The sequence below is a fragment of the Nonomuraea sp. NPDC050783 genome (assembly GCF_040802095.1).
In the GTDB taxonomy this organism is placed as follows: domain Bacteria; phylum Actinomycetota; class Actinomycetes; order Streptosporangiales; family Streptosporangiaceae; genus Nonomuraea.
The window spans coordinates 1-113130 of record NZ_JBFAHK010000012.1 but is presented as its reverse complement, the minus strand read 5'-3'; the positions used below and the strand labels follow the sequence as shown (position 1 = coordinate 113130).

Below are 113130 nucleotides of genomic sequence, written 5' to 3'. Positions count from 1 at the left end.
GCAGGCCAAGGAGACGGCAGGTCACTGGTACGGCCCCTATTCCACCAAGGGAATCTGCGAGTACTGGAGGAACGGCGTCCAGGCCGGTGGGACGCAGACCCACCCCTGCTTCGACGACCAGGGCTGGTATTTCTGGGCAGCGGCCTGAGCACTCGGCACCTCCGACCGCGTGCCCGTCCCCGGCCTACGTGATCCGGCCTCATCCGCCGCTCCGCAAGGCCACCGGCTCCACCTGGCGGGACTCGCACCGAGCCGGAGATTCAGTCCATCGGCTCGGTCGGGTCTTCTTCGACGTCGTCCTCGGCGCCGTTCCACGGGTCGTCCTGCGGCTCGTCGGGCCCGTGATCGGCGGTGTCCTCGGAGGGAGGCGGCGCGCTCGCGTCGAGTTCCTGGACGACCTCGTTGAACCGGGCGTCCGGGGCGAGGTCGTGGTACTTGGCGACGATCGCTTCGGGGCTGGTGAGGTCGAGGGCCTGGCTCAGCTCGGCGCCGCTCTTTCCCCGCACGGCGGCGGACAGCGCGGTCAGATCGTCGGGGTCGATGCCCTTGGCCTCGCCGGTTCCGATGCGTTTCCGGTCGTAGGGCAGGATGGCCTGAGGAGCGAGCGGGGCCCATCCGCCGTCCGCGTCGCGGGCGAGCGGGATGATGTACGTGTGACCGACCTCGACCCGGGGCGCGTCTCCGACGACGAACTCGGCTCGCTGTTCACCGTGGAAGGCCCACCCGGCCACACCGAGGCTGAGGTGCGTGGGTGGAGTCGGCACCCAGGGGCCCGAAGTCGACCACAGTGTCTCGGTGACGCTCAGCTGGGCGGTACGCGGAATGTAACCTTCTCCGGCGGCGATCTCCTCGTCCGACGCGGTTCCCTCACGGTCGGAAACCACGTTGGCGACCACGATGACGTCGGCGTACCCCACCCAGTCACGTGCCGTGCGGAACGGAAGCCGTTCCAGCCCCTCTCCGACCACCATGCTGGGCAGTCTGTCGTCGTCGTCCACGGCGGCGGTCGCGCCCCCCGAGTTGGCCCCCGAGTTCGTGCTGCCCGTCGCGGCGTACGCGGCGCCGCCCAATCCGGCCAGTGCCGCGAGCGCGAGCACGCCGGCGACGGCTTTCGTTCTTGCTCTCATCGACGGTCCCCCGCTCAGTACGTCTTGTTGATCATCTTGACGTTGTGCGCACCGAGGTACGCCCCCGCCGTGAAGGGGTACCTCATGCACGCCAGGCGGTAGTCATCGATCTTCACCCGGGGGGAGGCGTTGGAGCCGTGGGTGAGGCCGACCGCGTGGCCGGTCTCGTGGCAGACCAGGGTCTTGGACGGCCAGGCGGTATGGAAGCGGACGTAGTGCTGGTCGCACCTGGTGTCGTTGACGGCGTCGTTGCACCAGGTCAGAGCCTGCAGGCCCGGGAGCTCCTTCTTCGGGTCCTTGGCCTTCTGGTAGATGACGTCCGTCTCCTTGCTGCCCGCGTAGACGGGTTTCCTGACGAACTTGACCGTCAGGTCGGTTCCTTCGTGAAACTCGGTTTTCAACACCGCGGCGATGTTCTGGCGGCCCTGCTTGATGCTGATGGAGTCCTGCCGCCAGACCGTGAGCGTGCTGTTGTCGGTCTGGCAGAACTTCGCGTTGATGCTGAATTTCTGATCCCTGCACACCCAGGACGTGTGCTCGGTGGGATACATGTTGTCGAAGTCGGCGGCCTGCGTGGAGGCGCTGCCCGGGCTCGTGACCCCGAGGGCCGCCGCGAACACCGCCCCCGTTATCATCGCTCGCCGAGCGTTTCCGTTGGTCATGCCAGAAATGATGGCTCACGGGCGGATGAGCCAAATCTGTCATCCGACTGGTCTTGTCATCCCCGTCAACCCATCGGGAAAGGCATTTCCTCGCCGGAAGCGTCCTGCCCAGGGCCAGGCGGCGACGCCACCACTATTTCCAAGGGCAGCTCTTGGACCCGCCCCCGCCGTCGGCCGGTTGGCCTGAGGACTTACAGATCGTGTTTCCGGCGCCTGGCGTGTACGACACCAATTGCTGGGTGTATCCCCATCGGACCTCCGCGCCCTGGGGAACGACGACGGACTGCCCGTACTCGGCGGCTCCGGTGTCGGACTGGGCGCTGCCGTCCGGCTCGTAGGACATGGCGTAACGGCCCGGGTCGGGATGTGTGACGTTCACGTAGGTGCAGCTTCCGGGAATGGTGATGCTGAACACGGCGACGGGCCCGGCCGACACCCCGAGGTTGTATCCCGAGCCGCAGTTCTCGTAGCTTCCGCCGGGAACGTTCTCGTCGTTCCAGAGGAAGACACTCGAATAACCCGATCCCGGATAGCTGGACATGTACATCGACTGGATCTGGGACGTCCAGGAGTCTATCGGCTCCACGTAGCCGCGCCGCTTGGTCGCGTAGTAGTTGTAGTTGCCGTTGCCGTCGTTCTTGACCACCCACCGCTCCCAGGTGGCGTTCATGAGGGTCTTGTCCTCGACCTCCAGCCGGAAATTCCCGGAGGCGGTCCTGAGGGGATAGGGTTCCGCTGCCACGGAGACGTCCCCTTCCGCAAGGAGTTCCCGCTCGTCGGCGGGTACGTAAGGCGAGTCCTCGACGTATGCCTCGTAACCGTCCTTGTATGCCTTGATGTCGATCTTCTTGATCTCGACGTCGTGAGGAGCGTACATCCGGAGGCCCGGGCCCAGTTCGAGCAGGTCGACCTCTGAGGGTGCGTAGGTCTTCCCCGTCGCGGCCGCGGTTTCGCTGATGAACTTGCCGCGCCTCGACTGGCGGCTGTCCACCTCGGCCTGGGAGAGGCCGCGAACGCGCGCCTTGCGGTCCTTCTCCCGCGAGGCCCGGACCATCGTCTTGATCTGGCTGCTGTCGAAGCTGATCTCCCCGAGGAGCGGCCCCTTGCCCCCCTGCGGGCCGGCCAGCGCCCGCGCGGTCGCGGCAGGCGCCCCGGCTCCCGCCCCGACCGTGGCCGCGCCCAGGAAGAGAGCCGCCAATAATGTTCGAGTCCTGCGCATGCGAACAATCCTTTCATCGGGTTATCGCCGTGGAATTACGGCAAGACCTTCGGTGGAACGACGGAGCGGGGCGAAGAGGCGCGAGGTATTTCCGTGGCTACTTCAGCCACGTCGCTTCGGACAACTCCGTCGTGAAATCCGCGACGCGCCAGGAAGTCGCGTCCTGCGGCCCCGCGGCGTACAGATTGACAACCACGCGGGCGTCCTTCAGCTCCCTCGTGAAGCTGACGTCGCTGTTGGGCCGGCCGCACTGGTCCGGTTTTTCCGGCTCCTCCATGCACACGTCGACGAGGGAGTTCCCGCCTGCTGTGGCGGCGGATTGAAAGTGAATCTGGCGGACGGTGACGCGCCCGCCTCCTCGCAGGTCCTTCACGACCGACTCGGCTGAGGTGATCCTGTATCCGGGAGGCAGCGTGCGCGGCAGCGCGAACGGGACGCCTGGATTCCTTTGAAGCTCCTCGGCCAGGCCGGCCCTGCTCAGATGGTCGGTGGGGTCTTCGCCGCTACACCCTGAAACCCAGAGGGCCGCGGCCAGACATGAATAACCGATCGACCGGCCGAAGGCGACCCCGATCCCCCGGAAACGTATTCGCTCCTGCTCCTTCCCCCTGCCCCGCATGGCCTCCCGATCTCACTGCGTATGTGAGGCCCAGGACCCCGTCCGCATTCTCGCGTGTCACCCCGACCTCCGCCGCCGGCCCGATGATCTGAGCCGGACGAGAAAAAGATAATCCGCCGCCGATTTCCGCGCAAGACGTGTTAAAAGAAAGCGTTTAAAGGAGCATACGGAGGGAGGTGTTCACCGTGTCCTCTTTCGCGTGGGCCGCCTAAATCGAGGATTGAAGTTTCTCCTTCGCGTTAGGGCCCATTCGGCGGCATGATTCAGGTCCTCCGGAACCAGGACCCGGGACCGGCCGACCTGACAGCCGCTGTGACCGGCCTCGCAAGGGTGCATGGCGTCCGTCGTACGGGCCTCTCCGCGCGGCGAGGTGGCCGCATCCGGACAGCGTCCAGCGGCAGGGCGTGGCCACCTTCTACAACGTCATGAAGGCGGCAGGCACGCTCGGCAAGCGCGACGAGCTGTTCACCTACATCCACGAGATCGGCCACGCCCTCAACCTGGCCCACTCCTGGCAGAAGGACGAGACCGTCCCTCCGTCACCGCTGGACCCGTGCAACGGCTACGGCGACAGGTCGTTCACGAACTACCAGCAGGAGTACAGGGAGGACCCGAAGGCGACGGAGGGCGACGCGGATCTGTTCTGGTCGGTGTCCACCTGGCGGTTCACCCCCGCCCGCCCCCAGCCGGTCCGGGCTGAGCGTGCAATTGTCGAGCCGTGAGTCCTTCTCCCACGGCGAGCCGGTCACCGTCGAGATCAAACTGTCCCTGGACGGCAGCAGGCCCGCGGCCGAGGCGATGCGCGCCCAGCTCCACGCTCAGTCCCGGCAGGTGTCCTGATAGGGGAGTTCGGGGAGCTGTTCGCGCCACTCGGCCGGGGACAGCCCCCCGTCCCCGCGGCAGATCGCGGCGCCGGCGGTGTCGGCGTCCACGGTGATCTCACGCAGGGTCCCGTCGGCCGTGGAGACGACCAGGCTCGTCCGGCTGAACGCCACGGCCGGCACGGACTCGTCGTCGAAGCTGATCGGCGCGGCGACCGGCTGGTTGCCGCGCCAGTCCCAGAGCCGGATGCCCGACTCGCCGCGACCGGCGACGGTGGCCAGCAGCCGGCCCCGCGGGTAGGGGACGAGGACGTTGATCGGCGCCGGGTGCGCGTTCTGCGGCGGGGTGAGCGGCCTGCTCAGCTCCCTGTCCCAGAACGTCAGCCGCCCGTCGACGTCGCCGACCGCGGCCATGTCCTCGATGAAGAGGATCTCGCCCTGGGCGCGCGCGTCGGACGGCAACCGGCGCACCTCCCCGCCGGCCGTGTCGATCGAGACGCGGCCCCGCCCGGTCGTGTCGGCCAGCAGCCGGCGCCCGTCCGGCTCGAAGAACAGGCGCCCTGATCCCGTGCCGGCGACGGTGCGGAGCCATCTCCGGGCCCGCGCGTCCCACACCTCCAGGCCCCTGTTCTCCACGCCGTCACCCGGACGCGGGTCGAGCGGGACGAACACCACGGTTCCGCCGTCGGGGGAGAACGTGAGCCACATGATCCCGGAGGTCCCCGGCTCGTGGGCGCGGAACGCGCCGATGCCGCGACCGGTCGCGGTGTCCCACAAGGTCACCGTGGGGGAGCGGGAGTGGGACAGCGCCAGGGTGCGCCCGTCGGGGCTGAACGCGGGGACGTACTCCGTCTCCCCGAGCCCTGCTTCGAGGCGGTCGTCCACGGGGAGCGGGCCGCTCACGGGGCGGCGCGCCGCGACGTCCCAGATGCGTAGTTCAGACCTGCCCTTCCTGCGCCGGGCCGTCACCAGGAAGCGGCCGTCGGGGCTGAGCACCCGCTTGTCGGTTCCCGGCGCGAGCACCACCGGGTGCGTGTAGGGCGAGACGTCCAGGACGAGCACCGTGCCGTACTGGCCCATGACCCGCAGGAGCCGGGCGTCCGGCGTGAAGCGGGCCTCGGGCGCCACGGTCGCCACGGGAAGCGGGGAGCTCATCAGCTCGCTGCCGTCGTCCGCCCGCCACAGGGTCACCCCGCCCTCGGCCCGCGTCCCGGCCAGGAACCGGCCGTCGGGGCTGAACTCCAGATGCCCGGCCGCCGCCGGCGACGAGAACGGGACCTCCTTGCCGGAGGAGGGGTCGAACAGCCGGACGTCGTCGCCGGTGGCGAGGGCCAGGCGTTTCCCGTCCGGGCTGAACACCGCGTCCGTGACGCTCCTCCCGATCAGCCAGGGGGCCCGGAGCCGCCTGCGGCGCTGGAGGTCCCACAGCTCCGGCCCCCACGCCGAGCCCGCGGACGGCTCCGAGGACGGCGGCGCAGGCAACATCTCCTGCGGCGGCACGGCCAGGGCCAGCCTGCCGTCGGGGCTGATGGCGACCACCGGCCGGTCGAGCGCGCGGGTGCCGTCGGCGACGTTCCAGACCTCGTTCGAATCGTCGCGGATCCCGATGAGCCGGCGCCCGTCCGGGCTGAACTCCACCGGGGTGAGCCGGGGGATCCTCACCCCGAGATCCCTCAGCCCGCCGCCGCCGACGGCCCAGAACCGGGTGTCGCCCTCGTCGTAGACCGCCAGGGTGCGGCCGTCCGGGCTCCAGACCAGGCCGTACACCTCCCGCCCCCGCCACGTCGTCGTGGCGATCTCCTTCCCGGTGGCCAGGTCGAGCACGCGCAGGACCGCCGGCCCGGACGCCGCCCCGGCGGTGAGGACGGCCAGCCTGGTGCCGTCCACGCTGAGCGCGTGCACCAGGTCGGACGGGTCGCCGGACGGGCCGTGGGGGGCGGTGAAGACGTCCACCAGGGGCAGCGCCATCGAGTCGATCAGCTCGCTCCTGGCCTCGACGACCGGGGCGATCCTCCAGGCCGCGGCGCTCAGCCGGCGGGCCAGGCCCGGATCGCTCAGCCGCAGCGCGGCCGCGCGCCTGGCGGCCAGCCGGGCCGCCGCCTCCCGCAGGCGGCCGTCGGCGAGGCCGGCCTGCCGGACGGCGACGCCCGCCGCGGCCAGGGAGGCGACCAGCAGCACCACCAGAACGGCCGCGACGGCCACCCGCCGGTGGGCGGAGCGCCGGGCTCGCGCCGCGCTCGCCCCGACGAAGCCGCGTTCCAGAGGCGTGAGGTCGTCGTGGTCGCCCGCTTCGGGGAAGAGCTGGTTCACCACGGCCAGCCGGGTGCCCCGGTACAGCAGCCCGGTGTCGCGGCCGTGCGCCTGCCACGCCTGGGCCGCCTCGGTGAGCTGCCGATGGGTCCGCAGCCGCTCGCGCCCCTCGTCCACCCAGCCGCGCAGCCGCGGCCACGACTCGATCAACGCCTCGTGTGCCAGCCGCACGCTGTCCTGGTGCAGCGTGAGCAGCCGGGCCGCGGCCAGCCGCTCGACGACCAGCGCCGTGTCGGGGTCCCCGTACGGGTCCAGCTCCGCCCGCGGGGCCGGGCGGCGGGTGTCCTGGGACCGCTCGCCCGGGCTGATCAGCCGGAGCAGGATCCGCCGGGCGATCCGCGCCTGCTCCGGCGACAGCCCGGCGAACAGCTCCTCGGCGGTCCGGCTGAGAGCCCCGTGGACCCCGCCCACGCTCCGGTAGGCGTCCAGGGTCAGCATCTTGCCCTTGCGGCGCAGCCACACCTCCCGCAGCGCGTGCGACATCAGCGGCAGCCCCCCGGGCTCCTCGGCGACGTCGGCGAGGACGGCGGCCGTCAGCGCCCGCTCGACCGTCAGGCCCTCGGCCATGGCCGGCCGCACGATCGCCTCCCGCAGCTCCTCCGGCCGCATCGGCCCCACCAGCACGTTGGCCTCGCGCAGCGCCGCGACCAGCGCGTGGTGCTCGGCGCAGCGGCCGTAGAAGTCGGCGCGGACCCCGATGACCACGCGCCGCCCGCTGTCCGGCGCCCGGGCGCTGAGCAGCAGGTCGATGAAGCGGGCGCGCTCGGCCGGGTCGCGGCAGAGGGTGAAGAGCTCCTCGAACTGGTCGACCACCACCAGCAGGTCGTCCTCGCCCGGGCCGGGCCGGTCGGCCGGCAGCGCCGGGTGCTCGCCGGGGGTGAGGATCAGGTACGAGCCGGCCCCGGCCGCGAGCCCGGCGCGCAGCAGGGACGACTTCCCGCTGCCCGACGGCCCGAACACCGCGACGAACCGGTGCCGCCCCAGCAGCTCGCGTAACTCCTCCACCAGGCGCTCCCGGCCGAAGAACCGGGCGGCGTCGCCGGTGTCGTAGGAGGCCAGCCCCAGGTACGGCCCGGCCGTCGCCTCCTCCTCGGCCGCCCGCTCCCCGGCCAACGCGTCGGCGGTCCGGCGCCAGCGGCGCTCCCATTCGGCCGCGTCCCCGCCGCACGCCCGTACGAAGGCCAGGACGACGGGCAGCGACGGCAGGCGCTCGCCCGCCGCCGCCTGCGACAGCGTGGTCACCGAGTAACCGGCGCGCTCAGCCATGACCCGGTAGGTGAGGCCGCCCGCCTCCCTGCGGAGCTTGCGCAACGCGGAGGCGAAGCTCTGGACCGGCCCGGCCGCGGGGTCCACGGGGCTTTCGCGACGGCCCGCCATGACGGAGCTCCCTTCCTGGACGGCCGGTCGGGCGAGGCATTGTTCGGCTGCCTGACCAGGGACGCCGAACCATGCCGCCGCCACATGATCCTGGTGCCACGAGCCCCCGGCGAACAAGCGGTCCCGGGCCCATCCGGCCGACGGGCCGCCGCCGGCGTGCCCGGCAGGGCCTACGTCAACGGCGCGACCGGCATGTGCCTGGCCATCGGGCAGGGCGCCGGGCGCAAGGGCCGGGCCGCGATCCAGTGGCCCTGCGGGATCGCTGCCGAGCAGGCGTGGCGGCGGTGAGGAGCCGTTCCCGGCGACGGCGGCCGCCCTCGCCCGGCGGCCGCTCCACCACCCGGCCTCACGAGGGGGCGCGGGCCGCCCGCCTGGCGCGGTAGGCGCTGGCCTTGGCGCGGTTCTGGCAGGACAGGTCGCAGAAGCGGCGTGAGGCGTTGCGGGTCGTGTCGAAGAACACCCGCGAGCAGTTGCCGGCCTGGCAGAGGCCGAGGCGGGCCCCCTGGCCCACGCCGACGACCATGGCGAGAGCCGTGGCCATGTCCGCGACCCATGCCCCGGCGAGCGTCGCGTCGGGCGCGTGGAAGGCGAGCACGGGCGGGTCGCCGTGCAGGTTGGGGACGGCGCGGTGGCGGATCAGCACGTCGTTGAGCCGGGCCGCGGCGGCGTGCAGCCGGCCGGCGGCGCCGAAGACGTCCCGCAGCTCCGCGGCGACCTCCGCCAGATGATCGGCGTCGGCCGGGGTGAGCCGGGACGGCGCGGCCAGGCAGGCGTCGATCGCGGCCAGGCGTTCGCCGCCGGAGGCGGGCGGGGTGACGGCCCGGCCGTGCGCGGCGGTGACGGTCAGGGCGTTGACGAGATGCGCCGCGCGCTCGACCCACCTGTCGACATAACTGTCTATTTGTGGTTGACCAGTGATGCGCCACGGATCTATCGTCACTGTCTCAGTGTATAGAGACAGTGATGGTGGGAACGATGTCCGGATTTCTGGCACGGCAGATGTGGCACCAGATCGAGCCGGTGCACGCGACGCTCTACTTCAGCCCCCAGGCGTTCGAGGAGGCCGCGGCGCTCGGCTACGACGCCGGGTCGCGATGGCCCAGCTACTTCGCCTGGCGCACCGCGCCGCTGGGCCCGGCCGGGCCGGGGCTGGTGGCGGCCGCGTACTACAGCTTCAGCCCGGCGATGATCGCCGAGCACGTGCCCGCCATCTGGTCGGTGGCGACGCCGCGGCAGGTGCTCGACGCTCGGCTGCGGGCCGTGGACCGCACCCTTCGCGCCCTCGGGGCCCCCGGAGCCCTCGGGGCTGAGGGGCTGGAGGAGGCGGCCCGGCTCGCGATCAGGGCGGCCGAGAGCGTCGATCTCGCCCACCGGCCGCTGGCCGCGGCCAACCTCGACCTCCCCTGGCCGGACGAGCCGCACCTGGCCCTGTGGCAGGCGTACACGGTGCTGCGCGAGCACCGCGGCGACGGGCACCTGACCGCGCTGCACGCCGCCGGCCTCGACGCCTGCGAGGCGCTGGTCTCCTTCGCCGCCGTCGGGGCGGCGCCGGAGGAGAACTTCGCCGGGCGGGGGTGGAGCGCCGAGGAGTGGGCGGCGGCGCGGGAACGGCTCGCCGGGCGCGGGCTCCTCGACGCCGACGGCACGGCCACCCCCGCCGGGCACGCTCTGCGTGAGCGGGTGGAGCGGCTCACCGACGAGCTGGCGGCCCGGCCGTGGCAGGCGCTCGGCGAGGCGGGGGCCGAGCGGCTGGCCGAGCTGAACCGGCCGCTGCTGGGCGCGGTGTTCGAGTCGGGGATGCTGCCCATGATCAGCACCTTGGGCATCGGCCGGGTCAAGGTCGCCGCGTGAAGCTGGAACGGCTGACCGGGCGGGAAACGCTCGCGCGCGCCGGCGAGCTGGTGCAGGTCTACCGGAGCGCGTTCGCGGAGCCGCCGTGGAACGAGGACGGGCGGGGCGCCGACGCCTTCGCCGAGCGGCTCGCGGTTGACGTCCGGCGACCGGGGTTCGTGGCGGTGGTGGCCGGTGAGGGGGGCCGGCCCGCCGGGTTCGGCACGGCGTGGCGTACCGAGAGTCCCTTCCCCTGCGGGCGGGCTTACGGCCGGGTCCGGGCCGCGCTGGGCGATGCGGTGGAGACGCTTCTGGTGGGGGCTCTGGAGGTGGACGAGCTGGCGGTCGGCCCGCACGCACGGGGGCAGGGCCTCGCGGGCCGGATCCTCGACCTGCTGTGCGAAGGGGCCGAGACCTGCTGGCTGCTGACCTCCCCGCAGGCCACCGGTGCTGTCCGGCTCTACGAGCGGCTCGGCTGGCGGCGGATGACCGGGCCGGAGGCCGACATCGCCGTGTTCGGGATCGAGGGGCCCGGGAACGGCCGCCGGCGCGGGGACGGGGCTTCTTGACCCCACGTTCGGTCGGGTTCCGGGGCTCGGCGGCGAACGTGGGAAGGTTCCCGCCGGACGCCGCCGCCCGCCTGATGAGCGGGCGGCGGCGCCTGGAAGGGCGGGAGGTCAGCGGAGGCGTCAGCGCCAGTAGACGACCGTGAGGGTCGGCGGCTTCACGCCCGCGTCGGTGTTCTCCGAGGCGGCGAACGCGCGCCAGTTGGTCTTCTCGGTCTCGTCCGCGCCGCGCAGCTGGATGCCGTAGTTCGGGGCGCCACCGGCCCACGCCTTGGCGATGTCGGTCACCGGCCATGCCAGGTAACCGGCGCCCGAGGCGCAGGGCTCGGTCCACGTGCGGCCACGGCCGATGCGGGTGGTGCTGGCGCCCTGGCGGGTGGTGGTGGGCTTGTTGTCCCAGTTGAGGTCGGTCTCGTCCCAGGGGCTGGTGACGCGCTCGGCGGTGAGGCCGGAGCCGACCGCGATCCCGCAGGCGTTGGTCTCCAGGTTCCACATGCCGAGGCCGGCCAGGATGACGCGCTTGCCGGTGATCTTCCGGGTGTCGAACTTGACCAGGCTGCGCATGATGTCGCCGCCCTCGCCGTTCTCCCACGGCATGGTGCCGGCGATGATCATGGCATCGCCCGGGTGGGAGGCCCAGGAGGTGGCCACGTCGGTGTCGGTGACGACGCCGGGCAGGGTGATCGCCGGAGAGACGGTCACGGGGTAGGCGCGGGCGGGGTCGGCCAGGTAGGAGGCGTCCGGCTTGAGGACCAGGACCTTGGTGCCGTTCTGCGTCTCGACCGTGCCGGTGACTTTGGAGACCGCGCCACCGCGCGGCTTGCCGCGCCCGCTGGAGTCGTACATGAGCGGCTGCGCCGCGGCGGCGGCCACCTTGCCGTCGGCGCTGCGCAGCTCCAGGCCCCCGTCGGCGGCGGCCCGGAGGTCCACGCCCTGGGTGTCCACGGGAATGCGCAGCTCCAGCGGCCCGGCGGGCTTCTCGCGCAGCACGACGTCGTAACGGAATCCGGTCGGCAGCACGGTCACCACGAGGTCGGCCCCCTGGCCGGCCGCGTTGGCGAAGGTGGCGACGTTGCCCTTGACCGACGGCTTGGGCAGGGGCGTGGGCCACCGGGGCGCGAACACGCGGCCGCCGGCGTCGACGAGCTTGGCCAGCGGGCCCTCGCCGCCGGCCGAGACCTCGACGTCGACCTCGGAGACGCGCGGCTTGAGCACCGCGCCCTGGGCCTCGAGCGTGGGGTCGGCGGCCTTCCAGGTGCCGTCCGGCATCCGGACGTTGGACGGGCCGGAGGTGATGGTGGCGGTGAAGCTGCCGTCGGGGTTGGCGACGGTGGTGCTGGTCTCGTCGGTCAGGCTCGGCACGGCCACGGCCTTGCCGGTCTTCGCGGCCTGGGCGGACGCGGCCGCCTCCGGGCTCGGCGCCACGGCCGCGACGGCCTCGAAGCTGGTGGCTGCGGTGAGCGCGGCGACGGTGGTCAGTCCGAGTGCCAGCCGTCCGACGGATGCGGAGAATCGCATGCAACTCCCATTCGTGGTGTTTTGGGGAGGAATGGAGGCGCGATCGATCCGCGAGTGGGCACTCGCTCGTTCCCCCGTTTCCCCGCTTTCCTCGGCCCGGATCCTGCTCGACGCCCCGTACAGGATCAGGCGAGATCACAGAGATATCACTGCGGATGTGGGCGAATGGCTTGAATCCTCAGCAGTGTGGCATAACTCACTATTTACCCTCTAGTTACGCTCCTTTGACAACTCGACCGGCGGCGCGTACGGGCCGGCCGGCCGTCCAGCGCGCGGACGGGGGCGCCTGTCAACAGAACCTCAACGGATCTTCCACGCGGCTCCACTAGCGTGCGGCCGGACGGGCGGGGGCCGGAGGAGCCGGAAGGGGAGGGGAGGAGAGCTGATGAAAGCGCGTCGGGATTGGCGTCGAGGTTGGCACCGGGGTTGGCGTCGGGGTTGGTTCGGAGCGGGGCTGTCCGTGGCGGGCCTGGGCACGGCGTGGTGGGGCTGCCTGGATCGGACGGCGCTCGCGTGGCCGTCCGCCGCGGCCGTGGTGGCGCTCGTCGTGGGCACGGTGCTGATGCCGGCGGCGGTCCTGCGCCGGACGGGGGCCTGGGCGGCGGCGCTGGTGCTGGCGGTCTCGGCCGGCCACGGATGGTGGCAGGCGGCGGCGGGGCTGGCCGGCGGGGTCCCCGGCACGGGCGTGACCGCGTTCGCGGCGGGCTCGTCGGTGGTGGCACTCGCGCTGGCACTGGTGGCCCTCCCACCCCCACGCCCCACGCCCGGCACCACACCGGCGGCGTGCCCCGAGCCCGCGCCCGGCGTCGCACCGGCGGCTCACCCCGCCCCTACGCCCGGCGTCGCACCGGCCCACTCCGAGCCCACGCCCGGCACCGCATCGACGGCCCACCCCGCCCCCACGCCCGGCGTCGCACCGGCGGCCCACCCCGCCCCCACACCCGGCTTCGAGCCGGAGGCGGGGAGCGGGCACGCGCTGGCAGGCGCGTGGGAAGAAGCGGCCCTGGCGGCGGCGGGCGGGCCGGCGCACGTGGCTCCGGCGGCGCGGAACCTGCTGGTCGCGGGTGCCGGTGCCGTGGTGGGGGCGGTGGTTCTGGCGGGGACGTTGCTCGCGGTCACGTCCCTGCCCGTGGACGCGACCACGGCACCCCCTGCGACGGCCGGGGCCGCCGAGGTTCCGAGGAGCGTCACCAGGATCGCCTGGCGCTGGCAGGCGCCGAGCCCCGTGCGGGACGCCGTCCCCGCGGGAGCCGGCGTGGCGGTGCGGGTGGCGGACGGAGTGATCGCCCTGGACACCGCGACCGGCAAGGAGCGCTGGCACTACCGCAGGTCACACGCCCGGGCCGTCCGCCTGGTGGGCGCCGCCGACGCGGGCGCGGTGCTGGTCGCGTTCGGCTCGCCTGGCGGGGAGCGGGTGGTCCTGCTGGAGGCGCGCACCGGCACGGTCCTGTCCGAGTCCGAGCGGCCGGCGGGGTTCGCCGGGCACGCCGTGCTGTACTCGCGGGCCCTGGTCACGCGGACCGGCGCGGGCCGGCTGACCGGCTGGGACCTGACGACGGGCGCGGCGCGCTGGGTCCACGACGTGCCCAAGGGCTGCGTCCTCGCCGATCAACTAGGGCTGCGCGACGCGGTCGCCATGCTGCTGACGTGCGGCGCGGACGTACAGCGCTGGGAGCGCCTGCGCGAACGCCGGACGATGAGCGTCACCGTCCTGGGCCTGGACCCGGCGACCGGCGAGGAGTCGTGGCGTCACGAGCAGGCGGCGAGCTTCGCGCCCGGCGGGGTCGGCGCGCGGCCCTCGGACGACGCCGCACTGGTCACCGTGAGCACGCCGTCCACGCTCACGCTGCTGTCAGGGACGACGGGGCGCCCCCTGCCAGAGCCGCACTTCGAAGGTCTGCAACTCGCGCTGACCGCCACCGGCCGCGTGACCACCGACCTCGCTTCCGGCACCTTCCGCTACGAACCGTTCGCGGGCCCGTCCAAGGTGATGACCCTGCCGTGGGCGGAGGGGGCCGGGCCGGAGTATGTGATGGCCCTGGACGACGCCCTGCTCGTGACCGTCTGGTTGGACGACGTCCTGACGGTCACGAGCACCCCGTGGGAATCCGGCGAGACCACCCGTATCCCGGTCCCGGGGGGAACGCCGCCGCTGCGCGCCCCGGGCGCGATCGTGGTCGCCGGCGGCACGACGGTCACCGGCCTGGCCTGACCGGGCTCACGGCGGACCGGGCTCACGGCGGACCGGGCTCACGGCGGACGGCGGGCGGGCCCTGGCGTCACCTGAGCGGCGCCGCCGGTCAGTCGTGCTGCCCGTGACCGCCGATGCCGAGCTCCTGCGCGATGTCCTCGAGGTTGTCGAAAGTCCGGTCCGGCAGGGAGCGGAGGGCGGACAGCACCCCCTCCGGCGCCGACTGGGACCGCGCGCGCTCCAGCAACGCCGCCCGATCGGCGGGGAAGGCGTGCACCCCGCTGACCCACCGCGCCAGATCGCTGCGCTGATCCACTTCCCGTGCGCTCATGCCCTCGGGGGAGCCCGGCTCGCGTCCCGTCATGCCCTCAGTCATGTCCATGCCCCTTTCTCACTGTCCCTCTGTCACAGGTATCGGGCGAGTCACTACCCCGTCGCCTTCCTCGTAGCCACCCGATGTCCCTTCCGCGCGGCCCGTGCCCGCAGCGGGAACCGAAACGGCGCCTCCGAAAGCCCTCACCACCTACCACCCGGCTCCCCGCTGACACCTCTCCAACCACCCCGCGCCGCCGCAGACCGCTGCGGTCACCAGCGACAGGCTCCCCATCGCGGCGACCGGCGCCTGCGCGGCCACCAGAGCGACGCAGGGCACCCAGCCGAGCGCGCACAGCCCCAGCGCGAGCATGAATCTGGCGGCCATCGGAGCGACGAGCGCTCCGGCCAGGTCGCTCGCCCCGGCGATGAGCACGGCCGCGACGGGAGCCAGCAACACCCCGGTCCACCACAGATCCACCGTGACCGCCGGCGACAGGATCTGTGGCAGCCACAGGGCCTCCAGGACCGCCGCCGTGCGTACTACGGGGACGGCATTGGCCCAGAGCAGAACCCGCTCTCTCCGCATCCCTGTCAGGGGCACGAAGTCGTGGTCGTGCTCCACGGCCAGGCCGCCCACGAGGTGCTCGCCCAGCAGGTGCGGTACGGCGAGAAGCAGCGGCACCCACCCGTATCCGGGGACCGCCACCAGCAAGCCCGCCACCACCGCGAGCAATACCGCGGGCATCGCCAGCCGGTCGGCGATCGCCCGCCGCTCCTGTGCCAGCGCCCGGTAGAAGACGGCCCGTTCGGCGGCGAACGCCGGCCGGTGTCCCAGCGAGGCCACTCCGGAACGGAACCTCTCGGCTCCCAGCTCCTGGCCGCTGGCGGAGTGGCGCAGCACCTCCCGCGCTCCGGCCGCCTCTCGCGCCGCCGAGTCGGCGGGCTCCTGATACCCGCCTGCCACGGCCACCAGCAATCCCGCCGCGAGCACCAGCGACGCCAGAGCGGCCAGCAGCGGCGACGCCGCGCCCGCCGCCGGCTCGAACACCACGCCCATCAGCCCCTGCGCGAGCGGCGCGAGCCGCACCCACGCTGCCGCGGGCGATCCCGAGAGATAGGAGGCGAGCATCGCCATCCCCCAGACGGTCCCCACGGCGCGCGTGCACCGGAGCGTCGCGGCGGGCCCCAGCGCGAGCAGATGCCGCGCGCACGTGGCCAGCCTGAGGAGCAGGAGCAGTACGGCGCAGGCCGCGGCCGGCTGCCAGGCCAGTGCCGGGTCGAGCCCTGCTCCCCAGCAGGACAGCAGCCCGGCGGCCAGGACCATCAGCGAGAAACGGGCCGGCCCGGCGAGCAGGTGCCGGGCCAGCACGGCACGGCCGCCTCCGGGCGCGGTCAACAGCCATGAGGCGTCGGCGGTGGCGAGCCGCAACGGGGAACGGCGCGTCGCCGTGAGCAACAGCAGGGGCAGGACGAGCGGCGCGACGGCGGTCACCCTCGCGGCCACGCCGTCCTGGTCGGGTGGCGCGAGCGCGAGCACCCGAAGCTGCAGCTGGAGCAGAGCCACCAGCGCCGCCCCCGCGAGCAGCAGCAGCACTCGCCAGGGACGCAGCTCCCGCAACCGGCGTAGCCAGGCGGCGAGGGAGAGATAGCCGAGGGCACGGCCGGCAGCCGCGAGCGCCTTCACCGGGACTCCGACGTCAACGCGAGATAGATCTCCTCCATGCCGGCCCGACGCGACAGTCCCGCCTCCCGCGCGAGGCTGGGGAGGTCGCCGCCGGCCTTCACCCGCCCGCATTCGAGCACGATGACCTGATCGGCGAGGCGTTGCGCGTCGTGCAGGATGTGGGTGGCCACCACGACGGCCGCCCCGTCCGCGGCCAGCTCGCTCAGCGTGGTGCGCAGCCGCACGGCGCTGTGCGGGTCCAGGCCGTTGAACGGCTCGTCGAGCAGCAGCACCTCGGCCCCGTGGAGCAGCGCCATGACGAGGGCGAGCCTTCGCCGCAGCCCTTGCGAGAGCTCGTGCGGCAACGCGTCCCGCCGGTCGCCGAGCTCGAAGCGCTCCAGCAGGTGGCGGGCGCGCGGCTCCCATCGGGACAGGCGGTAGGCCAGCGCGATGAAGGTGACGTGCTCCCAGACGGATACACCTGGATACAGGTCGGGCTGTTCCGGCATGTACGAGGTCGCCTGCTGGGCTCGGGTGCTGCCAGGCGGATGGCCACCGACCAGCATGGTTCCCGCGTCCAGCCGGACCAGGCCGGCGGCCGCCCGGAACAGCGTGGACTTGCCGGCGCCGTTGTGTCCCAGGAGCGCGGTGACCTGCCCGTACCCGCAGCGGAAGGTCGCGCCGTCCAGGGCCTTGCGCTCCGCGTAGCGTTTCACGGCGCCCTCGCACTCCCAGGCCGCGCTCATCGGGCGCCCACCGCGCTCGCCTGCCAGCCGCGTACGAGCTCCTGCCAGCCCTGCGAGCCGAGCGGGCCGCCGCCGCGCACCACACCGGACTCCACGTGGCAGTACAGCGGGGTCGCCTGGCGCGGGTTGTAGAGCTCGCGCAACGGGTGACCCGCCGCGGCCAGCACGGTGGCGGCCGGCACGGAGTGCTCGGCGACCAGGCGCTCGGCCTCGTCGCGGCTGCCGGACTCCTCGTCGAAGACCACCATCACCAGCTCGCTGCCCGCCGACCCGGCCAGCCGCCACAGTGCTCCCATGTGGGGGAGGTGCTCCCGGCAGCTCGGACAGTGGTGGGAGACGAAGACGAGGGTGAGGGCGCGATCGGCGTAGTCGTCGCTGTCCAGCACCGTTCCGTCGAGCGTGACCGCGGAGAACGGCGGCGCGGCGGCGCCATCCGGCAGCGTGAGGTCGTCCGGCTGGTGGCGGAAGGGGTCGAGGGCGAACCTGAGCTTGGCCGCCATGCGCAGGGTCAACGCCGCCAGGCCCAGCAGGGCGGCCCAGGTGAGGGCGAACATCGTCGTCGTTGTCATGCCGGGCTTCCCTTCGCGGTGCCCGGTTGCCGTGCCGGGCGGAGGATGAGGGCCACGTCCGGCAGGCTCCCCCAGACGGTGGCGAACAGCGCGGCCATCGCCGCGACGAGCGCGAGCGCGTCGGCCGAGACGGGGCCCGGGGCCGGCGTCAGGGTCTGCAGGAGCAGCCCCGCGCAGGCGCAGCCGATCAGTCCCGCGTTGCGGACGAGGTCGAGCCGGGAGATGGGTCGGGTACTGCGGCCGAAGCAGTTGCACGAGACCCGCCGCCCGCTCCGCAACGCCAGCCAGAGCCGGGTCGAGAACAGCAACAGGAGCGCCGCGGCCAGCGACAGGCCCCATCTCAGCGCCGTCCCACCGGCCGCCGTCAGGATGGCGGCCCCGCCTTCCGCGGCCACCGCCGCGACGGCGGCGGGCCGGGCCGCGCGTGCGGGCAGGCCGGACAACTCGGCGGTGGCCTTCGTAAAGGCGGGCAGATCGCGCGCCTTCGCCGCGGCCGCCAGGGCGAAGACCAGGGCCAGAGTCAGACGGAAGAACATCAACGCGTGCTCGGGCAAGGGAGTCAGCATGCGTGTTCGCCTCCAGTGTGGTGGAACTCCCAGTACGGACGGGGCGGCTGATCGGCAGCGGGCATGGTGAGGAGCCGCCGGGCGAGGAAGCCGCCGGCGTCGGCCACCAGGCCGAGCAGGCCGCCGCGCTCGTCGCTGCGCGTGTGCCAGGAACGCAGCGGCTCCGTGCAGCGCCACATCAGGTCTTCCTCGTCCGGGTCCGGCTTCGCCACCCGCAGTCCCAGACGGGCCGCCTCGGCGCGGGTGATGGCGTGGCCGTGGCTGTCGTAGCCGGAGACCAGCGTGTCGACGATGCGGGCGCGATCCTGCTCAGCGAGGTCGGGCCGCTGGCGGGCGATGAGCTCGCGGCCGGCTCGGCGGATGTTGCTGTCGGCGCGGTAGAAGGCGGACAGCGTCGTGGGGAAGAGGCGCTGGCTGGCGGCCGCGAAGACCTGGATCCGGTCGGCTCGCTCGTCCAGGCCGAACCACTCCTGCGCCATCCGGGGCAGGGCCCTGACGTCCTCGGCGGAGATCCGCCCAGGGCCCGCGGCGTGCTCACCCACGGCGGAGATGTGCGGGTCGATCGGCCCCAGCTGGGCCATCGGGCCCAGCACCAGTTCGTCGGCGGCCAGACACAGCAGGGTGCCCGCGGACTCGGCGTGGTCGGGGACGAGCAGGGCCAGCCTGTCGGTGTGCTCGTGCAGCAGCAGCGCGATGCGGCGGGTGGCGTCCACATCGCCGCCGCTGGTGAGCAGGACGAGGTCCAGGCGCTTCGCGCGTTCGCGACGGCGCAGGCACTCGTACAGGACGTAGGCGTGCGTGGCGTCGAGCCGGTCGGCCAGCAGCGCGACAGCCCGGCCGCCGCGCGCGCGTTCCAGCTCGGTCAGCGCCGCGATCACCTCCTGTCCCCCGTCCTCGGGCGCGTTCACGACGGCCCTCCCGCGTCGATCAGGCGACTCGCCAGCGCGTCGGTCATGCGCAATTCGGGTACGCGCTCCTCGACGTGGATGAACTGGCCGACGGGATTGTTCTCCAGGAAGACGTGGCGGCCATCAGGGGTCAGGATGAGGTCGAGCGCGCCGAAGGTCAGCCCGTAGCTGTGCACGAATTTCAGGCAACGCGACGCCACCTCGTCGGCCAGCCGATGCGGGCGGTAGGGGACGTCCACGTCGTAGTGCCTCAGGTCCACCGCCGTCTCCGGCCGCTCCTGCGAGAGGATCTCGGCCGCGAAGACCTCGTCCCCGATGACGGTCACGCGCAGTTCCCGGTCCTTGTCGACGTACTCCTGGAACAGGCAAGGGGCCAGCCGCACGGCCTCGAGCGCCGCCAGCTCGGCCTCTCCCAGCAGGGTCGTCGGCATCTCCAGCCACAGCGGCGGCTCTGTCTCGAGGGCCGGCTCGGCGGAGGCGAGCGCGGCCGGTCCCGCCATGCTCTTGAAGATCGAACGTCCGCCGCACTCGGCGTGGAAAGCGCGTGCCGCCTCAGGGTCCGTGGTGATGAGCGTGCGCGGTACCTCGAAACCCATCGCGGCGGCTCGCCGCAGTTGCTCGGGTTTCCAGCTCGCCGCTCTGACGTCGCCGGGGCGGCTCATCCAGTAGCAGTCGAGTGAGGCCAGCAGGCCGCCCATGGTCTGCTCCAGCTCCGCGTTGGCGAAGGCGCGCTCCATCGGGCCGAGCTCGGCCGACACGCCGTAAGGGTGGGGACGGCGCAGCCATACCGAGCGCACCCGCTCCAGGTCGGCGACCCGGCCGGCGGCCAGCCGGAATCCACCCGTCCAGTCCCGGCCGCGCAGAGCGGTGCTGATCACCGTCGTGTCGGGCAGATGGTCGCTGTTCAGGCGTACCGGCTCGTGTCCCCAGCCCGCCAGCTTCTTGATGACCACGTCGGCGTGCGCGTCCATGGTGTTGGTGAAGATCAGTATCTGCGTGCTTCGCATCGATGACCCCGGTCGGTGGGGATGGACGGGAACGGAGAGCTCCGGGCCGGCCGCTCGGGCCGGGTCCCGGAGCTCTCCGGCGGGATCAGCAGCCGATGGGACCGGTGTCCCAGAGCTGCCGGTTGTAGGTGACGCAAGCACCCAGCGCGCAAACCTTGAACTTGGTGCAGTAGCCGGCGAAGACGGTGTCGCCGCCCACCCACACCTGCTGGTCGTCGTCGTACGCGCCGATCGGCTCGGCGGTCGTCTCGGCAGGGGACATGCGGGCGATTCCCAACCCGAACGGAGCCTTCATCGCTGTTCCTTTCGTTTGGCGATGTCTTAAGCGTGGCGACAGGCTCGTTTTTCTGACAGTCACGAAAAAAGGGGACACATTGGATGGTCAATCCGCCTCAAGGTCCCTATCGTGCAGATCGTTGTCTCGCGCCGATGGAGGTCGGTTGTGGACGGTCATGTCAGGCGGCTGGTAGGCAGGCGGGACGAGCTCATGGCCCTCGACGACGTCCTGACGAGGGCGCTTGCCGGGAGCTTTCAGGTCCTGACCCTGACGGGCGAGCCGGGCATCGGCAAGTCGCGGTTGCTGGACGTGGTGACGTCCATGGCCCACCGGAGAGGCATGTGCGTGGCCAGGGGATTGGCCTCGGAGTTCGAGTCCGATCTGCCGCTGGCCCTGATCGTGGACGCCCTCGACGAGCGGCTGGCGACCCTGCGCGACGAGCTGGGCGAACGCCTCGGTCAGGCGGCGATCCCCCTTCTGGCCTCGGTTTTCCCCGCTCTGGCCGCGGAGCCGGTCATCGACGTGCCAGGCGGTCTGAACGCGTTCACCCGCAACCGTCTCTACCGCGCGGTGCGTGGCGTGCTGGAGGAGCTGGCCTCGCCCGGTGGCCTGGTCCTGGTGCTGGACGACGTGCACTGGGCCGACGACGCGTCGGCGGAGCTGCTCGGCTACCTGATGCGCCACCCGCCCGGCGGCGCGGTGCTGATGGTGATCGCCTGCCGCCCCGCGCAGATCTCTCCTTCCCTGGGCAAACTCATCCGTGACGGCGCCGAGCATCACCACCGGCTCGCCGTAGGCCCCATGAGCAGCGCCGAGGCGGCCGAGTTCCTTGGCGAGACGGTAGGCCGCGCCCGGCTGCGTGAACTGTACGAGGCCAGCGGTGGAAACCCGCTCTACCTGGAGGTCCTGGCCGGCCTGCGGCGGCAGGCCACGGCCGGGACCGTCCCGGCGGAGCTGCCCGCCGACCTGCGCGCCGCGCTCAGGCTCGAACTCGAGGCGCTGCCGCCCGACGCGCTGCTGGTCGCCTACGGAGCGGCGGTGGCGGGCGAGGAGTTCGAGCCCGCGATCCTGGAAGCGGCCACGGCTCTGCCGGAGGAAACGGTCGCCGAGAGTCTGGACCTGCTGGCCGCCCGTGACATCATCCGTCCCGCAAGGTCGGCGGGCCGCTTCCGCTTCCGGCACCCACTGATCAGGAACGCCGTCTACGGGTCGGCGGGAGCGGGCTGGCGGGTCCGCGCGCACGCCCGCATCGCCGCCTACCTGGCCACGGTGGGCGCGCCCGCGCCGCTGCACGCCCACCATCTGGTGCACTCGGCCCGGCCGGGTGACCGCGGGGCGGTCGAGACGCTGAAGCAGGCCGCCCGATCGGTGGAGGAGCATGCCCCCACCACGGCGGCGCGCTGGCTGCAGACCGTGCTGCGCCTCGTACCGGAGGACGAGCCGGGCCGGATCGAGGTCTTCATGGAGCTGGCCAGGCTGCAAGCGGTCAGCGGCCAGCTCCATGAAGGCTGGAACACCGCGCAGGAGGCCCTTCGGCTGCTGCCGCGTTCCGACCACGCGCGACGGGCGGCGGTGGTCCGGCGCCTGGCCATGATCGACCGGATGCTGGGCCGGCCGACCAGAGGACGGAACCTGCTGATGGCGGAGCTCAACCGCACGCCCCATCCGCTGCTGCGCGCGACGGTGCCGCTGCGGCTGCGGCTGGTCGGGGACAACCTCATGCGGGGCGACCTCCGGGCGGCCCAGCGCTACCTCGATCTCATACCGGAGATCTCCCCGGAGGAAGAGCCGGGCATGGCCATGGCCGTGGCCGCGCTGCGACCCATGACGGCCTATGTGGCCGGGCGGACGGACGCGGCGCTCTTCCACGTCGAGGCCGCGGAACGCCTGGCGGGCAAGACCTCCGACGAGCATCTGGCCGAGTGGATCGACGCCTTCTCCTGGTTCTGCTGGACGCAGGTGATGATGGGCCGCCAGAAGCAGGCACGGCGGTGGTTCTCGCAGGCCGTCACCGTGGCCCGGGCGACGGGCCAGAACTACATCATGCCGAACCTGCTGGCTGGGCAGGCCCACGCGCTCCGGCAGCTCGGCGAGCTGTCGGCGGCGGAGGTGGCGGCCGACGAGGCGACCGAGATCGGCAGATCGCTGGACGCGGTGCAGTTGCTGGCCTTCGGACTGACGGAGCGTTGTCTGGTGGCCTCCTGGTCGGGGCAGCACGAGGAGGCCCTGCGTCACGGCGAGGAGGTGGTCCGGCTGTGCGAGAACGAGGGGGAGTGGTGGGCGGCCGTCGCGCGCTACGCCCAGGCGCGCGCACTGATCAACGCCGGGCAGATCATCCCCGGCACGCAGGCGCTGGCGCAGGTGTGCGCGCCGTCGGCCAGGAGCGCGCTCGACCGCAGCACGCTCCTGTCCGGTTACGAGGCGCTGGCGTTCGCCGAGATGACCCGGCAGCGAGGCGAGCAGGCCACATTATGGGCTGAGCGCGCCACTCGGCTCGCTCAGGGCGGTCTGCTTCCCGCCCTGGCCACCGCCCGGCTGAGCCGTGCCCACGCACTGCTGCTGAGCGAGCCGGCCGCCTCCGCCGAGCAGGCGGTGCGCGCGGCCGAGGAGTTCGTCCGCGCCGAACACCGGGTCGATGCCGGACGCGCGTGGTTGTGCGCGGGCACCGCCTACGCCGCCGCCGGCGCGCCCGATCCCTCCCGCACGGCGCTGCACCGGGCGGCCGAGATCTTCGTCCACTGTGGCTCGAAGGATCTGCTGGCCGAGACCGTCCAGAAACAGCGCAAGAGCGGCGTGCGCTCTCCCTCGCCCGCCGATGGCGGGGCACGGCCCTTCGGGCTCTCGCCCCGGGAGATGGACGTCGCCGACCTGGCGGGGAAGGGCTGCAGCAACAAGCAGATCGCCCAGCGGCTGTCGATCAGCATCCACACCGTGGAGTCCCACCTGTCGCACATCTTCACCAAGCTCGGGGTCGCCTCCCGCGTCGGGATGAAGAACGCCCTCGACGGCTGGTCGTGACCACCACTGCTCGCGACCACCACGGCGGACCCTGATACGGCCGTCACGGGAATCACGGTTTACCGCGATGTCCTGTCCTCGCCCCGTGCCGCATGCTGATCAGGTCCTTCACCGAGCTGGAGTGCCGACATGACCATGATTGCGATCGTCCCGAACTCGCCGATCCTCCACCGCGGACTCATGGACGTCCTTCAGGAGCAGGGCGTCGACATCGCCGCGATCACGCCCGTCGTGGTCGTGGTCGCCGACGGGGAGCGCGGCGGCCTGATCGAAGGCATCGTCGATGCGCTCCAGCGCCGGAAGCCGGCGCCGGATCAGCCGCCCGTCCGCCATCCTGACCTGTCGGGCAGGGAGAACGAGGTCCTTCAACGCGTCGCCGACGGCCTGACCCAGCAGCAGATCGCGCAGAGCATGGGGATCAGCAGGCACACCGTCGACACCTACCTGCGCAGGGTGCGGACCAAGCTGGGGCTGGGCAACAAGGCCGAGCTCACCAGGACGGCCGTGCTCGGCCCGTCGGCCTGAGCCGGCCGCATGGGCACCCGCCGTCTGGTAGGCACGCCGGGGGTCGGGTGGCGCGTCATCAGGTCCTGCGGCGTCAGGCGGGTTGTCGTCGTGCGGCGGCCTGGTGATCAGGAGGTGTGGCTGAGGAGCCGGTGTATCCGGTCGGCGACAAGCTGTGGTTGCTCGGCCTGGATGAGGTGCCCCGAGGCGACGTCCTCGTGGTGCCCATCGGGCAGGATCCGGGCGTAGCGGCGCTGGTGCTCGCGGATGGCGGCGTTCTGGCGCTCCCGGCCGCGGGCGGCGCGGGCTGCGGACAGCACGATCGTCGGGCAGGCCGGGAGCTGGGGCGGCCGGGCGCGGAACTGCGGGACGGCGGCGGCCACCGCCTGCATCTCCCTGCGGGTCTGGGAGATCCCGGCGGGGGTGAAGTCCTCGGCGAGCATGGTCCGGTAGGTGTCGGCGGGGAACAGGTGGCGGACGTTGCCGCTGAACAGCCGCGCCAGGGGAGGGATGCGGCTGAGCGCCTGCGTCACGGCCAGCACGCGGTCGACCTTCTTGGTGGTCCGGTCCCACGTGTCGTACACCGGTGAGGTCTCCGGTAAGGGATCGATCAGCAGCAGGCCCCGCAGCCGGGACCCCAGGCGCTCGGCGGCGCGGCGGGCGACCAGCCCGCCCATGCTGTGCGCGACGAGCACGAACGCGCCCGGGACAACGGCCTCGGTCATCGCGATCAGGTCGGCGGCCAGGTCGTCCACGCCGAGCCGCTGGGTGGTGCCGCCGCTGCGCACGCGTCCGGCGCGATCGTAGGCCACCAGCCGCGCCTGGGCGGCCAGCGGCGGCAGCAGCGGGTCCCAGCAGGTCCGGCCGCAGCCGCAGCCCGCCTCGAAGACCACCCAGTCCTGCCCCTGGCCGGACTCCTCGACATGGACGTACCGGCCGTTCACCGGCACGGCCCGTCCCGACGCCTCCCGCATGCCGCCTCCTCCGCCCATTACGTTTTCATTTTGGATAACGGTATCGCATATGAAATCGTTAGGCCATGGACCCTGTCGAGCAGCTCTTGCACCCGGTGCGGCTGCGCATCGTGCACGCCCTGTCCGCAGCGAGCACGCTGACGATCGCGCAGTTGTGCGCCCGCATGCCCGAGGTGCCGAAGATCACGATGTACCGCCAGGTCGCGCAGCTGACCGAGGGAGGGTTCCTGGAGGTGGACGGCGAGCAGCGGGTACGCGGCGCCGTCGAGCGCCGCTACCGGCTGCGTCAGGACCGGCCCGCGATCGACGCCGGCGCGGCCGCCGCCATGACGCTCGACGACCACCGCCGGGGGTTCGCCGCGGCCATGGCCGTGCTGATCGCCGAGTTCAACGCCTACCTGGACCGCGACGGCGCCGACCCGGCGGCCGACTCGGTCTCCTACCGGCAGGGCACCCTGTGGCTCAGCGCGGACGAGCTCACCGCGATGACGGCCGACCTCGTCGCGGTGCTGCGCGACCGGCTGGCCAACACTCCCGCGCCGGGCCGCACGCCGTACCTCCTCAGCGCGATCCTGTTCCCCGCCGAGCCGTCACCCGAGCCGTCACCCGAGCCGTCGCCTCCGCACGGGACCGGCAGCCGGCGCGGGTGAACGAGCCGGCCCGGCGTGGTGCCGTCGGTGCGGGCCCGAGATCGCGCGGCGGCCACCGGTGCCCGCCGGCCGGGTCAGGGATCGGCGGGGTGGCCTTCGAGCTCGGGGGACATGATCGGGCCGAGGCGGCCGGCGACGGCGGCCAGGTCCTGGACGAGGTCGGACCGGACGGCGGTGCGCCAGATCAGCGCCCATCGCGCGGGCGGCGCGTCGTGGATGGGCACGTAGGTGACGTCGGGACGGGCGAAGTAGCGGGCGGCGTGGGCGTGGGCGGGCGAGACGGCCTCGCCGTTGGAGAGCAGGGGAAGCATCTCCGCCGAGTTGCCGGCGACGGGCCCCACGGGGATCGGCCGTCCGCTCGGGGTGTGCCGGGGGACGAGCGCCTCGCGCCAGTAGTCCGGCCGCGCGCCGCCCATGACGACCTCGTCGGCCAGGTCCTCGTAGGAGACCGAGGCCCGGCCCGCCAGCCGGTGGCGGGCACCGACCGCCAGGACCACCGGTTCGACGTAGACGACCGGGCCCACGGTGAGATCGGCCTCCCGGACCGGCAGCCAGACGACCTGCACATCGACGGCCCCCGCCCGCAGCGGCCCGAAGGGATCGTCGAACCCGACGTGACGGATGTTCAGGTCGCAGCCGGGATGGCGGGCCTCGAAGGCGTCCAGCAGCGGCCGCAGGTCCTGGTGGTTGGCGTTGGTCATGCCGATGCGCAGGACCCGCGTCTTCCCCCGGGCGGCGCGGGCGGCGCGGTCGATGCCCTCGCGCATGCCGAGGTACATCGGCTGGAGGTCCTCGAACAGCCGGCGGCCGATCGGGGTCAGCTCCACGTGCCGGCTGTCGCGGTCGAACAGCGCGGCACCGACCCGGCGTTCCTGCTTCTTGATCGCCTGGCTCACCCGTGACGGCGTCACGTGCAGGCGCTCCGCCGTACGGCCGAAGTGCAGCTCCTCGGCCAGGGTCAGGAAAATCTCGATGTCCCGCAGCTCCATCCCGCCTCCCGATCGTGAATCTATCGCTCAACGATCCGTGACCGGAATCGTCGTTGTTCGCCGCGCGGGCAGGCCCGAACCTGGTAGCGCCATGAACGCCCTGCTCGCGGGGCGATGAACAAGACGGCCCCACCGCGGCCCGTTCCGCATTTCTCCAGGAGATCCGATGTCCACCACTGTCATCGTCGTCACCGTTCTGACCGCCGCCTGGGTCGGCTTCTCGGGCTTCTCGCTGCTGCGCCGGGCGGACTTCGTCGCCAAGCCGCTGGTGGAGTACGGGGTGCCCGCGTCCTGGTGGCCGTGGCTGGGCGCGGCCAAGGCCGCGGGCGCGGCCGGCCTGCTGGCGGGCCTGGCGGTGCCCGCGATCGGCGTCGCGGCGGGGATCGGCCTGGTGGCGTACTTCCTCGGCGCCGTCGTCACGGTGCTGAGGGCCCGTTCGTACCGGACGGTCGTCTTCCCCGTGTTGTACCTCGCCCCGGTCGTGGCCACCCTGGCCCTGGCCTGACCAGCAGAAGGCCCGCGAAGGTATCCCTGTTCGGGGCAGGCGGGAATGGGCGATCGGCGCCACGATGGGATCGTGGTCAACAAAGGAACGAACGATCTCGGCGGCTTCCTGCGCAGCCGCCGAGCCCGCCTGACACCGGAGGCCGCGGGGATCGCGACCGGCGTCACCCGCCGGCGGGTCCCGGGGCTGCGCCGGGAGGAGCTGGCCGAGCTCGCCGGGGTCAGCGTCGGCTACTACACGCGGCTGGAGCAGGGGGTCAGCGGCAGCGCCTCTGACGCCGTCATCGACGCGCTGGCCGCGGCGCTGCGGCTCTCCCCGGCCGAGCACGAACACCTGCGGCTCCTCGCCGCGCCGCGGCGGCCGACGCGCCCCCGCGCCCGCAGGACCAAGCTGAGGCCCTCCGTACGCGAGCTGCTCGCCGCCCTCTCGGGGACACCGGCGATCGTGATCGATCACCGCGCCGACGTGCTCGCGTGGAACCGCCTCGGCCACGCGCTGCTGGCCGGCCATGTCGGTTTCGACGCCCCCGACCAGCGGATCCGGCCCAACATCGCCCGCATGTTGTTCCTCGACCCGCACCACCGCGCGCTGTATCGCGACTGGCACGCCAAAGCGCTGGTCACGGTCGCGGCCCTGCATCAGGCGGTCGCGCGGCACCCGGGCGACCTTGAACTCGAACAGCTCGTCGGCCGGCTCGCCGTCGAAAGCCCGGAGTTCGCGCGGATGTGGGCGCGGCGTCCCGTCCGAACCTGCTCCTTCTACGTACGGGAGCTCGATCACCCTGTCGTCGGGCGGGTGACCCTGGCGAACGAGACGGTCACCCTGCCCGACGACGACCAGCAGATCGGCCTGTTCTACGCGCGTCCCGGCACGCCTGACGCCGATGCCCTCACCCTGCTGGCGCAGACCCTCGAACGCGGCCCCGCGCCGGCGACCCTGTCCTGGAAGGAGAAAGCACGATGAGGATCGTCGTCGTCGGCGGCGCCGGCACGATCGGGCGGCGGCTGGTGCCCGCGCTGCGAGCGCGCGGCCACGAGGTCGTCGTGGCCGGCCGCACCTCGGGCGACGTCCACGTCGATCTGGCCTCGCACCCGACCATCGAGGCCATGTACCGCGAGGTCGGGGCGGTCGACGGCGTCGTGAGCATCGCGGCGCACGGCGCGCTCGACGAGTTCACGACGCTCACCGCGGACGCGCTGCGGGAGAACATGCGGGCCAAGTTCTTCGGGCAGGCCGACCTGGTCCTCACCGGCCAGCATCACTGCGCCGACGGCGCCTCCTTCACCCTGACCTCCGGCATCTTCGCCGACCAGGCATGGCCGCACGTCACCGGCGGCGGCGTCATCAGCGGCGCCCTGCACAGCTTCACCCTGTCGGCCGCGATCGAGCTGCCGCGAGGCATGCGGATCAACGTGGTCAGCCCCACGATGATCGCCGACTCCGTGGACGCCTTCGCCGAGCACTTTCCCGGCATGCGCCCGGTGCCGATGGACGAGCTGGTCGACCACTACGTGCACTGTGTCGAAGGCGACGCCACCGGCCGCGTCATCCGCGCGTACGGATGACCGCGCGACGTCCGCTCATCCACCCCGTACAGCGATCGTCCCGTGGTCGTGCGCCGTTCGCTCACCCTCTCCGAGGGAGCCCGTACCGGGATGTGTCGCGCATCATGCTGGTGATTTCCCTGATTACGGTTCGGGTGCGGCCGTGGAGACTGCGGTCATGGTCATCAAGGCAAGCATCCTGTCGGAGCGGCCACGCGGCCGGTTTCCCCGAGCCGCGTGGACCGTGCTGGCGCTGGCCGCGCTCGCGCTCCCCGCCCTCCCGGCCCCGGCCTCGGCCCGGTCCGTCGCGGCCCGGTCCGTCCTGGCCGCCCCCTCTGTCGTCGAGGTCGCCGACGGGGCGGGCAAAGGCCGTCCCGCCGGCGCCACCGTGGTGGACCTGGCCTCCGCCGGTTACCAGGAACACGAGTTCCTCATGAGCGGCAACGCCGACACCTTCGAGAAGGCCGGCGTCTGGACCGGCGACGGCCAGTGGGGCGCCCGGCGCACCGGCGCGACGCGGGGCTACACCACCCGGCTGCTGGTCGAGCGGCCCGCCGACCCCGCCGCGTTCAACGGCACCGTCGTCGTGGAGTGGCTGAACGTCAGCTTCGGCGTCGACATCGGCGTCGAGTGGTCCCAGTCCCACGAGCTGTTCACCCGCGCCGGGTACGCCTACGTGGGCGTCACGGCCCAGAAGGTCGGCGCCGACAAGCTGAGGAGCCTGGACCCGGCCCGCTACGGCCAGGTCTCGCTGGCCTCCGACGCGCTGTCGTACTCGATCTTCGCGCAGGCGGCCGAAGCCGTGCGGGCGCACGCGGCGACGCTGCTGGGCACGGGCGCGGCGCCCGCGAAGGTCCTGGCCGCGGGCCACTCCCAGTCCGCCATCCGCCTGACCACCTTCGCCAACGCGATCCAGCCGATCCTGCCCGCCTACGACGGGATCCTGATCCACGGCCGCGGCGCGGGCGGCGCGCCCATCGACGAGGGCGTCCTGTCGCTGCCGCTCGTCACCCGGATCCGCACCGACACCGCTGTCCCGGTCTTCCAGATCGAGTCCGAGACCGACGTCAGGACGTTCGCCGACGCCCGCCAGCCCGACACCTCCCGCATCCGCACCTGGGAGGTCGCCGGCACCTCGCACGCCGACGCCTACGGCCTGGCCCAGTACAACGCCCAGAACGCTCGCGACCGCGCCATCAACGACGGCCGCCCGATCTCCTGCGACCGCCCCGTCAACGCCATGACCTGGCGTTACGCCTCCAACGCCGCCTACCAGCACCTCGACCGCTGGGCCCGCGGGCTCGGGGCGCCGCCCGCGGGGTCGCCGATCAGCCTGCTGCTGGGCACCATCCGCCGCGACGCCGACGGCAACGCCCTGGGCGGCGTCCGCCTGCCCGACCTCGACGCGCCCCTCGCCTCGTACGCCCCCACCAACACCGGCGGGGAGGTCCTCGGGGCGTGCCTGCTGCTGGGCGCCACCACCCCCTTCAGCGGCGTCCGCGCCCGCCTGCTCTACCCGACGCAGCAGGCGTACGTCACGGCGTTCACCCGCGCCGCCGACCGCGCCCTCGCCGCGGGCCACCTGCTGCCCGCCGACCACGCCGAGGCCGTGGCCCGGGCACGCGTGACCCCGCTGCCCTGACCCGCTCCCGTACGCGGCGCCGCGTCCAGGACGCGCCGACGCGGCGCCGCACGTACGCCGGGTGCTGGTCGACCGCGACGACCAGCACCATGACCACGGCCAGATGGGTGACCATCTCGTCGAACCGGAACAGCTTGATCGACCGGTTGACCAGGAACCCGATCCCTCCGGCCCCCACCGGCCCGAGCACCAGGGACGAGCGCACGTTGACGTCGAAGCGGTAGAGCAGCAGCCCGGCGAGCTGCGGCACCACCGCGGGCAGCACGGCGTGCGCCGCGGCCTGCAGGCCCGAGGCCCCGCCCACGCGCAGGGCGTCGCGCGGCCCACGGTCGATCTCCTCCATCGCCTCGACCCACAGCTTGCCCATCACCCCCGTGTTGACGTCCGGCACGGCGCGCAGGAACGACAACACCGAGCGCGCCGCGCCGGTGCACGAGGTGGATCCGCTGGAAGATCATCGCGATGCGCCGCCGCAGCGGGTCCGTCCAGGGGGCGCCGAGCGCCCGGCCTCCGCCGTCTCCCGTTGACATCCGGAACGGGTGTTCCGTATCCTCCAACCGGAACACGCATTCCGATTCTAGGGGATCCTTGTGGACTATCTGAACCTCGGCCGCTCCGGCCTGCGGGTCTCCCGCGCCTGCCTGGGCACCATGAACTTCGGCACCGAGCACGGCCTGGCCGCCGGCGACGAGGCCGAGGCCAGGAGGATCATCGACGCGTTCGTCGAGGAGGGCGGCACCTTCATCGACACCGCCGACCTCTACCACCGGGGCGAGACCGAGGAGATCGTCGGCCGGGCGCTGCGCGGCAGGCGCGAGGGGATCGTGCTGGCCACCAAGGGCGCCATGCCGGTCGGCGCCGAGGGACGCGGCCTGTCCCGCCGCCATCTCACCAGGGCGCTCGACGCCAGCCTGCGCCGCCTCGGCACCGACTACGTCGACCTCTACCAGTGCCACCAGTGGGACCCGTACACGCCGATCGAGGAGACGATGGCCACGCTCGACGGCTTCGTCCGCGCCGGCAAGGTCCGCTACCTCGGCTGCTCCAACTTCACCGCCACCCAGATCGTCGAGTCGCAGTGGGCCGCCGCCCGCGTGGGCGGCACGCCGTTCGTGAGCGTGCAGCCGCAGTACTCGCTGCTCCAGCGAGTGATCGAGGCGGAGATCCAGCCGGCCTGCGAGCGGCACGGGCTCGGCATGATCGTGTACGGCGCCCTCGGCGGCGGTGTCCTGGCCGGCCGCTACCGGCGCGGCCAGGCCCCCCACCCGGACAGCCGCATGGGAAGGCTGCTCGGCACCACCATGCCCGGCGGGAACCGCTGGGCCGAGTCCCTGCTCACCGATCGGAACCTGGACATCGCCGACGAGCTGGTCAAGGTCGCCGCCGGGCTCGGCGCCGCCCCCGCCGAGATCGCCCTGGCCTGGGTGGCGGCCCGGCCCGGCGTCACCTCGATCGTCCTCGGCCCGCGTACGGCCGGGCATCTGCACCAGAGCCTGGCCGCCTTCGACCGCACCCTCCCGGAGCACGCCCTGGCCAGGCTGGACGAGATCTCGCACGTCGACACCGGCCCCCTGGACGGCTCCTTCTTCCACCTCGTCCCCCGCCGCTGAAGCCCCCGCCGCTGAAGCCCCCGCCGATCGGTACGGGCCGTCTCCCGGACGAGGGGCGTCGAGGCCGGCCGGCGGGAGGTCAGGAATCGAGAAGCGCGGGCCGGCGGGCTGCCTTTAGCGTGCTGCGCATGGCTTCCATCGAATTCGCCGTTCTCAGGGTGACCGACCTCCCCGCGGCCACCCGGTTCCACTCCGCCGTCCTGGGCTCGGACCCCCGGATCCGCCTGCAGGTCGCGCACGAGCCGACGTCCGGCTTCCGCGGGTTCACGCTGTCGCTGCTGGTGTCCCAGCCGGCCGACGCGGACGCCCTCGTCGAGGCCGCGCTCGGCGCCGGCGCCACGACGCTGAAACCGGCCACGAAGTCGTTATGGGGCTACGGCGCCGTCGTCCAGGCCCCGGACGGCACCATCTGCACGATCGCCTCCGCCACGAAGAAGAACACCGGCCCCGCCACCACGAAGATCGACGACCTCGTGCTCCAGCTCGGGGTCGCGGACGTGGCCGCCACCAAGCGCTTCTACACCGAGCGCGGCCTGGAGGCGACCAAGAGCTACGGCCGCAAGTACGTCGAGTTCGCCCCGCCGTCGAGCCCGCTCAAGCTGTCGCTCTACAAGCGCCGGTCCCTCGCCAAGGTCGCCGGCGTCGCCCCCGACGGCGACGGCTCGCACCGGCTGGTCATCGGCAGCGACGCCGGGTCGTTCACCGACCCGGACGGCTTCGTGTGGGAGGCGGCCCCGTCCGGGGACCTCGCCGGCTGACCGGTTCCCGTCGCGGGCCCCGCTCGCCGCGGGCCGCCCGCACGCGGCTTCGTCGCGCGATGCCCATCGGGGGTTCATCGCCGGTTCACCGTACGCGCCTAACGTCCCAGATGAACGTCGAGACGGATGGGACGTGAGGCATGGAGCACGTGACGTTCCTGGTCGTCGTGGTGATCATCACGGCGCTGGCCTTCGACTTCACCAACGGATTCCACGACACGGCCAACGCGATGGCCACCTCGATCGCGACCGGCGCGCTGCGCCCCAAGGTGGCGGTGGCGATCTCCGCCGTACTGAACCTGGTGGGCGCCTTCCTGTCGGTGGAGGTGGCCAAGACCATCTCCGGCGGGATCGTGGACGACCACCTGGTGACGCCGGCGATGGTGTTCGCCGGGCTGATCGGCGCGATCCTGTGGAACCTGCTCACCTGGCTGCTGGGGCTGCCCTCCAGCTCCTCGCACGCGCTGTTCGGCGGGCTGATCGGCGCGGTGTGGGTGGGGGCCGGGGTGCAGGGCGTGCACTTCGGCACGGTGCTGCAGAAGATCGTCATCCCGGCGGTGGCCTCGCCGCTGATCGCGGGCTTCGTCGCGATGACCGCGACCTACCTGGCGTACACGATCACGGCCAGGGCCCGGCACGACTCGGTGACCAGGACGTTCCGCTTCGGGCAGATCGCCTCGGCCTCGCTGGTGTCGCTCGCGCACGGAACCAACGACGCGCAGAAGACCATGGGCGTCATCACCCTGACGCTCATCTCGACCGGCGCGCTCGCCTCCGGCTCGGCGCCGCCGCTCTGGGTGATCGCCGCCGCCGGCCTGGCCATCGCGCTCGGCACGTACCTGGGCGGCTGGCGGATCATCCGCACCATGGGCAAGGGCCTGACCGAGATCGAGTCGCCGCAGGGCTTCGCGGCCGAGGCGAGCGCGACCACCGTCATCCTGGCCTCCTCGCACCTGGGCTTCGCGCTGTCGACCACGCAGGTCGTCTCCGGCGCGATCCTGGGCACCGGGCTGGGACGGCGGCTGGCGCGGGTGCGCTGGAACGTGGCCGGCCGGATGGCGCTGGCCTGGCTGCTGACGCTGCCCGCCGCGGCCGCCGTCGGCGCGGTCGCCGCGGCCGTGGCCACCACCGGCACGCTCGGCGTCACCGTGGCGGCCGTGGTGGCGATCGCCGCCGCGGCCGGCCTGTACGCCGCCGCCCGGCGCGACCCGGTGCACGCGGGCAACGTCAACGAGGTGCCCGCCGAGCCGCAGCCCGTCGCGGCCTGACGACCGGCACGGGACGAAGGAGGATGTGATGGACGTCAAGTGGGCGGCCCTGGGCCAGGTCCTCGTGGTCGGCCTGGCGGTGAGCGTCGTGGTCATGGTCGTCTTCTCGCTCGGCGCGATGGCGCTCTCGGCCCGCCAGACCGTACGGGAGACCGGCTCCGGCGGGACGGGGGCCCTGGCCGCGGCGACGCTCTGCTTCGCCGCCTGCGCGGCGGTGGTGCTCTACGGGATCTACCTGATCGTGCCGCAGTTCCACTGAGCGCGCCCGTGGCCGGTGACGGCGCGGACGTGCGGTCCAGGCGGGGCTCCGCCCGGATCGGTCCTCACGGCGGCAGGAAGACCGCGGTCGCCTCGTCGGTGAGCACGGGGGAGTGCGGGGCGTCCGGGTCGGTCTGCGCCAGGTGCGACAGCCCGAGGATGGCCGCGTAGGCGACCCGCGCCCGGGACGCCGCCCGGTCCGGCGGCAGGCCGAGCTCGCGGTAGGTACGAGTCAGGAGCTCCAGCCGGGCCCTGTTCACCCGGCCGACCGCGTCCCTGACCCGGGGGTCGTTGCGGTCGCCGAGCAGGCTCAGGTGCACCGACGGCGCCAGCGGCTGGACGGCCCGTACGACGACGGTGAGCAGCTCGCGCAACCGCCGTTCCGGATCGGCGATCGCGGCGAACTCGGTCAGACCCGCCTCGCCGTGGCTGCGCGCCCACTCCGCGAGGGCCGCGGTGATCAGCTCATCCCGGTTCCGGTAGTGCGCGTAGAAGCTGCCCTTGGTCACGCCGAGCGTGCGCGCCAGCGGTTCGACCGCGACCGCTGCCAGCCCGCCGTCCGCGATCGCCTTCAGCGCGGCGTGCACCCAATCCAGGGCGGACAGCCGGGTCGACTCGTTCACCACGGGCAACAGGATACGCCAGCGTATTGAAGAGCCCGCCCTCGGAGGATACGGTGGCGTATCAATACGCATCCGTATCAAGGGGGATCGGTGGAGAACATGAGGATTCGCCGGGTGGTCACCGGGCACGACGCCCGGGGCAGGGCCCGCGTGGTGGACGACCGTGACGTCGAGCCCATCACGTCGGAGCTGATGCCCGGCTGCGCGTTCTTCCGGCTGTGGGGGCGCGACGAGCGGCCCGCGTTCCCCGACGACGGCTCACCGCGCCCCGCCGAGGCGTGGTACCCGCCTCGGGAAGGATCGCGCTTCATGATCAATACGGTGCCGCCGGGCGAGCTGGTCCCGCCGCCGGATCTGGACACGGCCGCGGCCCTGGAGGAACTGGAGCGGCGGATGCCGGGCGCGATGGCCGCGAACGAGCCCGGCACCCCGGGGACGCACACCACCGACACCCTCGACTACGTCCTGGTCGTCGCGGGCGAGGTGACGCTGGAACTCGACGACGGCGAGCGGACGGTGCTGCGGGCGGGCGACGTGGTCGTCCAGAACGGCACCCGGCACGCCTGGCACAATCACGGCACCGAGCCCTGCACGATCGTCGGCGTCGCCATCGGCGCGGACCGTATCCGGCCCGCATAGCCCCCGGATCGGCGCGCGGACCGGAGGGCCGGCCTCACCGTACGAGGCCGGACTGGTAGGCGAGGGCGACGAGCTGGGCGCGGTCCCGGGCGCCGGGCTTCACCATGGCCCGGCCCACGTGGGTCCGGACGGTGGCGGGGCTGACCACCAGGCGGGCGGCGATCTCGTCGTTGGACAGGCCACTCCGGCACGCAGGCTGATCACGCTCAGGTTGTGCCCCACCACGTCGTGGACCTCGCGGGCCACGGCCAGCCGCTCGTCCTGGGCGCGCCGCATCCGCCGCTCCTCGGCGGCCGCGGCCGCCGCCAGGCCGGTGCGTGCCCGTTGCCGTGCCTACCGTTGCCGTGCCTACCGTTGCCGTGCCTACCGTTGTCGTCGCTCGGTACGTGCCCGTTCCTGTGCCCGGGCCAGTGCCAGGGCCCGCTCCAGCGCCTCGCGGGCCCGCTCGATCTCGGCCTCATCGGGGCCGCCGGCCTCCGGCTCCGGTTCCGTCGCCCACCGCACCCGTTCCAGGTCCCGCGCGGCCTGCTCGTCCGCGCGCTTGCCGCGCCACTCCTCGCCGGGCCGCCACTCCCGGCGGCGCCGGGCGCTCTCCTGCCCGCGCTCGCGCATCGCCTGGGCCGCCCGCGGGGAGGTGGTCGCCAGCCACTGCCGGGCCAGCGCCGCCCACGCTCTGGCATCCGCCACACCGCCACCTCCACTTCTCCCATCAACCTATCCCGGCGCTCCCTCGGCCGAACGCCTGCCGTGACGGGCACACCTGGCAGAGGTCCCGGTCCCGGCGTGCAACCGGCGGCAACGCACGTACCCCTCACCCGAACCCCTCACCCGAACCCCTCACCTGAACAGGGAGGCACGGTCACGGCCGCCGAGGCCGGCTGTGGGCCTCGACCCGTGCGGCGAAGCCGTCCAGGTGGCAGGCCAGGCTGTACTCGAACAGTCCGTCCAGGTCCGACACCGTCTCGCGGGGGATCGCGGCCAGCCGCGCGAAGCGTCCGCTGCGCAGCAGCTCGTCGGCACGCGCCCGCTGGGCCAGCCACCACCGGTCGAGCGTCACCCCGGTCTCCTGCTCGGCCTCGACCTCCTGGGCCAGGGTCAGGGCGGCGGTGATGACCAGGCCGTGCAGGGTGAGCGCCTCCCGGATCGTGGTCTCCACGGGCAGGCCGAGCCCGTCGAGCGCGCGCAGGGTCCACTCGGTGTGGGCCATCATGTTGGGCACGAGCATCGGCCGGGTGAACGGGATCGCCCTGGCCAGCCACAGATGCCGCCGCGACAGCCCCCACTGGAGGCGGGCGATCAGTTCGAGCTTGGCCCGCCAGCCGTCAGGCCCGGGGTCGGGCAGCTCCGGCTCGCCGAAGATCTCGTCGACCATCTGGATGACCAGCTCGTCCTTGGTGGCCACGTGCCGGTACAGCGACATCGGGCCCACCCCCAGCTCCGCCGCCAGCCGCCGCATGGAGACGGCGTCGAGCCCCTCCACGTCGGCGATCGCGATGGCGGTACGGAGCAGGTGCCCGCGGTTCAGCGTCCGCTTGGGCGCGCTCGCCCGGGACGGCTGCCCGCTGACCACGGTGCCGGCGCCCACCCTGGTCTCGACCAGGCCCTCGTCGCGCAGGGCCGCCATCACCCGGGTCGCGGTCGCGATCGCCACGCCCCACCGCTGGGCGATCTGGCGGATGGACGGCATCCGCTCGCCGGGCCGCAGCTCGCCGGTCAGGATCCTGCCGCGGATCTCCGCGACGATGCGCCGGTAGGGCGGTTGCGCCGGCATGGGCGGCCTCCTGATGTACTAGTTCACTCGGCTCGGTGCCAGTACACTTTATCCCGCTAAAACTCGCACGTCCACGCGGGTTTATCTACGGTGTACCCATGGCAATCGATACGCCGTACGCAGTCGAGCCGCAGGCGGTGGTGGACGTCCTCGTCGAGGCGTTCGCCGACGACCCCGTCGTGTGCTGGCTCTTTCCCGACCCGGGCGAACGTGGCCGCTTCCAGGCGATGTTCTACCGATTCCTGCTCACCCACCCCGCCGCCGAGGCGTACCTGACGGACGGTGGCGAGGGCGCCGCCATCTGGCTCACGCTGGGCCCGGACGAGACGCTCCACGACGACCAGCCCGGCTCCGGGGCCGTCTTCGGCGAACGGATGCGGGCACTGAGCCAGGCGCTGGACCGGCGGCACCCCACCGGCGCCCGGCACCTCTACCTGCCGTGCGTGGGCGTGACCGGCGAGCGCCGGGGCGCCGGGCTCGGCTCGGCGATGTTGCGCCGGCGGCTGGACCGGGCGGACGCCGACGGGCTCGGCACGTACCTGGAGGCCAGCTCGGCGCGGAGCCGGGCTCTGTATTTGCGGCACGGGTTCGAGGACCTGGGCGCCCCGGTCCAGCCGGCCGGAGGCCCGCCCCTCTGGCCGATGTGGCGCCCGCCGTTTCCCACCAGCGAAGAGAGGAACACCCATGACTGAAACGCCCACCGTGGTGCTCATCCACGGTACGAACAGCTCGTCGTACTCCTGGAACGGGCTGGTCAGGGAGCTCACCCTGCTCGGCCACCGGTGCGTGGCCGTGGACCTGCCGGGACACGGCGAGGAGGCGTACTACCCGCTCGCCTACCAGGCCCCGCAGGACCTGGCGGCCCTGGCGACCGAGCCGTCGCCGCTCGCCAAGATCACCATCGACGACTACGTGGAGCGGGCCGTGGACGTGGTCCGCCGGGCCCGCCGGTTCGGCCCGGTGATCCTGGCCGGGGCCAGCCAGGGCGGCGTCACCGTCAGCAGGGTCGGCAACACCGTCCCCGACCTGCTGGAGCGGGTAGTGTACGTGGCGGCGTACTGCTGCGTCGACCTGCCCACCCTCAACGCCTACCTGAACACCCCGGAGAACGCCGACAGCCTGCTCCCCGAAGTCCTCCGGGCGATGGCCGCCGACCCGGCCGCCTTGGGGGTGAGCCGGATCAACTGGCGCACGGCCGACCCGGACGCGATCCGCGGCATCAAGGAGTGCCTCGCCGGCGACTTCACCGACGAGGCGGCGCGCTGGATGCTCAACGCCCTCGAACCCGACGAGCCCGTCACCATTCCCATGGCCGAGGCGGCGGGCAAGGCGGAGACCTGGGGCCGGATCCCGCGCACCTACGTGCGCTTCACCCAGGACCGGCTGATCCCGCTCGCGCTGCAGGACCGGTTCATCCGGGAGGCCGACCGGCTCACCCCGGACAACCCGACGGATGTACGCAGCGTCGCGGCACCGCACGTCGGGCCGTTCGGCCGGCCGGAGCTGGTGGAGATCTTCGACGGGCTCCTCCGGCGCTGAGCTTCCCCGACCGAGGATCCGGCCAGAAGCCGGCCAGGAGCCGGCAGGAGCCGGCAGGAGCCGGCCAGGACATGCCGCGGCAACGGCAGATGCCGGGGGAGTCAGGGTTCGGATCTTGTCCTGATATGGCCGGATTCCTCGACGGGGCGCGCTGAATCATGGTGACCCTCACGGCGCTCCCAGCGCCTCACAGGAGGAGAAACATGATCGCCAAGGTGTTCCCCATACCGCTCAAGCCCGGCAAGCAGGCCGAGGCCGAGGCCATCGTGCGGAAGTTCGCGCCCCTGGGTCCGGGCGCCGAGCCGGGCACGCTGTCCTTCCGGGTCTACCGCGATCCCGCACGGCCTGACTACCTGCTGTTCGTCGAGCACTTCGCCGACCAGGAGGCGTACGCCGCCCACACCGGCTCACCGGCCTACCGGGAGCTGATCGCCCAGGCGTTCGGCGACCTGATCGTCGAGTTCGTCGAACTCGACCACGACCTGGTCGTTTCGGTCTGAAGCGAGAGGCCCCCACGTGTTCAGCCCGGAAATCCACTTCGACCTCATCAAGAGCAGGACTCAGGAGATTCACCTGAAGGCGGCTCGGCATCGATCCGTCCGGGAGGCGCAGAAGGCCGCTGAATCGCAGCGGCGCTCGATCTTCTTCCGATCGCGCGGCTGACGGCCTTCCAGGGCCCGGCCACCTCTGCTCCGGTGGCCGGGCCCTTCGCCCGCGACCGGCGGCCCTGCGCCGGACGGCTCAGGACGCGGACCGGCCGGGAGGGGCTGCCAGCGGCGGCTCGCCGACCGGCTGGCCCGCCGCCGGCTCGGCCCGGGCGCTCGCCGGCGTCCGGGCCGTGGTCAGCCACAGGCCGGTGAACACGGCGCAGGCCAGCGTCACGGCGCCCGCCGCGAGGAAGGCGCTGTTGAGGCCGGCTTCGAAGGAGGCGCCGCCGGACTCCCGCGTGTGGACGATCGCCCCGAGCACCGCCACGCCGAGCACCGCGCCGATCTGCCGGGTGGTGCTGCTGACGCCCGAGGCGAGGCCGCCCTCCTGCGGGCTGACCGCCTGGATGGCGGCCCCGGTCAGCGGCGACATGGTGAGGGCGAACCCGACGCCGGCGACCGTCAGCCGCCACCACACGTTCCCGTAACCGGTGTCGGCGTGGACGAGGCCCAGCGCCAGCAGCCCCAGCCCGGCCAGCGCCAGGCCGATGCCGACGACGACGCGGAAGCCGTACCTGGCCGCGAGCCGGCCCGCGTACGGGCTGACGATCACCATCGCCAGCGAGACGGGCAGGGTCCGCAGCCCGGCGACCAGGATCGAGGTGCCCTGGACGTGGACGAAGAACTGGGAGAAGAAGAACGACGATCCCATCAGCGCGAACCCGACCACGACCATCGCCGTGTTGGACACCGTGAACAGCCGCTGACGGAACAGCCGCAGCGGCAGCATCGGCGTCGGCACCCGGCCCTCGACCACGACGAACGCGGCCAGGAGCACCAGCCCGGCGGCGAAGCTGCCCAGGATCACCGGCGAGGCCCAGCCCCGGGAGCCGCCCTCGATCAGGCCGTAGGTCACCGCGCCCACGCCCGCGACGGACAGGACCGTGCCGGGGACGTCGATCGGCGGCGCCCCCGGGTTGTGGGACTCCTCCAGAACGCGCAGCCCGGCCAGCAGCAGGACCACCCCGATGGGCACGTTGACCAGGAAGATGGCCGGCCAGCCGAAGGACTGCACCAGGAGCCCGCCCGCCAGCGGTCCGGCGGCCAGGCCGATGCCGCTGAACCCGGCCCACAACCCGATCGCCCTGACGCGCTCCCTGGGGGCGGGATAAGCGGCGGTGAGCAGCGCCAGCGAGGCGGGGCTCAGCGCCGCGGCCCCGACGCCCTGCAGCACCCGCCCGGCGATCAGCCAGCCGAGCGAGGGCGCGAGCGAGCACACCACCGACGCGGCCGTGAACACCACCACCCCGGCCAGGAACACCCGCCGGCGGCCGAACCGGTCGGCGAAGACGCCGCCCGACAGCAGCAGCATGGCCACCAGCAGCACGTAGGCGTCGACGATCCACTGCAGGCCGGTCAGCCCGGTGTGGAGCCGCTGCTGCATGTCGGGCAGGGCGGCGCCGACGATCGTGTTGTCGAGCAACACCATGAACTGACCTGCGCAGGTCAGGGTGAGCAACGCTTTCACGCACATCCCTCCTAAAAGCAGTCACCGACTGCGTTAACAGACACTCTAACGCAAGTCCCGGCTGCGTTAAGGTGAGAGTGTGAACGAGCGGGAGCGGGCCAGGCGGCCCGGCGGACGCAGCGCCAGGGTCCGCGCGGCGGTGCACCAGGCGGTTACCGAGCTGGTCGGCGAGCGCGGCTACGGAAACTTCACCATCGGCGACATCGCGGCCCGCGCGGGCGTGGCCGACACCAGCCTCTACCGCCGGTGGGGCAACCTCCAGGCCCTGCTCGGCGACGTGCTGCTGACCCGGCTCAACGCGCGCTCGCCGATGCCCGACACCGGCAGCCTGGCCGGCGACCTGCGCACCTACGCCGCCAACGTGGCCCGCGAGGTCACCGGACCCGACGGCCTGGCGGTGGTGCGGCTGGCCGTCGCGCTGTCAGGCCAGGGCCCGCAGGGCCTTCAGGTGCGCGACGAGCTCCTGGCCGAACGCACCAGGCAGTTGCAGGCCCTGCTCGACCGCGCCCGCGACCGCGGGGAGGACCCGCCCGACGCGCTGGAGGTGCTGGACCATCTCCTGGCGCCGATCTACCTGCGCGTCCTGTTCGGCGCGGGCCCGCTCACCGCTGACTACCTCGACGGGCTGGTCGACCGGTTGCTCACCTGACCCGGCCGGCCCGTCCGGAGCCGCCACATCCTCGACGGCCCCGGCCACGTCCCTTACGTCAACCGGCCGGCCCCGCCTCACCCTCCACCCCCTGCCCCCCGCCTTCCCCCGCCGCCACCAGACGCAGCGTCTGCCAGCCGTCCGCGCCCGCCACCGCCCGCCAGCCGGTCGGCCACACCCGCAGCACGCCCCCGCCCCCCGGCGCGACGCGCACCCCGGCCAACCTCGCCCCCTCCAGCCCCGACGCGCCACCGAAGAGGGCGATGCCGGTGAAGGCCGCCTCGTCGAACCCGGCGTGGCCCCCGAAGGTCGCTCTGCCGAACAGGGCGGTGTCGGCGAAGGCCGCCCTGCTGAACAGGGCGTCGCCGGTGAACGTCGCGCTGCCGAAGTGGGCGGCGCGAAAGGTCGCCCCGCCGAACCAGGCGTCGCCGCCGAAGACCGCTCCGTCGAACCCGGCGTCGCCGGTGAAGGTAGCCTCGCCGAACTCGGCGATGCCGGTGAACGTCGCCCCGTCGAACCCGGCGATGCCGGTGAACGTCGCCTCGCCGAACCAGGCGTTGCCGAAGGTCGCCTTGCGGAATCGGGCGGCGCCGGCGAAGGTCACCGTGCGGAACACGGCGTCGCCGGTGAAGGTCGCCTCGCCGAACTCGGCGCGGCCGGTGAACGTCGCCTCGCCGAACTCGGCGCGGCCGCCGAAGGACGCCCTGCCGAACTCGGCGTCGCCGGTGAAGGTCGCCCTGCCGAACTCGGCGCGGCCGGTGAAGGTAGCCTCGCCGAACTCGGCGTCGTCGCCGAAGGTCGCCCTGCCGAACTCGGCGTCGCCGGTGAAGGTCGCGCCGGTGAACGCGGCCGTGCCCATGCGGCAGTTGCCGAGGTCGAAGTCGAGGAGGACCGCGCCGGTGAGATCGAGCTGGATGTCCGGCCAGTGGCGCGGGTTGCGGTCGGAGTGGCGGGAGGGCCACCGGCGGCGCGGGGCAGGGGAGTCGTCGTAGCGGAGATGGGCGGTCAGGATGCGCTGAGCGGTCAGGCGGACCTGGCGTTCCTCCTGCGGGTCGTGGCCGCCGCCGCTGGCCGGGCGGGCCGGTTCGCGGTGGCGGGCGGTGCGCTGCGCGGCGCGGATCTTCTCGCCGCGGTCCTCGCGCGGCGGCGTGTACGGCATGCGCAGGTAGGAGCAGATCACGTCCACGATCGTCTGGCGCAGCGCCGGGGTGTCCTGGGCCAGGCGCTCCAGCGCGTACAGGCCGCCCAGCCGGACCGGCGCCTGGTCGTTGCCGAGCTGCTCGACCGCCTTGCCGTACAGCTCGGTCACCCGGCGCTCGGCGGCGTCGTGCGTGGTGTGCGCGGTGGCCAGCTCCTGGTGCCGCTGGCGGCGCACGGCCAGCAGCAGCGTCACCGCGGCGCCGACCCCGGCGCCGGCCGCCAGCGCGGTCCGCACGGCCTCGATCCGGGCCGAGACCTGCTGGGCGGCCGGCACGGTGTGCAGGTCCTGGAGCAGCCAGGCGCTGACGCCCCAGACCGCCGCGCCGACCAGCAGCGCCGCGGGCAGGGCCCACCACCACATCGACCGTGGCGGCCGCAGGTCGGGCGGGCGAGACAGCGGCCGGGGGGAGCGTCGGAGAAGACCCACGTACGCGATTCCGCCCCCGGCGGCGGACCGTTACGGCCCGGAACTCCCGAAGCTCCGGCGGGGCGCGAGGACCGCGCTCGCGTCCGCCCCCAGGGCGGCGCCATCGAGCCCATGCACGGGGCCGTCGATCGCGCAGTACTACGGAGCGTCCAGCACCTTTCATGTGGTGGCGTCGTGCGCGACGTTCGGGGCCTTCGGCCCGCACGCCGGGACGCACCGGCTGCGGGCAAGGGGCTCGGCCGTTCAGCAACCGTCGATCGAGCAGGTCAGGCCCGGTGCGGGCTGCTCGCCTCGCTTGGCGGCGGCGGTGTCGATGGCCTCGCGCAGCGCGTCGGGCGTGGGCATGCCTTCGATCCTGGTGTCCTCGACGAGGATCGTGGGGACGGCGGTGATGCGGTGCGCGGCGGCCTCGGCCAGCGCCGCCTGGTGGGCCTGGGCGTACCGGCCGCTTTCCAGCGCGGCGCGGTACGCGGCGGCGGGCAGCCCGAGCTCGGTGGCGAGTTTCTCCAGCACGTCCAGGTCGCCGATGTCGAGTCCGTCCTCGAAGAAGGCGCGCAGCATGCGGTCGTTGTAGGCGTCGGCCAGGCCGTGCTCCTTGGCGAACTGGTAGCCCTCGAAGGCCAGGCGCGTGTAGGGCTGGGGTGAGATGTCCGGCAGCCGGATGGTGACGCCCATCCTCCTGGCCATCGGGTAGACCACCCGGGACCAGATGCCGCGCAGGTAGTCGCCTTCGGGGCGCAGGGTCGGGGTGGGTTCGGGGCGCAGCTCGAACGGCATCCACTCGACGGTGACGTCGCGGCCGGCGGTGGCCTGGGTGAGTGGTTGCTTGGCCAGCAGGCAGAAGGGGCAGACGTAGTCGGACCAGACTTTGACGCGTACGGTCATGACAGGCTCCTGATCAGCGGGCGAGCCAGGCGCGGAACGGCTCCTGGGCGCTCTCGACGGGCAGGTGCAGCGGGGACAGCGACCACTGCTCGACGGGGACGGCGAACAGGTCGTAGGAGGAGGCGTAGTCGAAGCCGGCGGCCGCGGCGGCGTGCCGGTCGGCGGCGTAGACGACGTGGCCGATGCCGGACCACAGGGCGGTCAGGTAGCACAGCGGGCAGGGCTCGCCCGAGGCGAGCAGCGTGGCCCCCGCGAGGGCGTGCGGCCCGTGCTTCCGGGCCGCCTCGCGCAGGGCGACGATCTCGGCGTGCGCGGTGGGGTCGCGGTGTGCCCTGACGCGGTTGACGCCCGATCCGAGCACGGCTCCCGTGTCGTCGACGACGAGCCCGGCGAACGGGATCCCGCCGGCCTCGACCTCGGCGGTGGCCAGGGTGACGGTTTGGGCCAGGCGTTCGACGAGCCAGGCGGGCCGGGTGGCGTTCGGCATCGCGGATCAGATCCCTGCGGTGATCTTGAGGAGGGCGACGCCGCCGATGATCGCGGCGAAGGAGGCGAGCTTGGCCGGGGTGATCTTCTCCTTGTAGATGAGGGCGCCGAGGACGACGGTGCCGACGGAGCCGATGCCGGTCCAGACGGTGTAGCCGACGCCGACGTCCAGGGTCTTGAGCGCGAGGCTGAGGGTGAAGATGCCGCCGGCGGCCGCCAGCAGCGTGAAGACGGACGGCCACAGGCGGGTGAAGCCCTGGGTGGCGTTGGTGCCGAGGGCGAAGGCGATCTCGAAGACGATCGCGATGGAGAGGTAGATCCAGGCCATGATGACGTTCCTCCAAAAGGGGGGTGGGACAGGGTCAGGCGGCGGTCGGCCGGCTCGCGGACAGGCGGTCGGCGAGCTTGAGGCCCAGGACGCCACCGATGATCAGGACGAAGGCCAGGGCCTTCCAGACGGTGATCTCCTCATCGAAGATCACGGTGCCGAGGACGACGGTGCCGACGGAGCCGATGCCGGTCCAGACGGTGTAGCCGACGCCGACGTCCAGGGTCTTCAGGGCCAGGCTCAGGAAGAAGATGCCGCCGGCCGCTGCCGCGGCCGTGAGCAGGGACGGCCCCAACTGGGTGAAGCCTTCGGTGGCGTTGGTGGCCAAGGCGAAGACGACCTCGAAGACGGCCGCGATGAGCAGGTAGATCCAAGCCATGAGGACTCCTTTTGTATGCATGTACGTGCAAGTTTTGCGCTCGCCAGAATGATGCATGTACATGTATGCTTCTGTCAAGCCGGTCCCGCGACGGATCGGAGGGTCGCAGGAACGAGGAGTGTCATGACCCACACGGCTCCCACACCGACACGCGTGCCACCCGTTTCGGACGCCGCCACGACCTGGCAGCGCATCCTGCTCCTGACCGCCCGCGTGGAGAACAAGCTCGCCACCGTGCTGCAACGGCGGCACGGCATCGGCCTGTCGGAGTACCGCGCGCTCGGCCACCTGGCCACCTCGCCCACCAGCGAGCTGCGCATGCAGGAGCTGGCCGACAAGCTCGGCCTCAACCAGAGCTCCGTCACCCGCCTGGTGGCCCGGCTGAACGCGGCCGACTTCGCCTACCGCGATCTGTGCGCGGACGACAAACGGGGGGTCTACGCGGTCATCACCGACACGGGCCGGGCCAGGTACGCCGAGGCGAGCCACACCTACGAGGAGACGCTGAGCGGCGCCCTCGAAGAGGAGGGAAGGGCGGACCCGCGGCTCGCCGCCGCGCTCACCGCGATGGGCGCCCTGTCCTGACGGCCCGCGCCCCGGCGACGGCCGCGGCCGTCGGGTTACGGCCCGCCCGGGGGGCGCTGGTCGGCCACGAGGACGGGGTCCGACCACGGGCCGCGTTCGCCCGCGACGGAACGCACCTGCACCCACAGGCGCCAGTCGTCCCTGCGGGTGAGCTCGGGCGCCGCCTTCAGATCGGAGGTCTTGCGCACCCGCGCCACCACACCCTGGTCGTCGCTGATCAGCACCTCGTACGCCACCGCCCCCTGCGAGGCGTGCCAGGACACCAGGACCGACCCGGAGCCCCAGAACGCCGTCACGCCGCCGGGCGCGTCCAGCAGGGAGACGCCGATGGTGTTCCACGTGCCGGTGGCCGAGCCGCGCAGGGCGCGCACGCGTGCGGTGTGGACTCCCGGGGTGATCTCCTCCACCCGCACCGGCACCGAGAGCGTCAGCCGCCCGGTGACCCGCGTGGCCGGGGCCAGCGGCCCCCCGCCGGGGGCGAGCACCTCGACCTCGTAGCCGGTGGCGCCCCTGGCGGTGTCCCAGGCCAGTTCGAAGGCATCCCGCCGGTAGGCCAGGCGCTTGAGCGGCACCAGTCCGGGCAGGGGCCCGGTGTCATCGCCGGGCAGGTGGGCGGCGGAGTCGCTCAGGGACGCGGTGACGGCGGTGGTGACGGCCGTCGTGACGACCCCGCCGGCCGCGGCGAGGGCCGTGGCGGCGGCGTCCGCCGCCGCCGCCACCCCTGCCCCCACCAGCTCGTCGCAGGCCAGCTTGAGTCCCACGGCCAGCGCCCGCGGTCCGAAGGCCACGGCGATCAGCAGCGCCGCCTTGTCCGGCCGGCTCAGCAGATCCCGCACGACGGCCTCCGAGGAGAGGGCGACCCCGGCGGCGAGCACCTCGGGCAGGTCCTCCCAACGGGTGCTGAGGGGAACGGGGACGCTCAGCGGCGCCAGGTCCACGCTCAGGAACGGCTCGCCGGCCCCGCTCAGGGCCAGCTCGTAGGAGCCGGTGAGGGTGAACATCAGCGACGTGCCGTGCAGCGACGCGCTGGGCGCGAGGCGGAACGTGGTCTCGAAGGCCGACTGGACGGTCTCGGTGATCCTCCCGCACGGTGACCCGCCCTTGCCGCAGAGGTCCGTCATGGTCGTGACGATGTCCACGAGCTTGCGTGCCCAGGGAAAGCGGGGCCAGTTGTCCACGGTCACCTCCGAGGTGGTGCCCTGGCTGCTGGTGCAGGTCAGCCTGAACTGCGCGCCCTGGAACGGCGCGGGCCCGCGTGCGGCCGTGACCGTGCCGGAGAAGCGGGTGGAGCCGTTCTCGCGCCGCACGGTCACCTCCGCGCTGACGAACGGCGCGCCGAGGAAGTTCACGCCGGTGGCCAGGCTCAGCCTGGGCGAGCGGCCGGTCCGCAGCAGCAGTGACGGCCCGCCCGTGTACGGCCCGGCCGCGGGCGCCTGGCCGCCGCCCGCCAGGGAGACCGGTCCCAGCTCGACGGGGGCGGGCAGGGCCAGGCTCGCCTCGGCGGCCGAGAAGGACACATCGCCCGGATGTTCCCTGGTGACCCTGATCAGCCCCTGCACGGTCACCTGCTCCACGAGCCGCACGCGCGCGACGGCGGCCAGGGTGAAGCCGTCCTCGAAACCGGTCCCGGCGTAGACGCCGCCCGGGTCGGCCGCCGCCGCATAGTAGGAGATCCGGGTGCCCGCCAGCAGCGTCACCTCCGCGTACGTGCCAGGCCACGCGGCTCCCGAGCCGGTGAGGCACTGCGCGAGGAAGTCGCCGATCGCCAGGTCCGCGCTCAGCGTCACGTGGAACAGCACGGGAGTGCCGTCGCGCAGCACCAGCGAGCCGGTCAGCGCGGGCCGCGCGTCCTGCTGCCCGGGCGCCGGCGCCGGCCCCAGCCTGAGCACGCCGCGCAGGACGATCCTGGTGGAACGCGGCTCCCAGCGGTAGGCGACCTCCATCGCCGGCTCGTCCAGCGTGATCCCCGGCAGCCCGAAGGGGTTGGCGATCCGCTGCCCGCCGGCCGCCACGCCCGTCATGCCGGTGCCGGTGACGGTCAGCCGCACGTCGAAGGTGTGGGTGGCGGCGAACAGGCCGAGCAACCTGATCTGGCCGTCCAGGGTGAACGCCGGGCCGTCCGTGCCCCGATAGGTCAGCTTGAGCGCGGCGAACTCGACCCGGCCGAGCAGCGTGATCGTCGGCAGGTCCGCGGAGAAGACCGTGCCGCCCGGGTTCGCCCGGTCGACCTTGGCGGTGATCCTCAGCGCCGGCACGCCACCCGGGTCGCCGATCCGCTGCAGGTGGCCGAAGAGGCCGGCCCGGGTGAAGTCGATCTGGGCGGTGAAGTACGCCCCGGCGCCCAGGGCGAGGTCGGCCGTGTCGAGCCCCGACAACGGCCGCGCGCCGGTGGGTTCGAGCTCGTCCAGGATGGCGCCGGTGTCCCTGGCCAGGTCGCCGAGCGTCCTGCCGCCCGCGTCGCAGATGATCAGGCGCGCCTGGGTGACGTGCAGGACGGCGTCGACGGGCGCCAGGGCCGGCACCAGATCGCCGAAGGCGAAGCCCGGTCCTGCCGACAGGGCGACGGCGTGGACACCGGTGCCTTCGCTGTAGACGAAGGCGTCGGCGGTCCTGGCCGTGCCGTAGCGCAGCGAGCCGTACAGCAGGAAACGCGATCGGGGCACGTCGAGGCGGACGACGGCCGAGCCGCCGAAGGACAGCGGAGGAGCGCCGGGCGGCGCCGTCTGTGCCCAGCCTGCCGCGGCGGGGGCCAGGCCGCCGATGACGGCGGGCAGATCGACCGTTCGGGCGTCGGTGATCGTGCCGTCGAGGACGAAGGCGCGCTCGGGGCCGCCCAGTTCCAGCCGTAGCGCCGCGTGGATCCCGGCGTAGGTGAGCGCGGCGCCGAGGCGGGCCCGCGCGGGGGTCTCGCCGTCCGGTGCCTCCACTGTCACGGTCAGGCCCGCCAGCAGCAGGCTCGCCCCTCCGACCGTCACCGGCCAGGACTCCAGCGCGATGTCGCCCGAGAAGGTGAACCTGCCCCTGGCGGGCACGGCGGTCACGGTGGCGTGCCGTACCGACAGGGTGGCGGGAAGGCCGCGGGCGACCGCGCCGGCGGGCAGCGCGAAGCCGGAGCCCGCGGTGTCGGCCGCGGCGATCACGTCCACGGACAGGCCCTCAAGCAGAGCGCCGGTGAACACCCAGTCGCCCTGGTCCGGTCCGGCCGCGCTGATCGCGATGGGGATGCCGCCGACCGTCACCACGGCGGCGACCTCGCCGTGGACGGTGCCGGCCGCGATCGGGTACGGAACGGTCAGCGTGGCGCGTACATGGGTCAGCGTGACCGGGCCGACGGGCCAGGCGTCCGTCGTGCTGACGGCCAGCCCCACCCTGTCGACCTGCCCGCCGGGCCCGCCGAAGCGCACGTGCACATCCCCGACGTCGAGCCCGCCGGGGTACGGCAGGCCGGGCGGCACGCCGGAGGGCAGCGCCTGAGGGCCGAGCCAGGAGTCCAGCCCCGGGAAGCCCGCCACGTGGACCCGGTCGGTCCTGGCGATCCACAACGTCCACGGCCCCTCACCGGGGTTACGGCGGATCGCCGCGTCCACCCTCTTCCCGGCCAGCACGACGCTGCCGGACACCGCGCCCGCCACCGCCTCGGTCGCCGAAGTGGACAGCGCCAGCCGCAGCCCGGTGACCGTCAGCCCCTGCGTGATCACCCAGTCCGTCGACTGCTCGGCGGCGACCGTCAGGCCCACGATCGTGGTGGTGCCGAGGTCGGCGGAGACGGAGAGCGCGGTCACGCTCAGCCCGCCGAGCGTGTCGAGCGCCGTGGGGAGCCCGGCCGGCCGCGAGCCGAGCACGTCAAGCGCCTGGCCGAGCGTGGGCAGCGTCACGGGCTCGGCCAGCGTGAGCGTCCACAGGCCCTCGTCGGCGGGCAGCGGCAGCCTGACCTTCACCGCTGTCCGCCCGAGCATGATCGTCCCGGCCAGTTCGCCACGCACGGCCCAGGTGCCGCTGTGTCGGGACATCTCCACGTCCGCCGTCCAGCCCGACACCGTGACCGCGCCGCCCGCGAGCTGCCACGGGCGGGTCTGCGCGAGCTGGAGCCACACCTCGACCAGCGCCTGGTCCGCCTGGGCCGCCGGGTCCACCGCGATCGCGACACGCACGGGGGTACGCGGCTCGCCGAGCTCGCGCAGCGAGGTGGGCAGCACGCCCAGCGCGTCGGCCGCGCCGAGGCCCGCCAGGCCCGCCAGCGTGCCGATCCCGGGGGGCTCGCCGGAGACCGTGAGCCACCACAGGCCGTCCTCGTCGGCCTCGGCCGAGCCCGTGTAGGGCCGCCCCCGCACCAGCAGCGTGCCGCTGAGGCCCACCCGGTATCCCGAGACGGGGACCGCACCCGAGCCGGTCGCCCGCTTGACCGTGACCGTGACGAGCGGCGCGCTGAAGGCCAGGTCACGCGACAGCGTCCACTGCGCCCCCTGGCCGAGGCCCAGCGTGATGTCGGCACGCGACGGCTCCTGGCCGTACGGGTCGAACAGCAGCTCATAGCGGGTGACCTGGGCGCCGGCCAGGTCGAGCAGCGCGGCGGGCAACCAGGCGGCGGGTACGTCCGCCTCCGCGAGCAGGCCGAGGGCGGCGCGGGCGCCGAGCGTGACGTCCGGCGGCGGGGTCAGGACCAGCCGCAGCAGCGGGTTCCCCCCGGAGGGGACGTCGAGGACGGCGTCCAGGGTCTGCGTGCCGAGGCGGACGTGGCCGGTGATCCGCATCACCGGCTCGGAGGTGAGGACCACCATGCCGTCGATCACCGTGAGCGGGCTCTGCCCGATCCTGGTGATCTCCAGCGCGTCGAGCCTCCGTTCGCCGGTGAAGGTGAACGACACCGACCCGGCCGCCCCGACCGTGACGGGCCCGCCGAACCTGACGGCGAGCGGGTCGCCGGTCCCGCGTCGCAGGTTCGCCTGGAGCGGGAGCGTCGCCCACAGGTTCAGCCCCTGCTGCACCGGCCCCGCGGCCTCGGCGTGCCGGTACGTGGTGCACACCAGCGTCACCTCGCTCAGCCGCACCGTGTCCCACGGCCCGTCCGCCAGCGCGGGGAAGGCGTCAGGCAGCCCCCAGCCGGCGTCCGGCGTGCTCGTCCACGTGGCGCGCAGCATGCCGCCGGCCACGTCGAAGGTCAGCCTGGCCGGCAGGAGGCGTCCGCCGCCCAGCGCCGCCGAGTGCCCGTCCAGGACCAGGGGGCCGGAGTCCGCGGGCAGCTCTCCGGCCCGGATGACGGGGGCGGGGCCGAGCGCGGCGGTCAGGACGGCGAGCACGGCGTCAGGCGCGCCGTCCCGCCCCGCGGGCAGCGTGGTGGCGTTCAGCGGGTAGGCGAATCCGGTGTCCGGGGCCGCCAGTGGGGTCCGCGCCGCCACCAGCCGCTCGCGCAACGCCGTCAGCACAGGGTCGGGCATCGCTGCGGCTCCTCAGGAAGTGATCGGTTCTCCGCTGATCGTCACGAAGGCGACGGGTTCCCCGCCGCCGAAGGGCTGGCGCCGCATCGTCGCCGTGGTGAACTCGTACGGGTCCACGACGGCGTTGGCGTGCTCGCGCAGCCTGATGGCGTTGGTGAAGTTGTGCAGCAGGGGATCCTTCTGCCCGATCACCGCGACCTGCGGCTCGACCACGGTCTTGAGCAGGAGCCGCCCGGAGTCCTCGTCCCAGCGGTAGCCCGCGCACCAGACGATGCCGCTGAGCGCCTCGTTCCTGCGTGAGGTGGAGTTCTGGCGGGGATGCACGCCGTAGGCGAGCGTGGTGTAGACGAAGGTGATGTCGTCGAGGTTGGCCAGGTCGAAGGCGGCGCCGCGCAGGGCGGTGACGTCGAAGGAGTCGTCGCGCAGGCCGTTGGTGCCCCGGCCCTGGGCCGAGGGCACCCCGCCCTGACCGGTCTCACGCAGGTAGGCGTCGATCCTGCGCATGGCCCGCCTGCCGAGGCGGCCTTCCAGGTCACGCAGGTCGTAGGCGCTGAGCACGTGCACGCTCACCCTGACCCCGCCGCCCCGCCCCGGCTCGCCCCGCACCACGAGCGTCTCGCCGAACTCCTCCTCGTCGGCGAGCGTGAGCAGCACGTACGGGCCGATCGCGCGTGCCGTGACACGCGACTCGTCCAGCCCGGCCAGCGGCCCCAGCCTGTCCTCCAGGGAGTCGAGCGCGATCCTGTACGCCTCCCGCCCGCGTACCTCGGCCGGCCCGACCTCGACGACCTGGTCGGGATCGCGGCCCTCGACGAACGCGGCGATGTCCGCACCGGTGAGCAGCCCGGGCGTCACCTCCGACACGATCGAGGCGCAGGCGGGGGAGTCCGGGTCGTCCGGGACGTACAGCGAGCCGTTCGGCAGGGGGTGCACGGCGTAGTCGGCCGGGATCTCACTCAGCGAGGTGTCGCTCAGCCAGGCGTTGAAGGCGTAGAGCGGGGCCTCGACGCCGGAGCGGATGGCGTCGCGCGGGCCCATGAAGTCCACGAACCTGAAGTTGTCGATGGTGCTCGCGTACGGCTCGCGGTCGGCCAGCCGCCCGCCGAACACCTCGGGCGGGATGGGCGTGCCGCGGTAGGTCAGCCGCAGGAACTGCATGTAGCCCGCGTACCTGTAGCGCTCACCCACGATCCTCTGCGCCTTCGGGTCGAAGAAGGCCCGCATGATGAACGGCTCGCTGAAGTCGTCGTCGAAGCCGACCCAGTGCGCCCCGGCCTGGAAGCGCCACCGCCCGAGCAGGACGGGCCCGCTGGTGGGGGTGACGCCGCGTAAGTACCAGCGGTCCCCGATGAGTGCGGGTTGCAGAACCACGCCGGCCTCCGTGTCGTCAGTGGGTATCGGTGTGCATGAACGGCCCGACGGGGTACTTGTCCTGCTTCACGCCCACGATGGGCTGCAGGGCCGTGCCGCCGTCGTAGATCGTGGTGCTCACGCCCGTGCCGTACACCTGGACCTGGAGCTGCTTGCCCGGCGCGGTGGCCAGGTGCAGCTCCTCGACGCTCTCATCAACGGGCCGCACCACGATGTCACCCAGGACCCTGGCACTGCCGAGCTGGGTGGCGAACGCCTTCTTGCGCCACGTGAGCGCCATCTCGGTCAGGTACACCGCGCTGATCGAGTTCGTCACCGCGTGGCCGTTGCGGTCGATCCACGGGCTGCTCAGGCGGCTCATCACCTCGGGCGTCGGATGCCGGTGGAAGCGCGCCTTGACGCCGGCGCTGATCAGCACGATCAGCGGGCGCAGGGTGGCCAGCAGGTGGATGTCCATGCTGGAGGAGCTGCCGTGGTGGTCGGCCTTCATGACGGTGCAGTAGCCGGGCCAGGGATACTTGCCGGTCCCGGAGACGTAGGCGGTGGTCTGGGGCAGGACGCGCTCCAGGACGGGCCCGAGCGTGCTCTCCACGTCCGCGTGGACCGAGTAGTACCGCTTGTCGGCCTTCCGCATCGCGTTCTGCGAGGTGTTACCGCCTGCCGGGCCACCGTCGCCGGCGATGTCGCCGCCCGCGAAGTACCGGAACGATCCATACTCCACCACGACGACGATCGAGCGGTCGTTCTGGTCCACGGCCTTGGTGACCGAGGGGATCTTGGTGACCTGATTGGTCACCGGGTCGTAGACGCCCTGCGAGGCGGCCACGACGCGGGCCGTGATGGAGATGCCGGCCACGCCGGTCCCGAGCGGGATCACGGCGGGGGCGCCGTTCTCCAGCCCTCCGGGGTCGAGCGTGTGGACCGTCGTCGGGACCGGCTTGTGGCCGTGGGCCTCGTTCACGTCGTCCTGGAAGGCGTTGTAGCGGGCGGTGGTGGGGACCTTCACGCCGAGATGCCCCGGCTGGTAGACGGCGGCCGGCCGGTACCTCGCCTTCAGCGTGGACGACGGCACGCCCTTCACCTTGGCGCCCTTGGTTTCCTCCCGCCGCTTGAACAGGCTGCGCAGACCGGCCATGTGGTCGTCATGATGATGGCTGACCAGGACCACCAGGTTCTTCAGGTAGCCGGACTTCTTGCCGTCGAGGACGCCGTGGGCGCTCAGGTAATCGATCACGTCGCCGCCGTACTCGTCGTCGCCGCCGTCGATGAGCAGGGCCTTGGCGACGGTGCCCGCCAGCGGGACGGCGTTCTGGATCGCGAACGGCACGTAGTCGATCGGTTCGGTGGGCGGCGTGAGTCCCTTGGCCCTGATGGCGGCGGCCACGGCGTCGAGCTTCCTGTTGACGATCAGGGTCGAGTCGCCCTGTCCCACGTTGAGCTGGTGGATCTCCAGACGCGCGCTTTGTGCCATCGGCGACCTCTCAGCGACTGATCGTTCGGTTCACGGTACGACGACCGGCCGATGGTGACCAGGTCCCGGCCAGGCGGATTCCGCGTCCTGCTCGGGCAAGACCACTCGCTGGTCACGATCGGCGACGATTGAGGGCATGAGCAGACCCAAGGCCGTCGGGCGGATCACCGCCACCCCCCTCGGCTTGTGGCTGATCCGCGCCGCCTACCTGGCCCCCGGCGCCGACCCGGCCGCACTGCTCGGCCCTCCGGCCGGCAACCGGATTCGTGCTCGCGCTCCTGCTCGGGTTCGGGCCCGGGCTCGCCTTCGCGCCCGTCTACGAGCTCGTGACCGGGCTCATCTACAGCGGCCCCGAGTACGAGCGCTGGACCACGCTCACGACCGGGCTCGGGGCCGGGCTGAAGTCCGGGCTCGGGGCCGGGATCGGCAGCGGGCTCGCGGGCGGTCTCGGGCTACTGGCACTCAGGCTGCTCTACTGGGCGGAACAACCCACGCTCACCTCGACCAGCACACCCCGCTCCAGCCGGCAGGCCGACAGGACCCTCACCCTTGTTCGCATGGCCATGTCCGGCCTGGTGTTCGGCCTGGTGTTCGGGCTGGTGTTCGGGCTGGTGTTCGGGCTGGTAACCGGCCTGGTGACCGGCCTCGCGTTCGGGCTCGTGGCCGGGCTCGTCTTGGGAGAACACCATGCATGGCTGATCTGCTCCATCGCGGTGGCCCTGCTGGCCCTTCGACGCCGGCTTCCGTGGCGGGTCATGGATCTCCTTGACGACGCCCACCGCTTGGGGCTGCTGCGCGCGGTCGGGCCCGTCCACCAGTTCCGCCACGCGACCCTGCACGACCATCTCGCCGCCACCGGCCCTCGGAATCCCCCCCACGGACGCCATTAAGAATCTACAATGTAAAGGCGCCCGTACAGATATCACCCATGAACAAAACTCAAAAAACCAACCCATCAGCGACGCACCCGGCTCCGGAAGCCGGGTGCGAAGCCGAGGGGGCGTCAGGAGACGGTGAGCGTGCCGTCCGCGTTACGGGCGCACGTGACGATCGTGCGGGGCGCCGCCGCGAGGGCTCCGGTCAGGCACTGGCCGAGGACGGTGTGGCCCGCGGCGTTGGGGTGCCACGACTCCTGGCAGGTCTGGAAGTAGGTGACGCAGGTGTTCGCCGCCCGCTGGATGTCGAGCTTGTCCCAGCCGGACAGGCTGGTGACGAACGTGCCGGACGGCCCGTCCTGCACCCGGACCGGCGTCGCGAGCGCGCCTGCCGGGCTGCCGGGGTTCTCGCAGAGCCTGGCCCCGTCGAAAGCCCGCTGGACGTCCAGGACGCGCAGGTCGGCCGCCGGGCGTTCGGCCGCCAGCGTGGCGTACGCGTTCTTGACCAGGGAGCCGAGGTTCTGGGAGAACACGTGTCCGGGGGCGAGGCTCGCGCGGTGGATCGGGCAGCCGGCGGCGTAGCGCTCGGCGCCGAGGGCGCGGAACTTGTCGCGGGTGTCGGCGCGGCCGTCCTCCTCGTGGTACTGCGGGGCGAGGTCGGGCGGCAGCGGGTTGGTGTAGGTCTGGAGGATCACCTGGTGGGTGCCGTCGGCGTCGATCTGGGCGAGGGTGTCGAGGATCTGGCGCAGGGCCGCGGTGGTCTCGGTGGTGGCGGCGGCGACCTCGGCGTCGGTGGCCAGGTCGGAGGCGGTGCAGGGTTTCTGGGGCACCTCGCCCTTCAGGTAGGCCCAGAACTCCCACCAGCCCGTCCAAGCGTCGGCGATGAAGCGGTTGGCGCACAGCGTGGCCACGTCGCCGAAGGTGAACTGGGTGTTGTTGGAGCCGAGGCCGATGAGGACGACGTCGATGTCGTGTGTCTGGGCGACGGCGCGTAGCTGGTCGAGTTGCGAGGCGACGGTGCGGCCCTCTGCCCGGGAGCTTGAGGGGGCGGCGATGTCGGCGGGCTGGGCGCCGGAGCACGCGAGGTTGAACCGTTGCTGGATGCCCGGGAGGGACGCCGCGAACAGTGAGGCGTTCGCGGACCGGTGGCAGAAGTAGGCGTTGCTGTTGGGCGCCGACCAGCCGGGGAAGGGCTGTGCCGTGCCGGAGGCGTCGACGACGGGCTGGTAGTTCCCCGCGCCCTCCCCGCTGATGAAGCTGTCGCCGAGCGCGACGGCGGCGGTGGGCAGGGCGGCGTGTGCCGGTCCGCCTCGCAGGGCCTGGATGCCCGCCGCGCTCACCAGGAGCAGGGCAACCGCGGCGGCACGCTGGAAGAACCCCATAAGCGCCTCATTTCCTACTAAATAAGTACGAAATATGCATGTGTGGATCACAACATGCCGCTCCAACGGCGTCAACATCCTCCGGAGGGCCGCGCCGGCGCGTTGGTGAGCACCTCGAAATGCGTGACGCCGGGGTTGGAGCCGAGGAGGGCCGCCCTGGCGGGGGCGGTCACGTGCTCGACCGCGTGGCGGTCGCCGGTGAAGCCCCTGACGGCGTCGAGGGAGTCGAAGAGGGTGATCGTCCTGATCTCGGTGACGGCGTCCCCGGGGCGGGCGAGGAGATACGCGCCGCGGAACCCGGGCAGGTCGTGAAGGGATGGGAGGACGTCCGTCTCGAACACCCGCCGGTAGCGCGCCGTGGCCGCGGGGCCGGCGGTCCACGCCTGCCACATCCGAGCGATCATGTCGTCTCCTTCGTCGAACGGGGAACTGACCAGAGCCTCCCGCCGGTGACGGCCCGCGCGCTTGAACCTGGTTGCCCGATCTCGCCGGGCCGGTTTCCTCAATCCGCCTTGTCCGGCTCCGCCCGCGCCAGCATCCGCCGCAGCACGGCCGGCGGGTGGCCGCACTCCTGCCGCACCGTGCGGGTGAGGTGCGCGTGGTCGGCGAAGCCCAGCTCGGCGGCGAGGCCGGCCAGGTCGCGCCGGCCGCCCTCGACGGCCTCCAGTGCCATGAGCACCCGGATCCGGTTCCGGTACCTGGTGAGGGTCGTCCCGGTCTCCCGGTGGAAGGCCCGGCTGAGGTGGTACGGGGAGCAGCCCGCCTCCCGCGCGACGTCCCGCAGCCCGCGGGTCGGGTCCAGTGCCAGCAGCTCCCTGGCCGACTCCACCAGGCCGGCCGCCGCCCGCCGCGTGCCCGGAGGCCGGCCCCGCAGCAGCTCGCCGACCAGGCGGGCCGTTCGCTCGGCCAGCTCGAACGCCTCGGCGTGCCGCCGGGCCACCAGCATCCGGTGCTGGACGGCGAGCCGGCCGGTGACCGGGAACGCCACGGCCGGCCGCGTGCCGCCGGTCAGCTCGTGGACGGTGTCCTCGGCGAGCGCGATCGAGGTCCAGGCGTCCTGCCTGCCGGGCGCGTGGGCGATGCTCAGCTCCCGGCCCGGGTGGCCGACGTATGCCACGGCCGGGTCCGCCAGCAGGACGTGGCCGCCGACGCGGGCGCGGAAGGCGCCCGTCCGGATGAAGTTGACGTCGTAGCCGGGGGAGATCTCCGGGTCCGTCCACGCCTCGCCGGCCGCCCGCATCCTGACCCGCCGCACCGAGAACCCGTCGCCGTCGGCGATCGCCGTCACCTCACGCACGTCCGGACCCTATCCGACGCCCGGACCCCGGGGGGCGCGGCCGCAGGTCAGACCGAGTACCTGCAGATCAGTGCCTGGCCGGCGCCTTGGGCGTGACCGAGGAAGACGGCGGACGGGTTGAAGTACGCGCAGGCGGCGGTGGCGCTTCCGCCGCCGGTGTAGGTCAGGCCGGAGCCGCCGGTGCTCCAGCGGTAGCAGCTCACGCTCCCGTTGTGGAAGCCGATGGTGGAGGAGGAGTCGACCTTGGCGGAGCAGTAGTCGCCGAGCGAGAGCGGGCTGTAGGTCACTTCCAGGACCGCCGCCCGCGCCGGCGCGGAGGGGAGGGACAGCGCGCCGAGACCGGCGAGCAGGGCGACGAGGAGGGCGGGGACACGACGAGTCACGAGGGCCTCCGGGGGTGAGGCGCCGGGTCGATGGGCCGGGCGCCGGGCGTGGGTACCGCGACATCCTGCGTTGATCGCAGTATCAAATAGGAAAGCTTCCTACGCAATAGCCGCCGTCGCGCTCGCCCCCGCGAAGGAGCTCAGTGGTGGTACGCGTGGACGACCGCGTGCCCCTTGCCGCGCCCGATGATCCACTTGTTGACGGGCGTGGTGACGAGGAAGGCGATGAGCAGCGAGGCCGCCAGCGAGGCCCAGAACAGGACGGTGGTCAGCCCGGCGTTCATCGCGCCCGGGATGATCAGCATGACGCCGTTGTCGATGATCTCCATGACGAGGATCGACAGGGTGTCGGCCGCCAGTGCCAGCCGCAACGCCGTGCGCCACGTGACGCCCGCCCGGAACAGGCCGCGCAGGGTGAGCGCGTACCCGAAGACGAACGCCAGGACGACGGCCAGGAGGATGCTGGGCAGGTCGTGCCAGCCCAGAGCGGTGGCGATCACCATCCCGAGCACCTCGCCGATGGCGCACCCGGTGAGGCAGTGCAGCGTCGCGGACGCCGCCACCGCCCAGGTCGCCTTCATCGGCCCATGACTGCCGCTCCCGGCGTGGTGTGCCGATCCAGACATTGCCACCTCTCAACCCGACGAGCCGTATACCAACACAACCCAACCTATACCCCCTGAGGGTATCCGAGCAACGTGGGTACGCGGGAACCGACGGGGTGCCGGTGCCGGTGGGTGCCGGTGGATGGTCGTCGGGGTGCTGCTCAGGTCGTCGGGGTGCTGCTCAGGTCGAGGACCGGTCCGGAGCCCGGCCTGAGCAGCACGGGTCGCCGGCCTAGCGCAGGCCCGCGTCCAGCGCGGTGGTCAGGGTGCCGTCGTCGCCGGACATCTCCCAGATCATCGCGCCGAGCAGCCCCTTGCTCCGCAGCCAGGCCGTCTTCCTGCCGATCGACCAGGCGTCGTCGAAGGTCCACCACTGCCCGCCGTTGCCGGTGTAGCAGTACGTGGCCACCGCCTGCTCGTCGTGCCTGACGGTGCAGCCGGGCACCATGGCCAGCAGGTTGGTGTAGCCGCGGGTGCCCGCCTCCTCCTGGAACTGGCCGGGGGCGGCTCCGTTCGCCTGTTGCCATTCGCCGTACTTGCCGCCGTCGGTGACCTGCTGCCAGCCGCGGCCGTAGTACGCCAGGCCGATGGTGAGCTTGCGGGGGTTCACCCCGGCCTGGAGGTAGACGTCTATGGCGCGCTCGACGCTGAAGTCCGGGTTGTACGGGCTGTCGGTGTCGAGGTAGAGGTTGCCCTGGTGGCCGGTGCGGTTGGGCTCCCAGGAGTTGTCGCTGCCCGCGCCGTGGAAGTCGTACCCCTGGACATTGAAGATGTCCAGATATTTAGCGACTTCGGGGAGGTCCCAGCCGGCGGCGATCTTGGTCGGGTCGGCCGGGGTGAAGGCCGTGAGCTGGTACCGCTTGCCGGTCGTGGCCGTCAGCGCGTCGAGCTGGCGACGGAACTCGGCGATCAGCAGCGTGTTGTTCGCCTTGTCGGCCGGGCTGACGTGGTTGCCGGCGTGCCCCTCGGCACCCGGCCACTCCCAGTCGAGGTCGATGCCGTCGAAGATGCCCGCGGCCGTGCCCGGGCCGCCCGCGCCGTTGTAGTCGGGCAGGTTGCCCTTGAGGTAGACGTCGACGCACGACGCCACGAACTTCTTGCGCGCCGCGTCCGTGGCCGCCACGTCGGAGAAGTACTTGGAGTACGTCCACCCGCCGAGCGAGATCAGCACCTTGAGCTGCGGGTGCTTGGCCTTGAGCTTCTTGAGCTGGTTGAAGTTGCCGCGCAGCTTCTCCCAGCCGGTGTCCGCGGCGCCGTCCACGGACTGGGCCGCGCTGAAGGGCCGGCCGTAGTCGGCCTCGGCGTCGCCCGCGCCGTCGCCCTGGTTCGGGTCCTGCGGGTTGGTGGTCGTCCCCTTCGTGACGCCCTGGAGGCAGGTGAGGTTCTTCGGGTCGATGTTGGCGAACGCGTAGTTGATGTGGGTCAGCTTGGCCGCGGCGCCGCTGGTGTCGAGGTTGCGGACGAAGTACTGGCGGCCATAGATGCCCCATTGCACGAAATATCCGACGCGGGCGTAGCCGGTCTCGACGATGTCCGCCGTGGTCACCTTCACCGCCGCGCTGGCCGGCGAGAGGTTGTCGTACAGGTCGCGTGCCTTCACCGTGAACGCGTACTCGGTCGAGGGCGACAGCCCCGTGACGACCGCCGTGGTGCCGGTGACGGTCGTGGCCACGGACGAGCCGACATAGACGTCATAGCTTGCGATGCCCGAGTTGTCGGTGGACGCCGCCCAGGTCAGCGTCACGCTGGACGACGTCTTGGCGGTGCCGCGCGGGTCGCCGGGCGCCGACGGCGGCTGGGTGTCGTCGGCCGGGTTGCGGGTGGTGACCGTCAGAGCCGGGGACGCCGGTGACAGCGTGCCCTTGCGGTCCTTGGCCTTGACGGTGAACGTGTACGAGGTGGAGGGGGACAGGCCGGACACGGTCGCCGTGGTGCCGGTGACGGAGGCGGCCGTGGCGGTGCCGTTGTAGACCTCGTACCCGGTGATCGGCAGGCTGCCGGGAACGGCGGCGTCCCAGGCCAGCGTGACGGTCCTCGTGGTCCTGGCCGGCGAGCGCAGGTTGCCGGGCGCGGCGGGCGGGGCGTCGGGGGTGCCGTCGCAGTTGACGTCGTTGATCCGGCAGCTCGTGGGCTCCGCGCCCGCGGCGCTGACCGTGAAGGACGGGCTGTACGGCTCGGTGGTCGCGCCCGCGTTCACGGTCGTGTTGTAGTGGGCGGGGGTGAGCGTCACCGTACGGCCGCTCTGGCTGAGCGAGGCGTTCTGGGCGTTGCTCGCGGTGACCCCGGCCGGCAGGTCGAACACGATCGTCCAGCCGTTGAGCGGGGCCGTGCCGTTGTTGGCCACCACGAACCTGGCGGTGGTCCCGTTCACGTCGTACGTGGCGCTGACCGGCGGCTTGGCGGGCGGGTCGCCGCCGCTGCCGTCGCAGGCGGCGCCGTCGATCAGGCAGCTCACCGGCTGTGCGGCGGCGCTGAGCGTGACCTTGGGGCTGTACGGCTCGGTGCTCCTGCCCGGCTGGACGGTGTTGATGTAGAAGGCCGGGGTCAGGGTGACCTTGGTGCCGCTCTGCCGGATGGTGGCGTTCTGCGGGCTGGACGCGGTGACCCCGGAGGGCAGCTCGAAGACGATCGACCAGCCGGTGACGGCGGTCGTGCCCGGATTGCTCACCACGAACGTGCCGGTGGTGCCGGACAGCGAGAACGCGGCGACGAGGCGGCTCGCGGCCTGCGCGGGCAGCCCGCACAGAGCGATGATCGTGAGGACGGCGATCAGGGGGGTGGCTAATCGGCGCACGTCGGAGACCTTTCATTAAAGAAAGTTTCCTAACAATTAGCCGGATCGTAAGCCCGGCACGACCGCCTGGCAAGAGGCCGGCAGGGCGCTCCGCCGCGAACGCCCCCACCCGTCAGCGGGCCGGGACGGGCCCGGTGGACCGGCGGAGCACCGGCGCGCAGGGCCCGGACGCCGGCGAGGGCGGCCGCCAGGCAGGCGACGGGGACGGCGGGCAGCACGTACCGGTGGTCGAAGTCCAGGACCGCGACCGGGCCGACCAGCAGGCCCGTCGCCACCGCCCACGGCAGCAGCGCCACCCGGGGCCGCCGGACCGCGGCGACCGCGCCCAGCAGGAGGATCAGGCCCAGGAACGGGCCGCGCAGGTAGGCGGCGTACTGGTAGGCGATGAGGAAGTCCGCGTACGGCGACACCGGGGACAGGCCGCGCAGGTCCGGGTCGTACTCCCGCTTGACCTTGCCGATCAGCGGCTGGTCGGGCAGCGACCCCTGCCTGTCGCTGAAGCCGAAGGCCGGGGTGGTGCGGGCGGGGTGCGGGATCGGGGTCCAGGAGAAGGCGATGGCCGTGTCGCGTACGACGTCGCCCAGGTAGTCCAGCGGCTGGGCGAGGATCGCCCGGACCGCGAAGGAGCGGGCCAGGTCGTTGTGCGCGAACCGGCCGCCGGGCAGCAGGTTGAGCGAGGCGCCGGGGGCCCACACGTACTCGGAGGCCGCGTCCGCCTTCGTGCCGTTGGGGCACAGGCGCGCCAGGCCGGGCGGCGGCTGGATGCGGGCGCAGTCGGCGAACGTCATCGTGCGCGCCCACAGGGCCACGCCGTCGGCGCCGCTGATGGCGAAGCGGCCGTGGTGCTGGGCGTACCAGGCGGCGTACCCGGCCAGCGGCAGCGCACCGGCCAGGACCAGCGCGGCCAGCGGCCGCCGGCCCACGCGCCGCGCGGCCAGCACGAACACGACGAGCAGCAGCAGCGGCAGCGCGATCGTCCTGGTCAGCGCGGCCGCGGCGAACAGCAGGCCCGCTCCGGCGGCGGCCCGCGCCGACAACCGCGGCGACCACATCAGCACGGCCAGCCCCGCCACGATCAGGAAGATGAACTGCGCGTCGGACAGGACGGCGTGCTCCAGGCGCAGGAAGGAGGCGTCGAACAGCGGCGGCACCGCCGCCGGCGCCGCCGCCCAGACCGGCGCCGCCCTGCGGCGCAGCACCGCGTACAGCAGCGTCCCGGTGCCCAGGCCGAGGACGTGCTGGACGGCCACGACCAGCTCCACGCTGTGGAACGGCATCAGCGCCCGCAGCAGCAACGGGTAACCGATCGGGTGGAACGTCGCCGACGGGGCCGGGTGCGCGGCAGTGTCGAGGTAGGTGAAGGAGTCGTACCAGTAGAGCGTGGCCGGGCGGTAGCCGAGCATCGTCACCACCCGCAGCGCGGCGGCCAGGAGCAGCAGCACGGCGAAGAGCCGGTGACCGGCGAGAGCGGCGAGGGGGCGCTGCGCGGGCGACGCCAGGCGGGTGTCGGTGAGCACGCGAGATCCGATCGTGGGGGCATGACGGGGGTCCGCGCATGCCGAGGACGACGCATGGCGGTGATGGGGGAGGGCGCGGGCGGCTCAGCCGCGCGCGCCCCGGAGAGCGGCTTCGGAGCGCGCGGGGATCAGCAGCCGGACGCGATCAGCAGCGGGACGCGATCAGCAGCCGGACGTGATCAGCAGCCGGACGTGATCAGCAGCCGGACGGCGACGCCGGCTGGGTGCCGCGCTCGGCGCGCTCGGGGCCGACCAGCAGGAGGGCCTGTCCGTCGGCGCTCATGACGCCGTCGTGCACGTACCAGTCGCCAGGAGCCGTGGGGGTCGCGCGCCCGCCGAAGGAGACGTACGACGGCGTGACGCCCCGCTCGCGCAGCAGGGCCGAGACCCGCGCGACGCTCTCGTTGACGTAGTCCACGCAGTGCAGGGGCTCGCCGGGCTGGGCGATGCCGGGCGGCATCGTGTACTTCTCGCCGGGCAGGGCCCGCCTGCCGAGGATGATCCCGGCCTTCTTGTCGAAGCCGACCGGCACCTTCACCCCGATCGGGCAGCCGATGAACCGCTCGCACCGCCCCGGGGCGTCGATCGTGGTGATCGGGCCTTCGCCGGGCACCATCCGGCCGGACCTCAACCGGTCCATGTCGCTGATCACGATGATCTGGCCCGCCAGGCTCGCCGAGGTCGGCACCACGTCGAGCGTGATGTCCAGGCCCCGGGCCCGCAGCTCCCGCTGGTACACCTCGGGCTCGGCGAGCAGGTCCTGCACCGTGATCACGTAGTGGCCGCCGACCAGCTCGATGTCGAGCGCGGCCGAGGCGGGCGCCTGGGCGACGCCGAAGGACAGCAGGGCCGCCAGCGCGGCCAGTGCCGGCACGGCCGCCCACCTGCGCAGCGGGGGAACGGCGAACCGGCCACGGCGGGGACGGCGCTCCGGGACGGGAAAGGAGATGATCTCCTCCAGCAGTTCCCTGGCGATCGGCGTCGTGCCGGGGCCGGGGTCGGGCGCGATGCCGGCCACCAGGCGATCGATCTCGTGCATCACATGACCCCTCTCGTCATCGCCACGGCACGCAGGCCGACGCGGGACATGTCGACGCCGGCCGTGTCCAGGTGCCTGGCCAGCCGTTTGCGGGCCCGGTGCAGCCGCAGCCGGGCGTTGGCGCGCGAGCAGCCCAGGACGGTGGCGATCTCGTCGGCGCTCAGTCCCTCCCAGCCGGCCAGCGCGAGGATCTCCCGGTCGTCGGGGCTCAGCCTCGCGAACGCCTCCTGGACGCCCGCCAGGCGCTCGCCGGTCTCGGTGTGCTCCGCCCACACGGCGAGCTGGTGGCCGAGCCGCTCCACCAGCTCGCTGCGGCGCGACTCGGCGCGGCGGCCGTTGGCCAGCACGCGGCGGGCCACGCCGAACAGCCACAGGCGCGCGTCCCGTCCCTCGGGGATGTCGTCCAGGCGGCGCCAGGCCGTGGTGAACGTCTCGGCGAGGGCGTCGGCGGCGTCCTCATGGGAGTCGGTACGCCGCCGGACGTAGGCGAGGATGTCGGCGTAGTGGGCAACGTAGATCACCTCGAAGCGCTGCTGACGGTCATGGCGGGTCACACTGCCTTCTCTCATCCGGTGGGGCCGACATCTCGTACCTGTCCGGACTCGTCAGATAGTTTCACCCTGATTTACGGCGAATCTGGATCCCGCGGCCGATCAGGCTCTGCGCGAGATGACCATGATGTATTCGCAGGGAGCGTTCGTCCGGTTGGCGAAGCCGTGGTCCGCGTCGGCCTGGAAGAACAGGGAGTCGCCCGTGTCCAGGGTCTCGCTGATCCCGCCGATCGCGACGGTGAGGGTGCCTCGGAGCACCACGAGCTGCTTCTCCGTACCCGGCGGGTACGCGGGCAGCAGCCCGGTGGAGACCTGCGCGGGCAGGTGGTGGACGACCATCTCGGCTCCTCCCGCGCCCGGGGCCGCCGACACCATGTGCCGCTCGAAGCCGGTCTCCGGATCGCGGAAGACGGGGCGGTCGCTCCTGCGCATGACGATGGCCACGCCGGACGCGGCGGCGGCCGGCGCGCCGATCAGGTCCGACAGCGACGTGTCGAGCGCGCGGGCGATCCTGGACGCGACGCCGATCGTCGGGCTCTTCTCGCCGCGCTCGACCTTGGACAACATCGCCCGGCTGACCGACGACCGGACGGACAGCTGCTCCAGCGTCAGGCCCGCCTCCTCGCGGCGTCGCCGCACGTTGACGCCGAACGCGCCGGCCAGGTCGTCACCGTGCGGCGGCTCGGCCGCGTTCTCGTCCTGCTCGGCCACCGTGCTCCTCGATCGACGGATACTCGCTGCCCACAGTGTAGGGTCTCTCCTATGGAAGAAACATTCTTCCATAGGAGAGACCGGAAGCGGTCTCCTGACGACGGAGGTTCCATGCGTTTGATCTCACGTGGCCGGCACCACGCCAGGTTCGCCTTCGGCGAGCTGCAGGTGGTCTCGTTACGGGACGGGTACATCGACATGCCGCCCACCCGGCTCCGCGGCGAGGACGGGCGCCCGCTCGACGAGCTGCCGGCCGCCGTCCCGCTGGCCGGCGACAACTTACGGCTGTCGGTCAACGCCTTCTTCGTCACCGACGGCACGCGGTCGGTCCTCATCGACACCGGCGCGTCCGACGCCTGGCACGACCCCACCATGGGACTGATCTACGACGCGCTCGACGAAGCGGGCATCGACCGCGCGCGGGTCACCGACGTGGCCATCACCCACAAGCACGAGGACCACGTGAGCGGCCTGATCATGCCGGACGGCTCGCAGGCGTTCACCGAGCTGGAGCGCGTGTGGATCGGCGCGGGCGACGCCTCGGTGTTCACCGGGCGGCTGGAGCCGATCCTCGACCGGGTCGTACCCGTGTCGGAGCAGGTCGCGATCAACGACTGGGCCACCGCGATCCCGACACCGGGCCACACACCCGGTCACACCGTCTACGACATCAGGAGCGGAGCCGCCCACCTTCTCGTCTGGGGCGACACCGTCCATGTCCCCACCCTCCAGTTCGACCAGCCGGAGGTGTCCTGGGAGCTCGACGGCGACCAGTCCCAGGCCCGCGCCGCACGGGCGGCCCTCCTCGAACGACTGACCCGGCCCGGCCACTTCGTGGCCGGCGCCCACCTCGACTCGCCCGGCATCGCCCGCGTGAGCCCCTCCGGCGGCGGTTACGCGCTGGAGTACCTGGCACCGCCGATCACCGGTTCGCGCTGACGCGGGAGGCGAACCGGCCCCTGAACGCCGCCGAAGCCGGCCTTCATTGTGACATGTGTCACCGATCACGGGTGTCACAGAGCGGTGAGCGCTGACGCCTTGTGTGTGTGGAGGGCGGTCGAGAGCGAACAGGGCGGGAGTCAGCCATGAACGAGAGCGGCGGGCCGACGACGGGCACAGCCGGGCCGCCGCCCGGCGGCGGCCGTACGGATTGCGGGATGGACCCGGCCACCGAGGCGTTCGTCTCGCACCGCAACCTGCTGTTCACCGTCGCCTACGAGATGCTCGGCTCGGCCACCGACGCCGAGGACACCCTCCAGGAAACCTGGCTGCGGTGGATGAAGGTCGACATGGAGCAGGTGCGCGACCAGCGTGCCTACCTGGTCCGGATCACCACCCGGCGGGCGCTCGACCGGCTGCGCAGCATGAGGCGCCGCAAGGAGGAGTACGTCGGCCCCTGGTTGCCCGAGCCGCTGCTCACCGCGCCGGACGTGGCCGAGGACGTCGAGCTGGCCGAGAGCGTGTCGATGGCGTTGATGCTCGTTCTGGAGACGCTGTCACCGACCGAGCGGGCCGTGTTCGTGCTGCGCGAGGCCTTCGACCTCGGCTACGACGAGATCGCCGCCGCCGTCCGCAAGAACCCGGCCACGGTCCGCCAGATCGCCCACCGCGCCCGCAGGCACGTCGATGCCCGCCGTCCCCGCGAGGCGGTCTCCCCGAGCCAGGCCCGGGCGGCTCTGGAGTCGTTCCGGCACGCGCTGGAGAGCAGGGACCTGCAAGGCCTGCTCGACGTGCTCGCTCCCGAGGTCGTGGTCATCAGCGACGGCGGCGGCGTCAAGCAGGCCGCGCCGCGTCCGATCATCGGTGCCGACAAGGTGGCCCGGTTCATCATCGGCGGCCTCGGCAAGGCCCACGTCGCGGTCACCGGTGAGCCCACCGTGGTCAACGGCAACCCGGCCCTCCTCCTCCGCGTGAACGGCGAGATCGACGGCGTCATCGCGATCCGGGCCGAGGACGCCCGCATCACCGGCCTCTACTACGTCCGCAACCCGCACAAGCTGACCCATGTCGGGTCCGAGACCTCACTCACCCTCCGCTGAACACCCAACGAACCAACCAGATCTCTCGCTGGAGGTCATTCATGACGAAGAGCGTCGCCGGCGAACTCGCCGGCCTGGAAGTGCCGGTCGAGCGGGGCTGCCCGTTCGCCCCGCCCCCCGCCTACGAACGGCTGCGCGAGCAGGCGCCGATCAGCAAGGTCCGCCTGGCCGGCGGCGGCGAGGCGTGGTGGGTGTCCGGGCACGAGGAGGGCCGTGCCGTCCTCGCCGACCCCCGCTTCTCCTCCGACAAGCGCAAGGAGGGCTGGCCGCTGTTCACCCTCGACGCGGCGACCCTGCGGCAGCTCCGCAGCCAGCCGCCGCTGATGCTCAGCATGGACGGCGCGGAACACGCCGCGGCCCGCCGGGCGGTGATCGGCGAGTTCACCGTGAGGCGGCTGGCCGCGCTGCGCCCGCGGATCCAGGACATCGTCGACCACTTCATCGACGACATGCTCGCCACCGACCAGCGGCCGGTCGACCTGGTACAGGCGCTGTCCCTGCCGGTGCCCTCCCTGGTGATCTGCGAGCTGCTCGGCGTCCCCTACGCCGACCACGACTTCTTCCAGAGCCGTACCTCGATGCTGGTCCGCCGGGCCTCCGCGGAGGAGCGCCGGCAGGCCTTCGCCGAACTGCGCGCCTACATCGACGACCTGATCACCCGCAAGGAGTCCGAACCCGGCGACGACCTGTTCAGCCGGCAGATCGCCCGGCAACGCCAGACGGGCGCCCTCGACCACGCGAGCCTGGTCAGCCTGGCCTTCCTGCTGCTGACCGCCGGGCACGAGACCACGGCGAACATGATCTCGCTCGGGGTGGTCGGGTTGCTCTCCCATCCGGAGCAGCTGGCCCTGGTCAGAGCCGACCCGGGCAGGACGCCCGCGGCCGTGGAGGAACTGCTGCGCTACTTCACCATCGCCGACGGGGTCGCCTCCCGGCTGGCCACCGAGGACGTGGAGATCGCCGGGGTGAGCATCAAGGCCGGCCAGGGCGTCATCGTCTCGATGTTGTCGGCCAACTGGGACCCGGCGGTGTTCGAGGACCCGGCCGAACTGGACGTCGAGCGCGGCGCTCGCCACCACCTCGCCTTCGGCTTCGGCCCGCACCAGTGCCTCGGCCAGAACCTGGCCCGGATGGAGCTGCAGATCGTCTTCGACACGCTGTTCCGCCGCATCCCCGCCCTGCGGCTCGCCGTACCGGTGGAGGACGTCCCGTTCAAGCACGACGCCGTCATCTACGGCGCCCACGAGCTTCCGGTCACCTGGTGAGCAGGACATGATGCGGATCAAAGCGGACACCAGCCTCTACGTCGGCTCCGGCCAGTGCGTCCTGACCGAGCCGGCCGTCTTCGACCAGGACGACGACGGCGTCGTGGCCCTGCTGTCCGACCACCCCGATGACCGGGCCGAGGCACGGGCGCGCTCACCCGCTCGCCCGGCGCTCGTGCCGAGCACCGGCTTCGGCTCCACGCGGTGGGGCGGGGCGGGAGGCTACTTGTAGGCGCTGGCCTGCAGGGTGTAGAGGTCGGCGTAGAGGCCGTCGTTGCGCATCAGGGCCTCGTGCGAGCCGTGCTCGGCGATCCCGCCGTGCTCCAGCACGTAGATGCGGTCGGCGTACCGGACGCTGGCCAGCCGGTGTGTGATGAGGATGACGGTGCGGCCCTCGGCGTGGGCGCGGATGCGCTCGAACAGGGCGTGCTCGGCGCGCGCGTCGAGCGCCGCGGTGGGCTCGTCGCAGATCAGCAGGTCGGCGTCGCGGTGGAAGCCGCGGGCGACCGCGATGCGCTGCCACTGCCCGCCGGACAGCTCCTGCCCGCCGGCGAAGCGCCGGTCCAGCAGGGTGCGGTAGCCCAGCGGCAGCCCGGCCACCACCTCGTCGGCGCCGGCCACGGCCGCGGCCCTCTCCAGGGCGGGACGGCCGCGGTCGGTGCCCATCGTGATGTTGTCGCGTACGGTCAGCGGCCAGCGGGTGTGGTCCTGGGCGATGACGGCGGTACGGCGGCGCAGCGCTTCGGGATCGACGTCGGCCAGGTCGGTGTCGTCCCAGTGGACGGTGCCGCCGGCCGGGGCGTACAGGCCGGCGAGGATCTTGGCGAGGGTGGTCTTGCCCGAGCCGTTCTCGCCGACGAGCGCGACCACCTCGCCCCGCCTGATCTCCAGGGACACCCCGCGCAGGGCCGGCGTGGCGGAGCCGGGGTAGGTGAAGGTCACATCGCGCACGGCGATGCGCTCGAAGCCGCCAGGGACGGGAAGCCTGCCCGCCCTCGGCAGGCGGCGCTCGGCGTCGGCGCAGAACTCCAGGAAGTCGGTGAAGTACAGCCCCTGCTCGTAGAGACGGTTGGTGGCGAACATGAGGTTGTTCAGCGACTGCTGGGCCGACCGGATGGCCAGGACGGCGGTGCCCGCCACCGCCAGCGGGATCGCGCCGCCCGCCAGCAGGAGCCCGAGCACGACGTAGACCAGGCCGGTGCCGATCCCGCCCAGCGCCTCCCCGAGCACCCTGGCCACGGCCTGGCGCCTGGCCAGGCGCAGCATCAGGTCCTGCTCGGCCCTGGCCACGGCGTCGTACAGGCGCAGCAGGAAGGAACGCATGGTGAACGAGCGGACCTCCGCGGCGGGTGACCGCTCGGCCAGCAGGTCGCCGACGATCCACTTGTGGCGGCGGGTCGGGATGAGGCCGTACATGGTGGCGTAGCGCATGCGGGCGCCGCGCACGGCCGCCCAGGCGTCCGGCAGGACGGCCAGCAGGAGCAGCGGCAGCAGCACCGGGTGCAGCACGCCGAGGACGCCGGCGGTGGCGCAGATGCCGATGGCGGCGGTCACCACGTCCAGCGCCTCCGTGACCACGGAGTCGGCCACGACCGCGCCCCGGTTGTTCGCCCGTTCCAGCGCGTCGTGGAACTCCGGGTCGTCGTAGGCGACCAGCTCGACGTGGCTGGTGAGCCCGTACAGGCGCTGCTCGGTGGCACGGGAGATCTGTGGCGTGAGGCGGGCCTGCGCCCATCCGGCACCCGCCCCGACGGCGGAACGCAGCGTGGCGGACACCGCGACGACGGCGAGGCTGGGCAGGGCGGCCATGACCCGGTCGGGAGTGGGCCCCTGGCTGAACAGGGCGGTCAGCACGCCGGTGGTGGCCAGCAGCCCGAACGCGGTGAACACGCCGCCGAGCAGGCTGAGCGCGATGGTGGCCAGGGTGTCGCGCCGGCTCGCCGTCCAGGCGATGCCGAGTGCCTGCCGGATCAGGGCGGGCAGGCGGCGGGCGATCGCCGGGAAGCCGACCTCGGTCATGGTGTCGGCGTGCGGATACCAGTCGGAGATGGAGATGTCGCTCAGTTCCAGTGGTTCGTCCGGCATAGGCAGAGTGTGAGGGCAGCTCCGTGCGGCGATCAATCCGTGCGGCGATCAACACGTCCTGAACGGATGCTCAACGTGATGTTGATCATCATCGCCCGGTGGACGACACCGCAGAACCTCCCTGGCCGCCGCTGGCGGGCTGCGTGACCCGCAGGAGCCGGCACTGGTACCAGATCGGTCTTCCGCACGCCGGGCCCCGGCGGTACGCCCTGTACCCCGACGGCCTCGCGCAGCTCGTGATCGGGCACGCGAGCGGGCCGCTGGTGCTCGGGCCGCGTGCCCGGCTGCGGACGTTCGGCCTCGACGTCCCCACCCCGTGCCTCGGCGTCCCCACCCCGTGCCTCGGCGTCCACATGACGCCGCGCGTCGCGCACGCCCTGCTCGGGCAGCCCATGAACCGGCTGGCCGGCGCCGTGGCCGAGCTGTCCGACGTGGCGGGCGCGGTGGCCGAGGGGCTGGTGCGGGCGCTGGGGGCGGCGTGGTCGTGGCCTTCCGCGTTCGCGCTGGCCGACCGGTTCCTGGGGGAGCGGCTGGCCGGGTACGTCCCGGAGGCCGACGCCGTCACCGTGGCTTGGCGGCTGCTCGTGCGCGCCGCCGGGCGGATGACGGTCGCCGAGCTGGCCGAGCGTACGGGGATGAGCGAGCGCCTGCTGGAGCTGCGCTTCCGCGAGCAGATCGGCCTGTCGCCCAAGACGTCGGCGCGCGTGCTGCGGCTGCGGTACGCGCTGCGCCTGCTGGCCACGGGCCGCCCGGCGGCGCGGGTCGCGACCGAGTGCGGCTTCTACGACCAGGCGCACCTGAACCACGACTGCAAGGCGCTGACCGGGCGGCGCCCCTCGTCGATCGCCGGCGCGGGCGGCGAACTTCAGCGACATCTCGCCCACTTCGGGTTCGTACAAGACTGGCTCGCCGGCCTGGATGACCATGACGAAGGCGGGTGATCGTCACCCGCCGGTAGGTGGGAGGAAGGTCATGACGGCTCTTCTGATGCTGGAACCGCGGCTCGTGGACGACTCGACGCTCGAGCCCCGGATCCTGTTCGACGACGACTACGCCGGCCTGCACCTGCGGCTCGGCTGCGTGCCGACCTGCGTGTGCCGCAGCGGCTCCAGCAACTGCCAGCGCTCGACAGCGGTGTGACCGGACGATCCCGCCAGGTCCACGCATGACCGAGCACGAGCACGAGCACGAGCAGATCGAACGCCTCGTACGGACCCTCGCCGAAGGGCGGCCGCACAGCGTCCGCAGGACCTCTCTGTGGCTGATGGTGGACGTCGCGGCGTTCGATCTGCCCGAGCACGGATGGAAACTGCACCTCTCCTCCAGGGAAGCGGAGTTCGCCGAGTTCGCCGGGCTCGTCGTTCCCGTCCTGCTCGACCTGGGCTGCCCCTTCAAGCTCGCCCGTACGCCGGTGCTGCTGCGGGCGCTCAACGACGGGCTGCGCAACCCCGCGGCCGTGGGCAAGGCGTGCACCGTCTACCCGCCGCAGGACCGCGTCCGCGAGATCGGGCTCACGCTGGCGGCGCTGCTGCGCGGGCGCAAGGGCCCGCGCGTGGTGAGCGACCGCCGGGTCAGCCCCGACGCCCCGGTCTACTACCGGTACGGCCCGTTCATCGCCTCCTGGAACGCCGACCCGCGCGGCCAGGTGACCACCCGCCTGCGCGGGCCGGACGGCGAGGTCTTCGACGGCGAGGCGTCGCTGACCTACCGGCAGCCCTCCTGGGCCGAGGACCCGTTCACGGGCGCGTCGGGGGAGGCGTCCGGGCAGGTCGTGGCCGGGGGCCGCTACCGGATCCTCGCCGGCGTGTACGAGTCGGCCCGGGGCAACGTCTTCCGCGCCCTCGACGAGCGGGACGGCGCGACCGTCATCGTCAAGCAGGCCAGGGCCTTCGTCCTGGAGGCGGAGGGCGGCCTGGACGCCAGGCTCAGGCTGCGCAACGAGCGGCACGTGCTGTCGCTGCTGGACGGCGTCGAGGGCGTGCCGCGTTGCCTGGACCACTTCCGCCACGGCGACGACGAGTTCCTCGTGCTCACCGACGTGGGACGGCGCAACCTGGAGCAGGACCTCCTCGCCAACGGCCGCTACCTCACCGCCGCCGAGGAGCCGCCGCCCGGGCGCGGGCTGGAGGACCTGGCCCGCTCGCTGGCGCGCACGCTGGCGGAGGTGCACGGGCGCGGCGTGGTCATGTACGACCTGTCGCCCAAGAACGTCGTCGTGGACGGCGGCCGGCCGTACCTCGTCGACTTCGGGTTCGCCGCCAGCGAGGGCATCCACATGACCGGCGGCACCTTCGGCTACATGCCGGCCAGGCAGCGCCGCCGGATGGAGCCGCTGGACTACGACGACTGGCACGGGCTCGGCATGACGTTGTGGTACGCGGCCGGCTTCCAGCAGCCGGTCGAGTCGGACGACGACTTCGACCTGCCGAGGGTGCGGGCGTTGCAGCAGATCCACCGCGTGCACGGGCCGGCGCCCCGCGGCGTGATCGGCGCGATCGGCGAGCTGCTGAGCGGCGATCACGAGCGGGCGCGGGCGGCGGCCCGGCTGCTGGCCCGCGACGGCGGCCGTACGCACGCGCCGGGCCACCCGCTGTCGCCCTACCCGCTGCCGCCCTACCCGCTGTCGGCCCGCTCGTCGCCGGCCCACCCGCTGCCGGCGCTCCCGCGCGCGGATCACGACCTGGTGGCGGAGATCGCCGGCAACGTCCTCGCCGACCTGGTCGCGCAGACCGCCACGGTGATCGACGGGCACTCCGACTCGCCCGGCGAGCACGACGCCAGCCTCTACAGCGGGTCGGCGGGCGTGGCCCTGGAGCTGCTCAGGCACCGCGACGACCCGGCGGTGGCCGCGCTGCTGCCCCGGCTGCTGGAGCACGCGCGCGTCACGGCGGAGCGCACGGCGCTGCCGCACGGCCTGTACGCCGGGCGCACCGGCGTCGATCTCGCCCTGTACGAGGCGGGCGCGTCCAAGACCCCCGCGCTGCCGGAGCCCGGCTGGCTGCCGGAGGGCCCGGACGTCATCATCGGAGCCGCCGGCGTCGGCATCGGGCACCTGCTCCTGTCCGGGCGCGGGCTCGGCGACTGCCACCTGCGCGTCGCGGAGCGCTGCGTGGACCTGCTCGCGGAGGGCTCGCTGCGCTCGCCCTACACCAGCGAGCGGTATCCGGAGACGGCGGGCTTCGAGACGGAGGCCGGTTACGCCCACGGCCTGGCGGGCGTGGTGGGCTTCCTGGCGGAGTACGTGCTGCGTACCGATGACGACCGGGCACGGCCCCTGGCCGCGGCCCGGCTGCGCGAGCTGGTCGGGCGGACCCGGCCGCTGGTGGAGAAGGCCGCCGCCACGTCCGCCATGCCGCTCGCGGCCTCGTGGTGCCAGGGGCAGGCCGGTGCGGGGCAGGTCCTGCACCGGGCGGGGGCCGTGCTCGGGGACGCGGCGGCCTCCCGGCTGGCGCTCCGCTGCGCCGAGGTGTGCATGGCGTGGGTGCCGCGGCTCGTCGCCGTGGGTCCCTGCTGCGGCGCCGCGGCGGTCGGCCACCTGCTCCTCGACCTGGCCGTGGACACCGGCGAGCAACGCTACTGGGACGCCGCGTACGACGTGGTCGTGCAGCTCCTGCTGCGCAGCGGCGGCACGCCGGACCATCCGGTCTTCGTCACCGGGCTGCCCGGCGAGGGCAGCCCGTCCTGGGCGCAGGGGCTGACCGGTGTCCTCACGTTCCTGCGCAGGCTCCGGGACGGCGGGGGCCCGGCGCTCCTGCCGCTCTGAGCAGGCGGGCCCGCGCGGGATGCCCCGCCGCGACGGTGGCCGCCGTGTGGACGAACGCCGCCAGCGCCCGCGACCGCGCCCCCTCGGGCCAGGCCAGCACCACCGTGGTCGGCGCGCCGTCGAGCACCGGCACGGCCACCAGATCGCGCCGCAGGTGGTCGGCCACCGACTCCGGCACCACGGCGATCAACCGGCCCAGTGCCACGAGCTGCATCAACGTGGCCGGGTCCCTGATGTCGGCATGCTCGCCGGGCCAGCACGGCGCCGGGTCGTCCGCCAGGTCGGCCAGCCGCACGAAGGAGCGCCCGGCCAGCCGGTGTCCCGGAGGCAGGATCGCCACACTGCCCTCGACCCTGAGCGGCTCGCTGTCGAAGCCCGTCAGATCCTCGTACGGGCTGTGCAGGAACGCGACGTCGGCCCTGCCGTCACGGAGCATCCGCGCCCGCTCCGTCACCCCGCACAGCACCAGATCCACCTCGACGGCGTCGGGGTGCGCGCGGTAGGCGGCGAGGATCTCCGGCAGCAGGCCCCCGTCGCCGCCCGCCTTCAGCACCACGGCCAGCCGGGGCTCGGCTCTTCCCGCCCGCCGCGTGCGCTCGGCGGCGGCGGCCACCGCGTCGAGGATCCTGGCGGCCTCCGCGGCCAGCACCTCGCCCGCCGGGGTCAGCGCGATCCGCCGCCCCGACCGGTCGAACAACGTGACTCCGAGCCGCCGCTCCAGCTTCTGGATCGCCCTCGACAGCGGCGGCTGCGCGATGCCCAGCCGCTCGGCCGCCCGCCCGAAGTGGAGTTCCTCCGCGACGGCCGCGAAATAGGTCAGCTCGCGCGTCTCCATACCCTCAGGGTATGGGCCATGACCCACCCGGTGTTGGCCCCGCCGCCGCGAGCGGTGATGTGCTTCCTCACATGACGGACAAGACTCCTGCCAAGGTGACGGCTCTGGTGACGGGGGCGAACAAGGGCATCGGGTACGAGGTCGCGGCGGGGCTCGCGCGCGAGGGCATGACCGTGCTGCTCGGCTCCCGCGACCGCGAGCGGGGCGAGGCCGCCGCGGCCCGCCTCCGCGCCGCCGGTGGCGACGTACGCCCCGTCGTGCTGGACGTCACCGACCCGGCCACCATCGAGGCCGTCGCGGCCGCGCTGACCCGCCTCGACGTGCTCGTCAACAACGCCGGCATCTCCGGCACCACGGGCCGGCCCCCCGGCGACACGCCCCCGCAGGCCCTCAGGGACATCCTCGAGACGAACCTCATCGGCGTCCTCATGGTCACCAACGCCATGCTTCCCCTGCTCAGGCGCTCACCGGCGGCCCGCGTCGTGAACGTCTCCAGCGGCGTCGGCTCCCTCGCCCACCACACCGACCCCGGCCACTACATGTCCGGCCTGCCGCCGATGGCCACCTACCCGGTCTCCAAGACCGCGCTCAACGCCCTCACCGTCCAGTACGCCAAGGAACTCCGCGGGGACGGCATCCTCGTCAACGCCGCCGCCCCGGGCGCCTGCGCCACCGACCTCACCAAGGACCTGCCGTACACCCTCACTCGCACCGCCGCGGACGGCGCTGCCATCATCGTCAGGTTGGCCACCCTGGGCCCGGACGGGCCGACGGGTGGCTTCTACGACGATGAAGGGATTGTGCCTTGGTAGGCATCATCGAGTTGAACCGGCGGTCCGTGCAGGCCACCATCGACCTCCTGGACTCCCTCAAACCGGACGACCTGGACAGACCGACGCCGTGCGCCGGATGGGCCGTCCGCGACCTGCTGGAGCACCAGATCGCGCAGAACCACGGCTTCGCCCTCGCGGCCTCGGGGCAGCGGTCAGAGCTGGCCGACTGGCGGCCCCGCCCCCTGAGCGCCGACCCGGCGGCCGAGCACGCCGCCTCCGCCCGCGCCGTCCTGGCCGCCTTCGCCGCCGACGGCGTCCTCGACCGGCCGTTCCACCTCCCGGAGGTACGGGACGGCGGGCCGTTCCCCGCCGAGCTGGCGATCGGCTTCCACTTCATCGACTGCGTGGTGCACGGCTGGGACTTCGCCAAGGCCCTGGGCGTCCCGCCCAACGTGGACGAGGACCTCGCCGCGGCCGCCCTCCCCCTGACCCGGCAGGTGCCGGACACGCCGCAGTCGCGCGGCGAGGGCAAGGCGTTCTTCCCCGGCCTGCCCGTCGCCGCCGACGCCCCCGCCCTGGACCAGGTCGTCGCCCTGCTGGGCCGCTCGCCCGACTGGACACCGTGACGACTCAGTACGCGGCTCAGTACGCGGGGACCGGCCGGGCGCCGGTGCCGACCCGTCCCCGCGCCGCCGCCCCCTGACCTTCGACCCTGACCTCTGACGAGCGAGGGCACTGCGCAGGCTTTGCCGATCGCTGGCATTGCCTCGCGGCCCCGCCGGCTAGGTGTCCCCTCGGAGCGTGAGAGGGGACATCCATGGCGGACATGCCGTTCAGGTCGTTTTTCGGCGGGGACCCGTTCCGGGGGTTCGAGGAGCTCACGGGCCGGGTGTTCGGCGGCGTGGAGGGCTGGCCGCCGTCCCGGCCCGGCGTCCAGCGGGTGGACGTCGGCAAGCTGCTCAGCGCCTCGGCCAGGGAGGCGCTGCAGCGCGCCGTCGAGGGGGCCGGGCAGCGCGGCGCGCCCGACCTCGACGTGCTCGACCTGCTCGACGTCCTCATCGACACCGACGCCACCCGCGCGCTGCTGGCCGCCGCCGGCGTGGACACCGGCCGGCTGCGCGACCGCATCGACGACCTCGCCGGGCCGGGCGAGGCCGCCGAGCCGCCCACCACGCTCTCCCCGGCCGCCAAGCGGGCGGTCCTGGACGCCCAGCGCGTCTCGCGCGCGCTCGGCTCCTCCTACATCGGGCCCGAGCACCTGCTGGTCGCGCTGGCCGCCAACCCCGACTCCGGCGCCGCCCGCATCCTGCGCGAGCAGGGCGTCTCCGCCAACGAGCTGCAACAGGCCGTCCTGTCCGGCGCGGCCTCCCGCCCCGGCGACGGGCCCCGCCGCGACGGCGACACGCCCTCGCTCGACGAGTACGGCCGCGACCTCACCGAGGAGGCCCGCCAGGGCCGGGTGGACCCGGTCGTCGGCCGCGAGGACGAGATCGAGCAGTCCATCGAGGTGCTCTCGCGCCGCACCAAGAACAACCCGTGCCTGATCGGCGAGCCGGGCGTCGGCAAGACCGCGATCGTCGAGGGCATCGCCCAGCGCATCGTCAACGGCAGCGTCCCCGACACGTTGAAGGACCGGCGGGTCATCGCGCTCGACCTGACCGGCATGGTGGCCGGGTCGAAGTACCGGGGCGAGTTCGAGGAGCGGATCAAGAAGGTCATCGACGAGGTCCGCGCGCACGCCGACGAGATCATCGTCTTCATCGACGAGGTGCACACGCTGGTCGGGGCCGGCTCGGCCGAGGGCGGCATGGACGCCGCCAACATCCTCAAGCCCGCCCTCGCGCGCGGCGAGCTGCACGTGATCGCCGCCACCACGATCGACGAGTACCGCAAGAACATCGAGAAGGACGCCGCCCTCGAACGCCGCTTCCAGCCGATCCTGGTCGCCGAGCCGACCGTGGAGCAGACGGTCGAGATCCTGGCCGGGCTGCGCGACGCCTACGAGGCCCACCACCAGGTCCGCATCACCGACGAGGCCCTGGACGCCGCCGCCACCCTCTCGGCCCGCTACGTCACCGACCGCTTCCTGCCCGACAAGGCCATCGACCTGATGGACCAGTCCGCCGCCCGCGTCCGGCTGCGCGCCCGCACGCCCGGCAGCGACGTGCGCGAGCTGGAGGAACGCCTGGAGTCGCTGCGCCGCGACAAGGACCAGGCCGTCTCCTCCGACGACTTCGACCGGGCCAAGGAGCTGACCGGCCAGATCGACAAGCTGCGCCCGGAGCTGGAGCGCGCCCGCCACGGCCGCGACACCGTCCCGCAGGTCATGGTCGAGGACATCGCCGAGGTCGTCTCGCGCCGCACCGGCATCCCCGTCACCCAGCTCACCGAGCAGGAGCGCGACCGCCTCATGCGGCTGGAGGAGCACCTGCACGAGCGGGTCGTCGGCCAGGACGAGGCCGTCACCGCCATCGCCGAGGCCGTCCGCCGCGCCCGCGCGGGCCTGTCGGACCCGAACCGGCCCATCGGCAGCTTCCTGTTCCTCGGCCCGACCGGGGTCGGCAAGACGGAGCTGGCCAGGGCGCTCGCGGCCGCGCTGTTCGGCGGTGAGGGCCACATGGTCCGCATCGACATGAGCGAGTTCCAGGAGCGGCACACGGTCTCGCGGCTCATCGGCGCGCCGCCCGGCTACGTCGGCTACGAGGAGGCCGGGCAGCTCACCGAGGCCGTCCGCCGCCGCCCGCACTGCGTGGTCCTGCTCGACGAGATCGAGAAGGCCCACCCCGACGTGATGAACATCCTGCTGCAGATGCTCGACGACGGCCGCCTCACCGACGGCCAGGGCCGCACCGTCGACTTCACCAACGCCGTCGTCATCATGACCAGCAACATCGGCGCCGAGGTCGTCCTGGAATCCACCGGCGACGCCGCCGCGCTGGAGGAGCGGCTCATGGACCTGCTGCGCCGCTCGCTCCGTCCCGAACTGCTCAACCGCATCGACGAGACGATCATCTTCAAGCGCCTCGACCGCGACCAGCTCCGCCAGATCACCGACCTGCTGCTGGAGCGCACCCGCGGGCGGCTGCGCGGCCAGGACATCACGCTGGAGGTCAGCGACGCCGCCAAGGACTGGCTCGCCCGGCGCGGCTACCAGCCGGAGTTCGGCGCCCGCCCGCTGCGCCGCACCGTCCAGCGCGAGCTGGACAACCGGCTGTCGGCCATGCTGCTCACCGGCGAGGTCACCGAGGGCGGCAAGGTCACGGTGGACGCCGACGGCGACACGCTCCTGCTCAGGGCGCACAACCCCGAGCCGGCCGGCTGACGCCCGCTGCCCGCCGTGCCTCGTTGATGACGGCACGGTTCTCCGCGATCCCCGGGCGCGCGGCGGCGACCGGGTCGAGCATCGCCTCGCGCAGCAGCGCCGTAGCCGTCCATTCATCCGGATGGCAGGGAAAAGGCAACTATTGGCGAATCAATGTCTGGCGGCCGGCCGCCGTGACGAAGAACATCGTGGAAGGAATCACCTGCCTACTTGTTGGAGGACACATGCGGCGTATCGTCGCTCTGGCCATCGCTGCCTGCACCGCGGCGGCCGGACTCGCGTTCGCTGAGAGCGCCGCCACCGCGGACACCACTCACAGCGTGCACATCGCAGGGAACGAGTGGACCTGAGCCGCGATCGGATTCCGGCGAAGTACAGCCATCGAGAATAAACGCGGATAGGCGCACCGGGCGGCGGCGGGGGATACCCCAGACGTGTGCGATCAGTCCGCCACGGTGGACCGCCGCCCGCAGCCGTCCAGCCTGGGAAGCCTCACCTCGTCCGGTTGGCAGGTCATGGACAGACGCCTGTCCCGGGACGGGCTGGGACGGGCGGAGACCAGGGGCGGAAGCCGCCGACGGCGACGATCACCAGCAGGACGGCGGCCTTGAGCACCCAGCTGACCCAGCCGCCCAGTACCTCCACGGCGAACGCGTCGAAGGGCCGGTCCATGTCGTGGAGCCAGACCGTGATCACGGCGCCCGGGAAGCCGGAGATGGCGGCATGACCGACGACCGCGGGCCAGATGGAGTGAGTGCGCAGCCTCAGCCAGCAGAGCAGGGCGCCGCTCAGCGTGCAGTCGACGACGTAAGCAGGCAGCCAGAGCAGCGGTTCACGGTCGCCCAGGAAGGCGACGGGTAGATGCCACAACCCCCAGATCAGGCCACTGATCAGCACCATGGGAAGCAGGCCGAGCGGTTGCAGCCGGGGCTCCAGGTAGCCGCGCCAGCCCCATTCCTCGCCCACCATCAGCGGCACTCCGACCAGGAACAGCACTGCGGCGGTGGCGAGGGCGGGCCACAGGACCGGCGTGCCGGGTGCGATGTCCAGCGCCTCGCGCAGGCCCGACAGTCCTGTGAGATCGGCCTTGTACAGGCCGAGCAGTGATCCGGCGGCGAGGGTGCCCAGGTTGATCGCGGGAAACAGCGCCAAGGCCAGCGCGCAGTACCCGATGAGGCGCCCTCGCGGGCACGGTGACGTGAGCCCGGTCGCCCCTGGGAGGCTCGCCGGCCGGCGCAATCGGCGGGTGGCGACGAGGACGCCGAGCGCGGGGGTGAACATACTGGTCGCGGATATGGCGAGTGCTACGGGGGTGGCGTCCGTTCCCACGAGACCCGGTCCGCTGGGAAGCCATCCGAGGACGACCGGCGTCCAGAGCAGCCAGTTGCCCGCGAAGGCGACGAGCAGGAAAACCGCGATGTCCCGCCTGGGTGCGGGTCGCGGGACGGCCGGATCGGCGGTGGAGCCGGCAGGTAGGGATCTGGTGTATCGCGTGGACATGGGGCGCCCTTCATGATCTTTCGGCAGATGGCTGCCATGGACGCTATGGACCAGACGGGCGCTGTCACCAGCGAGCAGTCCACCGTCGAGAAGGTGCAGTCAGCTCTACTGCGAGATGCCGGAGAGGCCGTCCAGTCTGGAGGAGTTGTTCGGGAGAATCGAAGGAAGGACGGCACATCTGTGCGAAGGACGTTGCGGGGGGTTGTGCGCGACACGGCCTACCTGCTGTGCATGCTGTTCACCTCGTTGACCAGTGTCCTGCTGCTGTTCCTGCTGGCGGTGGCCGTCGGCAGCACCGTAGTGGCGGGGATGGGGCTGGTGCTGGCGCCGCTCGCCGTGCAGGTGGTGCGGCGTTGGACCGATGTGCACCGCGCGCTGGCGGGCTGGGTGCTCGGGGAGCAGGTCCCGCGCCGCTATCGGCCGCTGCGTGGTGGTATCGGCTCGTGGATGCGGCAGGTGGTCGCCGACCGGATGACCTGGCGTGATCTCGGGTGGCTCGCGGCGAATGCGGTGGTCGGGCTGGTCGCGGGCGCGATCGGCTTGTTCTTCGCCGGGACGCCACCGGTGACGCTGTTCACCATGTTCTTCTGGTGGTTGGCACCTGTCGATGACCCGCTGCACATGCTGATGGGCACCCCGGTGACCAGTTGGTCCGCGGCCCTCGCCACGGGGCTGGGTACGCTCGCCGTGTCGGTGCCATCGGGGGTTCTCGTCGTTCCTCGGGCAGCGCGCCTGCACGCCGCGATGACGCGCGCTCTTATCGGCCGCTCCACCGCCGACGAACTGGAACGACGGGTGGAGGCGTTGACCGAGGCGCGGACCGGGGTCATCGACGCGCACGGGGCGGAGCTGCGGCGGATCGAGCGCGATCTGCACGACGGCACCCAGGCCAGGCTGGTCTCGATCGCCATGCGGCTGGGGATGGCCAAGCAGGCACTGGGTGATGATCCGGAGGTGGCGGCTCGGCTCATCGACGATGCCCGCATCGGGGCGGAGAGCGCCATGGGAGAGCTGCGTAGCATACTGCGGACCATGTATCCGCCGGTCCTCACCGATCGAGGGCTGGGTGGGGCTATTCACGCGCTCGCCGCGCAGTCGGGGGTGCCCGTGCAGGTCGATGTCGAGGACCTGGGCCTGGTGTCCGCGCCGGCCGAAGCGGCCACGTACTTCACGATCGCCGAAGCGCTGACCAACGCCGCCAAGCACAGCGGCGCGAGCGTCGCCAGGGTCACGGTGCACAGGACGGGTGACTGGTTGAGCACCACCGTGGAGGACGACGGGTGCGGCGGCGTCGACGAGACGCGAGGCTCCGGAGTCGTGGGTATCCGCCGTCGCATCGAGGCGCTGGAGGGAGCCGTCCACATCGACAGTCCGCACGGCGGCCCGACCACGATCAAGGTGGAGTTGCCGTGCGGGTCGTGATCGTCGAGGACAACGTGCTCCTGGCGGAAGGTCTCGCCCTGATGCTGGAACGCGCGCAGCTGGAGGTGGCGGCCGTCGCGGCCGACGCCGAGGGCTTCCACGCCGCTGTCGCCGAGCACCGACCCGACGTCACCATCGTGGACGTCCGGTTGCCGCCTTCCTACCGGGACGAGGGTATCCGTGCCGCGATCGCCGCCCGGGGCGCGTATCCGGGATTGCCCGTCCTGGTGCTCTCGCAGTACGTCGAGCTGGTCTACGCCGTCGAGCTGCTCTCCGGCGAGGGTGGTGGCATCGGCTATTTGCTGAAGGACAGGGTGAGCAGGGTAGAGGAGTTCATCGAGGCACTGCGGCGAGTGGCCGCAGGAGGCACGGCGCTCGATGCGGAGGTCGTCGCCCAGCTCCTCACCCGGCGCCGCGGCCATCCGCTGGCCGCGCTCAGCCCGCGCGAGCGGGATGTGCTCGCCCTCATGGCCGAAGGGCACGACAACAGCACGATCTGCGAGAAGCTTCACATCGTGCACAGCTCAGTGCACAAACATATCGGCAACATCTTCGCCAAGCTCGGCCTCGCTCCGGGTGACACGGGCCATCGGCGTGTTCAGGCCGTCCTGGCTTACCTGCAGACCCGCCATTGACAGGGCGGGCTGCCGGCGGGCTGCCGGCGGTGGCGTCCGAGCCGGCCGAGGTCCTGACGAGCCCTGGCCGGTCGGGGCGACCCTGCGGCCGGGCGCGACAACGTCATCGTCGAACGGCCCGTAGCGCGCCGGGGAGATCAGGTCGCCTCCGGAAGATCGCTTCGTCAGTCGGCGCGCCGCGACCTGCACCCGCGCGCCGCCTACCGGCCGTTCCGGCCAGGTCGCTCCGGGCGGCGGCACCTGGTGCCGCCGCAGCCGCACTTCGGGGGAAGAGCCTTGCAACAGGGCGGGCGGCTCGTGCGTCACGGTGGTGTGGAGTTCGAAGATTTCGTCCGAACCAGGGGATCAGCCCTGCTCCGCTATGGCTACGTGCTCACGGGCAACGCCGAGGACGCCGCCGATCTCGTACAGGAGGCTCTGCTCAGGCTGGGTGACAACTGGAGCCGCGTACGCAACAAGGACAGCCCCGAGGCGTACGTGCGCACGATCATGGCCCGTCAGCACGTGAGCTGGTGGCGCAGGCGGCGCAGGGAGCGCGTGACCGACGAGGTCCCGGACGAGGTCCACCACGACGCCCACACCTTCGGCGAGCTCTGGAGGGAGATCGCCACGCTGCCCAGGAGGCAGCAGGCCGTGCTGGTCCTGCGCTACTACGAGGACCTGCCGGATGAGGAGATCGCCGCGATCCTCGGTATCTCCCGTGGAACAGTGCGCAGCCAGGCGTTCCGGGCGCTCGCCACGCTCAGGATCAGGCCCGCTGTGCTCGAAAGGGGACACGCATGAGGTCGGGAGACGAGCAGGGGGCCGGCATGAGGACGGAAAGGGATCTGGCCGGGGCGCTGCGGCAGGCGGCCGAGCGGGCTCCGGGGTCCGACCTGCTGGCCGGGATCGGCGAGCGCAGGCGCCGGCGGACCAGGCGGCGCGCGCAGCTGCTGGCGGCGGCCGCGGTGGTGGTCGTGGTGGGCGCGGGCACGGCCGCCACCAAAGGGATCTTCGTCAGCGGGGGCGGCGAAGGCATCGGGACGGCCGCCCCGCACGCGGCCGGGGAAGATCGCGGGACGGTCGGCGAACCCGAGGTCACCAGGACCGTGACGGTGGCGCCCAGGGATCCCGTGAAGTCTCCCGCGGGGACTCCGGTCGAGAGGTTGTGGCCGAAGGCGCTCTTCCAGATGCCCGCCAAGAACGCCGACGGCTGGCGCTACCGCCCGGTCACCGGGATCAACGCCACCCAGGTGCTGCTGATGGCGGAATCCTCGTTTGAAAAGGCCGGAAAGATCGAGATTTATGACACTGAAACCGGCAAGGCGCGGCTGGTCACGGAGGTGCCGGCGACCAAGGGCCTGAAGCAGTACTACCCGCAGAGCGCCACCACCGACGGCACGAACGTCGCCTGGTACGCGACGGGCACGGACAGGAACCGCACCAGGGTCGCGGAGATCTGGTGGGCCCCCCTGTCCGGCGGCAAGGCGCGGAAGACCTACACGACGACCGAGTACGCCATCGACGCCATCGCGCTCGACGGGGACCAGGTCGTCTGGTCGGCCGTGAAGGGCGGGGTGCACCGGAAACCGCTCGCGGGCGGCACCGTCGAGCCGCTGAGCGACGAGAACCTGCACCTGATCCACTGGCCCTGGGCCGGTGACGTCGGTGACGGGCCCGACACCCTGGAGACCAACCAGACCAAGCTCGTCAACCTGGCCGAGGGCACGGAGGTCGAGATCACCGCCAGGCCGGGCACGACGGGCCTGCGATGCGGGCCGACCTGGTGCCAGGGCCGCCTGGGCGGCAGGGGGATCATCCAGCGCCCCGACGGAAGCGGGTTGCGCGAGTTGTCGGGGGCCGGGTTCATGGGCGGGCTCTCCCGGTACCCCGTTCTCGACCGCTTCCTGCGGTCCGGGGACACCGTGTACGACCTGAAGACCGGCAAGCAGGCCGCGATCACGAGGACCGGTAGCTGGAGCGGTGTCGGCACCTCGTCGGAGGCCAGCACGATCCTCTACTGGGGCGTCACCAAGGAGCAGAGGCCGGCCAGGTACTGGGTGGTGAACCTGGCGGCCGTCCCGCCCGAGCGTTGACCCGTCCTGCGAGGGGCTCAGCCCAGTGCTTTGCGCAGCAGCGCCGTGAGCTGGTCCTGCTCGTCGGGTGAGAGCCGTCCGACCGCCGTGCGGGCGAAGGAGAAGGCTGCCGCGAACTGGTGGTTGACCTCGTTCCCGCGGGGGGTGCGCGCCACGAGCCGTGCACGGCGGTCACGGGGGTCCGGCTCGCGGGCGACGAGGCCGAGCGCTTCGAGCCGGACGACGATCTGGGTGATGTTGGAGGCGTCGCAGCCGAGCTCCTTGGCCAGGACTCCCATGCCGCGTGGCTCGTCGAGCCGCCCGAGCACGCATGCCTGCGCCGGGCTGAGCGACAGCTCGGCCGCGGCCGTCTCGTAGGCCCGGTCGTACACGTCGACCAGGTCGAACAGGGCGGCCTCGGCCTCGGACGAGGCGGGTACGGGTCCGTTCGGCAGCGCCATGGGTCCAGTCTAGTCAGCTTATTTGATTCCCTCAAATAGTTGTGGTCCAATAATCCTTGAGTCACTCAAGCAAATGAGGAGAGCTGATGGACAGCAGAGTCGAGCGCGCGGCGGGTGGCACGATCGCGGTGTCGCAAATGAACGCGATCGTCCTTGACCGGTTCGGCGGAGTCGACGAGCTCTCGCCGCGCCGGATCCCCCTCCCGGAGGTCGGCGACGACGACGTCCTCATCCGGGTGGAGTTCGCGGGGGTCGCGTCCTGGGACGCGGTCGAGCGGGAGGGGAAGTACGACGGCGTCTTCGGCGTCCCGTCCACCTTCCCCTACGTCCTCGGCTGGGACGCGGCGGGCACGGTGGCCGCGGTCGGGCGCGACGTCACCGGGTTCGAGGTGGGCGAGCGCGTCTACGCCACGACGGTGCCGGCCGCGCGCGGCGGCGCCTACGCCGAGTACGCCGTCGTCGAGGCGGAGTACGTGGCGCGCGTGCCCGACCGGCTGCCGACCGACCAGGCCGGCGCGATGGCCTGGGACGCCCTGACCGCGCTGAGCGGCCTCGACCTGCTCGGTCTGCGTCCGGGCGAGACGCTCATGGTCTTCGGGGCCAGCGGGGGCATCGGGCACATGGCCGTGCAACTGGCGCGGCACAGCGGCATCCGGGTGCTGGCCGTGGCCTCCGGTGACGACGGTGTCGCCCTGGCCCGGCGGCTGGGCGCCGACACCGTCATCGACGGCCGCAAGGTCGATGTGCTGGACGCGGCCCTCGCGTTCGCCCCGGACGGGCTCGACGGGGCCGTGGTCACGGCGGGAGGCGAGACCGCCGAACGCGCTCTTCGCGCGATCAAGAGCTCGGGACGGATCGCCTGGCCGAACGGGGTGGCCTTGCCCGCGACGTCACCAGGTGCGCCGGTGTCCTCCTACGACGGGGACCGAAGCCGCGCCACCACCGACCGGCTGAACGCGATCATCGAGGCGAGCTCCTTCGAGGTGCACCTCGCCCGGACCTTCCCGATGGAGCGCATCAGGGACGCGCATCGCGCCCTGAACGAGCACTATGTCGGGAAACTGGCTCTCAAGGTCGGCTAGAAAGCCACAAACGGCCCGAGAGTCCGGCCGCCGAGGCGCCCGCCCTGCCGGATCCAACGCCCTCGGACCCGAGCACGTCAGACCGGGCGGACCCCGTTGACCAGCGGCCGGACACGCGGGTACGCGGGACGCGATCAGGGCTTCCAGCCCGAACAGCTCCAGATGACCTCGTTGAACTGGTTCTTGGAGTACTCGCACACGCGCATGATCCAGACATCCTTGGGGAGGTTCGCGCTGGACGCGGTCCCTCCCGGGGTGTCGAGCCTGCCGCCGGTCCCGTCGTAGTACTGCACGTCGATCCAGGCTCCGATGGAGCTGCTGGTCCAGACCCAGGCCCACGCCTGCGCCCCGCTGCCCGGGTTGTTGTCGAACTGTCCCTGCGAGCTTCGGTAACTGACGCTCACGGCAGCCGCCGCCGGTTGCGCGACCACGGCCACCCCCGCGACGGCCAGCGTCGCCGCGACGGCGGCGGTTCCGGTCAAACGCCTGATTTCCATGTTTCCTCCATGACGAGGCGGGACGAGATGTCGTCCACATCCTTCGCCGCCGGAGCGGGGGAGCGCTTGCGTCAAATGACGCAAAGAGCTGATACACCTCTGCACGCCGGACGGAACGGGCGCTCCGATCGCCCGGGCTGTCGCCCGCCCGCCCGCCGATACGCGGTGGTCGCGTATGACCAGGTTGCCGTCCGCCCGCTGGACGAGCACCGTCGGTCAGGCGCCGGCGCCGCCGTCCACCGGCACGATCGCGCCGGTCACCATCGAGGCCCGGTCGCTGAGCAGCCACGCGGCCACCTCCGCGACCTCGCGAGGCTCGGCCATCCGGCCGAGCGGGATGCTCGCGTTGATGCGCTCGATGACGCCCGGGGACGCCGCCTCCCACTTGTCGATCATCTCCGTGACCGTGCCGCCGGGGGTGATGCCGTTCACGCGGATCCCCTGCCGCCCCCAGGTGACGGCCGCGGTCTCGGTGATGCTGTTGAGCGCGCGCTTCATCGCGCCGTACGCGGGGAGCTCCGGGTTGGCGCGGCGGCTGCCGATGCTCGACGTGTTGACGATCGCCCCACCACCGCCCCGGCGCATGAGTGCGGCCTCCGCCGTCATCGCGGTCCAGTGCGCCCGGAAGTTCACCGCGAACTGTTCCTCGACGTCCTCGTCGCTCGTCGTGTCGAGCGGACCGGGCCGCTGGATCGCCGCCCCGTTGTTGAACGCGCCGTCGAGCCGTCCGTGCAGCTCCTCGACGCGGTCGACCGCCGCGCGGATGCTCGCCCGGTCGGCGAGGTCCGTGGTCACGGCATCCGCGACGCCGCCGCCGGCGCGGACCTCGGTGACGATCTCTCGCAGGGCGTCGGTGCTGCGGGCGGCGAGCACGACGGCGGCGCCCTCGGAGGCGAAGAGCCGGGCCGCCGCCGCGCCGATGCCGCGGCTGGCCCCGGTGATGAGCACCACCTTGCCGGTGAGCAGGCCGATGGGAGCAATGTCGATGTCGTTCGTCATGCCGCCAGTGTCAGCCCGGCCTCCGGGCCGTATGCAGGCACAAGCGGTACCACGCTACGCCGCCGTGCGGGCTGCAGACTTCAGGTATGGACAAACAGGAGCTCGGGGCGTTTCTCCGTAGCCGCCGTGAGCGGCTGCGGCCGCAGGACGCCGGCCTTCCCGCGGGCCCGCGACGCCGGACGCCGGGCCTTCGCCGCGAGGAGGTCGCGGTCCTCGCGCACATCTCCACCGAGTACTACATCCGGCTGGAGCAGGGCAGGGCGCCGCGCCCCTCGGGCGAGGTCCTGGCCGGGATCGCGGGCGCGCTGCGGCTCACGGACGCGGAGTCCGACCACCTCCACGTCCTCGCGGGCACCGCGCCGAGCCGTACCGGACTGCATCGGCGCGACGTCCGCCCGAGCATCCTCACCCTCCTCGACCGGCTGCCGCAGACGGCGGCCTTCGTGACGTCCGCGACGTTCGAGGTGCTCGCGTGGAACGACCTCGCGGCCGCGCTCATGGAGGACTTCGCCGGGCTCTCCCCGAGGGATCGCAATCTCGCGCGCCGGGCCTTCCTCGCATCGGAGCGCCCCGACGCGGGGCTGTACGGGATCTCCGACGCCGCGGAGTTCCGTCACAACGTCGTGACGAACCTGCGATCCACCCTCGCCCGGTATCCGTCCGACCCGGCGGTGACCGGGCTCGTCGACGAGCTGCGCGACGCCAGCCGCGAGTTCGCCCGGCTCTGGGAGCGGCACGACGTGCAGGCCGCGCCGGTGCTCACCAAGACCTTCCGCCACCCGGTCGTCGGCGAGATCACCGTCGACTGCGACTCGCTCGCGCTCACGGACCGCGACCAGCACCTCGTCCTGTACAGCGCCCCGCCGGGTTCCCCTGACGCCGAGGCCCTGGCCCTTCTCGCCGTCCTCGGGACCGAGGGCGTCAGGGCGAGCAGATCGCTGTCGAGGTGAGCCGCACCGCCTCCTGCGAGCCGCTCCTCGACGAGGATCGGCCCGGCTGACCGACGCTTCTCGGACCGCCACGGTGACGTACGGCCGGTCGCCCGAGCACGACCTGCGCGGCATCTGCAACGCCATCCTCTACGTCAACCGCACCGGCGTTCCTGACGCCACCTCCCCGCACGACTACCCGCCCTGGCAGACCGCCTACGCCTACGTCCGCGACCGGCACAAGGACGGCATCGTCAAGCAACTCACCATCCTGCCGCGCCGCCACGTGCGCACCGCCACGTGCGCACCGCCACGTGCGCACCGCCACGTGCGCACCATCGCGGGCCACAACCCCGAGCCCACCGCTTGCATCATCGACGCCCAAAGCATCAAGACCTCCGCCAACGTCCCCACCACCAGCCAGGGCTACGACGCCGGCAGGAAGATCACCGGCCGCGAACGCGGCATCATCACCGACACCCTCGGCCTGCTCCTCGCCGTGCTCGTCACCGCCGCCGACGTCTCCGACAGCGTCCACCGCACCACCGTCATCGAGCGCGCGCCAGCCCCGGGCATCGACCTCGAAGTCGTCACCCGCGATCCCACCACCAAAGGCTTCACCCCACTGCCGCGCCGCTGAGTGGCCGAGCACCCCCTCGGCCGGCTGATGCTGCACCACCGCCTGACCCGCGACTACGAACCCCGCCCGACCACTCGGAGCCGTGATCCACATCGCCGTGACCGACCTCATGACCCGCCACCTCACCAGCGAGAACACCCCATCTGGCGCGGCACCTGAACCTAGGACCAGACAGGACGAAACGCCCACTAACGGTTGCCTCCGCGCAGAGCGATCATTACGCTCAAAGGAGCGTGCGAGGGCGCTGCCAGTCCGCGGGCAGGGACTTTCCCACCTCGAGCAACGCGTCAACGCACCGGACAAGACCAACCTCTTTCCGGCCGAGCGAGCGGACCTCGGCGACGAAGGAGGTTGTCATGGCCGATCGTCATGTCGAACTGCCGGCCCATCCGAACCTGGAGTACTACCGCAAGCAGGCCAAGCACCTGCACCGCACATACGAGACAGGTGATCCGGCAGCCGGAGCTCGAGTCGCCGAGGTGCTGGACGACCGGGCCGCCGAGCGGTTCCTGCTCAGCGACGCCCAATTCGTGCTCGCTCAGGAACACGGCTTCCGGACCTGGGCCGAGTTCCGCGCTCACATCGAAGGCCGCAGCACGACCGAGGACCGGCCGGTCTCCCGCCTCATGGGGATCAGGCCGGGCGCCTACGTCTCGATGGCCGACCGCCTCCTCGCCGAGCTGCGCCGTAACGACCCGGCCGCGCTGCAACGGCTGCGGGCCTACGTGCCCCGGCACGCCACCGCGACCTCTGCCGCCACCGCGGAGCTTCGCGACGCGCGGCTGATCATCGCGCGGGAGCTCGGCTTCCCGACCTGGCGGGAACTCCTGGCGTTCACCGAGAAATCCCGGCGCGATCTCGACGAACGCCAGGAGAAGCGGCGGCGGCTGCACCGCGAGGCCGAAGCCCTGCTGGCCGGCGACACCGATCGGCTGGCCGCTCTGACCGCCGAGCAGGCCGACACCCTGCTGGACATGCTCGCCGGCCCCGAGACGATCCCCGGCGTCCGGCTCGAGAAGGAGCTCGGCGTGCCGCGCGCCGCCGTGGACGTCCTGATCGGCAAGGCCACCGACCTGAACGTCCCGCTCATCTGGGCCGCCCGCGCCAACCGGGTCGAATACGTGCGTCTGCTGCTTGAAGCCGGCGCCGACCCTGGCACCCGGAAGTGGGGCAGCACTCCGCTGGAGAACGCCATCCTCCTCGGCAACACGGAGGCCGTGGACCTGCTCGCCGAGCACGGAATCGTCCCGCAGGCGCTGTGGACGTATGCCGCCTGCGGCCGGCTGGATCTCGTGCAGACCTGTTTCGACGCGGACGGCAGTCTCCGGCCGGACGCCGCATCGGCGCGCCCCAACCTCGCCGACGCCGCCGGAGCCGGTTTCCCTACCCGGCTGCCGCCGACCGACGATCCGGAGGAGATCGTCGGGGAGGCGTTCGTCCACGCCTGCCAGCACGGCCGGATCGAGGTCGTGCGCTGGTTCCTCGACCGCGGCGTCCACCCCGACGTCGCGCCCTACCTCGGGCGGACCGGCCTGCACTGGGCGATCCCGGGCGGTCATCTCAAGGTCATCCGCCTGCTCCTGGAGCGCGGTGCCGACCCGTCCATCCGCGACGATCTCGTCCAGATCGACGCCGACGGCTGGCTGCACCTGTTCCACGCCGCTCACCCGCACGATCCCGTGACCCAGCAGCTCCATGACCTGATCGAGTCTCGATCGCGCTGAGCTACTGCCGTGGGTCCGGGCTGCCCACCGCGCAGCTCGCCCCGGCTCTCCCCGTTCTCGAGCCCACGAGGGGACCCGCACCCCCGACATTGTCAGTGGCCTGTCGCCGGTACGGGCGATGCCGAAGTCCATCACGCACGGGCCGTCCGGGCCGAACAGGCCAGCGGGCCGATGCGACAGGGCTCGCAGATCGCGACTGGACGCGCCCGATCGGGCCAGCTCCGTCGGCGGCGATCGAGAACCCATCTGGCACCGGCCATCTCTGCACCTGCGAGCGCACGGCAAGATCACCGACACCGACGAACCCGGGGTCACCGGGCGAGGTAGGCCTGGAGCTCGCGGTGACGGAACTCGTAGGCGATACCCGACACCCGCAGCAACCCCGCGTCCTGATGGCACCACCTCAAGAAGCGGCCCAGGCGCCAGGGCAGACGTCCACGGGTGCAGACGAGCAGCATCAGGTACCGCGTGACGGCCCGCCGGCCCGCCTGCATGAGCCCGAAGCAGAGCAGCGTCCAGGCCAGCCACCACGGCCCGCCGGTGAACCCGCCTGACAGCCAGTACGCCAACAGCCCTGCCAGCACCGGCTGAAGGCCGAACATCAGCCAGCCGGCCACGTCGTTGCGGATCGGGTCATCCGGACCCACCACGGTTCTGGTGCCGCGGGCCAGCAGACCCAACCCGACCGCGGACGCGATTCCGAAGGCGCCTCCGCCGGCCAAGCCGGCCACCCAGCCGGTGGCGAACCCGATGGCCGGGGTGAAGACCCCGGCCGCGAAGAGCCCGGACAGCAGCATCGCCTTGCGGTAGCGGGTCCGTACCTTGACCGAGGGGTCGAGATGCCATGGTTCCGGCCAGGTGACGACCCACATCCGGGTGATGAGCAGGGCGATCACCAAGGCCAGGGTGAAGCGGAAGCGCGCGTGCACGGCCAGCAGCATCGTGACGAAGTACAAGAAGGCAGGGACGAAGGTGATCGCCTGGGACAGGATATAGGGACGTTCGCCGGCGAGCGGCCACAGTTCATGCAGGACGAAGCCGGTGCTCGACGGGGCCGTCTTGCCGTCCCGTTCCGGCGTGCGAGTGCCGGCCTCGAGATGACGGGCCAGCACGGTCAGCCAGCGGTGAACATCTTTCCGGGTATAGCCGTGAGGATTGCGGCCGGCGGCGTTGACGATGCTCGTCACCGCGGGGATATAGGCGGCCAGGAGGTGATCGGCCACCTTCTGGGGGGTGTCGAGGGCCGGCTTCGTCAGGTCGGCCGGTTTGCGTAGGTAGGCGGCGGTGTCGGGGTGACGTTCCTGGTAGATGGTGACCGCCAGCGTGAGTCGCCAGGGAGTGCTCAGGGCCTGAGCCAGGGTACCGTCGGGGTGAAAGTCCAGGACGTCCAGGACGGGAGCCCAGCGCGGTAAGCCGGCGGTGCCGACGCGGGTTTCCAGGAAGTCCTGGGCCGCCGCGGACTTCACGGGCGTGATCTGGATATGCGCGGCATCCTGGGCTCTGACCTCGTCCTGATCCAAAGCGGCGTACCGGTCCGTGCGGCAGGTCACCACCACAGCGGACTTGGCAAGGTGAGAGTCCAGACAGATGTTCAGCGCCTGCAGCGCACGGCGGGCCCGCGATGGCGCGGCGGGCGAGATGTCGCCGTCCATTTCATCCAGTCCGTCGATGACCGGCAGGATCCTTCCGGCGTCGACCAGCACGTCCGCGGCGCGCACCGGCAGGTTGTACGTCGCGGCGATGTGGCCGGCGACCCACCGGGGCAGCGCAGTGGCGATGTCCCAGTTGGCCGCCGGCAACAGCACCGGTATGCGGTCAGCGGGGTCACGCTCCCGCAGCAGTCCGTGCATCAGGTGCAGCGCGAGCACCGTCTTGCCCGCGCCCGGCGCGCCCAGGATGAACAAACGCTGTGGCCGCAGCCGGCGGTAATAGTCGACCACCCGGAGCAGGGTGCCCGACTCTTCGGCTCCCTCGGCCTGGCCGGCCTGGGTGTGCAGCCGTACGAACTCCAGATCGATGGGCTTTTCCGCGTGATCGGCCTGGCCGTCACTGCCCAGCAACTGCTGCAACTCCCTGCGGGTGGCCGCCTCCACCTGGCGAACCAACTCGGCGGCGTAAGCCTCCACATCGGTGTCGCCTCTCGGCCAGGCCACCACCAGGCTCACCAGCGTCACTAGCAAGCCCAGAGACCCCAGCACGAGGCCGCCGGGGTCGACATCGCCCCATTTGGCGCCGGGCAGGCCTTGGCGGGCCATGAGCCCTACCACCATCAGCCCGCTGATGACGGTCACCCAGATCCAGCGCCGTCGCCGATCCCGCAGCACAAGGCACATCATTCACGGCGTACACGGCTATGTCCCCGCCTATGGCGTAACCGTTATCCGCCACGCGATGAGCAGGTGTGACACCCGAAAAGGCGGGAACCGTATCGCGCGTTGCGAGCCGTCCGCGGTTGAGCTGGATCAGCACCGCCACCAGCCGGTGCTGCCCATACGTGGGGTGTCGCTCCAGGGCTCCGCCAAGATTCCCGCGGTACCAGAATGTGCTGCTTCGTTCACACTCCGCTGCTCCGGATGAGCCCGTGAGTGGAGATCGAGCAGATGGACCGGCAGGACGGCTGGATCCGGGTGGAGGCCCGCACGCGAGGTCACGCGGCGTTGCCGCTGTTCTTGCCGGCCGGGCCGTGCCGGTCATGGCCGAGGTGAGCGGTCCGGCTCGGCAGGCGGTTCGTTCATGGACAGCGACTCCACGGCGGTCTCGGACATCGCGCATCTCTTCCTTGATCAGATCCGCCGTTGGTTTTGCGGTCCCCGCATCGCGGTATCCGCGAGTGGCAGGGAATTTCCCCTGCCTGTCACCCGCTGTCTGCGCGGGCCGCGTCCGCCGGCGAACGAGCCGACGGGCGGGCCAGTGGCGCGATCGAGCACGTGCGCAGGGCCACCGCCACCCGCCACCGCTCGCCGCTACGCACACCTGGGCGAGGAGACCTCCGGGCGGCCCACCATCTCGACCACGTTCAGCCTTGCTGCCTCGACCTCCCATCGCAGATCGCGATACCGGAAACAGCCTCTTCACCACGACGGTCCTCAGCCAACGCGGCATGAGGTGGTGATGGCGCCCCTCGCACGCCTGCACCCCGGTGGCCGACGCCCGGCTCAGCCGGTCGCCGCAGAAGAGACACCTGGGTGAGAAGGTAGGTGCCGTCCTCGCCGACCGGTCGTAGCAGGCAGAAGGTGTGGCCGCCGGTCGTGACCGGCACGAACTCCCCGACGGACCGGCACTGCCACCAGTGCGTCAGCTCGGGCCGCTCGCGCAGCAGCAGTCCGACGATGGCGGCGGCGCGCGGGTCGTCGGGGGCGTGCGCGGTGTTCGCGCGGAACTGCTGGTACAGCCCGCGCAGCACCGGCCCCACGTCCAGGGACGGCGCGCTGCGGGTGGCGAACGTGATCAGCACGTTGCGTCGCTCGGCGGGCGCGTCGGCGGGGTCGCCCCAAACGCCGCGGTAGGCGGCGTTGGTGGCCATGATGTCGAAGCGCGTGTCCACCGCGGCGGCCGGCACGTCCGCCCAGCTGCTCAGGAGCGCTCGCGTCGGCTCGCCGATCGTGGTGTCGCGGGCCAGTGGCGTGGGCGGCGTGAACCCCGCGAGCGCCAGCGTGTGCCGGTGCGCCGCCTGGTCCATCGCGAGCACCCGGCAGACCGCGTCGAGCACCTGCCGCGTGGTGCTGACCCGCCCCTGCTCCAGCCACGTGTACCAGGCGACGCTCACTCCGGCCAGCGCCGCGACCTCCTCGCGGCGCAGGCCGGGCGTGCGCCGCCGGCCGCCGCCGCCGAGGCCCACGTCCTCGGGGCGCACCTGCTCGCGAGCGGCCCGCAGGTGTGCTCCCAGTTCGCGGCGGAGGGCGTCGTCCATTCGGCTGATCCTATGAGCCGCGCTCATCCCATGAACCGTCACCTGGCTGCGCGGCCGCTCACACGGCACAGTCACGGTCATGAGTGAGATGTGGCGTGCCAGCAACGACTCTTCCGCCCTCACCGAGCCGCGCGTGCTCATCAGGGTGTTCGTCTCCCCGGGTGAGCTCGCCGGGAGCATCGGCTTCTACGAGCGGTTGCAGGAGGCGCGGGCCGACGCGCGCTTCGACTTCCCCGCCGCCCGGCTGCGGCTGGCGACCGTCGGGGCGTTCCTGATCATCGAGGGGGACGAGGAGGCGCTGGCCCCCTTCCGGGACACGGTGGGGACCTTGCTGGTGGACGACGTGCTGCCGTACCACGAGCGGCTGGTGGCCGAAGGCGCGGAGATCGTCTTCCCCCTGCAGCAGGTGCCCACGGGTGCCGGGTTCAACGCGCGCCACCCGGACGGGACGGTGGTGGAGTACGTGCACCACCGTCCGGCACCGGACGGCCGCTGAGCCAGGGCCCAGGCCAGACGGGCGGGGAACGGTGCCGGGGCTCGGGCCGCGATCGCGAACAGGCCGGCCCGGCGCGTTCCCACCGCCCGGCCTCCTCGGCCCGGTCCGTCGCCGAACCACCCGGGACCGTTGCGAGCCCGCGAACACACCGGGCCCGCACTTCGGCCCTTGCTCGGCATCCGGCTACGCCAGTCATGGTTCACCGCGGGAGCCGGCGTCCTGCTCCGGCGGCTCGTCGCCGGGTCAGGGGACGTTCCGACCATCCCTGGCAGGAGCACCGCTTCTGGGAACGAACGACCAAAGGGGTCGCGGGAAGCGATCGTCCCCGGTGCCCGCCTCGCCCCCAGGGTGCCGGTCTGCCACCGGCACGAAGCGGTCATCGTTAATGTTGGACGATCATCGGACATTTGGGAGTTGGGTATGCGTGCTCTGCGGATCGACCGTTTTGGAGATCTTGATGTGCTGGCGCTGGTCGACGTACCGGAACCGCGACCGGCCGAGGGCGAGGTGCTGGTACGGGTCATCGCCTCGGCCATCAACCCGGTTGACGACAAGACGCGGGAAGGGGCCATCGGCGAGGGCACGCCGCCGTTGCCGATGACGCTGGGCTGGGAACTGGCGGGGATCGTCGTCGACCCGGGCACGAGCGGGCTGTCCGTCGGCGAGCGGGTGTTCGGCATGTCGCACCAGCTGGCGACCGGGCGCGGCTCGTGGGCCGACCTCATCGCCGTCCCGGCCGCCTCTATCGCCCAGGCGCCCACGTCGGTCAGCCTGGTCGAGGCGGCGACCCTGCCCCTGCCGGGGCTGACCGCGTTGCAGACCCTGGACTGGCTGCGGGTCGGCCAGGGGGACAAGCTGCTGGTGGCAGGCGCGGCAGGAGCCGTCGGCGGGCTCGCGGTGCAACTCGCGCGTGCCCGCGGAGCGTGGGTGGACGCGCTGGTGTCCAGACAGGCGCAGATCAAGGTGGTACAGGAACTGGGGGCCGACCACGCCACCACCGACCGGACCGCCCTGCCGGCGGGCGGCTACGACGCCGTCTTCGACACCTTCGGCGCCTTCGTCACCGACGCCGTGGCCGACGGCGGCAGGTACGCCTCGATCGCCACCCAGGCCGGGCCCGTACCCGACCTGTCGCATCGCGGGGTACGCACCACGGTCAACCAGGTACGCGAAGACGGCCGCGGACTCGCCGAACTCGCCGCGGCCGTGGACGGCGGGCGCCTGAAGATCCGGGTCGACGCGCAGTACGCCGTGCAGAACGTGAAAGCCGCGCACCAGCACTTCCAGCGGGGGAGCCTGAACGGGAAGATCGCGTTGATCTTCTGAGCGGGCCGTCCGGGAACGACCGGCCTGAGACTGACGGGCTTTCGGCCGGCCGATTCCCGGGATCTCGTCGCGGTCGCCCACGTGCTCCGCGGGTCGCTCCTCCCTGCGCGCATTTCTGAGACGATGCACCACATGCTCCAGGTCTGTCTGAACGGTGCCAGAACCCCCACCGCATCGGCCCCCATCCCCGTGACCCCGCAGGAACTGGCAGAGGCCGCCCGCGAAGCCGTCGAGGCCGGGGCCCAGGACATCCACCTACACCCCAAGGACCACGACGGCGCCGACACCCTCGAACCCGCGCACGTCGACGCGGCGGTCGCCGCCGTGCGAGCGGCTGTGCCGGCCGTCCCGCTCGGGGTCACCACCGGGGCGTGGACGACGCCGGACGCACGGCAGCGAGCCGCCCTCGTCGGCTCCTGGACCGTGCTACCTGATCACGCCTCCGTGAACTGGCACGAAGACGGCGCCACGACCGTCGCGAGCGCACTGATGGAACGGGGCATCGGCATCGAAGCCGGCATCTACTCCGGAACACCGGCCGCCCGGCGCTTCCTCGCCTGGCCCCAACGGCACCGCGTGCTGCGTGTCCTGGCAGAAGTCACCGACACCGACCCCCGGACCGCCCCGGCCGTCGCCGTCTCCCTGCTGGACGAACTCAGCAGCACGAACCTGCCGATTCTTCTCCACGGCGAAGAGGACGCAGCCTGGACCGTCCTGCGCACGGCGGTCACCCGCGGGTTGGACACCCGTATCGGATGGGAAGACGTACTCCACCTGCCCGACGGAACCCCCGCCACGAGTAACGCCGCCCTGATCCGGGCCGCGCATGCCATGATCCAGGCATCCGGACAGCCCCGGTAACCGGCCTCACCGTCCTGCTCGGCCGGCAAGGCCGCGCCGGGGCGCCGAACCGGACCTGCTCCCGTCCCATCTGGAAGACCTCGGGCTGCCCGAACGGCGTTCGCCCAGCGCCGAAGCCGGACGGGACGCGCGTGTGTCCGGCCTGGGCCAGAGCCCATGTCCAGGAGATCGCCTCCCGGAGCCGGGCGCGGCGATCTCCGCCAGAAGCCTCTCAGCAGGAGTACTTCGCTCGTGCCACGAACTCGGCGGCGGAGATACGTACGGGCCACGTACGTGCGGCCCGGCTGGAAGTTCAGATCGCCTTCGACGAGAGACCATCCTGGTGGGATCTTCTCCAAGTCCAGGAAGGCCGGCGGTTCGGATGATTCAGGGGCTTTGAGTTCGGCCTGGTCCTCATGCCGGTCATCGGTCCTCTGGTGGACGGACACACGATCAGGGGGTTTGCGGCACCAGGCTACGACCAGTGTCAGCCGTCCTCAGCCGTCCTCAGCCGTCCTCGGCATTGCCCGTGATGCCGGTCAGCCCGGTCAACGCTGGTCTGGCCGGAACGGACGTCTGGAGTCACGCGTTCCCACTGCTTGCACATCCTTCGTCCACGTGCCACCAGAGGCTCCGGGCCGGCGTCCTCTGCTTGATGAACAGCGAAAAGGCCGGAAAGGAAATCATCAGCGGCTCCTGGCCGGCCGGAGCGGGCACGCCTCGATGTGTGGGCCGCCCGGCCTGGATCAGACTGCGGTACGACATGCCACGGTTTGATTTCCTCCCTCGCAAGATCAGACCCAGCTCCGATGCAGCCGGGCCCCGCTCTGCGAGATCGTCGTGGCCATGTTCACGCCACTCGTTCTCGCCCTGACGCTCCTCGGCTCCGGCCTCCAGACCCAGCAAACCCCTGCTGCCTTGGACTGGGCCGCCTGCCCCGGCGACAAGGTCGGCATGGCCTGCGCCGATCTCCAGGTCCCCGTCGACTGGCAGAAACCCGACGGCCGCAAGATCACCCTCAAGCTGGGCCGGCTGAAGGCCACCGGCGTCTCCGAGGGCTCGGTCCTGATCGCGTACGGAGGTCCCGGCGGCCCCGGCATCGCCATCACGCAGGAGTACGCACACTGGTGGGCCAACCTGCGCAAACGGATGGACATCGTCACCTGGGACACCCGCGGTTACGGCGACCAGTTCCGCGGCCTCAGCACCGGCCTGCCCTGCGTCTGGACCCGCATCCCCCTGCCCGAGTTCCCCGCGGACGACGCCGACTTCGGCCGCCTGTCCGACACCAACCGCGGGTACGCCGAAACCTGCCGCAACAAGGACCCCGAGCTGTTCGCGAACATGAGCTCGGCCGACCACGCCAGGGACATGGAGGCCATCAGGAAGGCGCTCGGCGAGTCCCAGCTCAACTTCTACGGCGCCTCGTACGCGGGCATCTACGCCCAGGACTACGCCCGGCTGTTTCCCGGCAAGGTGCGCACGATGGTGATCGACGGCACGATCAGCCACGTCGGCGACGACTGGACCGTCGAGATGATCGAAATGGCCAAACTCAACGAGAAGGTCTTCGCCCGCTTCTTCGACTGGTGTGCCGGAGAGGGCGAGTGCCCCGGAATGCCCGCCCAGTGGCGCGGTCTGATCGCCAAGGCCGAGCGCTCCCCGATCCCCGTCAAGTCCGCCGGCATCGCCTACACCAGCGGCGACCTGCAGGCACTGGCTCTCGGGCTCGCCACGCACGGAAAGGACAACTACCCCAAGCTGGCCGCCGCCATCGGGAAGGCCGTACGCGGTGACGCCTCCGGCTTCGTGCCCGACCGCGGCGCCCGCTACCCCGACCAGGCGACCGGCGTCACCGAGTGCACCGACTGGCCGCGCGCTGCCAACCGGGCCGAGCTCGACAAGGCGCTCGCCCGCGTCCGCAAGGCCGCCCCGAACGCGGGCGCGGCCAACACCCTGCTGACCGGCACCCTGGCGTGCATCGGCTGGCCGGTGGCCGTCACCAACCCGCCCGCCCCGCTGCCCAAGGGCCTTCCCCCGATGCTCGGCGCGGGCGCCTGGCGCGAGTCCGACGCGGCGGCCCGCATCCTGAAGCAGGTGCCCGGCAGCGCCACGATCCACAACGACGAACCCGGGCACACGCTGTACGGCTTCAACGCGTGCGCTCGTGACCACATCGACCGCTACTTCACCGACCGCACCCTGCCCGCCGAGAGCACGTCGTGCTGATCGGCGACGTTTGCGCCGCGGCACGTCGGGGCGTGCGCTACCAGCGCGGCCTGCCCCGGCGGCGCCCCGACGCGGTGCTCGCCGACCACGACCACGACCGCGACCGCGACCGCGACTGTGACTGCGACCGCGACCGCGACCGCGACTGTGACTGCGACTACGACCGCGACCGCGACCGCGACAAGTACCGCCGGCTGGTCCGGGAGCCGCGGATCCGCCCGCTAATCCGCCCATCCCAGCACCGAACGCGGCCCCGGCCCGGGCGAACGACGCCGGGTCGTCGAGGATCCCTTCGGGATGCCGACGCCGGCAGTTGGAGAATCAGGTCACTTCCGGTTCCGGTGGACGATCTCCTCGTCATCCTTGCCTGGATACGCCATGATCAGCAGCCGCTGCCCGCTCTGCGCCTCGCCCTTCCAGGGGAACCAGGCGTAGTGCACGCGGATGCGGTAGTGCCCCTTGCGCCCATCGAGCGCGAGGTTGGGCAACTCGGTGCCGCTGAGGCTGTCGTAGAGCACGATCTCGCCGCTCGGGCTGTAGTAGCCGACCTCGACCACCTTGTCCCAGCCCTCGGTCTCGACGGGCGGCCGGCGGGTGTAGGTCTCCAAGGTGACGCAGAGGTCGAAGTCGGGGTGGGTCATGACGGCCAGGACGCCGCGCGCGGAGGAGACCAGCCCGTTGCCGGGGTCCATGTCCGGCTTGGTCTCCTCCTCGCCTTCCCCCTCGTACGTCTGCAGCACCCCGTAGTCGGTCCACTGCGGCTCCTTCATCCGGATCGCCCGGGCCGGCTTGATACGCGGGCGGTGGCGCGGCGTGGCGTCGCACATGGCCTGGGAGTCGGCCTGCATCGCCGCGATCTCCTGGTCCTGCTCGTCCTTCGCGGCCTGGACGATGGTGGTGGCGCTGGGGCAGATGCCGGCCAGAGGATGGGTGAGGGCCGCGCGGCCGATCCCCAGCCGGGCCAGCTCCCGCGGGTCGTTGCGGGTGTGGACGCCGCACAGGTGGCGCCCGTAGGCGAGCACGACCTGGTCGGGCGTGGTGTCGGGGAACACGTGCAGGTCAGGCGCGCCGTAGTCGCCGCGCAGGGAGCACACGAACTTCTGCTCGGCCGTCAGCTCGCGCGGCTTCGCCTCGCCCATGTCGATCTTCCATGGCTCGGGCACGGCGCAGTCCGTGACGGAGCCGCGGGCCTGGTCCGCTGCGGGCAGCAGGCACAGGGCCACGGCCGAGGCGAGCCCCGCCATGAGGACGTGGTGGCGGACGCGGTGGGCGGGCGGGGCGGCGTACAGGAGGAGCAGGATGAGGCCGGAGGCGGTGAGCGCGAGGGCGTACCAGAGCGGAGAGATGCCGGGGGAGAGGAGCTGGGCGCTCTCATAAGGGACGGTGGCGCCCCGCTCGACGTAGAGGCTTTCCGGGTAGAGCCACAGCTCCCCGAAGAAGGTGGAGTGCTCCGAGGTGAACGCGCTCACGGCGCCGGCCCCGCCCAGCAGGAACAGGCTCAGCGTCGTGGCGCGCAGTAACGTGCGCGTCCGCCGCCGCACGGCGACCAGGATCAGCACCGCCGGTGCGCCCACACCGACGAGGAGGTCGAGCGCGAACCAGTACGCGGTGGCCTCCGACCCGGTGTACTCGCGTACCGCGTCGCCCAGCACGTTCTTCGGTCCAAGCCAGAAGGGCACCCCCCGCGCGAGGTTGACGGCCGCGGGGACCAGCGGGAGCACGATCGCCACGGCCGGCAGCGGCCACCACCTGGCGCGCGCCTGCACGGGCTCCGCCCGGGGCGCGGGAGGCTGGAGCGTGCCCAGGTCGTGTGCGGACCGCGCCCACCAGACCAGCGAAAAGACCGAGACCGCGCCCAGGAGCGAGGGCATCAGCAGGTCCCACGGTGCCGAGTCCGCGCTGTTGAACGCCACGATCGAGAGCGAGCCGGACGAAAGGAGCGAGAAGAAGACCGCGATCACGCCGGCCCGTACCGTCGCACCGCTCCAGCGCGGATCCCGCGCCTGCGCCACCAGCAGCGACGCCAGCCACACCGACCACAGGACGTCCAGCGCCCAGGTCCAGTTCTGCCCGGCGAAGAGGTGGTTACCCGTCGCGTACGCGATGGTGCTGACGACGTCGTGCACCACGCTGAGCGTGCCGGTCACGAGCATGAGCACCTGGGGCCATCGGCGGGTGCTCCTCCGCAGCACGCGGAAGAACAGCCATATCGCCACGAGCTCGATCACGGCGGAGACCAGCGACATCCACCACAGGTAGGGAATCGGCAGTTGCCAGGTCAGCAGGTACACGACCATGGCGTAGAGAGCGACCCGCAGCAGTCGCGCCTCCCGGCCGTACCGCGCCGGTTCCCCGCGCAGCCGCCCGCGCAGCACCTCCCGGTACGCCCACGCCTGCACCGCCGCGATCGGCACCAGCAGGACGGGCAGCCACGGCCACGGCCGGATCTGGTCCGCCATGTACCCGCCCGGGTCCACGACGACTCTCCACAAGGGGACGAGGTCGCCGGTGACCAGTCCGACGACGGCGAGGACGATCACGGCGGCCAAGTAGAGGGCCGCGAAGCCGGCGGCGAGCCGGCCGAAGCGATGGCGGCGCATGAGGAACTCCGGGAGGGGGGTGAGGAGGAAAGCGCCCAACCCTACTGATCTCCGGCCAAGTGGATCAAGGGCCAGCTCCCGCAGGCCCTCGGCCGGCCGCTCCGGTACCTCCAGCGCCGGGAAGCGCCCGACGCGGGCGGGCCCCCGTCCGTGCAAGTCTCCTGAAGGGAGCGCACTCCGCCGGCCCTTCCGGTCGATCTCGCGGTGGCGGGTCTTGTTCCTCGTTCCCCGGCGAGGTACTCGTGAGCGGCGCCCGAGGGGTCGTGCTCGCTGTCCACCGTGACCGCCAGCGCCACGTGGAGGGGCCGGTCGGCGACCTGGCCCTCGCGGCTTCACCTGATCGCGCCAACGAAGATCGCTGGGTGGACCGGTCGAGCGGCCGGCGAGACGGCCGGTGCTCCCGCCGATCCCTGGATCGCAGTACTCATCAGGCGTGTCCTCACTCGGGAATGCCGTCCTCGCTGTACGGGGTCGCGACTCCGGTGTAGCCGAGATGCATGATCATGCCTTGTGAGCCGTGCTTGAAGTTGTGGCAGTGGTCCATCCAGATGCCCGGGTTGTCGGCGGTGAAGTCGATCTCGTAGATCTCGCCGGGGGCGACGTTGAGCGTGTCGGTCCACCAGGGGCTGCCGGTGGCGGGCACGCCGTTGCGTGACAACACGCGGACGCGATGGCCGTGCAGGTGCATCGGATGGTCGATGAGGCTCCGGTTGACGATGCGCATCTTGACCCGGTCTCCCTCGGTGACCATGAGCATGGGCACCGCTGGGTGGAGGCGGCCGTTGATGGAGCTGCTCACATAGGCGAACGTGCCGAGCGCGAAGCCGAAACCGTCGTCCAACTTGAGGTCGAAGGTACGGTCGTAGGTCTCCTCCTGGACGGGTGTGGCCGTGCCGTATGTCAGGGGGTCGAAGAGCGGGCCTGTCGTCGCGGGAGCGGGCGGCGCGGTGCCGTCGGGGCTGAGGGCCAGGGCGGCGGTGTTGGGAATCTCGTTGACGTCGATAGACAGGCTGACGACACCGGGCGGCATGGTGAAGGCGACGTCGAAGCGCGCGCCCGCGGCCAGCAGCAGGTCGGAGCCCGGGGGCAGCGGCGTGGGCCCTTGGACCTGGTTCCCGTCGATGGCGGTCACGCTGTACGACGCGCCGCCGATGTGCAGGCGCTGGGGCTCCTCCGAGCTGTTGATCAGGCGGAGCAACACCGGCTCGCCCGCCTCGACGGCCTGCCTCACCGGCTGGTCGGCGGTGTCGAAAGCGGCGATCGGGTCGTCGGCGCCTGGCCACAGGTGGGTGAAGAGGGTCTTTTCCGTCCCCTGCTGACCGTCTTCGACGATCAGTGAGCCGAACAGGCCGCGTTCGACCGTCAGGGACGAGGCACGATGGGTGTGGTACCAGAACGTGCCGGTGCGGTTGGGTACGAACCGGTAGACGTGCTTCTGGCCGGGCATGACGGCTTCCTGGGTGACGCCGGGTACGCCGTCTTCGGCGTTGGGCACGTCCACGCCGTGCCAGTGCAGTGTCACGCCCTCCTTGACGTCGGTGTTGAGCAGGGTCACTTCGAGCAGTTGGCCCTTCTTGACCCGTATCTGCGGGCCGGGGGCCTGGCCGTTGAAGGTCAGCGCGTCGATCTCGCGGCCGGAGGCCAGCTTGACCTTGCCGTGCGCGGCGGTCAGGGTCACCCGCACGTCGGGGGTCCGGTCCTGGGGGCCGGTGAGGTCGGCGACGCTCGTGCCGGCGTGGTGATGATGGCCGGCCATCGCGCCGGACGCGGCCACGTTGCCCTGGTAGGCCACGGCGAGCACGACGGCCGGGGCGACCAGGAAGCCGGCCGCCGCCCAGGGGCCGCGCCGTCGGGCCAGCGCGTACGTCAGCCCCATCGCCGCCAGGGAGGCGGCCAGCGTGACGGCCGTCTCCTGCTGGGCGTAAGGGAAGAACAGCCACAGGGCGGACAGCCCCACGCCCACAGCGGCGGGACGCCGTGCCTGCGGCAGGAAGAGGGCGAGGGCCAGGGGGACCGCCGCGAGGGGCACCTGGACGACGAGCCGGGCGCCGGCCAGCGGCAGCCCCCCGGTGAGAAGCAGGGCCGCGACGGCGAGCCGGGCCAGGACGAGGGCCACGGTGGCGTACAGGACCGGGCGGGACCGCCGGGCTCCGAGGCCGAGGGCCGCCGCGGCGGCCATGACCGCGAGGGCCAGCAGCATGTCGGTGAGGAAGAGAGGCTCGGCCATCGCGCGTCAGTCCCACAGGGCGATCGCGACGAGCATGGCGGCGGCGGGCAGCAGCAGCCACGGCTCGGTCAGCACGAACACGGCCGTGAGGAGCAGGGCGAACCACGCCAGCCCTTTCGCCGCACGCCTGCGGGCTCTCCGTACTCTCCGGGCTCTCCGGGCCTTGTCCTTCGTCACGGGGTCAGTCGCGGGGTCAGTCGCGGGGTCCTTCGTCGCGGGATCGTCGTGGCCGGGCTGCTCGCCGGAGAACGTGGACGGAAAGCTGTCAGTAGTTGTCATGGCGCCCACTGTGGCCGGGCGGGTCCGCCGCTCGCGTCGGTGAAACCTGCCTATGCCCGAGACGTAGGCAGTCATCGCCGACGCGGTTCCGGCGCGCGCGTCGGCACTGTGAGCGCATGGAAGGACTCGCCGAGGCAGAGGAGATCGTGATGTGCGTACGGCACGTGGACGGAAGGTGGTCGGCCCGGCCGATCTGGGTGGTGGTCATCGACGGCGCGGCGTACGTCCGCTCCGCCTTCGGGCTCCGGAGTGGGTGGTGCCGCAGGGCGCTGGCGGGCGCGGAGACGGCGGTCGAGCTGGACGGGGTGACCGTGCCCGTACGGCTCACGCCCGTGGACGAGCCCGCGCTGGTCGAGCGGGTCTCCGGTGCCTACCGGGCCAAGTACGGGCTGAGCTGGCCCGGCCCCGTGCTGACGATCACGGGGCCGGAGGCGGCGGGGACCACCATGCGGCTAGCGGATGCCGGGGAGGTCTCTTAGCTGCTTGCGCGAGGTGAGGCCGAGCTTGCGGAAGATGTTGCGCAGGTGCGCGTCCACCGTGCGCGGGCTGAGGAACAGCTTGGCTGCCACCTCCTTGGAGCTGGCGCCGTCGGCGACCAGCCGGGCGATGTGCAGCTCCTGCAGTGTGAGCTGGTCCGCGACCTGCGAGGACCGGCTCCTGGTATGCTCACCGGTGGCGCGCAGCTCGGCCGCCGCGCGGTCGGCGAACGCCTGCGCGCCGAGATCGGACAGCAGCTCGTGGGCCGTGCGCAGCCGCTCGCGGGCCTCGCGCCGCCGTCCCCGGCGGCGCAGCGACTCCCCGTACAGCAGGTGCGCACGGGCGCGGTAGATCGCCATCGGCGTGTCGTCGAGGTGTTCGACGGCCTCGCGGTAGGCGTCCTCGTCCTCGGTGACCAGGGCGCGGGAGTAGGCTTCGACGCCCAGTCCCCACGCCTGCCGGCCGGCTCGGGTGCGTTCGGAGAGCGTACGCAGGGCCGAGGCGGCCAGCTCGGGCTCGCCGCAGCGGACGGCCGCCTCGATCAGCTCGGGCAGCGCCAGCCCGGACAGGCCGAGGTCGCCGTGCGCGACGGCCTGCCGGGCGGCCTCCAGCGCCGGCCGGTAGTCGGCCAGGCCGTTGTTGAGCACGCTGGTCGCCCATTGGACGCTGAGGCTCATCCGCTGGCTCGCCGCGAGCACGCCGTCGAACAGCTCGGCCGCCTCCTCGCGGCGGCCGCGCATGGCGGCCAGGTGGATGCGCGGGTAGACCAGCGGCGCGGCGCCGGTGGCCGCGGCGATGGCCTCCTCCTCGGAGATCATCTCCGTCGCGGCGCCGAAGTCGCCGGCGTGGACGGTGGCCGTCGCCAGCATGGCCAGCCCGATCGGCAGCAGGTGGAACGAGCCGGACTCCCGCCCGGCCGCGACGACGCGGGCGGGGATGCCGTGCAGGGCGCCGTGGTCCCACAGCTCCACGGCCAGCATGAAGCCCATCGACGGCCAGCGGGCCCACACCTCGTCGCCCGTGTCGCCGACGATCGGCCCCAGGACGGGGGCCGCGGCCAGGTGCCCGTCGGTGACCAGGGTGACCAGGCCGTCCAGGACGGCGTCCGCGCTGGAGGGCGGCCGGAGCGCGGGCGGGGCGTGGCGGGCCGCCTCCACGACCGGGCCGAGGCCGCCGATCAGGATGCCGGTCTCCATCGCGTCCAGGTAGCAGGCCCGCGACCAGGCGGGATCGAGGTCGGCCAGGCGGGCCGCCGCGCTCAGCAGGTACGTCGTGGGCCCCTCGCCACCCCGGCGCCGGGCGAACGAGAGCTTTCCGCGCAGCAGGTCGATCCTGGCCCGTTGCCGCTGGTCGAGCGGGGCGGTCTCGGCGGAGGCGAGGAGTTCGGCCGCCACGTCGTACGCGCCGACCGAGAGCTTGGCCTGCGCCGCGGCGAGCACGCGCTCGGCCCGGAGCCCGGGCGTGAGGGTGAGCGCCGCGGACCGTTCCAGGAACGCGGCCGCGGCGGCCACGCCGCCCCTGGCCTGGGCGCGGGCGGCGGACTGCTCCAGCTCGGCCGCGACCTCCTCGTCGGGGCCCGTGCTGGCCTCCGCGCGGTGCCAGGCCAGCCGGTCGGGATCCGCGGCGGGATCGGTCACCGCGGCCAGCGCCTCGTGCGCCCGCCGCCGGTCGTCCGCCGGGGCGGCGCGGTAGGCCGTCGACCTGGCGAGCGGGTGGCTGAAGCGAATCCTGGTGCCGAACTCCACCAGCGCCGCGGCCTCGGCGCTCGCCGAGCGCTCGATGCCGAGCAGTTCGGCCGCCCGCCACAGCAGCCCCGGGTCGCCGACCGGATCGGCCGCGGCGACGGTGAGCAGCAGCCGGGCCGGCGGCGACAGCAGCTCCAGCCGGGCGCGGAAGCTCTGCTCGATCACGCCCGGCGCGGACGGGGGCAGGGCGAAGCCGCCGGCCATCCCGGCCAGTCCGGCGCTCCTCGGCAGCTCCAGCAGCGCCAGCGGGTTGCCGCGGGCCTCGGCGAGGATACGATCGCGTACGCGCTCGTCCAGCGGGGCGCGGATCGCGGCGGCCAGCAGCGCGCGGGCGTCGAGCTCGCCCAGGCCCTTGAGCTCCAGGCTCGGCAGCTCGTCGAACTCGGCGAGCCGGTGCGGCTCGCGTACCGACAACAACAGGGCCACCCGCTCGCCGGCGACCCGGCGCGCCAGGAAGGCCAGCGCCCTGGCCGAGGCGTGGTCGAGCCACTGCGCGTCGTCGACGAGGCACAGCAGCGGACGTTCCGGCGCGGCCTCGACCAGCAGGCCCAGCGTCGCGACGCCGACCAGGAAGGGGTCGGGCGTGCCGGTGTCCAGCCCGAAGGCGATCTCCAGCGCCCTGCGGTGGGGGCCGGGCAGCGCCGTCACCTTGTCCAGGACCGGCGCGCAGAGCTGGTGCAGGACGGCGAACGGCAGCTCCATCTCGAACTCCGCGCCGAAGGCCCGCATGACCAGGAAATCGCCCGCCGCCTGCTCGGCGTGTCGCAGCAGGCGCGTCTTGCCGATGCCGGGCTCACCGCGCAGGACCAGGGCCCCGCCCTGCCCCTGCCGGGCCGCCTCGACGAGCGCGACCACGCGACCGGTCTCTTCCTGCCGTCCCACCAGCGATGTATCCATATGTCGGCAATCATTCCGTAATGGCGCAGGTCATACGTAGCCGGGTCGGCCGCGTATAGGTGAGAACCACCGACGCGAGCGTTCGCGGGCCGCTGCGAGGGTGATGGCCATGAGCAGCGCTTCCGTCTCCCCGACCACCACCGCCACGGGCTGGATGCCGTTGGCGGTCCTGGCCACGGCCCAGTTCCTGGTGGTGCTGAGCACCTCGATCGTGAACGTCGCGCTGCCGGAGCTGCGCACCGGGCTCGGGCTCGGCCCCGCCGGGCTGTCGTGGGTGGTCAACGCCTACGTGCTGGCCTTCGGCTCGCTGCTGCTGCTCGGCGGCCGATCCGGCGACGTGTACGGCCTGCGCCGCGTCTTCCTGACCGGCACCGCCCTGTTCGCCGCCGCCTCGCTCGGCGCGGCCCTGGCGGGCGACCTCGTCACGCTCGTCGCGGCCAGGGCCGTCCAGGGCGTCGGCGCGGCGCTGCTGGCGCCCACCGCGCTGGCGATGGTGCTGACCCTGTTCCACGACGGGCCGCGACGCGGCGCCGCGCTCGGCGTGTGGGGCGCGGTCTCCGGCGTGGGAGGCGCGGCGGGCGTGCTGCTCGGCGGACTGCTCAGCGACGCCTACGGCTGGCGCTCGGTGTTCTGGGTCCTGGTGCCCCTGGCCGTGTCGGTGACGGCGGCCGCCTGGCGGCTGCTGCCCGCCGACCGGCCGCGCGGTGGCCGGCTCGACCTGCCGGGCGCGCTCGCCGTCACCCTGGGGCTGACCGCCCTCACCTACGGGGTGTCCGGCGGGTTCTGGCCCGCCGTCGCCGTGGGGGTGCTGCTGCTCGCCCTCTTCCTCGCCCTGCAACGCCGCTCGGCCGACCCGCTGGTGCCCGTGCGGATCCTCCGGACCGGCTCGGTCGCCGCGGCGAACGTGCTGATGGCCCTGCTCGGCGCGGTCTGGCTCGGCCTGTTCTTCTTCCTGCCCCTCTACCAGCAGCGCGTCCTCGGCCACACGCCGACGGAAACGGGACTGACCCAGCTCCCGCTCGCGCTGACGATCACCCTCGCCTCCTGGGCCACCCCCCGGCTGACCCGGCGGCTGCCCGGCCGGGCCGTGCTGGCCGGCGGGCTGGTCCTGCTCGCCGCCGGGCTCGCCTGGCTGGCCCGGGCGCCCTCCGACGGGACCTTCCTGAGCGCCCTGCTCGGCCCCTCGTTGCTGATCGGCGCCGGCCTCGGAGCGGGGTTCGTCCAGCTCACCGCGCTGTCGGCGGCGGGCGTGCCGGCCGGGGACAGCGGTCTCGCCGGTGGCCTGGTCAACGCGACCCGGCAGATCGGCGGCGCGATCGGCCTCGCCGTCCTGACCACCGTCTCGCTCACCGGCGGCTACCGCGGGACGTTCGTCGCCGCCGCCCTCATCACCCTCCTGACGATATTGATCACCTTTGTCATGATCCGAAAGGACGCCGTTCGATGACCGAACTGCCCAAGCCGTACCTCACCGGCCACTTCACGCCCGTCACCGATGAGATCACCGCCGGCGAGCTGACCGTGCACGGCACGCTGCCGCCGGAACTGAACGGCCGCTACTTCCGCAACGGCCACAACCCCAAGCCGGGCATCACCCCCAGCCACTGGTTCAGGGGTGAGGGCATGATCCACGGCGTGCGGCTGTCCGGCGGGCGCGCCGAGTGGTACCGCAACCGCTGGGTACGCACCCCGTTCCTGGACGGCGTGCCCTTCACCGGCACCGAGCTGGAGGTCAGCGCCGCCGCCACCAACATCATCTTCCACGGCGGCCGCTACCTCGCCCTCCAGGAGGCCAACCTGCCCTGGGAGGTCACCGCCGACCTCGACACCGTCGGCGTGTACGACTTCGGCGGCAAGCTCACCAGCGCGATGACCGCCCACCCGAAGGAGGACCCGGTCACCGGCGAGCTGCACTTCTACAGCTACAGCCCGTTCCCGCCCTACCTGACCTACTACGTCGCCTCCCCTTCGGGGGAGATCATCCGCTCGGAGGCCATCGACGGGTCGGGCCCGTCGCTCATGCACGACTTCGCCATCACGCGCGAGCACGCCGTGTTCCTCAACTCGCCGGTGGTCTTCGACCACGCCGAGCACTCGGGCATCCCGTACCGGTGGCACGACGACGTGCCGTTCAGGATCGGGGTCATGCCGCGTGGCGGGGCGTCGCGGGTGACCTGGTTCGAGGTCGAGCAGGCCGCGCTGCTGCACGTCACCAACTCCTACGTCGACCAGCACGGCCGCGTGGTCGTCGAGGGCCCCCGCTACGACCGGGCGTCCTGGGAGAGCTCCTGGAAGTGGTGGATCGGCGCGCCCGGCTACGGCGTCAGCCCCGACGCGGGCTCCACCCTCCACCGCTGGATCCTCGACCCCGCCACCGGCAAGGCCACCGACGAGCCCCTGGACGACCTGGCCACCGAGTTCCCCTCGATCAACGACGGTCTCACCGGCGCGGCGAACCGCTACAGCTACGCCGTCGCCTTCCCCGGCGCCGGCCTGTCCGGCTACCACACCATCAAGTTCGACACCGCCACCGGACGCCGGCAACTGCTGTCCCACGGCGAGCACCGCATGGCGGGCGAGGCCGTGTTCGTCCCCGCGGAAGGCGCCACGGGCGAGGACGACGGCTACCTGCTCACCATCGTCAGCGACCTGCGCGCCGACGCCTCCCAGCTCCTGGTGCTCGACGCCGGCGACATCGCACGCGAGCCCGTCGCCACCGTGGAGCTTCCCCGCAGGGTGCCCGCCGGCATCCACGGCCACTGGATCGAGGACAACAAGTGATCACCGGAATCGACACCTCCGCCCCCGTCGTCGCCCGCCACTCCATCACCATCGACGCGCCCCTGCGGCGGGTCTGGGACCTGCACACCGACGTGTCCGGCTGGATTTCCTGGCAGAGCGACATCACCGCCGCCTCCGCCGACGGCCCCCTGGTCCCCGGTTCGGTCTTCCACTGGACCACGTTCGGGATGGACATCGCCTCCACCGTGTACGCGGTCGAGGAGCCCTGCCGCATCCTGTGGGGCGGCCCCGCGCACGGCATCGACGGCATCCACCAGTGGACGTTCACCGAGGTCGACGGCGCGGTCCACGTACGCACCGAGGAATCCTGGGACGGCGAGCCCGTCCGCGCCGCCGCCGGGGAGCTGGGCGCCGCGCTCGACGCCTCGCTGACGGCCTGGCTGGAGCGGCTGAAGAAGGCGGCCGAGACCCCCTGAGACAGCGTCCCCTCGACGCCGCGCCGTTCGAGAACGGCGCGGCGTCCCGCGTCCTCCGTTTCCACCGGGCGGATCAGGGCGAACGGAGGAACCGCATCGTGCATGCGGGGTGCGCTCGGCGCCCCGATCCGGGTGGTTGCTTGCTTTTTGTACGGTTTCTTCCAGTACGGTGGATTCAGCCGATCGGACAGTCCTTCGGCGTGTGTCTTCTGGCGGGGGCGGGAAGAAGTTGGACCGGCTGCTACTGGCCGATTTTCTCCGGGCGCGCCGAGAGGCGCTGCAGCCGGAGGACGTCGGGCTTCCCCGTGGTTCCCGTCGCCGCACCGGCGGACTGCGACGGGAGGAGGTCGCCGCGCTGGCCGGTATGTCGGCCGATTACTACAGCCGGATCGAGCAGCGGCGCGGTCCCGTGCCGTCGGAGCAGATGCTCGCCGCGCTCGCCCAGGCGCTGAACCTCAGTCTCAGCGAGCGCGACCACCTCTTCGAGCTCGGCGGGCACGCGCCGCCGCGGCGGAACCCGGGGGACGATCACGCCAGTCCCGCGATGGTGCGCATCGTGGAGCGGCTTTCCGACACGCCGGCGATCGTGTTCTCCCGGTTCGGCGAGGCGCTGCTGCAGAATCCTCTGGCGGTCGCCCTGTTCGGCGATTACACCCGGTTCAGCGGCATGGCGCGTTATCTGACCTACCGCTGGTTCACCGACCCGGCGCAGCGCGCCCTCTATCCTCCCGAGGACCACGAGTTGCGGGGCAGGGTCTTCACCGTCGAGCTCCGGACGGCGTACACGGCGGACCCCGAAGGCAAGGCCGGCGAGATCGTCGCGGCCCTGCTGAGGGACGGCCCGGAGTTCGGCGAGGTCTGGCGGCGACACGAGGTGGGCGTCACCCACCACGACGGTCTCAAGCGTTACTGCCATCCCGAGCTCGGCGAGCTGGAGATGTACGCCCAGCGGCTGGTGGACCCCGAGGCGGTCCAGGAGCTGCTCGTCTTCTCCGCGCCGCCCGGCTCGCCGAGCCACGAGAAGCTCCAGCGCCTGCCCACGCTGCGGAAGTAGCCCGCCGGCTTCCCGCGGCGCGCGCTTATCCACGGATGATTTGTCCGTGGGTAAGAAGGCCCTTCATCCGGATTCCCGCCGGCGACATGCTGGGTGAGTCGAACACGGCATGTCGCGCCGACCGGCCTGCCGTTGCCGGCACGAGCCGGCCGTCGCCCGCCATCACCGCCCGCGCGGCCGGTTCGTACGGCTCACATGTGCTTTGAATTCAAAGCATTTACATAGATCAACGACCAGGAGAGATTCCGATGAAGGCAGTGCGTTTCCACGAATACGGCGGCCCCGAGGTCCTGCGCCTGGAAGACGTCGAACAGCCCGTCCCCGGCGCCGGGCAGGTCCTGATCCAGGTCGCCGCCACGTCGTTCAACGGCGTGGACGCCAACATCCGCGCCGGCTTCATGCAGGGCCCCATCCCGGTCACCCTGCCGCACACCCCCGGCCTCGACGTCGCCGGCACGGTGACAGCACTGGGCCAGGACGTCCACGGCCTGCAAGCCGGCCAGCAGGTGGTCGGCTTCCTGCCGATGACCGGCACCGGCGCCGCCGCGCAGTACGTCCTGGCCCCGGCCGAGATCCTCACCCCCGCACCCGCCGCCATCCCGCTGCCCGACGCCGCCGCGCTGCCGCTGGCCGGCCTCACCGCCTGGCAGGCACTGTCCGAGCACGCCACGCTGACCGC

106 protein-coding genes and 2 pseudogenes (1 of these 108 only partly in view) are annotated in these 113130 nt (G+C 72.3%); 54 read left to right on the top strand and 54 right to left on the bottom strand.

Going from position 1 to position 113130, the window contains the following annotated elements; all coding sequences use genetic code 11:
* On the top strand, window positions 1-148 hold the 3' portion of the coding sequence (locus AB0H75_RS29185; RefSeq protein WP_367801582.1) for a hypothetical protein. 80 nt of this gene lie to the left of the window's left edge; only the last 148 of its 228 coding nucleotides appear in the window; its start codon lies beyond the left edge, outside the window; it ends in the stop codon at window positions 146-148.
* A gap of 112 nt (window positions 149-260) precedes the next feature.
* Here the strand turns inward: AB0H75_RS29185 and AB0H75_RS29180 are convergent, their stop codons facing one another.
* The 4 genes from AB0H75_RS29180 to AB0H75_RS29165 all read right to left on the bottom strand — a co-directional run bounded on the left by AB0H75_RS29180 (window position 261) and on the right by AB0H75_RS29165 (window position 3381).
* Entirely contained in the window at window positions 261-1097 is an 837-nt protein-coding gene (locus AB0H75_RS29180) for a hypothetical protein (RefSeq protein WP_367801580.1), read from the bottom strand.
* A 44-nt stretch (window positions 1098-1141) separates the two neighbouring features.
* Window positions 1142-1789: a hypothetical protein gene (locus AB0H75_RS29175; RefSeq protein ID WP_367801578.1), complete on the bottom strand. Its 648-nt coding sequence runs from the start codon at window positions 1787-1789 to the stop codon at window positions 1142-1144.
* Between the two features lie 133 nt (window positions 1790-1922).
* Window positions 1923-3008 (bottom strand): hypothetical protein, encoded by a 1086-nt coding sequence (locus AB0H75_RS29170; protein WP_367801576.1) that lies wholly within the window; start codon window positions 3006-3008, stop codon window positions 1923-1925.
* A 97-nt stretch (window positions 3009-3105) separates the two neighbouring features.
* Window positions 3106-3381, bottom strand: a complete 276-nt coding sequence (locus AB0H75_RS29165) for a hypothetical protein (RefSeq protein ID WP_367801574.1) — start codon at window positions 3379-3381, stop codon at window positions 3106-3108.
* Between the two features lie 650 nt (window positions 3382-4031).
* On the opposite strand from AB0H75_RS29165, the gene AB0H75_RS29160 reads away from it, so the two are divergent.
* Window positions 4032-4349 carry a hypothetical protein gene (locus AB0H75_RS29160; protein WP_367801572.1) on the top strand — a complete coding sequence of 106 codons (318 nt, stop codon included), beginning with the start codon at window positions 4032-4034 and terminating at the stop codon, window positions 4347-4349.
* The gene (locus tag AB0H75_RS29155; RefSeq protein WP_367801570.1) at window positions 4336-4467 is read left to right on the top strand and encodes a hypothetical protein; all 132 of its coding nucleotides are present in this window, start codon (window positions 4336-4338) and stop codon (window positions 4465-4467) included. Before AB0H75_RS29160 ends, AB0H75_RS29155 begins: the two co-directional genes overlap by 14 nt.
* Here AB0H75_RS29155 and AB0H75_RS29150 read toward each other — a convergent pair.
* The gene (locus AB0H75_RS29150) at window positions 4446-8135 is read right to left on the bottom strand and encodes a helix-turn-helix domain-containing protein (protein ID WP_367801568.1); all 3690 of its coding nucleotides are present in this window, start codon (window positions 8133-8135) and stop codon (window positions 4446-4448) included. The two genes, AB0H75_RS29155 and AB0H75_RS29150, sit on opposite strands and share 22 nt — an antisense overlap.
* Window positions 8136-8291: 156 nt before the next feature.
* On the opposite strand from AB0H75_RS29150, the gene AB0H75_RS29145 reads away from it, so the two are divergent.
* On the top strand, window positions 8292-8423 hold the full coding sequence (locus AB0H75_RS29145) for an RICIN domain-containing protein (protein WP_367801566.1): 132 nt from the start codon (window positions 8292-8294) through the stop codon (window positions 8421-8423).
* Between the two features lie 58 nt (window positions 8424-8481).
* Here AB0H75_RS29145 and AB0H75_RS29140 read toward each other — a convergent pair whose 3' ends face one another.
* Window positions 8482-9075: a CGNR zinc finger domain-containing protein gene (locus AB0H75_RS29140; protein ID WP_367801564.1), complete on the bottom strand. Its 594-nt coding sequence runs from the start codon at window positions 9073-9075 to the stop codon at window positions 8482-8484.
* Window positions 9076-9110: 35 nt separating this feature from the next.
* Between AB0H75_RS29140 and AB0H75_RS29135 the strand changes: the two genes are divergently transcribed.
* Together AB0H75_RS29135 and AB0H75_RS29130 are read left to right on the top strand one after the other, a co-directional pair.
* The gene (locus tag AB0H75_RS29135; RefSeq protein ID WP_367801563.1) at window positions 9111-9986 is read left to right on the top strand and encodes a hypothetical protein; all 876 of its coding nucleotides are present in this window, start codon (window positions 9111-9113) and stop codon (window positions 9984-9986) included.
* Entirely contained in the window at window positions 9983-10534 is a 552-nt protein-coding gene (locus tag AB0H75_RS29130; protein WP_367801561.1) for a GNAT family N-acetyltransferase, read from the top strand. The genes AB0H75_RS29135 and AB0H75_RS29130 overlap by 4 nt, the downstream gene beginning before the upstream one ends.
* Window positions 10535-10654: 120 nt before the next feature.
* On the opposite strand, the gene AB0H75_RS29125 is transcribed toward AB0H75_RS29130, so the two are convergent.
* Entirely contained in the window at window positions 10655-12049 is a 1395-nt protein-coding gene (locus tag AB0H75_RS29125) for a DNRLRE domain-containing protein (protein ID WP_367801559.1), read from the bottom strand.
* A 460-nt stretch (window positions 12050-12509) separates the two neighbouring features.
* On the opposite strand from AB0H75_RS29125, the gene AB0H75_RS29120 reads away from it, so the two are divergent.
* Window positions 12510-14261, top strand: coding sequence for a PQQ-binding-like beta-propeller repeat protein (locus AB0H75_RS29120; RefSeq protein ID WP_367801557.1), 1752 nt, complete (start codon window positions 12510-12512; stop codon window positions 14259-14261).
* A gap of 88 nt (window positions 14262-14349) precedes the next feature.
* Here the strand turns inward: AB0H75_RS29120 and AB0H75_RS29115 are convergent, their stop codons facing one another.
* From AB0H75_RS29115 to AB0H75_RS29080, 8 genes are all read right to left on the bottom strand, one after another.
* A complete protein-coding gene (locus AB0H75_RS29115) occupies window positions 14350-14616 on the bottom strand; it encodes a DUF2795 domain-containing protein (protein ID WP_367801555.1) in 267 nt (88 codons plus the stop codon).
* Window positions 14617-14763: 147 nt separating this feature from the next.
* Entirely contained in the window at window positions 14764-16239 is a 1476-nt protein-coding gene (locus AB0H75_RS29110) for a hypothetical protein (RefSeq protein WP_367801553.1), read from the bottom strand.
* Window positions 16236-16964, bottom strand: coding sequence for an ABC transporter ATP-binding protein (locus AB0H75_RS29105; protein ID WP_367801551.1), 729 nt, complete (start codon window positions 16962-16964; stop codon window positions 16236-16238). Before AB0H75_RS29105 ends, AB0H75_RS29110 begins: the two co-directional genes overlap by 4 nt.
* Window positions 16961-17533, bottom strand: a complete 573-nt coding sequence (locus AB0H75_RS29100; RefSeq protein WP_367801549.1) for a peroxiredoxin family protein — start codon at window positions 17531-17533, stop codon at window positions 16961-16963. Before AB0H75_RS29100 ends, AB0H75_RS29105 begins: the two co-directional genes overlap by 4 nt.
* Window positions 17530-18087: a MauE/DoxX family redox-associated membrane protein gene (locus AB0H75_RS29095; protein WP_367801548.1), complete on the bottom strand. Its 558-nt coding sequence runs from the start codon at window positions 18085-18087 to the stop codon at window positions 17530-17532. The genes AB0H75_RS29100 and AB0H75_RS29095 overlap by 4 nt, the downstream gene beginning before the upstream one ends.
* 5 nt (window positions 18088-18092) lie before the next feature.
* On the bottom strand, window positions 18093-19007 hold the full coding sequence (locus AB0H75_RS29090) for a hypothetical protein (protein WP_367801546.1): 915 nt from the start codon (window positions 19005-19007) through the stop codon (window positions 18093-18095).
* Window positions 19004-20014 carry an MvdC/MvdD family ATP grasp protein gene (locus AB0H75_RS29085; protein ID WP_367801544.1) on the bottom strand — a complete coding sequence of 337 codons (1011 nt, stop codon included), beginning with the start codon at window positions 20012-20014 and terminating at the stop codon, window positions 19004-19006. The genes AB0H75_RS29090 and AB0H75_RS29085 overlap by 4 nt, the downstream gene beginning before the upstream one ends.
* A gap of 85 nt (window positions 20015-20099) precedes the next feature.
* Entirely contained in the window at window positions 20100-20309 is a 210-nt protein-coding gene (locus AB0H75_RS29080; RefSeq protein ID WP_367801542.1) for a hypothetical protein, read from the bottom strand.
* Window positions 20310-20456: 147 nt separating this feature from the next.
* Here AB0H75_RS29080 and AB0H75_RS29075 point away from each other — a divergent pair, with 147 nt between their 5' ends.
* Together AB0H75_RS29075 and AB0H75_RS29070 are read left to right on the top strand one after the other, a co-directional pair.
* On the top strand, window positions 20457-23309 hold the full coding sequence (locus tag AB0H75_RS29075; RefSeq protein WP_367801540.1) for an AAA family ATPase: 2853 nt from the start codon (window positions 20457-20459) through the stop codon (window positions 23307-23309).
* Between the two features lie 129 nt (window positions 23310-23438).
* Window positions 23439-23834 carry a LuxR family transcriptional regulator gene (locus tag AB0H75_RS29070; protein WP_367801538.1) on the top strand — a complete coding sequence of 132 codons (396 nt, stop codon included), beginning with the start codon at window positions 23439-23441 and terminating at the stop codon, window positions 23832-23834.
* Between the two features lie 107 nt (window positions 23835-23941).
* On the opposite strand, the gene AB0H75_RS29065 is transcribed toward AB0H75_RS29070, so the two are convergent.
* On the bottom strand, window positions 23942-24787 hold the full coding sequence (locus AB0H75_RS29065; protein WP_367801536.1) for an alpha/beta fold hydrolase: 846 nt from the start codon (window positions 24785-24787) through the stop codon (window positions 23942-23944).
* A gap of 65 nt (window positions 24788-24852) precedes the next feature.
* Here AB0H75_RS29065 and AB0H75_RS29060 point away from each other — a divergent pair, with 65 nt between their 5' ends.
* Entirely contained in the window at window positions 24853-25437 is a 585-nt protein-coding gene (locus AB0H75_RS29060; protein WP_367801534.1) for a helix-turn-helix domain-containing protein, read from the top strand.
* A gap of 74 nt (window positions 25438-25511) precedes the next feature.
* On the opposite strand, the gene AB0H75_RS29055 is transcribed toward AB0H75_RS29060, so the two are convergent.
* The gene (locus AB0H75_RS29055; protein WP_367801532.1) at window positions 25512-26426 is read right to left on the bottom strand and encodes a LysR family transcriptional regulator; all 915 of its coding nucleotides are present in this window, start codon (window positions 26424-26426) and stop codon (window positions 25512-25514) included.
* Between the two features lie 166 nt (window positions 26427-26592).
* On the opposite strand from AB0H75_RS29055, the gene AB0H75_RS29050 reads away from it, so the two are divergent.
* From AB0H75_RS29050 to AB0H75_RS29035, 4 genes are all read left to right on the top strand, one after another.
* Window positions 26593-26931 (top strand): DoxX family protein, encoded by a 339-nt coding sequence (locus AB0H75_RS29050; RefSeq protein WP_367801530.1) that lies wholly within the window; start codon window positions 26593-26595, stop codon window positions 26929-26931.
* Between the two features lie 72 nt (window positions 26932-27003).
* A complete protein-coding gene (locus AB0H75_RS29045) occupies window positions 27004-27894 on the top strand; it encodes a helix-turn-helix domain-containing protein (protein ID WP_367801528.1) in 891 nt (296 codons plus the stop codon).
* Complete coding sequence (locus AB0H75_RS29040) at window positions 27891-28496, top strand: short chain dehydrogenase (RefSeq protein WP_367801526.1); 606 nt, start codon at window positions 27891-27893, stop codon at window positions 28494-28496. The genes AB0H75_RS29045 and AB0H75_RS29040 overlap by 4 nt, the downstream gene beginning before the upstream one ends.
* Before the next feature lie 157 nt (window positions 28497-28653).
* Entirely contained in the window at window positions 28654-30117 is a 1464-nt protein-coding gene (locus AB0H75_RS29035; protein ID WP_367801524.1) for an alpha/beta hydrolase domain-containing protein, read from the top strand.
* On the opposite strand, the gene AB0H75_RS29030 is transcribed toward AB0H75_RS29035, so the two are convergent.
* Complete coding sequence (locus AB0H75_RS29030; protein WP_367801522.1) at window positions 30020-30529, bottom strand: PhnE/PtxC family ABC transporter permease; 510 nt, start codon at window positions 30527-30529, stop codon at window positions 30020-30022. The genes AB0H75_RS29035 and AB0H75_RS29030 overlap by 98 nt on opposite strands.
* Window positions 30530-30707: 178 nt before the next feature.
* On the opposite strand from AB0H75_RS29030, the gene AB0H75_RS29025 reads away from it, so the two are divergent.
* From AB0H75_RS29025 to AB0H75_RS29010, 4 genes are all read left to right on the top strand, one after another.
* Complete coding sequence (locus AB0H75_RS29025; RefSeq protein ID WP_367801520.1) at window positions 30708-31727, top strand: aldo/keto reductase; 1020 nt, start codon at window positions 30708-30710, stop codon at window positions 31725-31727.
* 128 nt (window positions 31728-31855) lie between these two features.
* Window positions 31856-32485 carry a glyoxalase gene (locus tag AB0H75_RS29020; RefSeq protein ID WP_367801518.1) on the top strand — a complete coding sequence of 210 codons (630 nt, stop codon included), beginning with the start codon at window positions 31856-31858 and terminating at the stop codon, window positions 32483-32485.
* A gap of 140 nt (window positions 32486-32625) precedes the next feature.
* The gene (locus AB0H75_RS29015) at window positions 32626-33753 is read left to right on the top strand and encodes an anion permease (protein WP_367801516.1); all 1128 of its coding nucleotides are present in this window, start codon (window positions 32626-32628) and stop codon (window positions 33751-33753) included.
* A gap of 28 nt (window positions 33754-33781) precedes the next feature.
* Window positions 33782-34012: a hypothetical protein gene (locus tag AB0H75_RS29010; protein WP_367801514.1), complete on the top strand. Its 231-nt coding sequence runs from the start codon at window positions 33782-33784 to the stop codon at window positions 34010-34012.
* Between the two features lie 64 nt (window positions 34013-34076).
* Here the strand turns inward: AB0H75_RS29010 and AB0H75_RS29005 are convergent, their stop codons facing one another.
* A complete protein-coding gene (locus AB0H75_RS29005; protein WP_367801512.1) occupies window positions 34077-34637 on the bottom strand; it encodes a TetR/AcrR family transcriptional regulator in 561 nt (186 codons plus the stop codon).
* Window positions 34638-34733: 96 nt separating this feature from the next.
* Here AB0H75_RS29005 and AB0H75_RS29000 point away from each other — a divergent pair, with 96 nt between their 5' ends.
* Window positions 34734-35273, top strand: coding sequence for a cupin domain-containing protein (locus AB0H75_RS29000; protein WP_367801510.1), 540 nt, complete (start codon window positions 34734-34736; stop codon window positions 35271-35273).
* 34 nt (window positions 35274-35307) lie between these two features.
* Here the strand turns inward: AB0H75_RS29000 and AB0H75_RS28995 are convergent.
* The 4 genes and pseudogenes from AB0H75_RS28995 to AB0H75_RS28980 form a co-directional block, all read right to left on the bottom strand.
* Window positions 35308-35454 (bottom strand): annotated as a pseudogene (locus tag AB0H75_RS28995) (response regulator transcription factor); the annotation flags it as partial.
* Window positions 35455-35480: 26 nt separating this feature from the next.
* A pseudogene (locus tag AB0H75_RS28990) lies at window positions 35481-35549 on the bottom strand (hypothetical protein); the annotation flags it as partial.
* Between the two features lie 87 nt (window positions 35550-35636).
* Window positions 35637-35960 carry a hypothetical protein gene (locus AB0H75_RS28985; RefSeq protein WP_367801509.1) on the bottom strand — a complete coding sequence of 108 codons (324 nt, stop codon included), beginning with the start codon at window positions 35958-35960 and terminating at the stop codon, window positions 35637-35639.
* 172 nt (window positions 35961-36132) lie between these two features.
* The gene (locus AB0H75_RS28980) at window positions 36133-37044 is read right to left on the bottom strand and encodes a GntR family transcriptional regulator (RefSeq protein ID WP_367801508.1); all 912 of its coding nucleotides are present in this window, start codon (window positions 37042-37044) and stop codon (window positions 36133-36135) included.
* A 98-nt stretch (window positions 37045-37142) separates the two neighbouring features.
* Here AB0H75_RS28980 and AB0H75_RS28975 point away from each other — a divergent pair, with 98 nt between their 5' ends.
* The 3 genes from AB0H75_RS28975 (at window position 37143) to AB0H75_RS28965 (ending at window position 39083) form a co-directional block, all read left to right on the top strand.
* Window positions 37143-37736, top strand: coding sequence for a GNAT family N-acetyltransferase (locus AB0H75_RS28975; RefSeq protein WP_367801507.1), 594 nt, complete (start codon window positions 37143-37145; stop codon window positions 37734-37736).
* Complete coding sequence (locus AB0H75_RS28970; protein ID WP_367801505.1) at window positions 37729-38583, top strand: alpha/beta fold hydrolase; 855 nt, start codon at window positions 37729-37731, stop codon at window positions 38581-38583. The genes AB0H75_RS28975 and AB0H75_RS28970 overlap by 8 nt, the downstream gene beginning before the upstream one ends.
* Window positions 38584-38786: 203 nt before the next feature.
* Window positions 38787-39083, top strand: a complete 297-nt coding sequence (locus tag AB0H75_RS28965) for a putative quinol monooxygenase (RefSeq protein WP_367801503.1) — start codon at window positions 38787-38789, stop codon at window positions 39081-39083.
* Between the two features lie 241 nt (window positions 39084-39324).
* Here the strand turns inward: AB0H75_RS28965 and AB0H75_RS28960 are convergent, their stop codons facing one another.
* A complete protein-coding gene (locus AB0H75_RS28960) occupies window positions 39325-40758 on the bottom strand; it encodes an MFS transporter (protein WP_367801501.1) in 1434 nt (477 codons plus the stop codon).
* Between the two features lie 79 nt (window positions 40759-40837).
* Between AB0H75_RS28960 and AB0H75_RS28955 the strand changes: the two genes are divergently transcribed.
* On the top strand, window positions 40838-41407 hold the full coding sequence (locus tag AB0H75_RS28955; RefSeq protein WP_367801499.1) for a TetR/AcrR family transcriptional regulator: 570 nt from the start codon (window positions 40838-40840) through the stop codon (window positions 41405-41407).
* Between the two features lie 58 nt (window positions 41408-41465).
* Here AB0H75_RS28955 and AB0H75_RS28950 read toward each other — a convergent pair whose 3' ends face one another.
* From AB0H75_RS28950 to AB0H75_RS28930, 5 genes are all read right to left on the bottom strand, one after another.
* On the bottom strand, window positions 41466-43034 hold the full coding sequence (locus AB0H75_RS28950) for a pentapeptide repeat-containing protein (protein ID WP_367801497.1): 1569 nt from the start codon (window positions 43032-43034) through the stop codon (window positions 41466-41468).
* Window positions 43035-43277: 243 nt separating this feature from the next.
* Complete coding sequence (locus AB0H75_RS28945; RefSeq protein ID WP_367801496.1) at window positions 43278-43919, bottom strand: DsbA family protein; 642 nt, start codon at window positions 43917-43919, stop codon at window positions 43278-43280.
* A gap of 13 nt (window positions 43920-43932) precedes the next feature.
* Window positions 43933-44406 (bottom strand): nucleoside deaminase, encoded by a 474-nt coding sequence (locus tag AB0H75_RS28940; RefSeq protein ID WP_367801494.1) that lies wholly within the window; start codon window positions 44404-44406, stop codon window positions 43933-43935.
* A gap of 6 nt (window positions 44407-44412) precedes the next feature.
* Window positions 44413-44733 (bottom strand): multidrug efflux SMR transporter, encoded by a 321-nt coding sequence (locus AB0H75_RS28935; RefSeq protein ID WP_367801492.1) that lies wholly within the window; start codon window positions 44731-44733, stop codon window positions 44413-44415.
* A 34-nt stretch (window positions 44734-44767) separates the two neighbouring features.
* Entirely contained in the window at window positions 44768-45112 is a 345-nt protein-coding gene (locus AB0H75_RS28930) for a multidrug efflux SMR transporter (RefSeq protein ID WP_367801490.1), read from the bottom strand.
* A gap of 153 nt (window positions 45113-45265) precedes the next feature.
* Between AB0H75_RS28930 and AB0H75_RS28925 the strand changes: the two genes are divergently transcribed.
* Window positions 45266-45697, top strand: a complete 432-nt coding sequence (locus AB0H75_RS28925) for a MarR family winged helix-turn-helix transcriptional regulator (protein WP_367801488.1) — start codon at window positions 45266-45268, stop codon at window positions 45695-45697.
* Between the two features lie 35 nt (window positions 45698-45732).
* Here AB0H75_RS28925 and AB0H75_RS28920 read toward each other — a convergent pair whose 3' ends face one another.
* Genes AB0H75_RS28920 through AB0H75_RS28910 form a run of 3 tightly spaced genes read right to left on the bottom strand, consistent with a single transcriptional unit; the run spans window position 45733 to window position 53974 of the window.
* Window positions 45733-51132 (bottom strand): hypothetical protein, encoded by a 5400-nt coding sequence (locus AB0H75_RS28920; protein ID WP_367801487.1) that lies wholly within the window; start codon window positions 51130-51132, stop codon window positions 45733-45735.
* A gap of 12 nt (window positions 51133-51144) precedes the next feature.
* Complete coding sequence (locus tag AB0H75_RS28915) at window positions 51145-52503, bottom strand: hypothetical protein (RefSeq protein ID WP_367801485.1); 1359 nt, start codon at window positions 52501-52503, stop codon at window positions 51145-51147.
* A 16-nt stretch (window positions 52504-52519) separates the two neighbouring features.
* Window positions 52520-53974 carry a hypothetical protein gene (locus AB0H75_RS28910; protein ID WP_367801483.1) on the bottom strand — a complete coding sequence of 485 codons (1455 nt, stop codon included), beginning with the start codon at window positions 53972-53974 and terminating at the stop codon, window positions 52520-52522.
* A gap of 266 nt (window positions 53975-54240) precedes the next feature.
* Here AB0H75_RS28910 and AB0H75_RS28905 point away from each other — a divergent pair, with 266 nt between their 5' ends.
* On the top strand, window positions 54241-54864 hold the full coding sequence (locus tag AB0H75_RS28905) for a hypothetical protein (RefSeq protein WP_367801481.1): 624 nt from the start codon (window positions 54241-54243) through the stop codon (window positions 54862-54864).
* A 113-nt stretch (window positions 54865-54977) separates the two neighbouring features.
* Here AB0H75_RS28905 and AB0H75_RS28900 read toward each other — a convergent pair whose 3' ends face one another.
* The 10 genes from AB0H75_RS28900 to AB0H75_RS28855 all read right to left on the bottom strand — a co-directional run bounded on the left by AB0H75_RS28900 (window position 54978) and on the right by AB0H75_RS28855 (window position 65128).
* Entirely contained in the window at window positions 54978-56231 is a 1254-nt protein-coding gene (locus AB0H75_RS28900) for a hypothetical protein (RefSeq protein WP_367801479.1), read from the bottom strand.
* Window positions 56232-56302: 71 nt separating this feature from the next.
* Window positions 56303-56635, bottom strand: a complete 333-nt coding sequence (locus AB0H75_RS28895; protein ID WP_367801477.1) for an antibiotic biosynthesis monooxygenase — start codon at window positions 56633-56635, stop codon at window positions 56303-56305.
* A gap of 98 nt (window positions 56636-56733) precedes the next feature.
* On the bottom strand, window positions 56734-57528 hold the full coding sequence (locus tag AB0H75_RS28890) for a helix-turn-helix domain-containing protein (RefSeq protein ID WP_367801475.1): 795 nt from the start codon (window positions 57526-57528) through the stop codon (window positions 56734-56736).
* Window positions 57529-57575: 47 nt separating this feature from the next.
* Complete coding sequence (locus AB0H75_RS28885) at window positions 57576-57911, bottom strand: hypothetical protein (RefSeq protein WP_367801473.1); 336 nt, start codon at window positions 57909-57911, stop codon at window positions 57576-57578.
* Window positions 57912-58051: 140 nt separating this feature from the next.
* Complete coding sequence (locus AB0H75_RS28880) at window positions 58052-58492, bottom strand: DUF4396 domain-containing protein (protein WP_367801471.1); 441 nt, start codon at window positions 58490-58492, stop codon at window positions 58052-58054.
* Window positions 58493-58748: 256 nt separating this feature from the next.
* Window positions 58749-61310: a glycosyl hydrolase family 18 protein gene (locus AB0H75_RS28875; RefSeq protein ID WP_367801469.1), complete on the bottom strand. Its 2562-nt coding sequence runs from the start codon at window positions 61308-61310 to the stop codon at window positions 58749-58751.
* A 29-nt stretch (window positions 61311-61339) separates the two neighbouring features.
* On the bottom strand, window positions 61340-62827 hold the full coding sequence (locus tag AB0H75_RS28870) for a hypothetical protein (protein ID WP_367801466.1): 1488 nt from the start codon (window positions 62825-62827) through the stop codon (window positions 61340-61342).
* A 196-nt stretch (window positions 62828-63023) separates the two neighbouring features.
* Window positions 63024-63866, bottom strand: a complete 843-nt coding sequence (locus AB0H75_RS28865) for a hypothetical protein (RefSeq protein WP_367801464.1) — start codon at window positions 63864-63866, stop codon at window positions 63024-63026.
* Window positions 63866-64420 (bottom strand): RNA polymerase sigma factor, encoded by a 555-nt coding sequence (locus tag AB0H75_RS28860; RefSeq protein WP_367801462.1) that lies wholly within the window; start codon window positions 64418-64420, stop codon window positions 63866-63868. The genes AB0H75_RS28865 and AB0H75_RS28860 overlap by 1 nt, the downstream gene beginning before the upstream one ends.
* Window positions 64421-64519: 99 nt before the next feature.
* The gene (locus tag AB0H75_RS28855; protein WP_367801460.1) at window positions 64520-65128 is read right to left on the bottom strand and encodes a helix-turn-helix domain-containing protein; all 609 of its coding nucleotides are present in this window, start codon (window positions 65126-65128) and stop codon (window positions 64520-64522) included.
* Between the two features lie 111 nt (window positions 65129-65239).
* Here AB0H75_RS28855 and AB0H75_RS28850 point away from each other — a divergent pair, with 111 nt between their 5' ends.
* The 4 genes from AB0H75_RS28850 (at window position 65240) to AB0H75_RS28835 (ending at window position 68664) form a co-directional block, all read left to right on the top strand.
* The gene (locus tag AB0H75_RS28850) at window positions 65240-66067 is read left to right on the top strand and encodes an MBL fold metallo-hydrolase (protein ID WP_367801458.1); all 828 of its coding nucleotides are present in this window, start codon (window positions 65240-65242) and stop codon (window positions 66065-66067) included.
* A 146-nt stretch (window positions 66068-66213) separates the two neighbouring features.
* Complete coding sequence (locus tag AB0H75_RS28845; RefSeq protein ID WP_367801456.1) at window positions 66214-67167, top strand: RNA polymerase sigma-70 factor; 954 nt, start codon at window positions 66214-66216, stop codon at window positions 67165-67167.
* A 41-nt stretch (window positions 67168-67208) separates the two neighbouring features.
* Window positions 67209-68432, top strand: a complete 1224-nt coding sequence (locus AB0H75_RS28840; protein ID WP_367801454.1) for a cytochrome P450 — start codon at window positions 67209-67211, stop codon at window positions 68430-68432.
* Window positions 68433-68439: 7 nt separating this feature from the next.
* Window positions 68440-68664, top strand: a complete 225-nt coding sequence (locus tag AB0H75_RS28835; RefSeq protein ID WP_367801452.1) for a ferredoxin — start codon at window positions 68440-68442, stop codon at window positions 68662-68664.
* Here the strand turns inward: AB0H75_RS28835 and AB0H75_RS28830 are convergent.
* Entirely contained in the window at window positions 68655-70517 is a 1863-nt protein-coding gene (locus AB0H75_RS28830) for an ABC transporter ATP-binding protein (RefSeq protein WP_367801450.1), read from the bottom strand. The genes AB0H75_RS28835 and AB0H75_RS28830 overlap by 10 nt on opposite strands.
* 98 nt (window positions 70518-70615) lie before the next feature.
* Here AB0H75_RS28830 and AB0H75_RS28825 point away from each other — a divergent pair, with 98 nt between their 5' ends.
* Genes AB0H75_RS28825 through AB0H75_RS28815 form a run of 3 tightly spaced genes read left to right on the top strand, consistent with a single transcriptional unit; the run spans window position 70616 to window position 74280 of the window.
* Window positions 70616-71458 (top strand): helix-turn-helix domain-containing protein, encoded by an 843-nt coding sequence (locus AB0H75_RS28825; RefSeq protein ID WP_367801448.1) that lies wholly within the window; start codon window positions 70616-70618, stop codon window positions 71456-71458.
* Between the two features lie 31 nt (window positions 71459-71489).
* On the top strand, window positions 71490-71657 hold the full coding sequence (locus AB0H75_RS28820) for a hypothetical protein (RefSeq protein ID WP_367801446.1): 168 nt from the start codon (window positions 71490-71492) through the stop codon (window positions 71655-71657).
* 25 nt (window positions 71658-71682) lie between these two features.
* The gene (locus tag AB0H75_RS28815) at window positions 71683-74280 is read left to right on the top strand and encodes a lanthionine synthetase LanC family protein (protein WP_367801444.1); all 2598 of its coding nucleotides are present in this window, start codon (window positions 71683-71685) and stop codon (window positions 74278-74280) included.
* Here the strand turns inward: AB0H75_RS28815 and AB0H75_RS28810 are convergent.
* Window positions 74225-75115, bottom strand: coding sequence for a LysR family transcriptional regulator (locus tag AB0H75_RS28810; RefSeq protein WP_367801442.1), 891 nt, complete (start codon window positions 75113-75115; stop codon window positions 74225-74227). The two genes, AB0H75_RS28815 and AB0H75_RS28810, sit on opposite strands and share 56 nt — an antisense overlap.
* Window positions 75116-75186: 71 nt before the next feature.
* Between AB0H75_RS28810 and AB0H75_RS28805 the strand changes: the two genes are divergently transcribed.
* The 4 genes from AB0H75_RS28805 (at window position 75187) to AB0H75_RS28790 (ending at window position 79560) form a co-directional block, all read left to right on the top strand.
* Window positions 75187-75927 carry an SDR family NAD(P)-dependent oxidoreductase gene (locus tag AB0H75_RS28805; protein WP_367801440.1) on the top strand — a complete coding sequence of 247 codons (741 nt, stop codon included), beginning with the start codon at window positions 75187-75189 and terminating at the stop codon, window positions 75925-75927.
* Window positions 75921-76514: a TIGR03086 family metal-binding protein gene (locus AB0H75_RS28800; RefSeq protein WP_367801438.1), complete on the top strand. Its 594-nt coding sequence runs from the start codon at window positions 75921-75923 to the stop codon at window positions 76512-76514. The genes AB0H75_RS28805 and AB0H75_RS28800 overlap by 7 nt, the downstream gene beginning before the upstream one ends.
* Window positions 76515-76705: 191 nt before the next feature.
* A complete protein-coding gene (locus tag AB0H75_RS28795) occupies window positions 76706-79210 on the top strand; it encodes an ATP-dependent Clp protease ATP-binding subunit (protein WP_367801436.1) in 2505 nt (834 codons plus the stop codon).
* Window positions 79211-79236: 26 nt separating this feature from the next.
* Complete coding sequence (locus tag AB0H75_RS28790; protein WP_367801434.1) at window positions 79237-79560, top strand: hypothetical protein; 324 nt, start codon at window positions 79237-79239, stop codon at window positions 79558-79560.
* 163 nt (window positions 79561-79723) lie between these two features.
* Here the strand turns inward: AB0H75_RS28790 and AB0H75_RS28785 are convergent, their stop codons facing one another.
* Window positions 79724-80710, bottom strand: a complete 987-nt coding sequence (locus AB0H75_RS28785; protein ID WP_367801432.1) for a CPBP family intramembrane glutamic endopeptidase — start codon at window positions 80708-80710, stop codon at window positions 79724-79726.
* A gap of 12 nt (window positions 80711-80722) precedes the next feature.
* On the opposite strand from AB0H75_RS28785, the gene AB0H75_RS28780 reads away from it, so the two are divergent.
* From AB0H75_RS28780 to AB0H75_RS28765, 4 genes are all read left to right on the top strand, one after another.
* Window positions 80723-82132: a sensor histidine kinase gene (locus AB0H75_RS28780; protein WP_367801430.1), complete on the top strand. Its 1410-nt coding sequence runs from the start codon at window positions 80723-80725 to the stop codon at window positions 82130-82132.
* Window positions 82120-82767, top strand: coding sequence for a response regulator transcription factor (locus AB0H75_RS28775; protein WP_367801428.1), 648 nt, complete (start codon window positions 82120-82122; stop codon window positions 82765-82767). Before AB0H75_RS28780 ends, AB0H75_RS28775 begins: the two co-directional genes overlap by 13 nt.
* Window positions 82768-83064: 297 nt before the next feature.
* On the top strand, window positions 83065-83550 hold the full coding sequence (locus tag AB0H75_RS28770; RefSeq protein ID WP_367801426.1) for a SigE family RNA polymerase sigma factor: 486 nt from the start codon (window positions 83065-83067) through the stop codon (window positions 83548-83550).
* A gap of 26 nt (window positions 83551-83576) precedes the next feature.
* The gene (locus AB0H75_RS28765) at window positions 83577-84842 is read left to right on the top strand and encodes a TolB family protein (protein WP_367801424.1); all 1266 of its coding nucleotides are present in this window, start codon (window positions 83577-83579) and stop codon (window positions 84840-84842) included.
* Window positions 84843-84859: 17 nt separating this feature from the next.
* On the opposite strand, the gene AB0H75_RS28760 is transcribed toward AB0H75_RS28765, so the two are convergent.
* Window positions 84860-85282, bottom strand: a complete 423-nt coding sequence (locus AB0H75_RS28760; protein ID WP_367801422.1) for a MarR family winged helix-turn-helix transcriptional regulator — start codon at window positions 85280-85282, stop codon at window positions 84860-84862.
* An 86-nt stretch (window positions 85283-85368) separates the two neighbouring features.
* Between AB0H75_RS28760 and AB0H75_RS28755 the strand changes: the two genes are divergently transcribed.
* A complete protein-coding gene (locus AB0H75_RS28755; RefSeq protein WP_367801420.1) occupies window positions 85369-86364 on the top strand; it encodes a zinc-binding alcohol dehydrogenase family protein in 996 nt (331 codons plus the stop codon).
* A gap of 134 nt (window positions 86365-86498) precedes the next feature.
* On the opposite strand, the gene AB0H75_RS28750 is transcribed toward AB0H75_RS28755, so the two are convergent.
* Entirely contained in the window at window positions 86499-86861 is a 363-nt protein-coding gene (locus tag AB0H75_RS28750) for a hypothetical protein (RefSeq protein ID WP_367801418.1), read from the bottom strand.
* Window positions 86862-87077: 216 nt separating this feature from the next.
* Entirely contained in the window at window positions 87078-87860 is a 783-nt protein-coding gene (locus tag AB0H75_RS28745) for an SDR family NAD(P)-dependent oxidoreductase (RefSeq protein WP_367801416.1), read from the bottom strand.
* Window positions 87861-87946: 86 nt separating this feature from the next.
* On the opposite strand from AB0H75_RS28745, the gene AB0H75_RS28740 reads away from it, so the two are divergent.
* From AB0H75_RS28740 to AB0H75_RS28730, 3 genes are all read left to right on the top strand, one after another.
* Window positions 87947-88810: a helix-turn-helix transcriptional regulator gene (locus AB0H75_RS28740; RefSeq protein WP_367801414.1), complete on the top strand. Its 864-nt coding sequence runs from the start codon at window positions 87947-87949 to the stop codon at window positions 88808-88810.
* A 73-nt stretch (window positions 88811-88883) separates the two neighbouring features.
* Window positions 88884-89429 carry a transposase gene (locus AB0H75_RS28735; RefSeq protein WP_367801412.1) on the top strand — a complete coding sequence of 182 codons (546 nt, stop codon included), beginning with the start codon at window positions 88884-88886 and terminating at the stop codon, window positions 89427-89429.
* A gap of 356 nt (window positions 89430-89785) precedes the next feature.
* A complete protein-coding gene (locus AB0H75_RS28730) occupies window positions 89786-91153 on the top strand; it encodes an ankyrin repeat domain-containing protein (protein ID WP_367801410.1) in 1368 nt (455 codons plus the stop codon).
* A 311-nt stretch (window positions 91154-91464) separates the two neighbouring features.
* On the opposite strand, the gene AB0H75_RS28725 is transcribed toward AB0H75_RS28730, so the two are convergent.
* Together AB0H75_RS28725 and AB0H75_RS28720 are read right to left on the bottom strand one after the other, a co-directional pair.
* Complete coding sequence (locus AB0H75_RS28725; RefSeq protein WP_367801408.1) at window positions 91465-93444, bottom strand: NACHT domain-containing NTPase; 1980 nt, start codon at window positions 93442-93444, stop codon at window positions 91465-91467.
* Between the two features lie 725 nt (window positions 93445-94169).
* Window positions 94170-95063: a helix-turn-helix domain-containing protein gene (locus AB0H75_RS28720; protein ID WP_367801406.1), complete on the bottom strand. Its 894-nt coding sequence runs from the start codon at window positions 95061-95063 to the stop codon at window positions 94170-94172.
* Window positions 95064-95142: 79 nt separating this feature from the next.
* Between AB0H75_RS28720 and AB0H75_RS28715 the strand changes: the two genes are divergently transcribed.
* The 4 genes from AB0H75_RS28715 (at window position 95143) to AB0H75_RS28700 (ending at window position 99954) form a co-directional block, all read left to right on the top strand.
* Window positions 95143-95559, top strand: a complete 417-nt coding sequence (locus AB0H75_RS28715) for a hypothetical protein (RefSeq protein WP_367801404.1) — start codon at window positions 95143-95145, stop codon at window positions 95557-95559.
* 420 nt (window positions 95560-95979) lie between these two features.
* Window positions 95980-96885: an NADP-dependent oxidoreductase gene (locus AB0H75_RS28710; protein WP_367801402.1), complete on the top strand. Its 906-nt coding sequence runs from the start codon at window positions 95980-95982 to the stop codon at window positions 96883-96885.
* 123 nt (window positions 96886-97008) lie between these two features.
* Window positions 97009-97746: a 3-keto-5-aminohexanoate cleavage protein gene (locus AB0H75_RS28705; protein WP_367801400.1), complete on the top strand. Its 738-nt coding sequence runs from the start codon at window positions 97009-97011 to the stop codon at window positions 97744-97746.
* Between the two features lie 825 nt (window positions 97747-98571).
* Window positions 98572-99954: an alpha/beta fold hydrolase gene (locus tag AB0H75_RS28700; RefSeq protein ID WP_367801398.1), complete on the top strand. Its 1383-nt coding sequence runs from the start codon at window positions 98572-98574 to the stop codon at window positions 99952-99954.
* Window positions 99955-100280: 326 nt separating this feature from the next.
* On the opposite strand, the gene AB0H75_RS28695 is transcribed toward AB0H75_RS28700, so the two are convergent.
* From AB0H75_RS28695 to AB0H75_RS28685, 3 genes are all read right to left on the bottom strand, one after another.
* The gene (locus tag AB0H75_RS28695) at window positions 100281-102554 is read right to left on the bottom strand and encodes a hypothetical protein (protein ID WP_367801396.1); all 2274 of its coding nucleotides are present in this window, start codon (window positions 102552-102554) and stop codon (window positions 100281-100283) included.
* Window positions 102555-102993: 439 nt separating this feature from the next.
* A complete protein-coding gene (locus AB0H75_RS28690; protein WP_367801394.1) occupies window positions 102994-104781 on the bottom strand; it encodes a multicopper oxidase family protein in 1788 nt (595 codons plus the stop codon).
* A gap of 6 nt (window positions 104782-104787) precedes the next feature.
* The gene (locus tag AB0H75_RS28685) at window positions 104788-105060 is read right to left on the bottom strand and encodes a hypothetical protein (RefSeq protein WP_367801392.1); all 273 of its coding nucleotides are present in this window, start codon (window positions 105058-105060) and stop codon (window positions 104788-104790) included.
* Window positions 105061-105176: 116 nt separating this feature from the next.
* Between AB0H75_RS28685 and AB0H75_RS28680 the strand changes: the two genes are divergently transcribed.
* Entirely contained in the window at window positions 105177-105539 is a 363-nt protein-coding gene (locus tag AB0H75_RS28680; RefSeq protein WP_367801390.1) for a DUF2255 family protein, read from the top strand.
* Here the strand turns inward: AB0H75_RS28680 and AB0H75_RS28675 are convergent.
* A complete protein-coding gene (locus AB0H75_RS28675) occupies window positions 105513-108179 on the bottom strand; it encodes an AAA family ATPase (RefSeq protein WP_367801388.1) in 2667 nt (888 codons plus the stop codon). The two genes, AB0H75_RS28680 and AB0H75_RS28675, sit on opposite strands and share 27 nt — an antisense overlap.
* A gap of 109 nt (window positions 108180-108288) precedes the next feature.
* Here AB0H75_RS28675 and AB0H75_RS28670 point away from each other — a divergent pair, with 109 nt between their 5' ends.
* The 5 genes from AB0H75_RS28670 to AB0H75_RS28650 form a co-directional block, all read left to right on the top strand.
* Window positions 108289-109626 carry an MFS transporter gene (locus AB0H75_RS28670; protein ID WP_367801386.1) on the top strand — a complete coding sequence of 446 codons (1338 nt, stop codon included), beginning with the start codon at window positions 108289-108291 and terminating at the stop codon, window positions 109624-109626.
* Window positions 109623-110960: a carotenoid oxygenase family protein gene (locus tag AB0H75_RS28665; RefSeq protein ID WP_367801384.1), complete on the top strand. Its 1338-nt coding sequence runs from the start codon at window positions 109623-109625 to the stop codon at window positions 110958-110960. Before AB0H75_RS28670 ends, AB0H75_RS28665 begins: the two co-directional genes overlap by 4 nt.
* The gene (locus AB0H75_RS28660; RefSeq protein WP_367801382.1) at window positions 110957-111397 is read left to right on the top strand and encodes an SRPBCC family protein; all 441 of its coding nucleotides are present in this window, start codon (window positions 110957-110959) and stop codon (window positions 111395-111397) included. The genes AB0H75_RS28665 and AB0H75_RS28660 overlap by 4 nt, the downstream gene beginning before the upstream one ends.
* Window positions 111398-111626: 229 nt before the next feature.
* Window positions 111627-112451, top strand: a complete 825-nt coding sequence (locus AB0H75_RS28655; protein ID WP_367801380.1) for a helix-turn-helix transcriptional regulator — start codon at window positions 111627-111629, stop codon at window positions 112449-112451.
* A gap of 248 nt (window positions 112452-112699) precedes the next feature.
* Window positions 112700-113130, top strand: a 431-nt coding sequence (locus tag AB0H75_RS28650; RefSeq protein ID WP_367801378.1) for an NADP-dependent oxidoreductase, incomplete at its 3' end; no start/stop codon positions are given.

Coding starts and splice junctions, on each gene's coding strand:
- AB0H75_RS29175 (WP_367801578.1), bottom strand. CDS start 1,789: ATGACCAACGGAAACGCTCGGCGAGCGATGATAACGGGGGCGGTGTTC.
- AB0H75_RS29170 (WP_367801576.1), bottom strand. CDS start 3,008: ATGCGCAGGACTCGAACATTATTGGCGGCTCTCTTCCTGGGCGCGGCC.
- AB0H75_RS29150 (WP_367801568.1), bottom strand. CDS start 8,135: ATGGCGGGCCGTCGCGAAAGCCCCGTGGACCCCGCGGCCGGGCCGGTC.
- AB0H75_RS29135 (WP_367801563.1), top strand. CDS start 9,111: ATGTCCGGATTTCTGGCACGGCAGATGTGGCACCAGATCGAGCCGGTG.
- AB0H75_RS29125 (WP_367801559.1), bottom strand. CDS start 12,049: ATGCGATTCTCCGCATCCGTCGGACGGCTGGCACTCGGACTGACCACC.
- AB0H75_RS29115 (WP_367801555.1), bottom strand. CDS start 14,616: ATGACTGAGGGCATGACGGGACGCGAGCCGGGCTCCCCCGAGGGCATG.
- AB0H75_RS29105 (WP_367801551.1), bottom strand. CDS start 16,964: ATGAGCGCGGCCTGGGAGTGCGAGGGCGCCGTGAAACGCTACGCGGAG.
- AB0H75_RS29100 (WP_367801549.1), bottom strand. CDS start 17,533: ATGACAACGACGACGATGTTCGCCCTCACCTGGGCCGCCCTGCTGGGC.
- AB0H75_RS29085 (WP_367801544.1), bottom strand. CDS start 20,014: ATGCGAAGCACGCAGATACTGATCTTCACCAACACCATGGACGCGCAC.
- AB0H75_RS29080 (WP_367801542.1), bottom strand. CDS start 20,309: ATGAAGGCTCCGTTCGGGTTGGGAATCGCCCGCATGTCCCCTGCCGAG.
- AB0H75_RS29070 (WP_367801538.1), top strand. CDS start 23,439: ATGACCATGATTGCGATCGTCCCGAACTCGCCGATCCTCCACCGCGGA.
- AB0H75_RS29065 (WP_367801536.1), bottom strand. CDS start 24,787: ATGCGGGAGGCGTCGGGACGGGCCGTGCCGGTGAACGGCCGGTACGTC.
- AB0H75_RS29060 (WP_367801534.1), top strand. CDS start 24,853: ATGGACCCTGTCGAGCAGCTCTTGCACCCGGTGCGGCTGCGCATCGTG.
- AB0H75_RS29055 (WP_367801532.1), bottom strand. CDS start 26,426: ATGGAGCTGCGGGACATCGAGATTTTCCTGACCCTGGCCGAGGAGCTG.
- AB0H75_RS29050 (WP_367801530.1), top strand. CDS start 26,593: ATGTCCACCACTGTCATCGTCGTCACCGTTCTGACCGCCGCCTGGGTC.
- AB0H75_RS29040 (WP_367801526.1), top strand. CDS start 27,891: ATGAGGATCGTCGTCGTCGGCGGCGCCGGCACGATCGGGCGGCGGCTG.
- AB0H75_RS29035 (WP_367801524.1), top strand. CDS start 28,654: ATGGTCATCAAGGCAAGCATCCTGTCGGAGCGGCCACGCGGCCGGTTT.
- AB0H75_RS29020 (WP_367801518.1), top strand. CDS start 31,856: ATGGCTTCCATCGAATTCGCCGTTCTCAGGGTGACCGACCTCCCCGCG.
- AB0H75_RS29015 (WP_367801516.1), top strand. CDS start 32,626: ATGGAGCACGTGACGTTCCTGGTCGTCGTGGTGATCATCACGGCGCTG.
- AB0H75_RS29010 (WP_367801514.1), top strand. CDS start 33,782: ATGGACGTCAAGTGGGCGGCCCTGGGCCAGGTCCTCGTGGTCGGCCTG.
- AB0H75_RS29000 (WP_367801510.1), top strand. CDS start 34,734: ATGAGGATTCGCCGGGTGGTCACCGGGCACGACGCCCGGGGCAGGGCC.
- AB0H75_RS28980 (WP_367801508.1), bottom strand. CDS start 37,044: ATGCCGGCGCAACCGCCCTACCGGCGCATCGTCGCGGAGATCCGCGGC.
- AB0H75_RS28975 (WP_367801507.1), top strand. CDS start 37,143: ATGGCAATCGATACGCCGTACGCAGTCGAGCCGCAGGCGGTGGTGGAC.
- AB0H75_RS28970 (WP_367801505.1), top strand. CDS start 37,729: ATGACTGAAACGCCCACCGTGGTGCTCATCCACGGTACGAACAGCTCG.
- AB0H75_RS28965 (WP_367801503.1), top strand. CDS start 38,787: ATGATCGCCAAGGTGTTCCCCATACCGCTCAAGCCCGGCAAGCAGGCC.
- AB0H75_RS28945 (WP_367801496.1), bottom strand. CDS start 43,919: ATGACCGTACGCGTCAAAGTCTGGTCCGACTACGTCTGCCCCTTCTGC.
- AB0H75_RS28940 (WP_367801494.1), bottom strand. CDS start 44,406: ATGCCGAACGCCACCCGGCCCGCCTGGCTCGTCGAACGCCTGGCCCAA.
- AB0H75_RS28935 (WP_367801492.1), bottom strand. CDS start 44,733: ATGGCCTGGATCTACCTCTCCATCGCGATCGTCTTCGAGATCGCCTTC.
- AB0H75_RS28930 (WP_367801490.1), bottom strand. CDS start 45,112: ATGGCTTGGATCTACCTGCTCATCGCGGCCGTCTTCGAGGTCGTCTTC.
- AB0H75_RS28920 (WP_367801487.1), bottom strand. CDS start 51,132: ATGCCCGACCCTGTGCTGACGGCGTTGCGCGAGCGGCTGGTGGCGGCG.
- AB0H75_RS28910 (WP_367801483.1), bottom strand. CDS start 53,974: ATGGCACAAAGCGCGCGTCTGGAGATCCACCAGCTCAACGTGGGACAG.
- AB0H75_RS28900 (WP_367801479.1), bottom strand. CDS start 56,231: ATGGGGTTCTTCCAGCGTGCCGCCGCGGTTGCCCTGCTCCTGGTGAGC.
- AB0H75_RS28895 (WP_367801477.1), bottom strand. CDS start 56,635: ATGATCGCTCGGATGTGGCAGGCGTGGACCGCCGGCCCCGCGGCCACG.
- AB0H75_RS28880 (WP_367801471.1), bottom strand. CDS start 58,492: ATGAAGGCGACCTGGGCGGTGGCGGCGTCCGCGACGCTGCACTGCCTC.
- AB0H75_RS28865 (WP_367801464.1), bottom strand. CDS start 63,866: ATGCACGAGATCGATCGCCTGGTGGCCGGCATCGCGCCCGACCCCGGC.
- AB0H75_RS28850 (WP_367801458.1), top strand. CDS start 65,240: ATGCGTTTGATCTCACGTGGCCGGCACCACGCCAGGTTCGCCTTCGGC.
- AB0H75_RS28845 (WP_367801456.1), top strand. CDS start 66,214: ATGAACGAGAGCGGCGGGCCGACGACGGGCACAGCCGGGCCGCCGCCC.
- AB0H75_RS28840 (WP_367801454.1), top strand. CDS start 67,209: ATGACGAAGAGCGTCGCCGGCGAACTCGCCGGCCTGGAAGTGCCGGTC.
- AB0H75_RS28835 (WP_367801452.1), top strand. CDS start 68,440: ATGATGCGGATCAAAGCGGACACCAGCCTCTACGTCGGCTCCGGCCAG.
- AB0H75_RS28830 (WP_367801450.1), bottom strand. CDS start 70,517: ATGCCGGACGAACCACTGGAACTGAGCGACATCTCCATCTCCGACTGG.
- AB0H75_RS28820 (WP_367801446.1), top strand. CDS start 71,490: ATGACGGCTCTTCTGATGCTGGAACCGCGGCTCGTGGACGACTCGACG.
- AB0H75_RS28815 (WP_367801444.1), top strand. CDS start 71,683: ATGACCGAGCACGAGCACGAGCACGAGCAGATCGAACGCCTCGTACGG.
- AB0H75_RS28810 (WP_367801442.1), bottom strand. CDS start 75,115: ATGGAGACGCGCGAGCTGACCTATTTCGCGGCCGTCGCGGAGGAACTC.
- AB0H75_RS28805 (WP_367801440.1), top strand. CDS start 75,187: ATGACGGACAAGACTCCTGCCAAGGTGACGGCTCTGGTGACGGGGGCG.
- AB0H75_RS28795 (WP_367801436.1), top strand. CDS start 76,706: ATGGCGGACATGCCGTTCAGGTCGTTTTTCGGCGGGGACCCGTTCCGG.
- AB0H75_RS28790 (WP_367801434.1), top strand. CDS start 79,237: ATGACGGCACGGTTCTCCGCGATCCCCGGGCGCGCGGCGGCGACCGGG.
- AB0H75_RS28785 (WP_367801432.1), bottom strand. CDS start 80,710: ATGTCCACGCGATACACCAGATCCCTACCTGCCGGCTCCACCGCCGAT.
- AB0H75_RS28780 (WP_367801430.1), top strand. CDS start 80,723: ATGATCTTTCGGCAGATGGCTGCCATGGACGCTATGGACCAGACGGGC.
- AB0H75_RS28765 (WP_367801424.1), top strand. CDS start 83,577: ATGAGGACGGAAAGGGATCTGGCCGGGGCGCTGCGGCAGGCGGCCGAG.
- AB0H75_RS28760 (WP_367801422.1), bottom strand. CDS start 85,282: ATGGCGCTGCCGAACGGACCCGTACCCGCCTCGTCCGAGGCCGAGGCC.
- AB0H75_RS28755 (WP_367801420.1), top strand. CDS start 85,369: ATGGACAGCAGAGTCGAGCGCGCGGCGGGTGGCACGATCGCGGTGTCG.
- AB0H75_RS28750 (WP_367801418.1), bottom strand. CDS start 86,861: ATGGAAATCAGGCGTTTGACCGGAACCGCCGCCGTCGCGGCGACGCTG.
- AB0H75_RS28745 (WP_367801416.1), bottom strand. CDS start 87,860: ATGACGAACGACATCGACATTGCTCCCATCGGCCTGCTCACCGGCAAG.
- AB0H75_RS28740 (WP_367801414.1), top strand. CDS start 87,947: ATGGACAAACAGGAGCTCGGGGCGTTTCTCCGTAGCCGCCGTGAGCGG.
- AB0H75_RS28730 (WP_367801410.1), top strand. CDS start 89,786: ATGGCCGATCGTCATGTCGAACTGCCGGCCCATCCGAACCTGGAGTAC.
- AB0H75_RS28720 (WP_367801406.1), bottom strand. CDS start 95,063: ATGGACGACGCCCTCCGCCGCGAACTGGGAGCACACCTGCGGGCCGCT.
- AB0H75_RS28715 (WP_367801404.1), top strand. CDS start 95,143: ATGAGTGAGATGTGGCGTGCCAGCAACGACTCTTCCGCCCTCACCGAG.
- AB0H75_RS28710 (WP_367801402.1), top strand. CDS start 95,980: ATGCGTGCTCTGCGGATCGACCGTTTTGGAGATCTTGATGTGCTGGCG.
- AB0H75_RS28705 (WP_367801400.1), top strand. CDS start 97,009: ATGCACCACATGCTCCAGGTCTGTCTGAACGGTGCCAGAACCCCCACC.
- AB0H75_RS28700 (WP_367801398.1), top strand. CDS start 98,572: ATGTTCACGCCACTCGTTCTCGCCCTGACGCTCCTCGGCTCCGGCCTC.
- AB0H75_RS28695 (WP_367801396.1), bottom strand. CDS start 102,554: ATGCGCCGCCATCGCTTCGGCCGGCTCGCCGCCGGCTTCGCGGCCCTC.
- AB0H75_RS28690 (WP_367801394.1), bottom strand. CDS start 104,781: ATGGCCGAGCCTCTCTTCCTCACCGACATGCTGCTGGCCCTCGCGGTC.
- AB0H75_RS28685 (WP_367801392.1), bottom strand. CDS start 105,060: ATGACAACTACTGACAGCTTTCCGTCCACGTTCTCCGGCGAGCAGCCC.
- AB0H75_RS28680 (WP_367801390.1), top strand. CDS start 105,177: ATGGAAGGACTCGCCGAGGCAGAGGAGATCGTGATGTGCGTACGGCAC.
- AB0H75_RS28675 (WP_367801388.1), bottom strand. CDS start 108,179: ATGGATACATCGCTGGTGGGACGGCAGGAAGAGACCGGTCGCGTGGTC.
- AB0H75_RS28670 (WP_367801386.1), top strand. CDS start 108,289: ATGAGCAGCGCTTCCGTCTCCCCGACCACCACCGCCACGGGCTGGATG.
- AB0H75_RS28665 (WP_367801384.1), top strand. CDS start 109,623: ATGACCGAACTGCCCAAGCCGTACCTCACCGGCCACTTCACGCCCGTC.